The 115343-nt window shown below is 37.6% G+C and carries 94 protein-coding genes, 4 tRNA genes and 11 pseudogenes (2 of these 109 only partly in view); 75 read left to right on the forward strand and 34 right to left on the reverse strand.

Translation table 11 applies throughout. The annotated features are described in order from the left end of the window. Positions 1 to 556: the 5' end (the start) of a cystalysin gene (locus JO40_RS10325; RefSeq protein WP_044979264.1), read on the reverse strand. The gene continues 638 nt to the left of window position 1, outside the view; the window shows 556 of its 1194 coding nt (coding positions 1–556); its start codon is at positions 554 to 556; its stop codon lies beyond the left edge, outside the window. Between the two features lie 10 nt (positions 557 to 566). Further along, positions 567 to 1943, reverse strand: coding sequence for an APC family permease (locus JO40_RS10330; protein ID WP_044979265.1), 1377 nt, complete (start codon positions 1941 to 1943; stop codon positions 567 to 569). 216 nt (positions 1944 to 2159) lie between these two features. Between JO40_RS10330 and JO40_RS10335 the strand changes: the two genes are divergently transcribed. Then, on the forward strand, positions 2160 to 3242 hold the full coding sequence (locus tag JO40_RS10335) for a s-methyl-5-thioribose-1-phosphate isomerase (protein WP_044979266.1): 1083 nt from the start codon (positions 2160 to 2162) through the stop codon (positions 3240 to 3242). On the opposite strand, the gene JO40_RS10340 is transcribed toward JO40_RS10335, so the two are convergent. The 5 genes from JO40_RS10340 to JO40_RS10360 form a co-directional block, all read right to left on the reverse strand. Beyond that, positions 3232 to 4134 carry a hypothetical protein gene (locus JO40_RS10340; protein WP_044979267.1) on the reverse strand — a complete coding sequence of 301 codons (903 nt, stop codon included), beginning with the start codon at positions 4132 to 4134 and terminating at the stop codon, positions 3232 to 3234. The two genes, JO40_RS10335 and JO40_RS10340, sit on opposite strands and share 11 nt — an antisense overlap. Positions 4135 to 4330: 196 nt before the next feature. Then, positions 4331 to 5371: an OmpL47-type beta-barrel domain-containing protein gene (locus tag JO40_RS10345; protein ID WP_044979268.1), complete on the reverse strand. Its 1041-nt coding sequence runs from the start codon at positions 5369 to 5371 to the stop codon at positions 4331 to 4333. Between the two features lie 38 nt (positions 5372 to 5409). Continuing rightward, positions 5410 to 5916, reverse strand: coding sequence for an OmpA family protein (locus JO40_RS10350; RefSeq protein WP_044979269.1), 507 nt, complete (start codon positions 5914 to 5916; stop codon positions 5410 to 5412). A gap of 94 nt (positions 5917 to 6010) precedes the next feature. Continuing rightward, the gene (dnaB, locus tag JO40_RS10355; RefSeq protein ID WP_044979270.1) at positions 6011 to 7351 is read right to left on the reverse strand and encodes a replicative DNA helicase; all 1341 of its coding nucleotides are present in this window, start codon (positions 7349 to 7351) and stop codon (positions 6011 to 6013) included. A gap of 64 nt (positions 7352 to 7415) precedes the next feature. Next, positions 7416 to 7844 (reverse strand): DUF2141 domain-containing protein, encoded by a 429-nt coding sequence (locus JO40_RS10360; RefSeq protein WP_044979271.1) that lies wholly within the window; start codon positions 7842 to 7844, stop codon positions 7416 to 7418. A 150-nt stretch (positions 7845 to 7994) separates the two neighbouring features. On the opposite strand from JO40_RS10360, the gene JO40_RS10365 reads away from it, so the two are divergent. The 4 genes from JO40_RS10365 (at position 7995) to JO40_RS10380 (ending at position 13103) form a co-directional block, all read left to right on the forward strand. Then, on the forward strand, positions 7995 to 9797 hold the full coding sequence (locus JO40_RS10365) for an alanine--tRNA ligase (protein WP_044979272.1): 1803 nt from the start codon (positions 7995 to 7997) through the stop codon (positions 9795 to 9797). A 125-nt stretch (positions 9798 to 9922) separates the two neighbouring features. Beyond that, a complete protein-coding gene (locus JO40_RS10370) occupies positions 9923 to 10999 on the forward strand; it encodes an MOSP complex formation periplasmic protein, TDE1658 family (protein ID WP_044979801.1) in 1077 nt (358 codons plus the stop codon). 13 nt (positions 11000 to 11012) lie between these two features. Further along, positions 11013 to 11432, forward strand: coding sequence for a transcription antitermination factor NusB (nusB, locus tag JO40_RS10375; protein WP_044979273.1), 420 nt, complete (start codon positions 11013 to 11015; stop codon positions 11430 to 11432). A 9-nt stretch (positions 11433 to 11441) separates the two neighbouring features. Continuing rightward, complete coding sequence (locus tag JO40_RS10380) at positions 11442 to 13103, forward strand: tetratricopeptide repeat protein (RefSeq protein ID WP_044979274.1); 1662 nt, start codon at positions 11442 to 11444, stop codon at positions 13101 to 13103. A gap of 20 nt (positions 13104 to 13123) precedes the next feature. Here JO40_RS10380 and JO40_RS10385 read toward each other — a convergent pair whose 3' ends face one another. The 3 genes from JO40_RS10385 to JO40_RS10395 form a co-directional block, all read right to left on the reverse strand. Continuing rightward, the gene (locus tag JO40_RS10385) at positions 13124 to 13651 is read right to left on the reverse strand and encodes a putative signal transducing protein (protein ID WP_044979275.1); all 528 of its coding nucleotides are present in this window, start codon (positions 13649 to 13651) and stop codon (positions 13124 to 13126) included. A gap of 154 nt (positions 13652 to 13805) precedes the next feature. Then, a complete protein-coding gene (locus tag JO40_RS10390; RefSeq protein WP_044979276.1) occupies positions 13806 to 16343 on the reverse strand; it encodes a helicase-related protein in 2538 nt (845 codons plus the stop codon). Between the two features lie 47 nt (positions 16344 to 16390). After that, positions 16391 to 18010: an ATP-binding protein gene (locus JO40_RS10395; RefSeq protein ID WP_044979278.1), complete on the reverse strand. Its 1620-nt coding sequence runs from the start codon at positions 18008 to 18010 to the stop codon at positions 16391 to 16393. 139 nt (positions 18011 to 18149) lie between these two features. Here JO40_RS10395 and JO40_RS14825 point away from each other — a divergent pair, with 139 nt between their 5' ends. From JO40_RS14825 to tkt, 3 genes are all read left to right on the forward strand, one after another. Then, positions 18150 to 18527 (forward strand): hypothetical protein, encoded by a 378-nt coding sequence (locus JO40_RS14825; RefSeq protein WP_245608854.1) that lies wholly within the window; start codon positions 18150 to 18152, stop codon positions 18525 to 18527. Continuing rightward, positions 18524 to 19618, forward strand: coding sequence for a hypothetical protein (locus JO40_RS10400; RefSeq protein ID WP_245608855.1), 1095 nt, complete (start codon positions 18524 to 18526; stop codon positions 19616 to 19618). The genes JO40_RS14825 and JO40_RS10400 overlap by 4 nt, the downstream gene beginning before the upstream one ends. 63 nt (positions 19619 to 19681) lie before the next feature. Further along, the gene (gene tkt / locus JO40_RS10405) at positions 19682 to 21709 is read left to right on the forward strand and encodes a transketolase (protein WP_044979280.1); all 2028 of its coding nucleotides are present in this window, start codon (positions 19682 to 19684) and stop codon (positions 21707 to 21709) included. 80 nt (positions 21710 to 21789) lie between these two features. Here tkt and galE read toward each other — a convergent pair whose 3' ends face one another. Together galE and JO40_RS15265 are read right to left on the reverse strand one after the other, a co-directional pair. After that, complete coding sequence (gene galE / locus JO40_RS10410) at positions 21790 to 22809, reverse strand: UDP-glucose 4-epimerase GalE (protein ID WP_044979281.1); 1020 nt, start codon at positions 22807 to 22809, stop codon at positions 21790 to 21792. A 266-nt stretch (positions 22810 to 23075) separates the two neighbouring features. After that, positions 23076 to 23461, reverse strand: a pseudogene (locus JO40_RS15265) (desulfoferrodoxin family protein). Between the two features lie 124 nt (positions 23462 to 23585). On the opposite strand from JO40_RS15265, the gene JO40_RS10420 reads away from it, so the two are divergent. From JO40_RS10420 to JO40_RS10505, 18 genes and pseudogenes are all read left to right on the forward strand, one after another. Beyond that, positions 23586 to 23659 (forward strand) — tRNA-Val (locus JO40_RS10420). Between the two features lie 49 nt (positions 23660 to 23708). Beyond that, positions 23709 to 24101 (forward strand): annotated as a pseudogene (locus JO40_RS15360) (RHS repeat domain-containing protein); the annotation flags it as partial. A 226-nt stretch (positions 24102 to 24327) separates the two neighbouring features. Then, entirely contained in the window at positions 24328 to 24618 is a 291-nt protein-coding gene (locus JO40_RS10430; protein WP_044979283.1) for a hypothetical protein, read from the forward strand. Between the two features lie 4 nt (positions 24619 to 24622). After that, positions 24623 to 24853 (forward strand): annotated as a pseudogene (locus tag JO40_RS10435) (RHS repeat domain-containing protein); the annotation flags it as partial. Between the two features lie 211 nt (positions 24854 to 25064). Continuing rightward, positions 25065 to 25679, forward strand: coding sequence for a hypothetical protein (locus tag JO40_RS10440; RefSeq protein ID WP_044979286.1), 615 nt, complete (start codon positions 25065 to 25067; stop codon positions 25677 to 25679). Positions 25680 to 25717: 38 nt separating this feature from the next. Then, entirely contained in the window at positions 25718 to 26062 is a 345-nt protein-coding gene (locus tag JO40_RS10445; protein ID WP_044979287.1) for a hypothetical protein, read from the forward strand. Further along, on the forward strand, positions 26063 to 26437 hold the full coding sequence (locus JO40_RS10450) for a hypothetical protein (RefSeq protein ID WP_044979289.1): 375 nt from the start codon (positions 26063 to 26065) through the stop codon (positions 26435 to 26437). A gap of 222 nt (positions 26438 to 26659) precedes the next feature. After that, the gene (recN, locus tag JO40_RS10455) at positions 26660 to 28345 is read left to right on the forward strand and encodes a DNA repair protein RecN (protein WP_044979290.1); all 1686 of its coding nucleotides are present in this window, start codon (positions 26660 to 26662) and stop codon (positions 28343 to 28345) included. A 14-nt stretch (positions 28346 to 28359) separates the two neighbouring features. Beyond that, a complete protein-coding gene (locus JO40_RS10460; protein ID WP_044979291.1) occupies positions 28360 to 29169 on the forward strand; it encodes a hypothetical protein in 810 nt (269 codons plus the stop codon). Beyond that, the gene (locus tag JO40_RS10465) at positions 29166 to 30362 is read left to right on the forward strand and encodes an HD domain-containing protein (protein ID WP_044979292.1); all 1197 of its coding nucleotides are present in this window, start codon (positions 29166 to 29168) and stop codon (positions 30360 to 30362) included. The genes JO40_RS10460 and JO40_RS10465 overlap by 4 nt, the downstream gene beginning before the upstream one ends. Before the next feature lie 97 nt (positions 30363 to 30459). After that, complete coding sequence (locus JO40_RS10470) at positions 30460 to 30996, forward strand: cyclic nucleotide-binding domain-containing protein (protein ID WP_044979293.1); 537 nt, start codon at positions 30460 to 30462, stop codon at positions 30994 to 30996. Positions 30997 to 31023: 27 nt separating this feature from the next. Beyond that, positions 31024 to 31917 carry a M23 family metallopeptidase gene (locus JO40_RS10475; protein WP_044979294.1) on the forward strand — a complete coding sequence of 298 codons (894 nt, stop codon included), beginning with the start codon at positions 31024 to 31026 and terminating at the stop codon, positions 31915 to 31917. 132 nt (positions 31918 to 32049) lie between these two features. Beyond that, on the forward strand, positions 32050 to 32340 hold the full coding sequence (locus JO40_RS10480; RefSeq protein WP_002671537.1) for an HPF/RaiA family ribosome-associated protein: 291 nt from the start codon (positions 32050 to 32052) through the stop codon (positions 32338 to 32340). A 177-nt stretch (positions 32341 to 32517) separates the two neighbouring features. Continuing rightward, positions 32518 to 33507 (forward strand): HPr(Ser) kinase/phosphatase, encoded by a 990-nt coding sequence (gene hprK / locus JO40_RS10485; RefSeq protein WP_044979295.1) that lies wholly within the window; start codon positions 32518 to 32520, stop codon positions 33505 to 33507. A 12-nt stretch (positions 33508 to 33519) separates the two neighbouring features. Further along, positions 33520 to 33786, forward strand: a complete 267-nt coding sequence (locus JO40_RS10490) for an HPr family phosphocarrier protein (protein ID WP_044979296.1) — start codon at positions 33520 to 33522, stop codon at positions 33784 to 33786. A gap of 29 nt (positions 33787 to 33815) precedes the next feature. Then, positions 33816 to 35174 (forward strand): TldD/PmbA family protein, encoded by a 1359-nt coding sequence (locus JO40_RS10495; protein ID WP_245608857.1) that lies wholly within the window; start codon positions 33816 to 33818, stop codon positions 35172 to 35174. A gap of 24 nt (positions 35175 to 35198) precedes the next feature. Beyond that, positions 35199 to 36506: a TldD/PmbA family protein gene (locus JO40_RS10500; RefSeq protein ID WP_044979297.1), complete on the forward strand. Its 1308-nt coding sequence runs from the start codon at positions 35199 to 35201 to the stop codon at positions 36504 to 36506. A 100-nt stretch (positions 36507 to 36606) separates the two neighbouring features. Next, positions 36607 to 38070 carry a hypothetical protein gene (locus tag JO40_RS10505; protein ID WP_044979298.1) on the forward strand — a complete coding sequence of 488 codons (1464 nt, stop codon included), beginning with the start codon at positions 36607 to 36609 and terminating at the stop codon, positions 38068 to 38070. A gap of 2 nt (positions 38071 to 38072) precedes the next feature. Here JO40_RS10505 and JO40_RS10510 read toward each other — a convergent pair whose 3' ends face one another. Genes JO40_RS10510 through JO40_RS10525 form a run of 4 tightly spaced genes read right to left on the reverse strand, consistent with a single transcriptional unit; the run spans position 38073 to position 40909 of the window. Further along, the gene (locus JO40_RS10510; protein WP_044979299.1) at positions 38073 to 38558 is read right to left on the reverse strand and encodes a SoxR reducing system RseC family protein; all 486 of its coding nucleotides are present in this window, start codon (positions 38556 to 38558) and stop codon (positions 38073 to 38075) included. Continuing rightward, positions 38540 to 39343, reverse strand: coding sequence for a TIGR00282 family metallophosphoesterase (locus JO40_RS10515; protein WP_044979301.1), 804 nt, complete (start codon positions 39341 to 39343; stop codon positions 38540 to 38542). Before JO40_RS10515 ends, JO40_RS10510 begins: the two co-directional genes overlap by 19 nt. Before the next feature lie 3 nt (positions 39344 to 39346). Then, on the reverse strand, positions 39347 to 39871 hold the full coding sequence (locus JO40_RS10520) for a tetratricopeptide repeat protein (protein WP_002671188.1): 525 nt from the start codon (positions 39869 to 39871) through the stop codon (positions 39347 to 39349). Positions 39872 to 39874: 3 nt separating this feature from the next. Then, on the reverse strand, positions 39875 to 40909 hold the full coding sequence (locus JO40_RS10525; RefSeq protein WP_044979302.1) for a polyprenyl synthetase family protein: 1035 nt from the start codon (positions 40907 to 40909) through the stop codon (positions 39875 to 39877). 179 nt (positions 40910 to 41088) lie between these two features. On the opposite strand from JO40_RS10525, the pseudogene ligA reads away from it, so the two are divergent. From ligA to mfd, 21 genes and pseudogenes are all read left to right on the forward strand, one after another. After that, a pseudogene (ligA, locus tag JO40_RS10530) lies at positions 41089 to 43009 on the forward strand (NAD-dependent DNA ligase LigA). A 2-nt stretch (positions 43010 to 43011) separates the two neighbouring features. Continuing rightward, on the forward strand, positions 43012 to 43614 hold the full coding sequence (locus JO40_RS10535; protein ID WP_044979303.1) for a hypothetical protein: 603 nt from the start codon (positions 43012 to 43014) through the stop codon (positions 43612 to 43614). Between the two features lie 140 nt (positions 43615 to 43754). Then, positions 43755 to 43829: transfer RNA gene (locus JO40_RS10540), tRNA-Thr, on the forward strand. A 6-nt stretch (positions 43830 to 43835) separates the two neighbouring features. Next, positions 43836 to 43917 (forward strand) — tRNA-Tyr (locus JO40_RS10545). 74 nt (positions 43918 to 43991) lie between these two features. Continuing rightward, positions 43992 to 44438 carry a YkgJ family cysteine cluster protein gene (locus JO40_RS10550; RefSeq protein WP_044979803.1) on the forward strand — a complete coding sequence of 149 codons (447 nt, stop codon included), beginning with the start codon at positions 43992 to 43994 and terminating at the stop codon, positions 44436 to 44438. Between the two features lie 29 nt (positions 44439 to 44467). Then, positions 44468 to 45430, forward strand: a complete 963-nt coding sequence (locus JO40_RS10555; protein WP_044979304.1) for an MBL fold metallo-hydrolase — start codon at positions 44468 to 44470, stop codon at positions 45428 to 45430. After that, positions 45427 to 45618 (forward strand): hypothetical protein, encoded by a 192-nt coding sequence (locus JO40_RS10560; RefSeq protein WP_044979305.1) that lies wholly within the window; start codon positions 45427 to 45429, stop codon positions 45616 to 45618. The genes JO40_RS10555 and JO40_RS10560 overlap by 4 nt, the downstream gene beginning before the upstream one ends. Positions 45619 to 45664: 46 nt before the next feature. Continuing rightward, positions 45665 to 46693 carry an endolytic transglycosylase MltG gene (gene mltG, locus JO40_RS10565; RefSeq protein ID WP_044979306.1) on the forward strand — a complete coding sequence of 343 codons (1029 nt, stop codon included), beginning with the start codon at positions 45665 to 45667 and terminating at the stop codon, positions 46691 to 46693. 75 nt (positions 46694 to 46768) lie between these two features. Beyond that, on the forward strand, positions 46769 to 47881 hold the full coding sequence (locus JO40_RS10570) for a glycosyltransferase family 4 protein (RefSeq protein ID WP_044979307.1): 1113 nt from the start codon (positions 46769 to 46771) through the stop codon (positions 47879 to 47881). Between the two features lie 63 nt (positions 47882 to 47944). After that, on the forward strand, positions 47945 to 48547 hold the full coding sequence (locus JO40_RS10575; protein WP_044979308.1) for a phosphoribosyltransferase: 603 nt from the start codon (positions 47945 to 47947) through the stop codon (positions 48545 to 48547). Continuing rightward, on the forward strand, positions 48544 to 50772 hold the full coding sequence (locus JO40_RS10580) for a chitobiase/beta-hexosaminidase C-terminal domain-containing protein (protein WP_044979309.1): 2229 nt from the start codon (positions 48544 to 48546) through the stop codon (positions 50770 to 50772). Before JO40_RS10575 ends, JO40_RS10580 begins: the two co-directional genes overlap by 4 nt. Further along, a complete protein-coding gene (locus JO40_RS10585; RefSeq protein WP_044979310.1) occupies positions 50772 to 51374 on the forward strand; it encodes a ribonuclease HII in 603 nt (200 codons plus the stop codon). The genes JO40_RS10580 and JO40_RS10585 overlap by 1 nt, the downstream gene beginning before the upstream one ends. Before the next feature lie 131 nt (positions 51375 to 51505). Then, positions 51506 to 52447: a 2-keto-3-deoxygluconate permease gene (locus JO40_RS10590; RefSeq protein WP_044979312.1), complete on the forward strand. Its 942-nt coding sequence runs from the start codon at positions 51506 to 51508 to the stop codon at positions 52445 to 52447. Next, entirely contained in the window at positions 52444 to 53679 is a 1236-nt protein-coding gene (locus JO40_RS10595; RefSeq protein ID WP_044979313.1) for a four-carbon acid sugar kinase family protein, read from the forward strand. The genes JO40_RS10590 and JO40_RS10595 overlap by 4 nt, the downstream gene beginning before the upstream one ends. Beyond that, positions 53676 to 54644, forward strand: a complete 969-nt coding sequence (pdxA, locus tag JO40_RS10600) for a 4-hydroxythreonine-4-phosphate dehydrogenase PdxA (RefSeq protein WP_044979804.1) — start codon at positions 53676 to 53678, stop codon at positions 54642 to 54644. The genes JO40_RS10595 and pdxA overlap by 4 nt, the downstream gene beginning before the upstream one ends. Before the next feature lie 18 nt (positions 54645 to 54662). Further along, positions 54663 to 54968: a UxaA family hydrolase gene (locus JO40_RS10605; protein ID WP_044979314.1), complete on the forward strand. Its 306-nt coding sequence runs from the start codon at positions 54663 to 54665 to the stop codon at positions 54966 to 54968. Continuing rightward, positions 54965 to 56122, forward strand: a complete 1158-nt coding sequence (locus JO40_RS10610; RefSeq protein ID WP_044979315.1) for a UxaA family hydrolase — start codon at positions 54965 to 54967, stop codon at positions 56120 to 56122. Before JO40_RS10605 ends, JO40_RS10610 begins: the two co-directional genes overlap by 4 nt. A gap of 161 nt (positions 56123 to 56283) precedes the next feature. Next, complete coding sequence (locus JO40_RS10615; RefSeq protein WP_044979316.1) at positions 56284 to 57057, forward strand: DeoR/GlpR family DNA-binding transcription regulator; 774 nt, start codon at positions 56284 to 56286, stop codon at positions 57055 to 57057. A 179-nt stretch (positions 57058 to 57236) separates the two neighbouring features. Further along, a complete protein-coding gene (locus tag JO40_RS10620; RefSeq protein WP_044979805.1) occupies positions 57237 to 58301 on the forward strand; it encodes a flagellar motor switch protein FliG in 1065 nt (354 codons plus the stop codon). 65 nt (positions 58302 to 58366) lie between these two features. Further along, entirely contained in the window at positions 58367 to 59068 is a 702-nt protein-coding gene (locus tag JO40_RS10625; RefSeq protein ID WP_044979317.1) for a tetratricopeptide repeat protein, read from the forward strand. After that, positions 59069 to 62535 (forward strand): annotated as a pseudogene (mfd, locus tag JO40_RS10630) (transcription-repair coupling factor). 221 nt (positions 62536 to 62756) lie between these two features. Here the strand turns inward: mfd and JO40_RS10635 are convergent. From JO40_RS10635 to JO40_RS10645, 3 genes are all read right to left on the reverse strand, one after another. Beyond that, positions 62757 to 62828 (reverse strand) — tRNA-Gly (locus JO40_RS10635). Between the two features lie 98 nt (positions 62829 to 62926). Then, on the reverse strand, positions 62927 to 64003 hold the full coding sequence (locus tag JO40_RS10640) for a Gx transporter family protein (RefSeq protein ID WP_084224539.1): 1077 nt from the start codon (positions 64001 to 64003) through the stop codon (positions 62927 to 62929). After that, a complete protein-coding gene (locus JO40_RS10645) occupies positions 63985 to 64524 on the reverse strand; it encodes an FKBP-type peptidyl-prolyl cis-trans isomerase (protein ID WP_044979807.1) in 540 nt (179 codons plus the stop codon). The genes JO40_RS10640 and JO40_RS10645 overlap by 19 nt, the downstream gene beginning before the upstream one ends. A gap of 138 nt (positions 64525 to 64662) precedes the next feature. On the opposite strand from JO40_RS10645, the gene JO40_RS10650 reads away from it, so the two are divergent. Genes JO40_RS10650 through ruvB form a run of 8 tightly spaced genes read left to right on the forward strand, consistent with a single transcriptional unit; the run spans position 64663 to position 74342 of the window. Then, on the forward strand, positions 64663 to 65070 hold the full coding sequence (locus JO40_RS10650) for a hypothetical protein (protein ID WP_044979318.1): 408 nt from the start codon (positions 64663 to 64665) through the stop codon (positions 65068 to 65070). A 41-nt stretch (positions 65071 to 65111) separates the two neighbouring features. Further along, entirely contained in the window at positions 65112 to 65471 is a 360-nt protein-coding gene (locus tag JO40_RS10655) for a hypothetical protein (protein WP_044979319.1), read from the forward strand. A 27-nt stretch (positions 65472 to 65498) separates the two neighbouring features. Continuing rightward, complete coding sequence (locus JO40_RS10660) at positions 65499 to 67070, forward strand: spiro-SPASM protein (RefSeq protein ID WP_044979320.1); 1572 nt, start codon at positions 65499 to 65501, stop codon at positions 67068 to 67070. Beyond that, positions 67045 to 67998 carry a glycosyltransferase family 2 protein gene (locus tag JO40_RS10665; protein WP_044979321.1) on the forward strand — a complete coding sequence of 318 codons (954 nt, stop codon included), beginning with the start codon at positions 67045 to 67047 and terminating at the stop codon, positions 67996 to 67998. The genes JO40_RS10660 and JO40_RS10665 overlap by 26 nt, the downstream gene beginning before the upstream one ends. Next, positions 67995 to 70637: a cytidylyltransferase domain-containing protein gene (locus tag JO40_RS10670; protein WP_044979322.1), complete on the forward strand. Its 2643-nt coding sequence runs from the start codon at positions 67995 to 67997 to the stop codon at positions 70635 to 70637. The genes JO40_RS10665 and JO40_RS10670 overlap by 4 nt, the downstream gene beginning before the upstream one ends. Beyond that, complete coding sequence (gene glpK / locus JO40_RS10675; protein ID WP_044979323.1) at positions 70634 to 72124, forward strand: glycerol kinase GlpK; 1491 nt, start codon at positions 70634 to 70636, stop codon at positions 72122 to 72124. The genes JO40_RS10670 and glpK overlap by 4 nt, the downstream gene beginning before the upstream one ends. A 3-nt stretch (positions 72125 to 72127) precedes the next feature. Next, positions 72128 to 73303 carry an iron-containing alcohol dehydrogenase gene (locus JO40_RS10680; protein ID WP_044979324.1) on the forward strand — a complete coding sequence of 392 codons (1176 nt, stop codon included), beginning with the start codon at positions 72128 to 72130 and terminating at the stop codon, positions 73301 to 73303. A 7-nt stretch (positions 73304 to 73310) separates the two neighbouring features. After that, positions 73311 to 74342, forward strand: a complete 1032-nt coding sequence (gene ruvB / locus JO40_RS10685) for a Holliday junction branch migration DNA helicase RuvB (RefSeq protein ID WP_044979325.1) — start codon at positions 73311 to 73313, stop codon at positions 74340 to 74342. 74 nt (positions 74343 to 74416) lie between these two features. Here ruvB and JO40_RS15365 read toward each other — a convergent pair whose 3' ends face one another. Both JO40_RS15365 and JO40_RS10690 read right to left on the reverse strand, forming a co-directional pair. After that, complete coding sequence (locus JO40_RS15365; RefSeq protein ID WP_084224540.1) at positions 74417 to 74632, reverse strand: DUF3160 domain-containing protein; 216 nt, start codon at positions 74630 to 74632, stop codon at positions 74417 to 74419. A 222-nt stretch (positions 74633 to 74854) separates the two neighbouring features. After that, complete coding sequence (locus JO40_RS10690; protein WP_338065257.1) at positions 74855 to 75445, reverse strand: GntR family transcriptional regulator; 591 nt, start codon at positions 75443 to 75445, stop codon at positions 74855 to 74857. Here JO40_RS10690 and secA point away from each other — a divergent pair. The 10 genes from secA to JO40_RS10740 all read left to right on the forward strand — a co-directional run bounded on the left by secA (position 75384) and on the right by JO40_RS10740 (position 87669). After that, complete coding sequence (secA, locus tag JO40_RS10695; RefSeq protein ID WP_044979326.1) at positions 75384 to 78149, forward strand: preprotein translocase subunit SecA; 2766 nt, start codon at positions 75384 to 75386, stop codon at positions 78147 to 78149. The two genes, JO40_RS10690 and secA, sit on opposite strands and share 62 nt — an antisense overlap. 44 nt (positions 78150 to 78193) lie before the next feature. Continuing rightward, positions 78194 to 78781, forward strand: a complete 588-nt coding sequence (gene purN / locus JO40_RS10700) for a phosphoribosylglycinamide formyltransferase (protein ID WP_044979327.1) — start codon at positions 78194 to 78196, stop codon at positions 78779 to 78781. An 82-nt stretch (positions 78782 to 78863) separates the two neighbouring features. Then, the gene (gene purH, locus JO40_RS10705) at positions 78864 to 80465 is read left to right on the forward strand and encodes a bifunctional phosphoribosylaminoimidazolecarboxamide formyltransferase/IMP cyclohydrolase (RefSeq protein ID WP_044979328.1); all 1602 of its coding nucleotides are present in this window, start codon (positions 78864 to 78866) and stop codon (positions 80463 to 80465) included. Between the two features lie 126 nt (positions 80466 to 80591). Further along, positions 80592 to 80897: a YbaB/EbfC family nucleoid-associated protein gene (locus JO40_RS10710; RefSeq protein ID WP_084224541.1), complete on the forward strand. Its 306-nt coding sequence runs from the start codon at positions 80592 to 80594 to the stop codon at positions 80895 to 80897. Between the two features lie 14 nt (positions 80898 to 80911). After that, entirely contained in the window at positions 80912 to 81499 is a 588-nt protein-coding gene (recR, locus tag JO40_RS10715) for a recombination mediator RecR (RefSeq protein ID WP_044979329.1), read from the forward strand. Positions 81500 to 81542: 43 nt separating this feature from the next. Next, complete coding sequence (locus JO40_RS10720) at positions 81543 to 83234, forward strand: diphosphate--fructose-6-phosphate 1-phosphotransferase (RefSeq protein WP_044979330.1); 1692 nt, start codon at positions 81543 to 81545, stop codon at positions 83232 to 83234. Positions 83235 to 83655: 421 nt separating this feature from the next. Further along, positions 83656 to 85014 (forward strand): tRNA (N6-isopentenyl adenosine(37)-C2)-methylthiotransferase MiaB, encoded by a 1359-nt coding sequence (gene miaB / locus JO40_RS10725; RefSeq protein WP_044979331.1) that lies wholly within the window; start codon positions 83656 to 83658, stop codon positions 85012 to 85014. A gap of 20 nt (positions 85015 to 85034) precedes the next feature. Next, positions 85035 to 85892 carry a hypothetical protein gene (locus JO40_RS10730; protein WP_044979332.1) on the forward strand — a complete coding sequence of 286 codons (858 nt, stop codon included), beginning with the start codon at positions 85035 to 85037 and terminating at the stop codon, positions 85890 to 85892. A 256-nt stretch (positions 85893 to 86148) separates the two neighbouring features. Then, on the forward strand, positions 86149 to 87006 hold the full coding sequence (locus JO40_RS10735) for a hypothetical protein (RefSeq protein ID WP_044979811.1): 858 nt from the start codon (positions 86149 to 86151) through the stop codon (positions 87004 to 87006). Positions 87007 to 87009: 3 nt separating this feature from the next. Then, positions 87010 to 87669, forward strand: a complete 660-nt coding sequence (locus JO40_RS10740) for a metallophosphoesterase (protein ID WP_044979333.1) — start codon at positions 87010 to 87012, stop codon at positions 87667 to 87669. On the opposite strand, the pseudogene JO40_RS10745 reads toward JO40_RS10740, so the two are convergent. The 4 genes and pseudogenes from JO40_RS10745 to glgA form a co-directional block, all read right to left on the reverse strand. Continuing rightward, positions 87664 to 89080: pseudogene (locus JO40_RS10745) on the reverse strand (NFACT RNA binding domain-containing protein). The gene JO40_RS10740 and the pseudogene JO40_RS10745 overlap by 6 nt on opposite strands. Beyond that, positions 89080 to 91328: pseudogene (locus JO40_RS10750) on the reverse strand (TIGR03545 family protein). The pseudogenes JO40_RS10745 and JO40_RS10750 overlap by 1 nt, the downstream one beginning before the upstream one ends. A 1-nt stretch (position 91329) precedes the next feature. After that, positions 91330 to 91847 (reverse strand): annotated as a pseudogene (locus JO40_RS10755) (DUF2062 domain-containing protein). A 72-nt stretch (positions 91848 to 91919) separates the two neighbouring features. After that, a complete protein-coding gene (glgA, locus tag JO40_RS10760) occupies positions 91920 to 93395 on the reverse strand; it encodes a glycogen synthase GlgA (protein WP_044979334.1) in 1476 nt (491 codons plus the stop codon). Between the two features lie 333 nt (positions 93396 to 93728). Between glgA and JO40_RS10770 the strand changes: the two genes are divergently transcribed. Further along, positions 93729 to 94469: an SIMPL domain-containing protein gene (locus JO40_RS10770; protein WP_044979336.1), complete on the forward strand. Its 741-nt coding sequence runs from the start codon at positions 93729 to 93731 to the stop codon at positions 94467 to 94469. A 101-nt stretch (positions 94470 to 94570) separates the two neighbouring features. Here JO40_RS10770 and JO40_RS10775 read toward each other — a convergent pair whose 3' ends face one another. Further along, positions 94571 to 95221: a hypothetical protein gene (locus JO40_RS10775; protein WP_044979337.1), complete on the reverse strand. Its 651-nt coding sequence runs from the start codon at positions 95219 to 95221 to the stop codon at positions 94571 to 94573. 26 nt (positions 95222 to 95247) lie between these two features. Continuing rightward, positions 95248 to 95742 carry a hypothetical protein gene (locus tag JO40_RS10780; RefSeq protein WP_044979338.1) on the reverse strand — a complete coding sequence of 165 codons (495 nt, stop codon included), beginning with the start codon at positions 95740 to 95742 and terminating at the stop codon, positions 95248 to 95250. A gap of 126 nt (positions 95743 to 95868) precedes the next feature. Here JO40_RS10780 and aspS point away from each other — a divergent pair, with 126 nt between their 5' ends. The 6 genes and pseudogenes from aspS (at position 95869) to JO40_RS10810 (ending at position 102963) form a co-directional block, all read left to right on the forward strand. Continuing rightward, the gene (aspS, locus tag JO40_RS10785) at positions 95869 to 97632 is read left to right on the forward strand and encodes an aspartate--tRNA ligase (protein WP_044979812.1); all 1764 of its coding nucleotides are present in this window, start codon (positions 95869 to 95871) and stop codon (positions 97630 to 97632) included. A 7-nt stretch (positions 97633 to 97639) separates the two neighbouring features. Further along, entirely contained in the window at positions 97640 to 98734 is a 1095-nt protein-coding gene (gene trpS / locus JO40_RS10790) for a tryptophan--tRNA ligase (protein ID WP_044979339.1), read from the forward strand. Between the two features lie 74 nt (positions 98735 to 98808). Continuing rightward, positions 98809 to 99315 (forward strand): chemotaxis protein CheW, encoded by a 507-nt coding sequence (locus JO40_RS10795; protein ID WP_002669135.1) that lies wholly within the window; start codon positions 98809 to 98811, stop codon positions 99313 to 99315. A gap of 5 nt (positions 99316 to 99320) precedes the next feature. After that, positions 99321 to 100347: pseudogene (locus JO40_RS10800) on the forward strand (DegT/DnrJ/EryC1/StrS family aminotransferase). Between the two features lie 39 nt (positions 100348 to 100386). Continuing rightward, a complete protein-coding gene (locus tag JO40_RS10805) occupies positions 100387 to 101241 on the forward strand; it encodes an NAD(+)/NADH kinase (protein WP_084224542.1) in 855 nt (284 codons plus the stop codon). A 69-nt stretch (positions 101242 to 101310) separates the two neighbouring features. Further along, positions 101311 to 102963: an ABC-F family ATP-binding cassette domain-containing protein gene (locus JO40_RS10810; RefSeq protein ID WP_044979341.1), complete on the forward strand. Its 1653-nt coding sequence runs from the start codon at positions 101311 to 101313 to the stop codon at positions 102961 to 102963. Positions 102964 to 102979: 16 nt separating this feature from the next. On the opposite strand, the gene JO40_RS10815 is transcribed toward JO40_RS10810, so the two are convergent. The 7 genes from JO40_RS10815 to JO40_RS10845 all read right to left on the reverse strand — a co-directional run bounded on the left by JO40_RS10815 (position 102980) and on the right by JO40_RS10845 (position 113423). Then, positions 102980 to 104770, reverse strand: a complete 1791-nt coding sequence (locus JO40_RS10815; protein WP_044979342.1) for a [FeFe] hydrogenase, group A — start codon at positions 104768 to 104770, stop codon at positions 102980 to 102982. Continuing rightward, positions 104764 to 106593 carry an NAD(P)-binding protein gene (locus tag JO40_RS10820; RefSeq protein WP_044979343.1) on the reverse strand — a complete coding sequence of 610 codons (1830 nt, stop codon included), beginning with the start codon at positions 106591 to 106593 and terminating at the stop codon, positions 104764 to 104766. Before JO40_RS10820 ends, JO40_RS10815 begins: the two co-directional genes overlap by 7 nt. 127 nt (positions 106594 to 106720) lie before the next feature. Then, positions 106721 to 107812: a cobalt-precorrin-5B (C(1))-methyltransferase CbiD gene (cbiD, locus tag JO40_RS10825; protein WP_044979344.1), complete on the reverse strand. Its 1092-nt coding sequence runs from the start codon at positions 107810 to 107812 to the stop codon at positions 106721 to 106723. A gap of 131 nt (positions 107813 to 107943) precedes the next feature. Further along, the gene (locus tag JO40_RS10830) at positions 107944 to 108474 is read right to left on the reverse strand and encodes an NUDIX domain-containing protein (RefSeq protein WP_044979345.1); all 531 of its coding nucleotides are present in this window, start codon (positions 108472 to 108474) and stop codon (positions 107944 to 107946) included. Between the two features lie 90 nt (positions 108475 to 108564). Further along, entirely contained in the window at positions 108565 to 109896 is a 1332-nt protein-coding gene (locus tag JO40_RS10835; RefSeq protein ID WP_044979346.1) for an MATE family efflux transporter, read from the reverse strand. Between the two features lie 325 nt (positions 109897 to 110221). After that, complete coding sequence (locus tag JO40_RS10840; protein ID WP_044979347.1) at positions 110222 to 112759, reverse strand: DEAD/DEAH box helicase; 2538 nt, start codon at positions 112757 to 112759, stop codon at positions 110222 to 110224. A 28-nt stretch (positions 112760 to 112787) separates the two neighbouring features. Beyond that, positions 112788 to 113423 carry a TetR/AcrR family transcriptional regulator gene (locus JO40_RS10845; protein WP_044979348.1) on the reverse strand — a complete coding sequence of 212 codons (636 nt, stop codon included), beginning with the start codon at positions 113421 to 113423 and terminating at the stop codon, positions 112788 to 112790. Between the two features lie 161 nt (positions 113424 to 113584). Between JO40_RS10845 and JO40_RS10850 the strand changes: the two genes are divergently transcribed. The 3 genes and pseudogenes from JO40_RS10850 to JO40_RS10860 form a co-directional block, all read left to right on the forward strand. Then, the gene (locus JO40_RS10850) at positions 113585 to 114304 is read left to right on the forward strand and encodes a class I SAM-dependent methyltransferase (protein ID WP_044979349.1); all 720 of its coding nucleotides are present in this window, start codon (positions 113585 to 113587) and stop codon (positions 114302 to 114304) included. A gap of 41 nt (positions 114305 to 114345) precedes the next feature. Beyond that, a pseudogene (locus JO40_RS10855) lies at positions 114346 to 115166 on the forward strand (glycoside hydrolase family 191 protein). A gap of 67 nt (positions 115167 to 115233) precedes the next feature. Next, positions 115234 to 115343 (forward strand): annotated as a pseudogene (locus tag JO40_RS10860) (uracil-DNA glycosylase family protein) (its annotated part continues 97 nt past the right edge of the window); the annotation flags it as partial.

Genomic DNA, 115343 nt, shown 5'->3' on the forward strand with positions numbered 1-115343 from the left:
GTTCATCTTTTTTCCAAACCCTGCCTACAGGATTGTGCGGAGAGCAAAAGAGCAAAGCCTTATTGTTTTTATCCTTGGATAATTTTTCTAGTTTTTCAAAATCGATTGTATAATATCCGTCTTTTTCCAATAATTCGCATTCTATGATTTTACGCTCTTGATTTTTTATAGCCATAAAGAAAGGATAATAAACGGGGGTGATGATAATGACTCCGTCTCCAGGTTTTGTAAATTCCCTAACGGCATTGTACACTGCAGGAACGACTCCGGCAGTATTTATTATCCAGTCTGTTTCAATATCCCATTGATGTCTATCCTTCATCCATTTTTTTACGGTTTTTTTATACTCTTCAGTAGGTCCTGTATATCCTAACACTGTTTCGTCAAGATATTTTTTTAAACCTTCAATAAGTTCTGGCGGATTTTTAAATTCCATGTCTGCTACCGAAAGAGGAACCACCTCATTTCCAACCTCAGGATTTTGTGAATACATTAAGTCCCACTTAAGTGAACCTAAGTTTTTTCTTGAAATTTTTGTTGTAAAATCGTAAATCATTTTTTTTCTCCTATTCTTCAGTTTCAGCAAGTAAGGCATCTTCGATAATTTGCCTTTTATTTGCTTCCAATTCTTCAATTTTTACATGTTTTGATTTTAAATTGTAAATTGATAAAATCGATATGATAACCATAATCCCTATCATCAAAAATTTTTCTTTTGTTGAAAGCATCATAAACAGATTATAGCATACTATAGCTGCACAAAGTGCCGAAAGAATACATATGATGTCCATAAGTATTCTGGGCATATGCAATACCGATTTTTTCCATTGCTCCGGATAATCCCGTATCACCTTAATACATTTTATATTTGTATATAGGTTTGTAAGCATTGCAGGTATCATTACCAGCGAAACAATAGCATCTAATTTTAAGCCAAGTAAAACCGGTAAAATTGACAATATGTAATAAATACCGTAAACAGCCCATGGATAACCGGTCTGAGTTGTTTGTGTAAAAAATTTTGGGAGCCAACCTGCTTGTGCTACTTTTAGTATTGGATATCGAACCATTATTATGCCGGTAATCATAGATGTTGCTATGGCAAAAACAGCCCCTCCCATTATAAAGAGAATAAAAATTGATCTTGGGAAAATCTCGGAAGCTACAAGTGAAAGATTTTGACCTGCAACCTCGCTTATGGGAAGCACTCCTGCCGATACATAGCCCATTAAGCCGTAAACAATGGCAATTGCTATTGTTACAAGGAATATACCATAGGGTATATTTTTTTTGGGCTTAATAGTTACTGCCGATACAGAAACCGGGCCCATTGTGGTTCCTTGACATGCCCATCCCATTATTGCAATACCGGCAATGATACCTTTAAACCCGCCTGTAAAAAAATTTGGATCTGTGAAATAGCCCGGTTTTACCTTAGGAACTCCAAATACAATATAAAAAATAATTGCTAGGATTAATACTAAGGTCATTATATTATTGATTGTAGAAACAAATTTTGAACCTCTTATAGTTGCTGCAAAAAACAAGGTAATAATTATTATCGCAATTAATTTTGTGTAAGGTAGAATTTGAGGAAAAACTATTCCTGCATAATTTACCATTGCAAGGCTATACATAGCAACAGAAAAACCATTAATAAATGTTATATACCCGTTTATACCTGTAAAAAAAGGATTAAACACTAGAGCTTTTTGACTATAATCACCTCCTTCAAACATAAACATTGATGATAAAAGAACATTGTAAAAGTATGCTAAAAGCATAAAAATACAACCTGCCATAATTGAAACTACAATGGATTTGCCTGTGGCTGCAATTCCTAAGCCTGTTAAAACAAATATCCCGGAACCTACGGCTCCGCCGAAACCAAGAGAGAAAATATTAAATAAATTTAAATTTCTCTTTTCTTTTTTTGCTTCCATAACTGCACTCCTTTCACTGATATTATAGTTAAGGTTATTTATTATTTATACCATTAACTATTAACTAAATTATAAGATATCTTTTTAAAAAACGCAAGTCTTATTTTAATTTTTTTTATTTTATACTGACAAAGTCCTAAAAAATGCTTATACTATTTAAACAAATTAGTGTAAAATTTATAAATAAAACGGGAAAAATCGGTAAAATACTTAAAAATGCGAGAAGATTATAACTTAGGCTTTATTTTGCAATATGAAAATGTTGCTTGGTTTGATGAAGAATGCGGAGAGGTACGTATTTTAGACAGGCGTATTTATCCGGCGAAAACGGAATTTTGCATATGTAAAACATATGTGGAAGTTGCAAAGGCCATTTCCGATATGGTAACCCAAAGCGGCGGGCCCTTTGCAGCGGCAGGTATGGGTATGGCCCTTGCTGCATATCAAGGCAAAAACCTTTCAAAGGTGGAGTATCTTAATTTTATGAAAGATGCGGCATATGCTTTATCCCATGTCCGTCCTACAACAAGCAAGGCAATGCAGCTTATTACCGGAGAATCCTTGAACCTCTTTGAAATTCTGATAAAAGATGGAACATCTTCAAGTGACATCATAAAGGCCTTAAAACAAAATGCCGTAGAACAAAACAATGTCAGGTATAAAAAAAATACGACTGCCGGCTCTTTTTTTGCTGATTTGGTTCCTGACGGCTCTTCAATTTTAACCCAATGTTTTGGAGAGACTACAGTCGGCGGATATTTACGAAAGTTTAATGAAACTAGAAAACGTATCAAGGTTTTTTGTGCCGAAACCCGTCCATATTTTCAAGGAGCCCGTTTGACAGCTTCTTTGGTTTATGATATGGGATTTGATACAACAGTCATTACCGACAATATGATAGCCCTTTTAATGAGCGAAAAAAAAATTAACTTTTGTGTTTCAGCTTCGGATGTTATAACCCTAGACGGTTCTATTATCAATAAGATAGGAACTCTTCAAATTGCTATAGCTGCAAATTACTTTGGTATTCCTTATTATGCAATAGGCTTTCCCGATAAAAACTATGCTTCTGCAAAAGAAGTAAAAATCGAATATAGGAATCCTGAAGAGGCTCTTTATGCTATGGGAAAAAGAACTGCAATTTTATCGGACGATTTTAGATACGATTGTAAATCTGAAAATAAGAGCGGTTCAATCTCGGGACTTTATCCTGCATTTGATATTACGCCTTTTTCATTATGTACAGGAATTATAACGGATAAAGGTTTTTTCAAACCCATTGTAAGCCCTATAGTTTAAATATAAAACTGATTGCAACGGACTCAAAAAACATGTCGATATTCTTTTTTGAGTTGATTATTTTTTGAGTAAAATGTGCTTCATCTTTGTAATTATAATAGATTGGCGCCGTTTTCCATACTGCTTGTAGTTTTATGCGTGTTTTTTCTGAGGCTTTAAAAAAAAGCTCATTTTTTAATTCAAATGTCCATAATTTTTCAGCTTTATTTTTTGCATAAGGCAAGGGTTTATATAAGTTTTTATAGGTTATAAGCTCTATTATTATTGTGTTTAAATAAAGAGGTATATTGTATTCAATGGAATAATATCCTTTATATATAGTTCCATTTCTATTTTCTCCTAAATCATTATTAAAAAACCAAAACGTTTCTGCCTTTGATGATAAAAGAGCCCTGTAATTTATAATATGCCCTGTTTTTAAGATTAAATTTGACCATTTACTTTTTATTTTTGAGCTTAGATCAAAATACAGTTCAAGCCCGCCTTGAAAACTAAAAAACAGCTTTGAAAAATACAAAGGCTTTATAACTTGTAAATCATTGATATTTTGATTTTCTGCAACACCGTAAAAATTTAAGCTAGGGTAGGCCCAGCCTGTTCCAAAAGCCGTATTTGCAATAAAATTTAAGCAGGGTACATAGGCTAATTTAAAATTGAAGGAACATAAAATATTTGCCGGTTTCAATGAGGCCTTAAACCCAAGTTCGGTATATTTTGAATCCATATTTGGTCTATAAAATTTTAAAAAGTGAGATATTGAAACATTAAAATTTAAGGGATAGTTTAACTCTGTTTCAATTTCCGTTTTTGTTTTGTTTAAATCGGTATTTCCAAAAATATATGAAAAGTTTATGAGAAGTAAAATTGTTAAACATATTTTTTTGAGCTTCATAATCTTAGCTTTAGTCTAAATTATTTAAAGCTGTCTGTCAATTGATTAAAAATATGCATGTGCAAAATAAAAAGCCGAAGTAGTAAAGTTTTTCACTTTGGAAAAGTTACTTACTTCGGCCGTTTTGTTTTACCGATAAGTATCTCTATTAGCCGGTTATATTGGAAGCCGATTAATAGGAGATGCCTCTATTTTTTTACTCGGCATCTGCTGAGGTTGTGGCTGGGAGAAGATTCCCCGACCTGTCGATTATGTCAACCTCCGAGTTAGGTGTAATCTGATCAACATAGAATGTGTACATAACAGGATCAGAAACATTGCCTACATTATCGATAGCCTTAACTTCAATTTTGTAAACTGCATTTTGTGTAAATTTGATAGGTTCTACATATTTAGTATAGTCTCCATCGTTTACTTTTACATAAATTGCATCAACACCTGAAAGTTCATCTTTTGCCGTAAATGAAACGGTTTCGCTTGTAGAAACAATAACTCTGCCTTCTTCATCGACGACATTTTCGCTGGGGAATATCATATATTCCTCATCTTTGTTGATAAGTCGGTTTGAATTTGCAAGGCTTACAACAGGAGCAGTCTTGTCAATAGTAACTGAAACTACCTTAATGGGGGAAAGGTTTCCTACATTGTCAATGGCTGTATAATAAAGATTTACAGGCCCTTCACTATCTAATGAAACATAGGTTTGTTCGGACTCTTTTCCGTTTCCGGAAAGTTTGAGAGAATTCAGATCAGTGCCCATGTAAGCTGCTGCTACACCTGATCCGCCTAATATGTCGGCTGCGGAAACATACCATTTTGTATTTGATGAGCAGTAAAGTACTACGCCGTCATTATACAACGGTTCTGTTGTTTTAATCATTGCATCAGGAGCTGTGTTATCTACAATTACGGAAAAAGTTTTGGGTAATTCCAAGTTTCCGCTATTGTCAAATCCTCTATATGAAATATCATATTTTCCTTCTTCAAGAAGCTGGAAAGGGTTTTTATATCTCATAAAGGCTGCTCCATTCAAAGCAAATTCTACAAAGTCAAGACCTGTTTCCTTGTCTTGTGATCTAAGCTTAAAAAATACGTCACTATTTACGTAATTTGTTCCTTCCTCTACATAGTGAATCGCAGGGCGTACATAATCGGTTCCTACAATAGAAGGAGCTTGAGCCCAAGCCGAAACAACTAAAAGTGAACATACAGCTACAAAAAAAATTTTTTTAATCATTAGTTACCTCCAAAATGATTTTTTTAATCTCATAGTGTTTATTTAACACTGTGAATTTCTACTCTGCGGTTCTTAAAACGGTCAGTAATTTCCGAGTGCGTACTTGCAGGTTCGCGAGCTCCCTTACCTTCGACAGTTATACCGTTCGCATCAAATAGTCCCATTGTTTGAAAATAGTTTGCAACAGCAATAGCACGCTGTAAGGCAATACGATCTTCGTCCTTTTGCGAGTCAAGTTTTGCACTATGACCTGAAATAAAGATTTTCTTTACCCCTCGGGCTTTAAGATCATCCGCTATTTCTTTTAGTTTTTGTGCAGTAAACTGATCGATTTGATAGGCTTGCGGTGCAAAATATATAACATACGATGCATCATCGGATATAACTTTTTGTTCCGCTTTCTTATCAGGTTCTTCCTTTACTGATTCTTGTTGTTGAATTTTTTCCATTTCATCCGGTTTTTCTTCTTTTTGCTTAGGAGCAGATTTACAGGAAAATAGAAAAGCAACAACAAACAGCAAAAGTAATAGTCTTACTTTTTTCAAAGAAACCTCCTTAAAATAATAATCTTAGGTATATTATCCGATTTTTTCCGTTAATAGTCAAGGTGCTTTTATAATTTTAAGTGAATTTAGTAAATCATTTTTCTTTGGCTTCCGTAACAAATGTTGTGTATTGCGGCAAAAATAAAAGAGAAACCGTCCCTATGGGGCCGTTCCTTTGTTTTGCTAAAATAAGCTCGGTAGGGATAGGTTTTGCTTCATCTTCGCTTGTTTCGACTCTTTCACGGTGTAAAAACATAACGACATCCGCATCCTGTTCAAGAGAACCTGACTCTCTTATATCGGCAAGGCCGGGTTTTTTCCCTTCAGCATCTCTTGTCAGCTGAGATAGGGCTACTACCGGAATATTCAGCTCTCTTGCAAGGCTTTTTAGAGATCTGGAAATTTCGGCAATCTGTTCATGACGTTGTTGTATAGAAGCATTTTCGCCCGTTATAAGCGTAATGTAGTCTATGAAGATAATTCTGACATTATACGGAGGACTGCAAAGCTGGCGGGCTATAGCCCTTAAATCCAAAAGCTTCATATTAGGCATATCTACAAGATAAAAGGGCGCTTCATATAAGGCACCGCAGGTTTCCGAAACCTTGGTAAAATCCCGTGCTGTGAGGTTTGCAGACCTTATTCTATTGGAATTTATTTTGGAACGGGAGGCTATCAAGCGTTGTACCAGCTGCATATCCGACATTTCAAGGGAAAAAAAGGCTGTGGGGATTTTTTCATCAATAGCGATGTGAGCTGCCATGGTCATTGCAAGGGCTGTTTTTCCTACGGAAGGACGGGCTCCTATGATAATGAACTCTGAATTCTGAAAGCCGTAGGTCATATTGTCTAAATTAGCGAAGCCTGATGGAACTCCAGTATATTCTCCCTTGCGTTCATGCATTTTCTCTAAAACTTCCAGTGTCGGCATTATAACTTCTGCAAGGGATTTAAAAGTAGCCGAATTTCCTGCTTCGGTTAGATCAAAAATGCTCTTTTGTGCTTCTTCCAAGACTGTTCGGCTTGATATGCTGTCATCAAAGACATCTGCAGAAATTTTATTTGAAACCTTCAGTAAGTTTCTTCTTATTGCGGCTTCCAATACCATCTTTGCATAGAATTCAAAATTGGCAGAGCTGGGAACCTCATCCGTCAAAGATGCTATGTATCCTGCCCCTCCGACAGAATCCAATTCATTTGTAGAGCGGAGATAGTCTGTCAATATTAAAATATCTGCCTTTTGGGAGCGTGTGTCTAATTCAGCAATAGCGTTATATATCTTCTGGTGTTGGGGAGAATAAAAAGCCCCTGCATCTAAGATCGGCCTTACAAAGGTAAAGACATCAGGATCGATCAAAATAGCTCCCAGAACAGCCTTTTCAGCTTCTATATTGTTAGGCGGAATCTTGTTTTTTAAATTTTTTACACTATCCATACATCCCTCTCAAGAGAGGGCATTTTAACAGATAGTAAGATTAAAATCTAGCCTAAAGAAGCCGTTAAATTTTAAAAAGTTTAATATCTATGCTTTTATCTTCTTTAATTTCTATTTTTAGCTTGTTGAATCCTCCGGGCCTTCCGCCCTTATGGTTGCCGTATCCTACAGGTTCCTTAGGCATACCTAAAAAGTTTCTATCCAGTTTATCGTTTCCGTTAAGGTCTTGATAAACAAAAAAAACATATTCTCCCTGCGGAAGTTTTTCCGTTATTCTCATTTCCTTAGCGTCTACTTGAATGCTGACCGTCTTTAAAGGCTCTTTTTTCTTAAAAGATTGTGCATCTTGATAGATACTCAAGAATAGCTTTCCTTCGATAGTTTCGATGTTGGTAATATTAAGAGTAACCTCAAATTCGGGCTTTGTTTCTTCCGAATATAGACCTGTAAAAACCGTCAAAAGAATCGTAGAAATAAAAATAATTTTTTTCATCATGTTCTCCCGTAACCTTATTCGGCATTGCCGTAAAGAATCTTTACCATGATTAAAAAATAGGTTTATGTTTGCAAATTTTCTGTAACTTGTTAAATTTTATATTAACATTCTTGACAATTTCTTTTTTATTCCTTAAAATACTTCACTATGAATAAAAATATTACGATTGATGAACTGCGTTCAAAATATATAGATTTTTTTAAGAGCAAGGGTCATGTAGAAATTTCGGGGAGGTCTCTTATCCCTGAAAATGATCCAACTGTTTTATTTACAACTGCCGGTATGCATCCTCTTGTCCCATATTTGATGGGAGAACCTCATCCTGCGGGAACCCGTTTAACCGATGTGCAAAAATGTGTTCGCACGGGCGATATAGATGATGTCGGGGATGCTTCTCACTTGACTTTTTTTGAAATGCTTGGAAATTGGTCTTTAGGAGATTATTTTAAAAAAGAGTCAATCGCCTATAGCTTCGAATTTTTAACGGACGAAAAATATTTAGGGATTCCTATAGAAAAGCTTTCCTTTACGGTCTTTGAAGGAAATGAAGATGCTCCCCGTGATGAAGAATCGGCTTCTATTTGGGAAAGTTTGGGCGTTTCCAAGGATAGAATTTTCTTTTTACCAAAAGAAGATAACTGGTGGGGCCCTGCCGGTGAAACAGGCCCATGCGGTCCCGATACGGAAATTTTTATAGATACGGGAAAACCTGCCTGCGGTTCAAATTGCCGCCCCGGCTGTAACTGCGGCAAATATGTAGAGATATGGAACAATGTTTTTATGCAATACAATAAAAACAAAGACGGCTCTTATTCTCCATTAAAAAGAAAATGCGTAGATACGGGAATGGGAGTCGAGCGAACAGTCGCCATGCTTCAAGGAAAACCTTCCGTCTATAATACCGAAGCCTTTACCTCAATTATAAAATCTATCGAAGACATAAGCGGCGTAAAATACGGTGATAACGAAAAAACCGATATATCTATCAGAATTATTGCCGACCATATCAGAACGGCCTGCTTTATCTTAGGAGACCCTAAAACTACGCTTCCGTCAAATATAGGGGCAGGCTATGTTTTAAGAAGGCTTATCAGGCGGGCGGTAAGGCACGGCAAAAAACTCGGCATAGACGGCAACTTTTTATCCGTTCCTGCTTCTGCTGTCATTGCTCAAAATGCAGGCTTTTATACCGAACTAAAAGAAAACGAAACCCTAATTTTAACGGAACTTAAGGCCGAAGAGGATAAATTCCTTGAAACCTTAAAAAAAGGCGAGGCAGAATTCGAAAAAATGCTTCCGAACCTTTTAAAAAATCCTAAAAAGATTATTCCGGGAAGAATGGCCTTTAAACTCTATGATACCTACGGCTTTCCTATAGAACTAACGGAAGAACTTGCCTCCGAATCCGGTTTAACCGTAAATAGAGAAGAATTCGATGAAGCTTTTAAAAAGCATCAGGAGCTATCAAGGGCAGGAAGCGAACAGGTATTTAAGGGCGGGCTTGCCGATCATTCCGAACAGACAACGGCCTATCATACGGCTACCCACCTGTTGCACAAGGCTTTAAGAATAGTTCTAGGCGATCATGTTCATCAAAAGGGCTCGAATATAACAGCTGAAAGGCTCCGTTTCGATTTTTCGCATCCTGAGCCCATGACAGAGGCCGAAAAAAAAGAGGTTGAAAGGCTTGTAAATGAGGCTATTAAGGCCGATTTGCCTGTAACTATGGAAGTTATGCCGTTGGAAGAGGCAAAAAAAATAGGTGCTATGGCTCTTTTTGGCGAAAAATATGAAGATATTGTTAAAGTATACAAAATAGGAGATTTTTCAATAGAAGTATGCGGAGGTCCTCATGTTGAAAGAACCGGTTCTTTAGGCCGTTTTTCTATTAAAAAAGAACAGTCTTCTTCTTCTGGGGTTAGGCGTATAAGGGCTGTACTTGAACATTAAATGTAACCTATAGCAAGGCAAGTTAAATGTAACTTATTGCCGTAGAATTTGTTAATATGGCAAAGTTCGGCTTTGCCTTCTTTGAAAATATAATCCGTGTTTACGACGGAATAGACGAGGGAAAAATGAAAAAGAAAGTATTTATTGTAGTTATGTTGGTTGGGTTTTTAGGGCTTTTGACTGCCCAAAATGATTTACAGGTAATTGCGCAGGTAAACCTGTCAAAAAAGGAACCTATCACTCTGGGGCAGCTTAAAAAGCTTGTAAAATTTGCCGAATCTCAAGGCGGAAATGTAGCTACAAATAGCGATAAAAAACTTGTTTTGGAAAGCTTGATGAGAACCAAGCTTTTAGTTCAAGCTGCCGAAAAAGAAAATATCAAGGTTACGAATTCTCAAGTAGATGCAGCTTTTAATGAAGCCCTTTCCTCAATAGTAAAATATCCTATAACAGAGAGTGAATTCACAAAGCTGATCAAGCAACAAGAAAATATTTCTCTTGATGAGTTTATAAAAAAGCTGACGGGTAATAATGTAGAAGAAATAAAAAAGATTATAAAAGACAACTTGATAATCCAAAATTATATAACTTCAAAAAATCAAGCAGAAATTGTAAGAATGGCAACTCCTACCGATGCTCAAATACGTGCATATTATGAAATGAAAAAGGGCGAATTAGTGCGTCCAGATATGGTGAAAATGCTTTTTGTTGCCGTTAAAAAAGAAGGCAAAGACAAGGAAGAAATTGATAAAATTAATGAATTATATAACAAGGTAAAAAAGAATATAAAAGAGATTGCTAACATCAAAAAGAATGCCGAATCGGGTAATTATGTTGCTCAAGAAGGCTACATACCTAAAACAGCAGAGGGAGCTCAGTTTTTAAATGCGTCTACGGAAGCCTTAATGGAAATTTTTTCAAAAGATGTAAACTATATATTCGATATTCAAGAGAGGGCCGATAGCAGGCAGTTTTTTGTTATAACCGAAAAACTTGATGCGAAAATTTTGACTTTAAGTGATGTCCCTGATCCATCTTCTACGGTTACTCTTTATGATCAGATAAAAAGCCTCCTATCTCAAGGACTGGCCTTAAATGCAGTTCAATCGATTATTCAAGATACATATACACGTTTGCGCACCGATGATAATTGTAAAATCTTAAAAACGGATGCGGAGCTTGATAAACTTCTTACGTGGTAATAAATAGGTTCTGATGAGTATAGGCAGAAGAAGAGGACGGATTCTCGCTTTTCAAGCTCTTGTTGCTTGGGATATGGGGGGGACCGTCCTCGATGATTTATTGACATTTTCTTGGCAGCAAAACGAGAAAATAGAGTCAGGGCTTGAATCTGATAAATATATTTTTCCTAGAATGATGATTTTAGGAACAATCGAAAATATAACCGAAATTGACAGGGTAATTCAGGAAAATCTGGATAACTGGGTTATAGATCGGCTTAATTCCGTCGATAAGGCTATTTTAAGATTGAGCGTTTATTCCCTTCTTTATCAAAAAGATACCCCTTCGCCGATTGTAATAGATGAAGCTATAAATTTAGCAAAAGATTTTGGAACCGATGATTCTTATAAATTTGTAAATGCGGTACTTGACAGTATTAAAAATAAGTCTTAAAATTTGAGAATGCAGCGGCAAAAGATTGTTTTTTTTCTTTTTATAGTTTTTTTATTTTTTTCTTGTTCGGGCAAAACTAATGAGCAAGCTTTTTTTGAAGAACTTTCCAATATTGATGTTCAAATAGCGGAAGGCCGTCAGGCTAAGGCTTTGAAGAGTTTAAAACGCCTGCAAAAAAAGGCCGTAAATTCTACAAATTATATAAGTATTGTCAAACGGCAATTAAAACTTAATTCCGTTCCAGATGCCTTAATTTCTCTTCAAACAGGTATAAAAAATTTCCCTGACGCTGTAGAGCTTCCGGCATTATTAACTTCTATTCTTATTGATTCAGATAAGCCGGCTGAAGCCTTGCCTTATTGTGAAAAATTAAAAAATACGCCTTATGCTTCCTTGGGGGCCGAAGCCTCAATTTTGTCGGATATTGCATTGAATGCTTTTAATTCCGATTTTAGTCTTTTAAAAGCGGCTTATGATAAAACAAAAAATCAAGTTTTTTTAAAAAATGCGGCCATTGTTTTGGCTGCTAAAGGGCGTTTAAGGGAAGCTTCATCCTTACGCTATGATATTCCTCAAGATACCGCTCCCGAACATCCTTTTTTTTGGAGCTGTATTGTTTATGACCTCGGTGTTTTCGATTCTATTTTTGGTGATTTGTATTTTTCTCTTGTTTATGCGGATAAGGACGGCGGTGAGGGTAAAACGGCTGAAAATGCCCGTCTTCACTTGATGCTTGCGGCCGATGCAGCCTTCGGTCAAGGTGATACGGAAAGGGCTAGGGCTTTTTGGCAGGCTGCTGCCGACAGAAGTCCCGAAGCCTCTCCCATAGTATTTTATGATTTGGCTCTGACCGCTCCTGACGAAAAAGAGCGTGTAGACCTTTTAATAGAATGTATAGATTTATATCCTAACTTTTACCCTGTGATTGCCCGTTATGTAAGGGAAGATATTGCCTTACGTGAGTTAAATTCGCAAGATGAACTTACAGCCTATCTTGAATCTAAGGGGTTTTATTCAATGAAGATGGAGGAAACATATTTTACTTCTCCTAAAATGACTTATGCTCCTAAAGAGCTTTTAAAAAGAGCAATGGAAATTCCTGATTTTGATTCTAGGTTTATTTTGGAAGAATTTAGATACAATCAAATAATGGATAAATCCTATGCTTCCAAAGCAAGGGGCAAGGCCGATATGTGGACGATTCTTGAAAAATACGGCAAGGAACCCATTATCAGAGAATATGCAAAATGGTATTTTGCTCAATCGGGAGATTTTAATGCTTGTCTTAGCATTAGTGCAATAGGCAAAAGATATGAAGATTCTTTTTATGAAGGTATAAATTCGGCCTTAAGCGGGGACTTTGAAAGTGCTATTTATTCTTTTGCTGCTTCTGCACAAGTTCCTGCCTATGCTTATGCTTCTACGGTAAATTCCGCCTATATGTATTATATGTCCGGTAAAACCGAAGATGCTGTAAATGCCTACAGCCTTGCCGCATCAATGACTCAGGATAAAAAAAGACAAAGTATGCTGCACTATGAGATTGCCTCAATCTTTTATGAAAGAAAGGCTTATGATAGGGCTATAAGTGTTTTAGGCTATGCTTTGGAATTAAATCCGAAAAACTATCAGGCGGCATCCCTCTTAAAAAAATTAAAAGAGCTTAATTAATCGTTTTTGAGTTAAAAAGCTTAATCTTCTTCAAGTTTAAAAATCACTATCCCTGAGGTTTCATGTTTATCGGGTATAAAACTTGATGCAAATAAAACGGTAATTACAGCTCCCATCTTATCAGCCATACCTGAAACCTTTCCGGATAAACGCTTATTTTCGGCATATTCTTTTACAATTTTAAACGCATCATCGTAATCTTCACGAAGAATATAAAAATCGGTATGGTTAAAGCCGGTAACGCCGTATCCTACAAGAACCGAAGCTACATGTTCGTTTTCAACACGGTATGGAATATGTTCACTTTGAAATAATGATTTTATCATCATTAAGTCTTCTTGATAGAACAAGTGCATAAATTTGACGGCCTTTTTTCCCGATTGGACAGCTTCAAAAAAAGCATCTTCCATTTCAACTACATCATCTAAGGCTTCATCTTCTGCAGCAGTTCCGTCATTCAATTTCACCCCTTCCGAATTTTCTTTCCACGACTTTTTTAAAAATAAAAACACAAAAATACCGCTCAAAACAGCAACTAACCACCACATAAGCACTCCAATAATGCGACGTTTGCCGAAAGGCAAACTCGGCAGATAAACAGCGAGGCAGAATTCCTGCCGAACTGTTTATCGAGCCTCCAATAATTTTTTTTCAAAGGATCACGGTTACCGCTAAAAAACAACAAGTTTTTTAGTACTGACCTTAAATCATCTTATTCATTTTTCCGTAGATATTGCGGACTATTATTTTTTGGTCTTCGTTAAAATTTTCTCCTGCAAGGTCAATCAAGCTTTGAAGGGATACAAGGCTTTCGTGTAAGGCCGTATGAAAACCTCTTGAGGTTTTAAACCAAAAATGTCCTGTACCGTCACAAAAGAGGGTTATAAAACCCAGCTGCTTTGTAGTCTTTTTTGCTATTGTAGTTCTAAATAAGAGGTTTAAGGAATTTACAAGGGCTTCCAAATCTTCTTCAATAAAATAATTTTTATTTCTGTCAAGGCGCTTTTCATCTTCGGTTTTTTCTATCTGTTCGATATTAAAATTATTTACCACATTTAAAATCAAATCCATCTTTTCGCCCGATAGGAGCTCGTTTTTTTGGATTTCTATTTTTCCTCTTAAGCCCTTTAATTGCTCCAAGGCTCCGTTTTGATTTTCTTCACTATATTTTTTGCGGAGAGCCTCGGCCGTAAGTTTAAATTCTTTCCAAGGAAGAATGAGATGCTTTTTGCCCTTTATTTTTTTGATAAGATAACGTGTTCCTTCGATCAGAACGCTTTCTTCTTCCGGCCTTTTCTTTTCTTCTTTTTGTTCTGCCCTGTGTTCGTCTTTTTCTTTCTTTGCTCTTTTATCCTTTCTTTCTAAAAGGGCAGGGGCAACCTCTTCAATTATCTTTTTTGAAAGAGGAGAAACCGACATGGCATACATACGCGAAGTTCTGACTATTTCGCCTGCAACTATAAACTGTTCTTTTTCTTTGTACATGCAGGAGCCGGGGTGGATAAAAATCTTTTCTGTTGTAAGGGAGCGGTAAGAGTCCCTTCCCTGAGCCGAGCACACAAACTGAATCATTCCCTTGGCTATTGCTGTAAGATAGTGTTCCATCTTTCCGCCCGAAAGAATCGGTACTCCCATATCCGAAACTATGAGTTCAAGCTGTTCTTTTATGTTGGCTATTTCGGCCATTACACGGTCATCAAGATAGTGAATTTTACAAAACTTTTCTTTATCAAGGGCTTGAGAGTACATTCTAAAAACCTTTAAAAAGGATGCAAAGTCTCCTAGCGGTTCATCAAAAAGGGCATGAGCCTTGCGGGCTTCAATTTCTTCTCCTTCAGGGAAGATGACGGGGCTCCGTGCCGATAAAAAGGCTGCAGCGATTAAAACTTCTTCTACAAGGTCGGGGTATCTTGTAATTGCCTCAACTATGATTCGGGATTGTCTTGGAGCTAAAGGAAAAAGACACATCATCTTTCCTATGCTGCTTAAAGAGCGGTCGCTTTCTAGGGCATCAAGCATGTTTAGGGTGTCGATGGCCCCTATTATTCCTTTTTTACCCGGAGGCGAAATAAAATCGAAATTTTCAAAGTCGAGAATTCCCAGTTCCGCCATTCTCATGACTACTTCGGATAAGTCCGTACGGTAAATTTCTTCGAGGGTATAAAGCTGTCTTGTTTCAAAATCTTTGCGTGTGTAAAGGCGGTAGCATACGCCTTCTTGAGTTCTTCCGGCTCTTCCTCTTCTTTGATTACACGAGGCCTTCGATATGAGGGTTTCATCCAAACTTGAGGTAAAGGTAAATGGATTATAAAAGTTAAGTTTTGCAAGCCCCGAGTCTATAACGGCTGCAATGTCGTTTATAGTTATGGAGGTTTCCGCTATGTTTGTCGATATAACAATCTTCTTTTTTCCGAAAGGAGGGGAGGTAAAAACCCTTTCTTGTTCTTCCTTACTTAAGCGTCCGTAGAGGGGTAGGATAAAAAGTTTTCTGTACCACGGTTCTTTTGAAAGCCTTTCAATGCAGCCCTTGATAGCTCTTTCCCCCGGAAGAAAAACCAGAATGGCACCGCTCCGTCCCTCGCTTAAAATGCGGCCTACAATCGAGGCTATCTTGTCCATCAAGGCTGTTTCCGCTTCTTGGGTATCGGTAGAAGCCTTAACTAAAGGGGGGTCAAAGATAAGGGTAACGGGATAGGTGACTGCATCTATTTTGATTACGGGGCATCCGTCAAAGTACATTGAAAATAAATCGGTATTTATTGTGGCCGACGAAATTATAACCTTAAAGTCTTTGCGTTCCGTTATTATCCGTTTTAAAAGGCCTAAGATAAAGTCTATATTTAAACTCCGCTCATGAGCTTCATCTACCAAAATTACGGAGTACTTACTAAGCCAAGGATCAAGTTTAAGTTCCTGTAGTAGAATGCCGTCTGTCATTATTTTTATTTTCGTATCGCTTGAAGTCTTATCCTCAAACCTCATCTTATATCCGACAAGACCGGGCATGGGCTCTTTAAGCTGTTTTGAAATAAATTCGCTCACCGAAAGGGCTGCAATACGCCTCGGCTGGGTAACTCCTATCATACCGGAACGGCTGTAGCCTGCTTCATGTAAAATAACCGGCAGCTGGGTGGTCTTGCCTGAGCCTGTCGGACTTTCTACAACGATCACCTGATTGTGCTCAAGCATTTCCAATATTCTGTCTTTTTGTTCGTATACCGGTAGATTTTTATATTTCATATTTTTTTATTATACTCTATTTTTTATGAGGCTTCAAGTATGGGGATTTAGGGTAACTCACAAACCTCCCATGTATCGGCGGTATCCTCATCAATATCGTCGGCAAAAACCGCACCTATTAGGACTATCTTTTTTCCGCTCGTCTTGTATGGTTCTGCATAGCCTTTTTCTTTTATCTGTTGGACAGCTTCTTTAGGTGTGCCGGAACCCATCAGCTTAAACTCGAAGATGTAGATTGTATAATCTGTGTGAACCACGCAATCGGCTCTGCCTTTTGAGCTTACTACTTCGGTTTGAACAAACTGTCCCATCAGGCTAAAGATTATGTAAAAGGCTATCTGATAATCCCTTTCCCTCATCTTTATATTTTCCTTTGAGGCAAGGCTGTAAGGAAGGCCTGCACAGGCCGTGTACATTCTTTTCATAAAAGAATCCAGCTTCTTATCCCGCAAATCTCTTATAAAATTCCCTATAAATAAGCCGCTTGCATCTTTTGCGATTGAAGTATAGGCCGGCACAAGATTATCTAAAAAACCGTACTTTACCTCGTCATTCGGGAAACCTAATTTGTAAAGCTGAAATTCCTTGTCATAATCTTTTATAGTTAAATAACCTGATTGAAAAAGAATGGGAACAGGGTTATTCATATCGGGGCGGTAATCCTGTAAGGAGTTTTCGCTCATTTCGGCATTTTCTAAAATATCGCGGATACATATTCCTTTTTGATGTTGTAAGGTTCTGACCAAAAAGGTAGGTGTTCCTGTTGCAAACCAAAAGCTGCGGAATACCTTTCCTGCGAAGACATTTAAAAGACTGAACGGGTTATACACATTTATAGAGCTTTCAGAAAAATGATAGCCGTCATATTTTTGTTTTAGTTTTTTGAGGGTTGCGGTTTCAGAAAGCCTCTGCTCCTTGCCAAGTTCAATTATTTCAGGCCTAAAAACTTTTTCCATTTCTTTTTGAGTAATACCGCAGACCGCATCGTATTCTGGCAGCATACTTATGTCCCGCAAATTGTTTAAATCGCTGAAGATGCTGACCTTGCTAAATTTAGTAACACCCGTTAAAAAGGCAAAGCGGATATACTCATCACAAGCTTTGATAACTCCGTAAAAGCCCTTTAAGATACGGCGGTATTCTTCGTTTAAAGGCTCATTTATAATCATAGTTTCAAGGAGGGGCTTATCGTATTCATCGACAAGGATAACAACCTGCTTGCCTGTTGTTTCGTAAATTTTTTTTATTAGGTTTTTAAAGCGGTCAGGGATATCAAGACCGGTGCTTTTGTAGATTTCTTCATATTCGTTAAAAAATGAAAGAAAACGGTTTAAAAGACCATCACTTGTATCATAAATTCCCCCATTAAAATCCAAATGGAGAACGGGATATTTAATCCAAGCTTCGCGGCCCTCAAGTTCTGCCTGTTTTTGCTCGGCATCTTCGATATAGAGCCCTTTAAAAAGCTCTTTTTTACCTAAAAAATAAGCCTTTAAGGTAGAAAGAAAAAGACTCTTTCCAAAGCGGCGCGGACGGCTTAAAAAAAACACTTTATTTTCTGCAGCCAATTTACTTACATATTCGGTTTTATCTACATAAATAAAATTCTTTACTCTTAAGTCTTCAAAACTTTGAACGCCTATAGGCAACTTACGGATATCTGACATCTTCTACCTCCTGGAATTGATTCATTATAGCTTATTTTTTATGGGGCTTCAAGTATGGGGATTTTATATTAACATGTTAGCCGCAATCGTTTTTCTTCGATCTTGAAAAAAAAAGATTAATATGCTAAAATATGGAGTTATGTTTGACCGGCTAGAAACTTTATTACCTGAAATTAACCTATTTTTGCAAAATGGCGGGGAAGCTTTTACTTTGCAAGAACTTAAAAATTCTATCGGTCTAAAAAAAGTAGATGATGAACTTTTAGGCACTTTTTTGATTTCCACTTCGCTGGCCTATTTTTTTCCTGATCCTGATTTTGAAAGCGGTATATGGATTAGTAGACATGGATTTTTTACCGGCAAGGAATTTCCCATTCAAATTTCAAATACTGAAAGCAAAATGAAAATTTTTATTCCCGGTTCACGGTTTTTACCTTTTTTACCGGCAAATAAGTTTGCTCATGAGGTAAAACTTTTTTATGAAGGAAAAGAAATTCCAAAAAAAAGGTGTATTTGAGTTTTGAAAGGATTTCTTCGTTTTATTTTTTATACGCTGAAAATGATATTTCCAATGTCTTATGTGAAGATTATAAAAAAAATATAGATATATTTTCCCGTATGAACAATAACTTTAATTCTGAATCCAGTTTTGCCATAAGTGCTTGGGATTTTTCGGCGGTCTTTGATGAGTTTAGTTTTGATTATCCTATGCGTTTTTTTGTACGTATCAAGGATTGGTCCAATGCAGAGTTTGAAATTTTAAAAAAGAAATCTGAAATTAAAGAAGATGATATTTTAGACTGGTTTAAACTATTTGAAACGGCTGTCCGTGCTTCCTTAAAAATTCTTCCTATGGATTCCGGTACTCAAGAAATTATGTCCTTTGCCTACTTTTTAGGTGATGATGTTCTTTTTAATAAAAATGCGGCTCCAATGGAGTTGTTTTTTGAAAAGAAAGATGTTTTCGGCATTGTGCCTTATGGAATTGAAGAAAAGTTTTATGTCTTGGATGAACCTATAAAAAATCCTGAAATTTGGTTTGATTATCCTCTTGCTGAAAATGAAACGGATAATTTTTTTGCATCAATAAACAGGCCTGTGACGGCAGCTGTTATAAAGTGTTTTACTTTAGATTTTCTATCTTCACATTATATGGAACGTTTTGATGATGAGACAAAGCTTCGTTTTATGGATGAAACTTTGTCTTTATTCATTCCAAAATTTATGCCTGATTATAAAAGTATATCTTCAATGTGCAAAAAATATTTGGAAGCCTATTACGATACTGAAGTTAAATACTATAATCCTTTTAAAGACGTCGGTTCAACAGACTTGTGTTCGGATTTGGTGGGCTTTTATAAAAATCTCATCATATTTTTTAACGAGATTGCAGAGCGTAGATTGAAAACTTCCGACTTTGACGGACAGTCCCCGTTGATGATCTACCAAATTTTTGAAAAAATATTTCAATGGAGTGAATTAGTCTCTTCTATGTCTTCGGAAGATTCTAAGTTTATGGAGGTCATATCTATGTCTCTTGATAATTTATCCTATGTATATACTGATGTGAAGGTCGAAATCAGAAATAAGATGACGGCTCTCACTTAAAAATAATTGTGATTTCTAAAAACGCAAGATTTTAGAAATCTTTTAATAACCTTGGAGGTTTTTATGAAAAACGAGCTTGAAGCTATTGCTCTTTCAATCAGAAGTCTTTCGATGGACGCAATCGAAAAAGCCAATTCAGGGCATCCTGGACTCCCTTTGGGTGCTGCCGAATTGGGAGCTGCCTTGTATGCTAAAATTTTAAAGCACAATCCTAAAAATCCCGATTGGAAAGACAGAGACCGTTTTGTGCTTTCTGCAGGTCATGGTTCGATGCTTTTGTATTCTGCCTTACATATTTCAGGCTACGATGTTTCAATCGACGATATAAAAAGTTTTAGGCAGCTCGGCTCCAAATGCCCGGGACATCCGGAATATGGGTATACTCCCGGAGTGGAAACTACCACAGGCCCCTTGGGACAGGGTATTTCTACAGCCGTAGGCATGGCTATTGCCGAAAAAATGCTTGCTTCCCGCTTTAACACAGCCGAGCATAAAATAGTCGACCACTACACTTACGCCCTTGTAGGGGAGGGCTGTTTAATGGAAGGCGTTTCATCCGAAAGCTCCAGTTTGGCAGGCCATCTAAAATTAGGAAAACTCATCGTTTATTATGATGAAAATAGGATTACGATTGACGGGTCTGCAGACTTAACTTTTACAGAAAACATTGAAGAAAGGTACAAGGCCTACGGCTGGCAGGTATTGCGCTGCTCGATGTACTCCTTTGAAGATATAGAGTACCTGACTCTTGTGGCAAAAAAAGATGAAAGGCCGACCCTTATAATATTAAAGTCCGTTATAGGGCAGGGAGCTCCGACGGTTGCAGGCAAAAACAAGGCACACGGCGCACCCTTAGGAAAAGACGGCATTGCCGAAGCTAAAAAAAATCTCTGCCTTGAAGGGAAGGGCGATTTTTATGTTGCAGAAGAAGCCTATGCTTTCTTTAAAAAGAGAAATGAAGAACTCGCTCTTGCCGAAGCCGAATGGAATAAAACCTTTGAGGCCTGGTCAAAGGCCAACCCCGAAAAAAGAAAAGAATGGGATGCCTCATTCTGCGAGGGCGGCGTATCCGAAGAAATTGTAAAATCGGTAAAGCTCCCCGAATTCAAAAAAGATGAGGCTATTGCAACCCGTGCCGCCTCAAAAAAAGCCTTAAACGAGTTTGCGAAGGCTCTTCCCAATCTTGTAGGAGGTTCTGCCGACTTGGAAGGCCCCAATGCAGTAGGCTTGGAAGGAATTTCAGCCTTTTCTCATAATAATCCTTCGGGAAGATACATTTATTTCGGTATAAGAGAATTCGCAATGGGGACTATCACAAACGGGATTCAGCTTCACGGAGGTTTTAGGGCATTTTGTGCCACCTTTTTAGTCTTTGCCGATTATTTACGCCCTGCTCTCCGCCTTGCAGCCTTGATGAAGATTCCTTCAATTTATGTTTTTACCCATGATTCAATCTTTGTAGGAGAGGACGGCCCCACTCATCAGCCCATAGAACTTTTAGCCTCATTGCGGGCTATTCCCAATGTGCTTGTTTTACGCCCCGCCGACGGCGAAGAAGCAGGGGAAGCATGGAGACAGGCTCTTTTACACAAGGACGGTCCCGTCTGCTTAATCTTGAGCCGCCAAAATTTGCCCATCTTGGAAAAGTCAGACCTTTTTTGGAGGGAATCGATTAAAAACGGTGCCTATATTGTAAAAGACGTAGAGGCTTCGGCCTCCGGCTGTACGGTAGGCAAGCCGGACAGGACTCCTGACGTAACGGTCTTGGCTACGGGTTCTGAGGTAAGTATGGCAGTAAAGGCTGCAAGTCTTGTAAAAGATAAAAAAGTCAGAGTTGTTTCCGTTATATCGAAAGAAAGATTTGAAACTTCTCCTAAGGATTTTAAACATTCGGTTTTAGGCGGATGTAAAAAGCATATTCGTGTTATTACGGCCGAAGCGGGAATCTCCCAAGGCTGGGAAGGCTGGACGGGCTGCAAGTGCGATAATTTTTCGATTGATAGATTCGGCACATCGGCCCCCGGCGGTAAAGTTGCAGAATACCTAGGCTTTACAGCAGAAAACTTGGCAAAGCTGATTGAAAAGGGCTAAAGGAAGCCTTAGCATCTGCACGCTATCGGTTCCTAACCGGCTTTTTTGATTTTAAAAGCCGGCAAAGCCGGCTTTGCTTATTACACAAAGCCTTCGGGGTGTTTTTTATACCATGCCCAGCCGTCTTTGCACATTTCTTCAAGGTTGTATTTTGCCTTCCAGTTAAGCTCTTTATTGGCCTTGTCCGGATTTGCGCAGGATCGCGGAACATCTCCTGCACGGCGGGCAGCCGTTTTTACCGGAATATCAATACCGGAAGCCTTTTTAAAAGCATTTACTATATCTAAAACCGAATAACCGATTCCTGTTCCGAGGTTATAGACATCGAAGCCCTTAAAGCCGGACGCTATTTTCTCTAAGGCGGCAGTATGTCCCGATGCAAGATCCAAAATATGGATATAGTCGCGGATACAGGTTCCGTCAGGGGTGTCATAATCGTTTCCGAATAGGTTTAGATGAGGCAGCTTTCCTAAAGCTACTTGAGCGATATAGGGAAAAAGGTTGTTGGGAATACCGGAAGGCAGTTCTCCTATATCGGCACTTTTATGGGCGCCTATGGGATTAAAATACCGCAGTGCAATAATGCTTAAATCTTTATCTGAAAAGGCAGTATCTTTTAAAATTTCTTCGGATATAAGTTTGGTTCTTCCGTAAGGATTTGCAGCAGAAATAGGAGAATTTTCAGATATGGGTACAACTTTTGCATCACCGTATACTGTAGCCGAAGAGCTGAATATAAAATTTTTCACATTGTACTCTTTCATGGCTAATAAAAGATTAACAAGCCCTGAAATATTGTTTTCATAGTATTTTAAGGGCTTTTCTACAGATTCTCCTACAGCCTTATAAGCGGCCAGATGAATTACCGCATCGACAGAGGTATCCTTAAAAAAGTTAAAGAGCTTTTCCTTGTCCTTTATATCTATTTGTACAAGTTCCAGCTTTTTAGAGCATATTTTTTCCAATACGGGAATTATTTTAGGTGAAGAATTAGAAAAATTATCCAAAATAATAGGCTCATAGCCTTTTTCGCATAAATCTGCAACGATGTGGGAACCTATAAATCCGGCTCCTCCTGTAACCAATACTCTTTTAATCAAAATTAACCTCAACAAATTAAACTTACACACTCAAACAAAAATAAGGCCTTCTAAAAATTTTCTTATAAATTCATCAACCGCAGACTTTATTAAAAGTCGAGGATCGATGAATTTCCGCCGTTTCGAGAAAACGAGAAACGGCATGTTATAAGCGATGTTTCGGCAACTCATAGGCAAGAGCCGAAACTCGCCGTGTTTTTAAGCGGTACCATTTGTGCCGCTTAAAATAAACCTTTACTTTTAGAAGGCCTGCCAAAAACTAAACCTTATTTACCTGACCAAACGCCGTGAAGATTACAGAATTCGTAAGCTTCAATAACTTTATCATCCGAAGTTAAGGAAAATTCAACCTCAGGAGCACCTGTAACAGGCAGCTCTTTAAATTGAATACCTTTTTGCGTTTTAAGGCATACCCAAGCTATATGATGCTCTTCAGTCATAGGATGGGCAACAGAACCGACTTTTACTTTTACAGTGTTTCCGTTTACTTCAATTACAGGAACGTGTTTTTCTTTAGCAGCATCAACACTTCCGATTTTAACGGGTGAAAGTTCTTCTCCGCAGCATGAAACCTTGGAATCAGGGCAGCAATTAATCCCGATAATAGTTCCTTTTTTTCTTTACATAAAAAAAAGCTTATTTCTTTGTTCATTAGTTATACTCCTTAAAATTTTTGAATTTACAGAATAAAATCCGCAACACATATAGTATAACAAAAAAAGGACTTGACGTAAAGTCAAAAATAATATATTATCTGACTATCTTAATGAATTTAAGGGCAATTAGCTCAGTTGGTTAGAGTACAAGCATGACACGCTTGGGGTCACTGGTTCGATTCCAGTATTGCCCATTTTTGTAAGTGTATATCCGGTATAGACTTATATGTTTTTAACCTCATCAGTGACCACCTCGTCAGTGCACAGTTCGTAACCGACTGGAAAGGCAAACAATATGAACACATAGAATACACACCCTACGGCGAACTCTGGACTTACAAGTCAAAAACTGCTATGCTGTTTTTGACGACGTATAATAAATTCCTTGCACAGCAGCCCGCAGGGCTGATTGAAGAAGTCGCTGCGGGATTGGATAAATTACCGTTCCGCTTTACTGGGAAAGAATTAGATGAGGAGACGGGACTTTATTACTATGGAGCACGGTATTTGGATCCGAAGTATAGTAGGTGGCTGAGCGGGGATCCGGCATTGGGTGAGTATATACCTTCTACTGCTATATCGAATGGAGTTAACAATATGATCAATAATACCGACGTTCCTTTATTGGAAGGACTCGGTGAGAATATTAAAACAAATGGAGCTGCAGGTGCTATATCTGGATTTATACAACCTCCATTAAAATTTACAGAGAAACAAGTAAAACAAATGGTGACTGTTCCTGATGGATATTTATATAAACACTCAGTGGGGCGTGAATTAATGAAAGATTTCATAAATACTGCTAGAGATGAGATTATTGCTGGAGAAATTCAACATTTGATGAAAGAATGATTGAAACATAATGAGAAAAAAACTTGATGATATTATTTTTGAATTTCATGATAAAATAAATTCGATAGTGGTGCTTGCATATCTTATATTTTTTGCTTTATTTTTGTATGAAAAGAATCTAATGAGATTTTTTATTGGTTGTATTATAAAGATGTTAAAAATTGATATACCGTTAAAATCAAAAGCTACATTTGCGGTATGCTGTTTTGCTGTTTTACTTCTTATTGTTATAGAGATATTAGTTGCTATTATAGCATTGTGTAGATATTTTATTAAAAATAGGGGAAAGAATGCAATTTAAAACTTCTGAAAGAAATTTACTGACTAAATCGAGCGATCGGAACTACACGGTACACTACCGCTACGGCGATGACGGACAGCGTGCACTTAAATACACCGATGAAGGCCGAAGCGAAACCTTATACTTTAATAATTTCTTTACGATACACATACCCACACAAGACCAAAACAATCCGCAAGGCTTACGGGTACACAAACACATATTCGTAGGTAACAGCCGCTTCGTAACCGCTATGATGAATATGGGGAAAATGAATCATTTATAAATTCTATTATTGGAGCAATTCATGGGATGCGTGGATATTCATTTATAACTAACAAAGCTGGTTTTTACTGGTCTCATGGTATTAATAGACAAGAACCATTTAATAAATTAATGACCATTAATGGATGTGATTTTTTTAATTTAACAAAGTCAGGTTGGAATTTAAATAAGAGGTATTGGCCATGAAAAAATCGATATGTATATGTTTATTTTTAATGACTATCCATTTATTTACAGATGCGGAAGAAAAATTTGTGGATAAACAAGTATTTCTTTTTCAAACAATGGGTGATTTTAGTGCGGTTGTATATATTACTCATAATATTGATAATTATTATGAAAAGAAATATCAATTTGAAGTTATTAATTTAAAAACTAATAAGAAATATTCGACGCCTTGGCATACAAGTCTTCCTCCGCCGTCTTTTGAGTGGATATCGGATAAATGGTGCCAATATGATTTCGGCAGTTCAATGGGGCCTGATCGAAGAACCTATTTTTTTTCGGTAGACAAGGAAAAGCTTTCACAGGAATTTTTTTTGGTTGCTTTTGCCGATGTAGAAAATGAACTTGTATTAACTGCCGATACCTTAATAGAATTATATTCGATATTTGGAAATAAAAAGATTAGAATTCCTGAACCGGAAGATATGTATAAAACCATCTGCAAATATTTTGTTATCGGTAATAATTCCTTTATTAAAGGAGATTTTTTGTACTTGGAATATTATACGGAAGAAGGAAAATTGAAGGCAACAACCATAAAAAAAATATCGATTGAAAAATTATTGCAGTAACTTTTAATTATATAGAAGTATAATACTTTGGAGAGTGGATGAAAAACAACTATAGTAATATACATCCCAACTATCTCTTATTTCGGACAGCGATTGAAAGGATTTCTTTTAATGCTAGTTTGACAGGAACAGAGTCTAATGTAAGTATAGGCATTGGTATAAATTTTGATATGGAATCAAATGAAATTTCAGGTATTAATGCAGGAATAATTGGAGGAGGTGTCAATTTTATAAGCTTTGCAAAATTCAAAATTATTAAAGACGGAGAGAAAAGTCGTAGCTCAGAACAACTAAAAGAAATTATTGATCCTATTAAAAATATAGATACAATTCCTGATGATATCAAACAAGAAATATTAAAAACGATTAAGGAGACGATATAAATGGTTGGTTCAAAAAAATATATTTATATGTTGCTTATTTATTTATCAATTACTTATATTTATTTAATTATTTATGCAATAATAAATAAATATAAAATGAATGATATGCTATTTATGTTACGCATATATTCATGGATGCTGTTGATACATTTTGGAATGCTTATTTGCGGTAAAAAAACTTTGTTTAATTATATAAAAAATACTTTTGGGCTTCAAATTTTTATGCTTGTTTTAGGGTTTATATATTTATTTGTATATTTATTTATTATTTTTAATACAGAAAGATTTAATAGACAGGCATGGAGCTTTATCGGTTTAGGAATAGTTTCAGCTGCTTTTTGTACATTTTTTTATTTACGGATAATAGATAAGTGATAAGTTATGGATAGATAATATCGATAAAATAAAACTGTTTTTAACAGAGGGCATAAATAAACATCACAATGTCCGATTAAGGGGGTGTTCTTCTGTTTCAAAACGTATAAGACGATTGAATCAATTTTCAAAAGAAAAAAATAAAAAGTGAGGAAATGCGCCTACTTGAAATTTACTGCGTTTTATTCTATACTTAGAAACGTTTAAATTTAAGGAAAGTAAATGCTTGAAAATATATCGGTAAAAAACATAGCTTTAATAGACAGCCTCTTTGTAGAATTTGAAAACGGCTTAAATGTTTTAAGCGGAGAAACAGGTGCCGGAAAATCGATATTGATAGGCTCTTTAACTCTCCTTCTTGGAGGAAAAACATCTACCGACCTTATACGATCAGGTACGGATGAAGCAGCCGTATCGGGAAGTTTTTTTATAGGAAATGAACACAGCGAGGCCTTAAAATGGCTTGGCGAGCATGGAATTGAACCCGAAAACAGCCGCATTCTAATCCGCCGCAATTTAAAACAAAACGGCCGATCCAATGCATGGATACAGAGCACACCTGTAACAAGGAACGAACTTGAAGAGTTTACCTCCCTTTTAGTGGACATACACGGCCAACACGACCATCAATCTCTTTTTAGAATTGCAGAACACCGCCGTTTTTTGGATAGCTTTGCAGGAATAAACAACGAAGTGAAAATGTTTACCTCTCTTTATGCCGAACTTGCCGAAAAAAGAACAGAGCTTGAAAACTTAAACCTTTCCGAAAAAGAACTTGCCGAAAAACAAGAACTTTTGCAGTTTGCCATCGATGAAATAACAAAAGCAAAATTAAAAAAAGATGAAAAAGAAGAACTTGAAGCTGAAGAAAAAAGATTAAACCAATTTGAAAAACTTTTTGAAGCCTTAAACACAGCCTCGCAGCTCTTTTCAGGCGAATCGGGCATCATCAGTCTTACAAAAAAAGCTATGCACAATCTTGAATCCGCCAAAAATTGCGATGAAGAGCTTGAAGACCTTTCAAAAAGGCTTGAAACAGGCTATTACGAATTGGACGATATAAGCTCCTCGATAGATTCTTATCTTTCAAAGCTGACCTTTAATCCTGAGAGGGTTGAACAAGTACAGGAAAGACTTTCTTTAATATATAAATTAACAAAAAAATATGGGGCAACAATACACGATGTCTTAAACTATGCCCAAAATGCTGAAGAACAGATTGAAAGTCTTTCCAAACGGGAGGCTGGAAAATCGGAGCTCGAACAGAAAATAGGAATTTTGCAGTCAAAGCTCTTAAAACTGGGAAGGAATCTATCCGAAAAACGAAAAGCCGCTTCCTCTCAACTTCAAAAGGATGTTGAAGAAGTTCTTTCCAATTTAGGCATGCCCAAAACAAAATTTCAAGTGCGGGTGGAAACTCGGCTCCCTGAAGGGAATAGGCTCTCTGCAAATCCTTACGGTTTTGACGATATTGAATTTATGATAAGTCCCAATGCAGGAGAACCCTTGCGCCCCCTTGCAAGAATTGCATCAGGGGGAGAACTTTCGCGCGTTATGCTTGCCTTAAAAACGGTACTGGCGGAAGGAGATGAAGCGGACACCTTAATATTTGATGAAATCGATACGGGCATCGGCGGAGAAGTTGCGGTAAATGTGGCATCCCATATGAAAAAGTTGTCTAAAAAAAAGCAAATTCTTTGTATTACACACCTTGCGGTAATAGCTTCTCATGCCGATAATCATATTAAGATAGAAAAAAATACGATGGGGCAGACTACCAAAACCTCGGCAGCAACTGTTTCAGGCAAGGCAAGGCTTGAAGAAATAGCCAGAATGCTTGCCGGAGATGAACTAAGTGAAACTTCGCTCAAACATGCCGAAGAACTTCTTGTAAAATATGCCCGGTAAAATAGGAGCTCATTGTGGAAGGAGAAAAAAGCGGAAACAGAGAACTTTATACAAAACGGGTTCACGAATATGATCAGGTGATAAACCAAATTTTAAAACATGAAGAAAATATTCTTTCCCTTATAAAAAAAGACACCTTTGGAGCTGCATATAAAAGAATGGTACTTGCAGACGATATGATTTATTTAGCCACCTTGTACCTAGCTAAATTCAGGCTATCAGTAGCCCTTCTCGGCGGAAAAAATGAAAATATTTTAAATGAAGCCCGAAAAACCCTATATAAACCCATAATCTATCTTGAAGAAATTGTAACGGATTTAATCGATGCCCCTTTTTCGGAATATGAAGAAAACGTCGCTCAAATCTCCAAGATAACAGAAAAGCAAAGGCATTATCTTATACGAAAGCTGGGACTTGTAATAAATTTGGTAATTGATGCCTACGGAGAAAATACCAAATGGCGATGGTCGTTTACCGACATTGAATCCCGCTTTGCTGTTGTGGCAAAAAACATAATGGATTTAAAAGAAATAAGTAAAACCGGCTTAAACCCTCATGCTGAAGATTATGATACGGTAATTTATCATCTTCGATTAGTAAAAAAACTATTTACAAAGGCGGCCGATAAATACAGGGAAAAATATGAGATTGTTACAAACAACATAAGCGACTTCCGCAATGCAATTCTTTTTTTAGAAGGCCTAAGAAGGGTGCACATGGTTTTAAACGAACACCGGGAGGCTGAAGAAGTTAAACGAAAAATTGATATCTGGAAAGACAAAATGGAAAAAGATTTAAAACAAAAGGATAAACCTAAAAAATGATTTTTACGACAAAAACCGTTTTAAAATTATTTGAGGCTTTCTCGATTCAACGTTGGAACGATCTTATCCGCCCGTTTGAAATAGTCGAAATGGATAAAACGGCCGAAAAAACCTTTTTAGCCTATATAATCGGAAAATATGAACAAAAAAAAGGGAAAAAAATAGATTGGGATAAGATAATTGACGGCTCCGTTTTTGATATTTTAAGAAAAATAGCTCTTTGCGACATCAAAGCTCCGGTTCAAAGAAGAATCAGAAAAGAATATCCTGAAGAATATAAAAAAATTAATGAATGGATTTTTGAAAAATATAATACTCTTTTTCCCGATGGAGAATTTAAAGCTAAATTTCATTCATATCTTTTCGATGAACCGGATAAAGAAGATATTACGTGGAAAATTCAAAGGGCTGCTCATAAATATTCTACAATAAGAGAATTTGAAATGCTTAAACCCGTAAATGAGGCCTTTCGTTTAACCGAAATTGACGGCTACCTAAAGGAAGAAATCTGTGAATTTATGGATTTAACCGGCATTCAGCTCTTACTTACCAACCAAAATCCTCATAAACTTATAACCGAAATAGAAAAACTGAGATTTCAAATCCGCTGGAATCAGACCCCTAGAATACCTGCGACAACAGTATTGGGTCATTCCTTTTACGTAGCAGCCTTAACCCTTTTTATGTGCTACGATTTAAACATAAAAGAAGACAGAAGATACAACAACTTTTTTTCCGCCCTTTTTCACGACTTACCCGAAGCTGTTACACGGGACATTATTTCGCCCGTAAAGCAGGCTACTGATCACCTGCCTGCTGTCGTAAAAGAGATTGAAGAGCGTATAGTAAAGGACGAGCTTTTACCGTTGATGGACGAATCTTTTATAGATGAGGTTATGTATTACATATCCGACGAATTTGAAAACAGAGTTATTGTAGACAAAAAGGTTAAAATTGTAAATTTTGAAGACCTATCTAAAAAATATGCCGATAAAGAATTTAAGGCAACGGATGGGCGCTTAGTAAGGGTTGCAGATCAAATTGCAGCCTTTGTCGAAGCCGAAAGCTCGATAAAATACGGGATTACCTCCAAGCATTTGGAAGAAGGCCGTAAAAACATACTGGGAGCTTATCCGGTAGGAACAAAAATAAATAATTTAAGCACGGATGTGTTTTTTAACGCATACCGTTAATAACTTTTTATTTTATGCAGTTTGTAAACAAACTGAGTGAAAAAACTTTTTTCGCAAATTTATATTTGCTGCAAAAAGTTTTTATAGGGGAGTGGATATGAATAAGGTAGAAATGAATAGGGATATTTTTTTCCAAGAAGTAAAACAAACCGCTATTTTTTCATGTATTGAAGATGAGGATTTAATGCAGATAATAGATTTTTCCGAAATTATTTCCTATGAATGCGGAGAAAATATAATCACAGAAGGAACCGAAAATAACGGTTTTTTTGTTTTATTAAGCGGAAAATTAGAAATCGTAAAAAACGGAAAATGGGGAGATGTAAAAATAGGTATTTTACAAAACAATGCGAGTTTCGGTGAAACATCCCTCTTTAAAGACCAGCCTGCAACAGCTACCGTAAACGCCTTAGATCCGTCAACCATTTTACTTATATCTAAGGAACAATTTACTGCATATATAAATGCTCATCCTAAGGCCGGAAATGTTATTTTAACCTATATAGTTTTTAGTTTATTACAAAAACTTAATACTACAAATGAAGAGAGGGTTCAAGAAAAAAACCTTGAATTTTCTCCTGAAGATTTGGCCTTTATGGTCGATATGTTTAACCCTCAAAATACGGAATCCTGAAAACTTAAGTTTAATTAAAGAGGCTAAATGTATAAAAAAAACATCTTAAGACTTATATTTTTTATCTTTTTCTTATTTTCAGGCTTTGCAGAAGATATTGTGCATACAATCGAAAAAGGAGATACTTTGTATGCTCTAAGCAAAAAATATAACACGCCTATAGATTCTATTCTCAAAAAAAATAATTTAACAGATCCTTCAAAAATAAAGGTAGGACAAAAAATAATAATTCCTGTAGAAGATTCCGCCAAAACTAATGCCAAGACCAATTCGGAAGAAATTACCCACGTCATCCAAAAAGGGGATACCCTATATGCCTTGGCAAAAAAATTCGGTGTCAAATTCTCAGATATTCTTAAACTAAACGGAATTAACGAAAAAACACCTTTAAAAATAGGTCAAATTTTAAAAATTCCTCAAGGTAAATCCCAAAGCTCGACTAAAGAACAGAAGAACCATTCAGCCCAAGCAGATAAGCAAGAGAAAACCTCAGTTACAAAGGTAGAATCCGATAAGGAAACTCAAGCTGTAAAACCCAGTACTTCAGCAAAACAAGCAGATTCCAAGCTCCTTTGGCCTGTCCCTGCCTCAAAGGTTGCTTATCTTTCAGGAAAAATCACCGGAGTCGTTATAGACTCGGTAAAGGGACAAGCCGTAAAAGCCGTCAGCTCAGGGAAGGTTGTATCGACTGGACCTCACCGAGGTTTCGGCCAAGTCGTATTTGTTCAATCTAAGACAAAACACATCTATGTTTACGGCGGAATGGAGAAAGTTATCGTAAAAAAAGGCGACACAATCGCCGTAGGCCAAAAATTGGGAGAGCTGGGAGTAGAATTGCTTACCGGTAAGGCAAGGCTTTACTTTATGGTCTACGATAAAAATAAGCCCATCGATCCTGCAAAGGCTCCACGAGGCCTTTAGCTTTTACTGGCAATCTTTTTTTCTTTTTTTCGCTCAATTTCATTTTTTTATCATTTATTTTGAATTTTATGCTCGACTTTTAGGTAAAAGTGTAGTATGCTATAGGTACAATGAAATTGTGTGGAGGAAATTATGAACATTAACATTCAAGCAGTAAAATTTACGATGGACGAGGATCAGAAGAAATATCTTGATCAAAAGTTTAAAAGAATTGAATATGCGGATAATCTTATTACCGATATTCAGTGCTTTATCAAACTGGATAAAAAGTTTATCTACGACACAACAATTAACTTTAGGTGGGGGGGCACGGCTCATGTTTCAACCGAAAACTATGAGTTTGAGGCCGGCGTCAATAAAATGATGGATATTGCCGACCAAAAGGTAAAAAAAGAAAAGGACAAGGTTCAAGAAAAAAAATAAAATTTAGAGAACCTCTAAAAACCTCAGTTTTTAGAGGTTTACCTTAGATTTAATTTATCACTATAGGGGAAGTATCACAATATTTCCCCTTATTTTTTTCTTAAAATACGTTCATGTGAATCAAAAATTACATCCGGTGAGGTTTACAAACATCTCTTAAATGTGTATAGTAGGAACATGGCTAACATAAGCTTTTCAGTGCTTAATCTTTTAGAATTAGACCTCAAAAAACATGACTCCCTTGAACTGACCTGCGTATCGGGAAGGATGGGACTTTCCAATAAAATTATTGAGCCTAATATAAACCGTCCGGGCCTTGCTCTTTCCGGCTTTTTTGATTCGTTTGCAAATGAAAGAGTACAGCTTTTTGGACGGGGTGAATATGCCTATCTTGCCACTCTTACGGAAAAAAATGACTTATCCACAATCGAAAAAATGTTTTCTTTTAAAATTCCGTGCTGTTTATTTTCAAACGATTTAAAACCTCCAAAAGAATTTTTAGAAATAAGCGATAAACATAATTGCCCTATTTTAACATCAACTCTTTCTTCCAACGAATTAGCCTTACGCCTCTTAAGAATCCTATCGAATACCTTTGCCCCTAAAATTTCTTTGCATGGAGTTTTAGTTGAAGTTTTCGGCTTAGGCATTTTAATAATGGGAAATTCCGGTGTTGGAAAAAGCGAAACTGCCCTTGAACTTATAGAAAGAGGCCACCGTCTGGTAGCCGATGATTTGGTAGAAATTTCCTGCATAAATGGGAACACCCTTGTAGGCCGGGGAGCAAATAAGATTATCGGACACCACATGGAAATAAGAGGTTTAGGTATTATAAATATACGGCAACTTTACGGTATAGGGGCAATAAGAGAAGTAAAGCAGATTCAGCTGGTCGCAAAACTTGAAGAATGGGATGCCGAAAAGGTTTATGACAGGCTGGGAACGGAGGAACTTACAACCGAAATTCTTGATGTTAAAATTCCTCTGTTGGAAATACCTGTTAAGCCCGGAAGGAATGTGCCGATTATTTTGGAAACGGCAGCTAAAAATGAAAGATTAAAGAGTATGGGGTATTTTTCTGCAAGAGAATTCAGCAGAAATGTGCTTAGATGGATTGAAACCGATTCTGCAAGAGCTCCCTACTATACTGATGATGATACATATTAAGAGGATTAACCTATGATTTCAAAAACCGTTAAGGTTCAAAATCGGGCAGGAATACACGCCCGCCCTGCAGCTCTTATCGCACAAAAATCGAACAATTTTTCTTCGGAGATTTTTTTATGCAAAGAAGATGCAAAAATAAATGCCAAATCGGTAATAGGCATTATTACTATGGCAGCAGCTTACGGCACGGAACTCACTCTCACTTGTGACGGCCCTGATGAGAGTGAAGCTTGTGAGGCTATTGAAACTATTTTTAACAATAAATTTGAAGAAGAATAAAATTTTTTAGTTTTTATAGGAGGTATATCATGAGATTTGATGATTTAAAAAGCCATGCAAGGCTTTTTTCGGAGTACACTGAACTTCGAATTCAAGAAAACACGGCTATGTCGGTAGCAGCCCTAAACGGTGATCTTGTAAACAATGTTCAATCCCGAAAAGCCGGAGTTTGTGCCCGCTCTTTTAAGGATGGAGTATGGGGTTTTGCCTCATCGCCTGAACTTACGGATGAAGCTATAGCCTCATCTATAAAATCGGCAAGCGAGAATGTTAAGTTTTTAGCAAAAAAAACCGGACTAGCCCAAAAGGAACTTCCGGCCTTTACGGGACAGGGCACCTATGGAAACTATGATCCTTCCAAGGATGCAGATCAAAAGGAAGCAATAGACTTTATAAAAGATCTTGAAAATTACACGGCAAAAAAATATCCCGAACTTCAATCAAGGATTTTTAGAATCTCGTCAAACGGGTCGGAAAGGCATCTTATTACATCTGATAAGGCAGATGCACACACCTATATTTCAAGAGCAAATTTAGTGATGAGCTTTAAACTCCTTTCGGAAGGACAGCCCATTGACCTCTACGATGTTTTCGGGGGATACGGCCAATTTAAAGACCTATTTGATAAACCCTGTTTTTATTATTCTAAGATAGACGAAATGGTCGAAAACCTAAAACAAAAGGCAGCCGGAGTTTATGCTAAGCCCGGTTTTCACGATGTTGTACTCGGCCCCGACCTTGCAGGCATTCTTGCCCATGAAGCAATCGGACACACCACAGAATCGGACTTTGTAATGTCCGGTTCCATTGCAGCAGACTTTATGAATAAGGAAGTAGCTACGCCATTGGTAACCCTAGTAGACTTTGCCTATGAATGTAACGGTAAAATATGCCCCGTTCCGATCTGGATAGACGATGAGGGAGTTGCCGCAAAAGATGCTGTTATAATAAAAGACGGAATTTTACGCTCGTATATGCATAACAAACAGTCGGCAGCTATCTTCAAAGTTGACCCTACAGGAAATGCCCGTGCAAACGAGTTTTCGGATGAACCCTTAGTACGTATGCGGAACACCGCCATCCTCCCCGGAAAGGATAAACTAAAGGACATGATAGCAAGCATCGACGACGGCTATTATTTTGTACGCTCATCTAACGGGCAGGCTGACTCTACGAGTGAATTTATGTTCGGCGTAGTGCTTGGCTATGAAATCAAAAACGGAAAAATCGGAAAGGCAGTAAGAGACTGCACGATAGCCGGAATTGCCTTTGATATGCTTAAAACAGTAACGATGGTAAGCGACGATATGAGTTGGAGCAATGCCGGCATGTGCGGAAAAAAAACAGCTCATCAATGTAGGAATGGGCGGGCCTGCAATCAAGTGTAAAATCGGAGTAGGAGGACGGGAATAATGAACGGATTTGATGGAATAAAACATGCAGAATTTATCTTGGATTCACTTAAAAAAGAGGGCGCAGATAAGGCGGAAGCAAGGGTTTCAAAAAGCGTAAAAAGTGAAATGAACATTGACGCAGGCCGTTTAAGCCTGTATAGGAGCACTACGGATATTTCCGTTGCAATGACATCTCTTGTCGAAACCAAAAAGGGCTATATCGCAGGAAACGATTTAACGGAAAAAACCGTAAAAGAAAATGCCGCAAAGGCAGTTTCCCTTTCACGTTCATCCGAAAAAGATGATGGAAACGATATTTCGCCTATGCAAAAACCGGAAAGCCTTTCTTACGGTGATACGGAACCCAATAACGAAAAAATGTATGAAAGGCTAAAAGAGTTTTTGGATTATACAAAATCAGCCTATCCCAACCTGCAATTAAACCAATGTATTTTGGATTTTACAAGAAGAGAACAAAACTTTGCCAACTCAAACGGAGTACGTTTTACACAAGGCTCAGGCATATATAATTTTTCTGCAATGTTCTTTGCAAAGGATGATAAGGGCACGAGCAGCTTTAACTATAGCGGAGCCGCCCACCTTAACTTAAATAAGCCATTAAAGGACTGGGGAAACCTAGATGAGATTATGAGAGAAAACTGCGAGCAAACAGTTACCCACCCTCTTTCAGGTTCCTTTACAGGCGATATAGTAATAACGCCGATGAGTATGATAGATTTTGTAAGTACAATGATGGGACTCTTTATGGGGGACATGCCCCTAATTACAGGAACCTCCATTTGGAAGGATAAATTAAACCAAAAAGTATTATCGGATTTATTTACCCTGCATTCCTTTCCGCGAAAACCTGCCGGTATGGAACTTGAAAGCCTTTACACTGGGGACGGCTTTAAGGCTGAAAACGAAACCCTCATTGAAAGAGGTGTTTTAAAAGACTTTGTTTTGAGCCTTTACGGTTCCAAAAAAACAGGGCTTCCCCGCTGCGTATCGGGAGGAGACGGCATAATAATAGAAAGCGGAAATACGGCAAAAACCGATATGATTAAGAATGTTAAAAAGGGAATTTTACTCGGCCGTTTTTCAGGCGGAAACCCTGCCGCAAACGGAGACTTTTCAGGTGTTGCAAAAAACTCCTACCTCATCGAAAACGGAAAAATTGCAAAGCCTATTTCCGAAACGATGATAGCAGGAAATATCGTAAAGGTTTTCAGCGATATAATTTCCGTTTCAAAAGAAAGAGTAGACTACGGAAACGCAATAGTTCCATGGATACATTCTACAGGTATAACTATTTCGGGAAAATAAGCGGTTAAATTTCCATATGAGGCAATTTTGCTCTCCCTGTCAGAGCTAATTTTTATATCCTCCAAGTTAAGTTAAGTTCCCTATCAATTTATCCGATACTATGAACATGGGCAGGCTTAGCATAAACTTTAAAAGATATATTTGTATTTTGTTTTTTTCTCTTTCGTTTTTTGCCGTTTATCCTGATGATGAGATTAAGGAGTCATATGACAGCGAATTTTTAAAGGCTGATGAGGGGCTTATTCCTCTTGTTCCTTTAGATCGAGTGCCCGATTCCGCCTTGGTTAGAAGGGATATTGCAAGATCATGGCTTTTAGATGCTCCTGAAGAAATTGCTTCTAAACATTTACACATTGAAGCGGATTCTGCCGGGAACCTTTTTAAAATAAGATCAGTATATCTAAAAGAAAAAAATCTCCTTGCCGTAGTTATAAGTCCAATAGATACCGAGTTTTCAAACCTCGAAAAGGTTCCACAAGGGACATGGATTTTATACAGAAATTATGAAACCGGAGCACCCGACTGTATTAGAATTTATCCGCGTGAAAATCCCGAACTTTATTTAAACATAAGGCCTTCATCATCAAAAGATAAATCTCTTATAAGTATTTGCCTTTTTAATACTTATGTCAGAAAAGATATTTCCGTAGGTGTTCCTTTTGAGAGTTTATATTATTTACCGCTTTTAAAATTAAGGGACATTACAAAGGATATGCTTCCTTGGGACATCTTCAATCCGCCGATTTTTTATAACGGTGTGGAAGCGGCTTCAGATACGATTAGGGACAGATTAAACACCTTGGTTTATATCGAAGACGGAGCCTTTGATGAATTCGGAAAGCCTGTCCATTTAAGGGACGGGAAAGCTCAAACTGAGGATGATATTGTTAAAGCCATTCGGCCCGATCAGAGGCTTAAAGACATAAAGGGCGGAGTAAACTGTTCAGGTTTTGCCAAATGGATAGTAGACGGGATGATTAGGCCAATAGCAGGGCAGGGTATCTTTATTAAAAGCCTTAAAACCGAAACCGATGTGCCTGATACTTATTTTACTAAGCCCTACAAAGAAAGAGAACTCTATTTCGGCCTTGAGTGGATACGTAATCTGGCTGCTGCAGCTTTAAGTTTAAATGTAAAGCGCACTGTAAAGTCGATAGGTTCCGGCGTTGACGTTACGATTGAACCCTTTGCTCTTGTGCCTCCCATAAAGCAAAAGAATGTAAAAGAAGATTTTGCTTCGTTTAAGGGATATGAAAAAACTGCGGGTTATCAGACTTCTTATTTGCAAGCCCTCCTTTATTATCTTGCTATAAGCGAGCCGGGACATTTTTATTTGGGAGCAGTAAGTCGTGCTGTAAGCTCGGAAAAAGGAAATCCGCCTCTTAGGCAATATCATCATATTGCAGCCTTTTTCCCTTATTTTGACGTTTTCGGCAATTTTCATATTGATGTGTATGAAAGCGGAGAAGAAACTTCAATAGAGCAGTTTATGAGCTTGAACTCTGATGCCTTTACAGCCTTGGTCAGAATCAGGGCTCCTCAACCCGGAGTATTTAACCCGTAAAATTAACCGCTTATCACTTGAGGCAGTGCCTTATCTCCCATTTTATTTTTTAATAAAAAGGCTAGGGCACTTCCCGTTAAAAGCCCTAAAAAAAGGCCTCCTACAACGGCTTTTTCGGTATAAAAAATAAAGTAGGAACTCAAACTGAAAACAAAGGCTAAAAGTATTGGAAGAATAACCGAAGAAATGGTTTGAATTCTTGTTTGGGATTCCTTAATTTCTACAATAACTAAGTCTCCTTTTTTTAAATTTTTCCCGCTATTGTTTAAGGCCGTAATCTTATTTCCGCTGACAGCAAAAAGCCCCTTTTCCTTATTTTTGCCGGCAAAACCGCAGCCTCCGCAGGTTGCACAGCTTTTTACTGTGTAGCAATCTTTTTGTTTTATGGAACAGGCGTTTTCGGTTTTTGAATTATCCAAATCTATGTTTATCTTTTCTACATTGTTTTTATCAGTCCAAACTGACGTAACTATTCCGTGTCTTTGCAAAGTTCCGACTCCTCAAAAATTCTTTTTATTTCTATCGCTTTTCCCTTATCATCGGTTTTGACAAAAACGCCTTGAAGAACGGGGCGTGCCCAAGCGTCTTTTCCGAAATCGGGAAGGCAGGTGCGGTACTCTCTTATCTTATCTTCAATTGCGTATCCGCCGACCGAATTAAGGCTTCCTGTTCTGCCTGCATCCGTTATATAAGCGGTTTTATTTTCTAAAATACACTCATCGGCTGTTTGCACCCTTGTTCCTGAGCCGATTATGGCTGAAATCTTACCTGAAAGTAAAAAGCCAAGTGCCTGTTTTTCGGCAGTTGCAAAAGAGGAAAAGTCTAAAAAGATTATGTCCGATTCTTCTTTTAATCGGGAAACAAGTTTTTCGGTTTCAGTAAATGGATTTTCAGCCATTATTTTATGATGCCCTATTCTGCCTATGGCTGAAATGACGGCTATTTTCTTGTTCGGCTTTAAATTGAAAATCTTCCACCCATTACCGGGAGATTCCGACGGCAAATTAAAAGGACGTAAAACATGGGGTGTTTTAGGAAGGTCATCCACAAGGTCTTTTTTTTGAAAGATTAAATCTCCTGAAGTGATACAGTCGATGCCTAATTTTTTTAAGTAGACGGCATGCTGTTTTCCAAGCCCTCCCGAGCCTGTAGCCGAATTTGCATTAGCAATAACAAAATCGGCCTTGTATTTTTCTTTTAAATTTGAAAGTTGTGTTTTTACAAGCCATACACCGGCCTTGCCTGTAATCTCGGCAATATATAAAATATTCATTATTTATTCTTGATAATCCATCTCTTTTAAAATTTTATTGCATCTTTCGGCCAAATCGTTCATTCCCAATTCAAGATATGTATCACGCAAGTTAAAAACCGCATCCCCCATTTCAGGGTCAAGTGTAACGGCCGATTCAAAGGCTCTCCGTGCAGCCCTATAGTTTTCCTTATTAAACAAAACCGTTCCGTAATTATTCCAAACCCTTCCGTTTTCGGGCTCCAATTTTATAGCACTTTCAAAAGCTCTTTCTGCCTGATCGATGTCTCCCGTTTCAAATAAAACAAGCCCTAATGAATCCCAAGCGTCAGCCTCATAGGGATTGTATTTTAAGGATTGAAAAAGGGCAAACTTACTGTCGTTTTGTCTTTTAGCGGCATAGTAGCTCAAACCTAGGTTGAGCCACATCAGGCTGTTATCGGGTTCAAGGGCAAGCCCTTTTTTTAAGCAGGCTATAGCTTCATTGTGAAAGCCCTGCATAGACATGCTCACTCCCGTATCGTTAAAAAATTGAGCCGATTCTTGCATTTTCTACCTCAATATCGTGTTAAACAAATCGAAGATAAGTTCTTTTGCTTCGTTTTGTTTGTAATTATTTTGAAGCTTTATCAATGAAGCTTCTACAATCTTTTTGCCGTAATCTTCTGCCCTTTTTACAGCCTTTGAAGAACAAATAGCCGAAATCGAGGCTTCGACTGCTGGAGATTCTATGCCTTCCTTTGCAGCCTGTTTAAATAAAAGCTTTATTTTTTCGGCACCTTTAGGATTTTCTTCCGTATAAAAAATTAGAGGAAGGCTTTTTTTGCCTTCAACTATGTCATCGCCCCGCCTTTTACCGGTGTTGCCTTCGGTAATATTTTTTACATCATCTAAGATCTGAAAACCTATACCCATATCGGTCATAAGTTTTCCGTATTCTATAACCTCATTTATAGGTTTACCGGCAGCTATAAAGCCTAATTCTCCTGCCAACTTTGCAAGAGAGCCCGTTTTTAGGCTTATCATAGTTATGTATTCGTCGACTGACGGAATTATATCGGGATTTGAATGCCAGCCTATGTCCATAGACTGCCCTAAATGGAGCCTTCTTAAATTTTGCGAGTAAAGCGAGTATATTTCGGCCCTTACGGATTCTGAAACTTCATAATTTATCAGGGGATTAAGGGCTTCAAAATAAAGCCATGAGGCGGAATTTAAAGCCGTATCAAGCCCGTATTTTATGTGAGCCGCGGGAGCCCCTCTGCGGGTATCGGATTTATCCTCTATATCGTCATGGACGAGGCTTGCCGTATGACAAAATTCGATGAGGGGGGTAAGGGGGTAGGCTCTTTCGGGATCGCCTTCTGCAAGTTCGCATGAAAGAACGCATAGAAGGGGCCTCCACCTTTTTCCTCCGCGTTTTACCAAATCCCTTACAGGATTGATGATATTCAAAAAAAAGCCGTCCGGCAAGCCGTAAGCTAATTCGCCGAAACTTTGAGAAATCCACGAAGAAGTTATTTTTTCAGGCAAAAAACAATCGAGAGTTTTTTCTATATGTTCAAGCCTATTTTTTAATTCCATCATCTTTTCACAATATATCACAAAAATGGAAAATTGGCAATCTATATTAAATTATACTTTATTTTTACATATCAAAAATTTTTACATTCTTGGGGAGTTTAAAATATCGGTATCTACATCTTTTATAATTCTTAAATTTATGCTATGCTGAAAACAGTTATGTTACCAGAAAAAGAAAAAAAATTTTAGACCTTGAAAAGACCATAAAAAACATCAAGACCTTTATTATAATGCCCAGCCTGAAATTTCGGATGCGGAATTCGATGCTCTTTGGGATGAATTAAAATCCTTAGACCCTCAAAATAAACTTTTTTTACGGTTCCGCTGGAATCGACCGAGGGCTTTGCAAAATCTGAGCACATTATTCCTATGGGAAGTCAGGAAAAGGCTGCCGATCCGCCTTCCTTTGAAGCTTGGGCCTTAAAGATGCCCTTTAAAGAATATATCGTGCAATATAAAATGGACGGAGCAAGCCTTGAACTTCAATACGAAGAAGGGCAGTTCGTGCGTGCCGTTACCAGAGGCGACGGAAAAATCGGGGATGATATAACCGAGAATGTGCTCAAAATGAAAGGGCTGATAAAAGACATTACTGTAAATATGGGACATGCCGCCGATGGAGCGAAAGCATTTTCGGGCGGAATAAGGTGCGAGGTTATAATGCTCCGTTCCGTTCATCAAAAGTACTTTAAGGATAAGGCCAATTGCCGAAATGCCGCAAACGGGCTTATGAAAAAAAAGAACGGAGAATTGTGCGAGCACCTAAACCTCTTTGCCTATGATGCCGTTCAAGGAAGTATAGGAAGTCCCTTTACAGGAGAAGCTCCCTTTAAAACCGAGTCCGAAAAACTCATCTGGCTTAAAGAAGCGGGTTTTAATTGTGTTGAAGTAAAATACTGTAAAAGCATTGATGAGGTAATAGAATATAGGGCTCATGTTATGGATATCCGCCCTTCATTGGACTATGACATAGACGGCCTCGTAATCAAAAACGATACAATCGATCCTGATGACATGAAAAGAGCCCGCCCCGAAAAACAAATAGCCTTTAAATTCAGCTTGGAAGAAGCTATTACCGTTCTAAAAGAAATCGAATGGAGCGAATCGGGGGCTACCTATACGCCCATAGCCCTTATCGAGCCTGTACGCATTGCCGGTACTACGGTAAAAAGAGCGAGCCTTGCAAACCCGAACATAATCAAGGCTTTAAACTTGAAAATAGGAAGCAGGGTAGTGGTAACCAAGAGGGGAGAGATAATTCCTAAGATAGAAGCCCTTGTAGAAAATCCTCAGGATGTTAAAGAAATAGAATATCCTGCAGTCTGTTCCGTCTGCGGAACCCCTCTTACTAATGAGGGATCAAGGCTTTATTGTCCTAATATGAGCTGTCCTAAACTTATTCATCACCGAATCGAAAAATGGATAAGCGTTCTTGACATAAGGGATTTCGGTATTACCCTCATAAAAAGGCTTTTTGAGATGGGACGGGTTAATTCAATCACCGATTTATATACCCTCACTGTCGAAGAATTAGCAGGCTTAGACCGTATGGGAAAGCTCTCTGCAGAAAAGGTCTATAAGGCTCTCCATTCCAAAAAAGAAATAAGTTTAACTGAATTTATTGCCGGCTTCGATATTGAGGGAATCGGTGAAACAATGGTCGAAAAGCTTGAAGAAGCGGGTTTTGATGATTTGGATAAAATCCTTGCAGCCTCGGAAGCCGACTTTGCAAATGTCTACCAGTTCGGTCAAGTCCTCTCCCATACTTTGGTAACCAATCTTTCAGTCTTAAAAGATGAAATGACAGGATTGATAGATAAGGGGTTTATAAAAATTAAACTTCCGCTTACCTCAGAAGAAGGTGCCGTTTTAAAGGGTATGAGTTTTTGCTTTACAGGAGAACTTAACACGATGAAAAGGTCTCAGGCTGAAGCCTTGGTGAAGGAAAAGGGCGGAACGGTAAAATCCTCTGTTATAAAGGGCTTAAGTTATCTTGTAACCAATACGCCTGATTCCGGTTCATCTAAAAACAAAAAAGCCCAAGAATTAGGAACCGCTATCATAACCGAAGAGGCTTTTTTAAAACTTATTGGGAAGGAATAGCCTTGTTAAAGAGAAAAAAAAGATTTTTAATTATTTTTTTATCCGTCTCATCCCTGTTTTTTATAATTTTTGGGTCGGTAAGTTTTTATAATTATAAACTAGGCTATATCAAGCAAAAGCTTTCCAAATCAAATTTAGATATTCATAATACGGGAACGGTAATAAAAACATTCGGACAAAATACCGAGACAGTCAGTGCCGTTATTTCTTTTTTTACTCCGAGAGGATATCTTATAAACAGCTATGAAAGAGCTTGGCACGGATGGGAGCTTAATCTTGAATGTGTAGTTTTTACTTTTAAATCAGGTTCAGTAGTATTTCCGTATCGGCTTTTTTCTAATGAATCAAAGTACGGTACCGGCGTAAAACTTTTCGATTACTATAACCGAAAGGGGTATCCTGCAATTTACGATTATTCTTTTTTTTCGGATGAAGAGAAGTCTCTTATAAAAACGCTATATAAGTATACTATGTTTTCGCCCTATCTTTTAAAAGTTTTTTCATATGTAAATATAAAAACCGTAAGTTTACGTAATTTTAGGCCGGATACGGAATACCTTTTATATGCCGGTTCCGATGGGGAAATCAAATTTATAAAAAATTAAATCAGAAAAGCTTTAAAAACCTTAGTTTTTGATAACCGTACTCAAAATTATCTTAAAAATTTCCTTTAAAATCCATTAAAACCAGTTAAAACCTATTGACAAAATTCGGTATATAGAGTAAAGTCTTCTTCGTTGTCTATGCCAACTTAGCTCAGCTGGTCCAGAGCACGTGATTTGTAATCTCGGGGTCTAGGGTTCGAATCCCTAAGTTGGCTTTTTATGGGGAGTTTCCCGAGCGGTCAAAGGGGGCAGACTGTAAATCTGTTGGCTATGCCTTCCAAGGTCCGAATCCTTGACTCCCCATTTTAGGGATTGTTTTAAATCTTTTGATAAAAAAGAGCTTGAAACAATCCCTTTTTTGTTTTATACTATTGGATATGGATAATAAATTCTGGAAAGACGGTTTAAAATTTTCATGTACAAGATGTTCGGCCTGTTGCCGATTTGATCCGGGATTTGTGTTTTTGTCCGAAAATGACCTTTCGAGATTATTAGAGTGGAATTATATGCCGAAAGATGAATTTATAAAAGTATATTGCCGCTGGGTTCCCAAGGATGACGGTTTTGAGTACCTATCCTTAAAAGAAAAATCCAATTATGACTGTATACTTTGGGATCAGGGATGTAAGGCTTATACTGCCAGACCTAGACAATGTTCGGATTTTCCGTTTTGGAATTCGATTTTAAGTTCAAAGGATATGTGGGATATAAATGCCCGATACTGTCCCGGTATGGGAAAGGGTGAATTTTATTCTGCCGAAAAAATTGAAAAGATTCTTACAAGGAGAAAAGCTGAACCTTGTATTAAACGAAGAGTAGAGTAAAATTTTAAGGAAGAATTTTTGGAGTATTTATGCTTGTAAAATTTTGGGGTGTTAGGGGGTCTCTTCCGGCTCCTCTTACACCGTCTCAAGTTCAAAGTAAAATTGCAGCTGTAGTTCAAAGGATAACTCTAAAAGACATCGAAAGTCAGGATTCAAGGGAGCGTTTTTTAGCCTCTCTTCCAAAATGGCTCTTCGGTACAATAGGTTCCAATACATCCTGTGTCGAGGTTGAAACCAAAGACGGTGAACATTTGATTTTTGATGCAGGAACGGGAATAAGGGAGTTGGGAATTGATTTAATGAAGAGGCCTGACTACGGAAAAAACAGAACCTATCATTTATTTTTTTCTCACTTTCATTGGGATCATATTCAAGGTCTTCCTTTTTTTAATCCGGCCTTCGATCCTCAAAATAAAATTATAGTATACAGTACCCGAAAAAAAGCAAAAGAATTTTTAGAAGATCAAATGAAATACCCGTATTTTCCTATTTCGATGCTTGGGGAGGACGGCTTCGGTGCTTCCTTTGAGTTTAAATATATTGAGCCTGATCAAAAATATGTTGAAATTGGAGATACTAAGATAGGCTGGCACAGAGTACGTCATCCGGGAGGTTGTACCGCCTATTCTATAATCGAAAACGGGAAAAAAATAATTTATTCTACAGATACTGAACTTCGTCCGCGGGATTTTGAACGTAATGAACAAAATGCCGAATTTTATACCGATGCAGAGATGTTGATAATAGATGCTCAGTACACCCTTACCGATTCAATTCTAAAAGAAGGTTGGGGACACTCTACTTTTTCCGTTGCAATCGATTTTGCGGCCGGCTGGAATATAAAAAGTATAGCTCTTTTTCATCATGAACCTACATATAAGGATAAAAAAGTCTTTTCTCTAAAGCAGACCGCTGACTGGTACAGAGATTGTTCCAGTGCGCCCGATATCGAAATTTTTATAGCTCAAGAAGGAGCATCGTTTTTAATATGATTGAAACCGAATTACCGTCATATATTTTTTCAGATGATGAATTAAAATACTTGGCTCTTTATTTTAGAAAAAATGCCGATTCTATCCCTAAGGTATTGGAGAGGCTTTCGGAATTTGCCGAATCTTATGTTTACAGGAAAATGACTATAGGAGAAGCAGAGGCTTTCTTTGAAAGAACCGGTTTATAATAAAACCGTTTTATTATAAACCGATTTATAATAAAAAAGGAATTTTATGAAAAATAAATCAAAGATTATCATTATAATTTTATGTATTTCCGCCTGTCTAATTTTTGCCGGTACTGTATTTTTGGTTTTAGGACTGAATAATCCCCCTTTAGAATTTTTAGAATCCGTTGTTACATTTAAGGTAAACCGCGGTGCTGCCGCAAAAACGGTTATAAGCGATTTAAAAGCTAAAAATCTTATACGTTCGGAGCTTTATGCTTATGCTTATCTTAGGCTTAAAAAACTTAATATAAAAGCCGGCACATATCAAATAAAGCCCGAAATGACGACACGGGATATTTTGCATAAACTTACCGAAGGTTCTCAAGCCCTTAAAAAACTTACCATTCCTGAGGGCTTAACTCTAAAAAAAACAGCTCAGCTTTTCGAAAATACCGGTCTTATAAAAGCTGAAGACTTTATTGCAATAACTACTGATCCGGAATTTTTAGAAAAAAACGGAATTAACGCAAAAACGGCCGAAGGTTTTTTATATCCCGATACCTATTTTTTCGGAGAGGAAGACACTCCTGAGATGATGATAAAAATGATTATAAAAACTTTTTTTGAAAAAACTTCATCTATTCCGAATTTTCCTAAAGATTTTTCAGAAATTTATAAAAAAGTAATTTTAGCCAGCATCATTGAAAGAGAATATCAGCTTCCTGAAGAAGCTCCCATAATTTCAAGTGTTTTTACCAATAGACTTAAAATAAACATGGGACTTCAATCATGTGCAACCGTTGAATACATAATTACCGAAATTAAAAACAAAAAACATCCTAAACGTCTTTTTTATGAAGATTTGGAAATTGAAAGTCCTTATAATACCTACATACATGCGGGTCTTCCGCCGGGGCCTATTTCCAATCCCGGCCTTACTGCTTTAAACGCGGCGTGTAATCCTGAAAGTACGGATTATTTTTATTTTAGACTGATAGACCCTGATACCGGAAAGCATATTTTTACAAAAACTATAAGTGAGCATAATAAGGCCGGCGATACATTATTGCTAAAAAAAGCGGCGGGACAATAAAACTTAAAAATTTATGTACTTGTAGAATAAAATTATCATTTATGATATAATTGTTCATGTTCGGAGGAATTTATTTTGAAAATTGGAGTTGATGCGTTCGGATGTGATCACGGCCGCTCAGGTATAGGCTCTTATATACTGTCCATTGTAAAAAATTTGCCTAAAAATGATTACGAATTCGAGCTTTTTGGTCCCGAACTTGATAAGTATACATATACATCCGATATAGATTATGTTTCTTTTACAGGAATAGATATTTCCGATACAAGACTTTCGGAAAAATTTTGGCATTTTAAAAACTTAAACTCCTTTATAAAAAAACAAAGGTATGAGGCCGTAATTTATCCTTCTGGGGTAGAACTTTTACCGCCTGCGTTTACGGTTCCGTCTATTTTGGTTATTCAAGGCCTTTTATCTGCAGACTTAGGAGCTATTGCAAAAATGGGATTAAAAAGAACCCTAAAAAATGCTTTAGGGATAATAAGTCCTACGGAATATATTAAAAAAGATTTGGCAAAATTCGGTGTTCCTGATTCATGCATAAAAGTAATATACAACGGTATTGATAGCTCCCTCTTTAAGCCTATTACAAATTATGAAGACAGGGTCTTAATACAACCCTTTGCAATTCAAAGGCCTTATATAATTTATGCCTCCCGCATGACTCATGAACAAAAGTGTCATGTAGAGTTAATAAAGGCCTTTGCCTTATTTAAAAAAGAAACAGGTTCTTCTCATCGCCTGGTAATTGCAGGTTCTGACGGAAATAATTCCGAGTCTGTTCATAATGCTGTATTACAATCGGGGTTTTCTTCGGATATTTTACTTACAGGTTATTTTCCCCATGAAAGTCTTCCCCAGCTTTATTCCTCAGCAGACCTTTGCGTGTTTCCTTCTATGATCGAAGGAGTCGGTCTACCCATTATTGAGGCCATGGCCTGCGGTGTTCCGGTTGCTTGTGCAAAAGCGGGAGCTCTTCCCGAAATTGCAGGAGATTCGGCATTATTTTTTGACTCAAAAAAACCGGAAGAAATTGCAAAAGCTATTTCTTCTTTAATCGATTGTGATAAAAATGCAGTAAAGCGAAAAGAAATGATAGAAAAAGGCCTTAACTGGGTAAAACAATATAATTGGGAAACTACAGCACATCAGACTGTAGAGTACATAGATTCTCTTTTAAAAAAATAACTAAAAACTATATTGAAAAATATGCAGTAATATGATACAATTTTAAAATATAACGAGAATCTTATGAAAGAGTTTTTAACCTATAACACTGTAAGAGATAACGGTCTCATCCTTGCAAGAAAAATGTATGATGAAAAATATATTCCCGACATTATCTATGCCTCTATGAGGGGCGGAGCTTATTTAGCTAATGTAATAAGCGAATTTTTTAAAATTGCCTATAAAGATGAAAAAAAAATTTTATATTCCACGGTTGTTGCTCACTCATATTCAGGTGTGCATGATAATACGGATGTTATACTTGACGGTTGGACATTTCCTCCAAGTAAGTTAAAACCCGATGCTTCTGTTTTATTGGTAGACGATATTTTTGATTCCGGAGCAACGGTAAATTATCTTGTAACGGATTTGGTTAAACAGGGATTAAAAAGAAAAAATATAAAAATTGCAGTCCATGATTATAAATACTTTCATAATAAAAAGGAACAGTATGAGCATCATCCCGATTATTGGTGCCGAAAACATGACATCTACACCGAAAAAGATAATTTATGGATTCATTATATGAGCCATGAATTAGTCGGTCTTTCGAATGAAGAACTGGAAGAAAATTATTATTCAAAAAATCCTGCTTTAAGAGATGTATTTAAAGGAATAATCAATTGAAAAAAGTTAAGATTCATTTCATCTTAAAATTAGGCTTTGTTATAGCGGCATTTAGTTTTTTTGTTTTAGATTTAAATTGCTATGAATCGGATGAACTTGAAATAAAACAATATTATAAAAAAGACGGTGTAAGCCTTGACATAAAATATCCTGATAATGAGGAAGAATCTCTTTCCGTTTTTTGTAGAGCTTTTAATCCGGTTACTAATTTATATTCAAATTTTAAATTAAAAAAAGGAGAAAGTCCGTTTTTTCCTTTCGGTACGGAGCTATGTGTTTGGGCGCAAAGAGCATCAGGCAAAATGACGAGACCGGTTCATTTGATTGCTGAGCCCTTAGAAGAAAAAAAACTTTTAAATGTTTTAAGCCCTCAGGCTGGAACTTGGAATGAGATTCAACAACTTATAATTCAATCCCCGCCTAGGACACAAATTATATATTCTATTGACGGAACTGATCCTTTGGAATTCGGCCTTATGTATACGGGGCCTATAATCATTGAAAAAGAAGGAAAAATAGAGCTTAGAATAAAAGCAGTAACGGAATCGGGAACTATTACCGAAAAGGTAATAAAATATGAAGTATCCCCTGACGGCCTTCCGTCTCCTAAAATATCTAAGGCGGCCGTAAACGCCTCCGTAAAGGCAGCCTTAAATGAAGAACCTGAGCAAGACCTTGAGTACAATATTTTAAATTGGTATTTTTTGGAATTTGCTTCCGATGATCCTGTTTATTATTTAATAAAAGAAATAAACGAAGACTCACTCCCCGATGTGTCTCAGCTTTTAAACATTTATGACGGTCCTATTTTTATTGATAGAACTCAAGATACTATGATATACTGGGCAAAAGAAAATGAAGAAAATGTAAATAAAATATTTTTGCCTAAAAAACCTATATTATACTCAGTTCCAAAGTTACCTGTAAATAGAAATATTGAGCTTAAATTTGATGATGAGCGTTATACTTATTTTTTTGAAGTCGGAGACGGCAATACTTATCTTTATCCCGATGAAGATTCTTCTCGATTCGAAAAAGAAGCTTCCCATACCTTCGATGTTGGAATAAAAGAAGAACGTTTTTTTGACGTTAAAATAAGAGCTTTCTATGATGGTCTCTTTCATGGAGAGTTTAAAACTGCCTTTACTATAGACAAGCTGCCTCCCGAAAAACCTGAAGTTTCCTTTACTCCTTTATTATCTCCGACAAATTCGGATGTAAAAATAAAAATTAAATCCGCATCCGGTGCAAAAACAGTAGTTGAAATTGAGCCTCCCATTTTTACCTCATCCTCGGAGGACGAGATTGTTTTAACCGGTTCTGTAGGTGAAAAAACAGCTTATTCCGTAAATATTTATAGTAAGGATGAGGCAGGTAATAAGAGTGCAAACATTATAAAGGAATTTGTAATAGATAAAAATGCCGTATATGTAGATACTAATTATAAAGGTAAAAATTCTGACGGAAATCTTTCAAAACCGTTTTCCTCTATTTATGAGGCTGTAGATTATATAAATAAAGCATCTATTTTACAAAAAAACAAGATAAGTTCCGAAAAATGGAAAATATATGTAAGAGGTGATTGTATTTTAAATGATGCGGTTCTTATAACAAGAAATATTAAAATTGAGTCCGTAGGTCAAAAGACTTCAATTCATTTTTCAAAAAATTCAGGTTTTGTTGTAATAGGTGCAAATTTTGAAATTGAAAACTGTAATCTTTTTAGAAGGGAAAGAACGGAAGAACAGCGTGATGTCCCTATAATTTATGCCGATAAGGCAAGTATAAAACTTAATAACGTAAGCCTTCAAGCCTTTGAAGGCGGGACTGTTCTAAGTTCTTTTTATTCTCATTTGGATATATCGGATACCAAGATAATTTCGGAACAGACAAAGCACTGCCTTATATTTAACCTAAATAATTCTTCAGCTGTTTTTCAAAATACGGATTTTACAGGAAAAGGCTTTTCGGTTGCAGCGATTTCCGCTTCAAATTCGACTATTGAGCTTGATAATCTAAACGCCTCTCTTAGTCCGAATTTTACTGCAAGATTTTTAGAGGCTTGGAATTCCGAAATATCTTTAGGAAAGCTTAATCTTATCCGTTTGCCTGAAGAGACTGCAAATAAGGATACCGCTGTTTGGTATAATAAGAATTCAAGAATGGATATTAAATATAAACCCATTGTCAGAGGATTTTCAAAATCAATTGAGAGAGAGCCGTAATGTTATGCGGTATAGACGAGGCGGGAAGAGGCCCTCTTGCAGGCCCCGTTACGGCAGCCGCCGTTATCCTCCCAAAAGACTTTGATGTTTCAATTTTAAAAGATTCAAAAAAACTGACAGAAAAAAAAAGAGAAGCCGTGCGTAAAACCATATATGCCGACCCAAATGTTCTTTGGTCTATAGGCTGGGCATCAAATCAAGAAATAGATGAGATAAATATCTTGCAGGCAACTTTTTTGGCAATGGAAAGAGCTTATGAAGGCCTTTATTTAAAACTTCAAGAATTCTGTAAACTAAATAATTATAAATTTATAGAACCGGATATTATTGTTGACGGTAATTCCATTCCCGGTATTAAAAATTGTTCTTCGATTAAGGCTCTGGTAAAGGCTGATGACTCCGTGTATGAGGTTATGGCTGCTTCTATTTTAGCAAAGACTGCAAGGGACAAAATGATGATGCGCTATTCTTGGCTTTACCCGGAATACGGGTACGAAAAACACAAGGGATATGGTACAAAAAAACATATAGAAGCCGTCAGAATTTTCGGTTCAAGTCCCATTCAACGAAAATCATTTTATATAAAGAGCATAGAAAAATAAATTTTAAATTTTTTTTTAAAATTTTACTTGACAGATCTGAAAAGCTGTGTTAGCATAAATTAAAGCACATAAAAACACATAAAAGAACATAAAAACACAAATGTTTTTTTTGTGAAATTTTGGAGGTTATTGTGAAAATTTTGTCGTCAATTAAAAAAATTCCAGGCGGTTTAATGGTTGTTCCTTTGCTTATAGGGGCTATTATGAATACTTTTGTTCCCGGTGCACTTCAAATAGGGGGCTTTACCACTGCGCTGTTTAAACAAGGTGCTATTGCTTTAATAGCTCTCTTTGTTTTATGTAACGGCGCTCAAATCAATGTAAAGCAAGTTGGCCGGCCTCTTATAAAAGGGATCGCTTTGACAGCAATCAAATTTTTCTTGGGAGCTCTTCTTGGCTGGTTGATTAATAAGATTTTCGGTATGGCAGGAATTTTGGGTATAACTCCGCTTGCAATCGTTGCTGCTCTTACAAATTCAAATGGAGGACTGTATGCAGCTCTTGCCGGTGAGTATGGAGATTCATCCGATGTAGGTGCTGTAAGTGTTTTATCATTAAATGACGGCCCCTTCTTTACTATGCTCGCTTTCGGAATAACCGGGATAGCCAATATTCCTTTTATTGCTTTTGTGTCTGTTTTGGTTCCTATTGTTATAGGGTTTATATTAGGAAATTTGGACGAAGATATGAGAAAATTTTTGGCTCAAGGAACAGTTGTTTTGATACCGTTTTTTGCATTTCCTTTAGGGGCTGGTTTGGATCTTAAGTCTATTATAGGGGCAGGACTTCCGGGAATTGTTCTTGGTGTAGTTTGTACATTACTGACAGGTTTAGGCGGCTACTTTATTTCTGCACTTTACAATAAAGGAAAAAGAACGGCCGTTTCAGCTGCAATAGGAACTACTGCCGGAAACGCTGTCGGAACCCCCGCCGTCTTGGCCTTAGCGGATTCTAATTTATTGCCGTATGTTGAAGTTTCTACTGCACAAATCGCTGCTGCTATTATCGTAACGGCTATTTTATGTCCATTGCTGGTTTCCGTATTGGCAAAACGTGAAAAAAAGGCATTATGAAAAACAAGAATAGCAAATATTTAATCATTGCTGATGATTTTACCGGAGCAAACGATACAGGCGTGCAGTTGAAAAAAAGAGGATTCGCAACCAAGGTTGTTTTTTCTTCATCTTCCGTTGATGCCGGCGACAAGTATCTGGTGTTTGATACTGAAACTAGAGCTATACCAAAACAAGATGCTTATAAAAAGCTCAAATCTAATATGTTAGAATTAGTTTCTAAACATGAATTTGATATAATTTATAAGAAAGTAGATTCAGCTTTGCGGGGTAATATTGTAGATGAGGTTTTAGCCATAGTAGAAGTATATAAACCTGAGGTAGTTTTGTTTGCTCCGGCTCTTCCAAAACTTGGTCGGACTACTCAAAACGGAATTCAGAAAATACATAATACACGGCTTATGGAAACCGAGTTTGTAAGAGATCCTATAAATCCCATAGTATCCGATAACATAACTGATATATTAAAAGAAATTTCAGGGAGTCCTGTGCGGCATATAAGTTTGACGGAATTGTATTCAAAAGATACGATCATAAATGCTGATTGTTTATATTATACATTTGATGCAAGCACTGTTGAAGATATGGAGCAAATAGCAAAAATCGGATTATCAAATACTAAAAAAACATTATGGATAGGCTCGGCAGGTTTGGCTGAAGGAATTTTTAATGTTTTATATCCGCAAAAGCCTTCGCTGGTAATTGTCGGCAGTACCAGTCAAAAAAGCATTGAACAGTTAAATTATGCAAAAAAACAGGGGCGGTATATATTGGAACTTGATATTCCTAAGATTATGGAATCAGGTATTTATGATTCCGTATTTGAAAATGCCGTTTCAGTTTTAAAGAAAAATCAAGATTTGATTATTACCTCTTGTTTTTCCGAAACATCTTTTAACGAAGTTGTCAATTATGCAAGTAAAAAAGGCATTACTAAACAAGAGACGGCAGGTATTGTTAGAAACATATTAGGCGAAATTACAAAAAAAATACTTGCCGATGTAGAAATAGGAGGTCTTTTTTTAACGGGAGGTGATACGGCTATATCTATTATGCATAATTTAAATACACAAGGTGTTGAAATTTTACATGAAGTTACACCTGGTGTTATTGCTTCACGATTATTGGATGGGTTATACAAGGGGCTTGTTATAATGACAAAAGCAGGTTCCTTTGGCGAAGAAGATACTATTGATAAGTGTATTTTGAAAATGAAGGAGGTGATAATTTGAATTATTTAGGAATTACCATAGGTGATCCGGCCGGGATAGGACCTGAGATATCTTTGAAAATGTTGGATAAGTATGCAGACTACAAGAATTCGGTCATTCTGTATGGAAGTATATCTATACTCGAGTATTATAAAAATATATTACATCTTACCTCTGATTTTTCTTTGATAACAAACCCGAATGAATTTCAAAAAGGAAAAATCAATATTATAAATGTAGTCGATTTAGATACCAGCAGCATATCCATAGGAAATGTGTCGGGCATATGCGGAAGATGTGCTTACTTGTATGTAGAGAAAGCTATTCACGATGCATTGGAGGGTAAAATAAAAGCTGTGGTAACTGCTCCGCTAAATAAAGAAGCTTTAAACAAAGGAGGCTATGCTTATGAGGGACATACGGAAATATTTGCAAAATTGACAAATACTAAAAAATATGCAATGATGCTCTGGAGTGAAAAATTATCCGTAATTCATGTATCAACTCATTGCTCATTAAAAAATGCTTGCGAGAGGGCTACAAAAGAAAGAGTTTTTGATACAATCGAGTTGGCTCAAAATGGTTTACAAAAGATGGGAGTTAAAAATCCAAGAATTGCTGTGGCAGGATTAAATCCTCATAGCGGTGAATCCGGCCTTTTCGGGAGTGAAGAAATAGAACAAATTCTTCCTGCAATAAATGAAGCGAAAAAAAAAGGCTGGAATGTAGACGGACCTATTTCACCTGATGTTGTATTTTTAAAAGCATATAAAGGTGATTATGATATTGTAGTTGCAATGTACCATGATCAGGGGCATATTCCATTAAAACTATTGGCTTTTGGTAATGGAGTGAATATTACCTTAGGTCTGCCGATTGTTAGAACATCCGTTGACCACGGAACTGCATTTGATATTGCAGGGAAAGGAATCGCAAATGAAGAAGATTTATTCTATGCCTTGAGTGTAGGAAAAAAATTTATATAATAAAAAGGAGTAAACAGTATGGAAGAAAACGAAATTATAAATGCAATTATTATTACTGATAGCGATGATGTTGTTACGGCTATAACCGATCTGAAAAAAGGAGATACGGTAAGATATTTATCGGGTAAGAAACTTTTAAAGGAATTTACTTTAAAGGATGATATTCCTTTCGGTCACAAAGCTGCTGTAAGAGATATTGCATGTAAAAGCGATGTAATTAAATATGGAGAAAGTATAGGCAGGGCTACTAAAGATATTTTAATTGGTCAACATGTTCATATTCACAATTTAGAAAGTAAAAGAGGAAGAGGAGACTTAAAATGAAATTCATGGGTTACAGAAGAAAAGACGGTAAGGTCGGTATCAGAAATCACGTACTGGTTTTGGCAACAAGTGTATGTTCAAATAAAGTTGCTGAAGATATTTCAAGAGCTGTTGAAGGAACCACATTCATCAATAATACATATGGATGCTGCCAATTAGGTGTTGACTTCACTTTGACAAGAAGAACAATTGTAAATACATGCTTACATCCAAATGTCGGAGCCGTATTGGTAGTAGGCTTAGGTTGTGAAGGCCTTGAACCTTTAGACATTTATGAGAGTATTAAGGAATCCGGAAAACCTGTAGAAATGTTGACAATTCAGGGAGAAAAAGGAACGCTGAATGCTTATGCAAAGGGTGTATCGATTGCCAGAAAATTTGTTCAAGAAATTTCCTCTATGCAAAAGGAATGCTGTGATATTTCTGAAATTATTTTAGGTATGGAATGCGGCGGTTCCGACACGACATCGGGGCTGGCATCTAATCCCACTTGCGGCATTTGCTCCGATAAAATGGTTGAACTGGGCGGAACAAGTATATTATCTGAAACGACTGAATTTATTGGGGCAGAACACGTTGTTGCCAAAAGAGGAAAAACGGAAGAAATATCGAAGAGAATTTTGGAATTGGTACGTAACTGTGAAAAAAAGGCAATGAGTCTTGGGGTTGATATTCGAGGCAGTCAGCCTACACCCGGAAATATTGTTGGAGGGCTTACTACTATAGAGGAAAAATCTTTAGGCTGTATTCATAAATCAGGGACGAAAGAATTTCAAGGCGTGTTGGATTATGCCGATATTCCTGACTCTCATGGCTTATTTATAATGGATACACCTGGACAGGATATTGAATCGATTACAGGTATGGTAGCTGGAGGTGCTCAAGTTATTATTTTTACTACAGGCCGAGGCAGTCCGACAGGAAATCCTATTGCTCCGGTAATTAAGCTTACCGGTAATAAGAATACATTTGAAGCGATGCAGGATAATATAGATTTTGATGTTTCCGATATTATTCTTGGTAAAGAATCTATCCATGATGCCGGAGAAAGATTATTTGAAGAAATTTTACATGTGTGCAATGGAAAAATAACGAAAGCTGAAGCTTTGAAGCATAAGGAGTTTGGAGTTCTTAGATTAGCATCGACTTTTTAAACATAAGACTTTTTTAAATACTTAATATTTTCATATTTTAAGGCAAATTTTTAATATTTTGACTAGGTTATTGCATTTAAGTGTTGTTTATTGTACATAATTATATTCTATAACAAGAAAAAATATGCTATAATTATAAAAATGGTAAACAGGAATTATTTATGTATGTCGAAGAAAGATTAGAATTAATTTTAAAAGATTTAAACAGATATGGAAAATTAAATGTAAAGGACCTTTCAGAAAAATTTAAAGTAACGCCTATGACTATTAGAAGAGATTTGAGTATTCTTGAAGAAAAGGGATTACTCTTAAAAAGTTACGGCGGGGCACTTTCAAAAGAATCTTTGTCACATGATAAATTATATTCGACAAGAAAAAAGGAAAATTTGCCGGTAAAGAAAAAGATTGCGGCAGAGGCTTTGTTATTTATTAAAAATGGAATGACAATCCTTCTTGATGCAGGCACTACAAATTATGAACTTGCTAAATTTTTAGTTGAAAGTTCAATTAAAGATTTAGTTATTATAACTAATGATTTAAAGATAGCTTGTGTTTTAGCAGAAAAACAATTCTTTCAGATTGTAATGCTAGGCGGTATTATTGAAAATGAAAATATTTTGACCTGTGGGTCTATGGCTGTTTCCATGCTTAAAGATTTTGAAATAGATGCCTGTTTTGTAGGAACTCAATCTATTAGTAATAAATTTGAGATTCGGACTCCAAATATAGCAAAAGTTGAGTTAAAAAAAACATACATCGAAAAATCACAACAAAGATTTTTATTGACGGATAGCAGTAAATTTGAAAAATCAAAATTATACAAAATTTGTGATTTAAAAGATTTTCATTATATTATTACAGATAAAAAAATGAACCTATCTGAAAAAAACTATATAAAAAAATATAAGATAGCATGGGTTTCAATTGATCCATAAGTCTGCTTAATGATAGAAAAAACAAAAATTAAATACGGCGAGATAAAATTTTGAATTTGCGATACTAGAGGGGCTAACTTAACAAAATTGACTATTGAGTTTTAATGAAAATATTGATAATTTCATCTTATACTTGTTCTTTTAGGCTAATCCGTGCTATAATAATCTTCGAGGTTTTTATGAGCGATATTGAAAGTCAAATGCTAAAGAAGGGGCTTATAAAAGTCCCCGTTGCCGAAAGCGCCGGAAAAGAAAGTCCCTATAAGAAAGTTGCTAAATTCCTTTTTATAATAGGAGCGGAGCAGGCTGCCGATATTTTACGCCAGCTTACCAAAGAGCAAATAGACAAGGTTGTAGCAGAGCTTGTTACGGTTCAATCAATAGATAAAAAAGAAGCCTATGATATTCTAAACGAATTTAACGATATCTATAATAAAAACAAAAATCTTTTAGGCGGTGTCGATACGGCTAAAACCATTTTAACTGAAGCCTTCGGTGAGGCCAAGGCCGAACAGATTCTTGAAACTGCTGTTCCTCCTAAAATGCCTAAACCTTTTGAATATCTTGAAGGAATGGATAATGACCGTTTGACGCGAATTTTACAAGGTGAGCTTCCTGCTACAAAGGCTATAGTTCTTTCCCAGTTGGAGCCTAAGCAGGCTGCGGCCTATATAAGTTCTATCGAAGATGAAGACGAAAAAAAAGACATTGTCTTACGCCTTGCAAAACTTAAAAAAATAGATGCTGAAGTTCTTACTCAGGTAAGTGAGGCCTTAAAAAAGAAACTTGCCGACGTAAATTTAAACCGCACAAGCTCTGTTGACGGTGTTTCCGTATTGGCCGATATCTTACGCAAACTCGATTATGAGACCGGCTCAAGCATCTTGGATTCTCTTAATCTTGAAGATGAGAATCTGACCGAAACTATAAAACGCAAACTTGTTACCCTTGATGATGTTATAAATATGTATCCAAAGCATATTCAATATCTAATCTCTCCTATGACCGATAAGGAATTGGCTCTTTTAATACATAAACAAAGTGAAGAATTCAGAAAGGTAATATTGGCGAATATGTCTAAAAGCAGGGCAGCCTTAGTTCTCGATGAAGAGCAGTATATGGGGCCTGTTCTTAAGAGGGATTTAAATAATGCCGTTGACCACTTTTTAGCCCGAGTTAAAAATGAAGCGGAACGGGGAAGAGTTACTATAGTAAAAGATGAAGACGATAAGTTTGTGTATTAGATATCTAAAGATTCCCCCGATTGAATAAAATAAAAATTTATGTAAAATGATAGATGGAGAAAACTATGATAACCGGAAAACGTTTTAAATTTATTCTATTGACTTTTATTTTTGCTGCAGGCCTTTTTTTTATACGGGACGGCCGCTTTTTTTCACAGGCCGGTATTCTTTTTGCGCAGGATAAGCCTGATGCATTGAAGCTATATAGAAACGGCAGAAGTCTTGATTCCATAGGAAGAAGGGAAGATGCCCGAACAGCTTATCTATCCGCCATAGAAATTTGCCGTAATGAATTAAAGGTAAATTCCAAAAATATGGATTCTTATGCCGTATATACATGGTGCCTTTTTAGATTGGGACGATACAAGGACACCGAGTTAGTTTGTAATGATGCCCTAAAAATCGGAAAAGATGCCAGAATTATTGAAACCTTGGGAGAGGCTCAGTTTTTCCTTGGGAATTATAAAGACTCTTTGAGGAACATGGAGATGTATATCGAGATGGCTCCCAACGGCGAGCGTATAAGCGTTGCCCATTTTTTTGTCGGAGAGATTTACCGAAACACAAAAAAATATCATAAAGCCGATATTGCCTATTCCATTTCAGTGCACTTGGAACCATCCAATTCTCTTTGGTGGTATAGATTAGGCATAGTCCGTGAAGCGGCCGGAGAAAAAGCCGGAGCTGCTCTTGCCTATCAAACAGCGGTAAGACTCCGTCCTAATTTTAAGGAAGCGGCCGAAGCCCTTAATCGGGTAAAAATGTAAATGCCCCTGCCTATAATAGATTCCTTACAAAATTCTATCCGCTCATGGAAGGATATGAAAAATGCTTTCGATGAGATAGATCAAAATTCTTATCCCTACAACATTACAGGAATTTCGGGAGGCCTTTTCGGCTTTTTTTTAACGGAATATTTGTACAAGACCCGTAAACCTGTCCTCGTGGTAGTTCCGACAGAAAAGGAAGCGGAGGCCGTAAGAGCCGACTTGGATTTTTCCGGAATAGAAAATTTTGTCTTGCCTTGGTGGGGCTCTCTTGCCTATAGGCCTATTTCGCCGACGGCCCCCGTGTTTTCCGAACGGGCAGAAGTGCTGATCCGTTTGTTGGAAGCAGGGAGTGAATCTTATACAAAAAACAAACCTCCGGTTTTTATTACCTGCCAGCGTTCCTTTTTAACTCCGATTCCTCCTGCCGATTATTTAAAACAAAACAATATAGAAATCGCTGCGGGTTCAAGCCTTGATATTTTAAGCGTTACAGAGCTTTTAACTCTTTGGGGATATATAAGGGTTCCGCGTGTAAGTGTGAGGGGCGAGTTTGCTCTTCGTGGAGAAGTATTGGATATCTGCCTAGCTTCCAATTCGGGATCGGAAAAAACGGCTTACCGAATTCAATTTGATTTTGATAAGGTCGAAAAAATAAAGAGCTTTGATATAGCAAGCCAAGGCTCTTTGGAGGAACATAAAAAAATTAACCTCTATCCCGTAAAGGAAGTAATTTGGAATGATGAGCGTATCGGCTGCTTGGAAAAAAATTTAAAAACCTATTCGGAATTTTCAGAAAACATTTTAAAAATTATTGATGCGTTAAAAGAATATAAAACCTTCGAGGGAGAAGAAATTTTTTATCCTCTTGCGTTTCAAAAATCTTCTTCCGTTTTGGAATATGCGGAATTAAATGACATTCCCGTATTTTATTCCGATTATGACAGGCAAAAAAATTCTTCGGATATTTTACTTAGAGAATATATGGGGCTTTATAAAAAAACAAAAATTCAATTTGACGAAAATGAAAAACGAAGAGCTTTAATTTCAGAATATCCCGAACCTCAACGCATCTTGCTTCAATTTGAAAGCAATGTGCAAAAATATAATAAGTCTATCTTTTTTCGAACCTTAGCCGAACAAGAATATAAAAATAAAACTCTCACATTTAAAACCGATCCGCCCCGCAGTTTTTTTGGGAACATAGTCTATTTACGCGAAGAATTAAATAATCTTTTAAATGATAATTGGTCTATATTCGTATTTGCCGAAAGTGATAATCAAGCCCTTCGTATCGAAGAGATTCTGCACGAAGACAGAATAAAAATTTTACCGTATAACCTTTCAGGCGGTTTCGGTATTCCTGATCTAAAAATTTTGGTAATCCACGAAAATGAAATTTTCGGCCGCCGCCGAAGAATTCCAAAATCGGTAAAGACCGCAAAAAGTTCGGTTATCGATACCTTTATCGAATTAAATCCGGGAGACTATGTTGTTCATGTAAATTACGGCATAGGTAAATTCCGCGGTATTGAACGTGTTAAAATTTTGGATACGGAAAGAGATTATATAAATCTTTTATATGCAAATGATGAAACAGTTTTTATTCCGATTGAGCAGGCCGACCTTGTTCAGCGTTATATAGGAAACGAAGGAGAGGCTCCTCATCTCGATATCCTCGGCTCAAAGTCTTGGGAGAACAGAAAGAACAAGGTAAAAAAATCGGTTGAAGATATAGCCTCAAAACTCATCGATCTTTATTCTAAAAGGAAGGCAAGTACGGGCTTTGCTTTTCAAAAAGATGATGAATGGCAGACCGCCTTTGAAGCGGCTTTTCCTTATGAAGAAACCGATGACCAGCTTACCTGTATCGCCGAGGTAAAGGAGGACATGGAAAAACCCGTTCCCATGGATAGACTTATCTGCGGAGATGTAGGTTACGGTAAAACAGAAGTTGCAATGCGGGCCGCCTTTAAGGCTGTCATGAGCGGTAAGCAGGTTGCCTTTTTGTCCCCCACAACTATTTTGACCGAGCAGCATTTTGAAACCTTGGACAAGAGATTTAAAAACTTCCCAGTAAAATCAGCCCGCCTTTCCCGATTCGTTCCAAAGGGTGAACAAAAAAAATTCTTGAAAAACTAAAAAACGGGGATGTGGATATTCTGGTCGGAACTCACCGTATAATTCAAAAGGATGTTGTCTTTAAAGACTTAGGTTTGATGATTGTCGATGAAGAGCAGCGTTTCGGTGTTAAGGATAAAGAAAGATTAAAACAGATGAAGCACAATGTGGATTGCCTTTCCCTTTCTGCAACTCCCATTCCTAGAACTCTTCATATGTCGCTTTTAAAAATAAGAGACATGAGTGTAATTGCAACTCCTCCTCAAAATAGAAAGCCTGTTGAAACGGTTATCGCCGAGTTCAATGCGGAAAAAGTTGCCGAAGTTATAAGACGGGAATCGGAGAGAGGAGGACAGGTTTTTTATCTTCATAACAGGGTTGAAAGTTTAGATGAAACTCTTTTTATGCTTCAATCTCTTTTGCCTGAGATTATGATTGAAACGGCACACGGCCAAATGCCTCCAGACAAATTAGAAGAAATTTTTGAACGCTTTAGTTTAGGCGGCTTTCAGGTTTTAATTGCTACCACCATTATCGAAAACGGCATTGACATTCCAAATGCCAATACCATTATCATAGATAGGGCTGACATGTACGGTATTTCCCAGCTTTATCAGTTGAGGGGAAGGGTAGGCCGCTCCGATAAAAAAGCTTATGCCTATCTGTTGTATCCTGACGATAAGGCTCTTTCCGAAATTGCTATGAAGAGGCTTCAAGTTATTTCAGACTTTACAGAGCTCGGTTCCGGTTTTAAGATTGCGATGAAGGATATGGAAATAAGAGGAGCCGGAAATCTTTTAGGCAGGGAACAATCGGGCGATATTTATTCCGTCGGTTTCGATTTATATTTGCGTCTTTTGGACGAGGCTGTTCAAAAACTTCAAAACCAAGATTATGAACCTGTTCAAGAATCCGTTATCGAGCTTGAGTATTCGGGCTTCATACCCGATTCCTATATTTCAAGCCCAGAAACTAAAATGGAAGTTTATAAAAAAATTGCTGCCGTTAAAGTGCAGAGAGACCTCGACAGAGTCTACTCGGAAATCCTTGACCGCTTCGGACCCGCCCCTTCCGAGGTGGAAAGTCTTTTGGCTCTTTCCGAAATAAAAATTATCTGCAATCATCTTTCTATTGCAAGCCTAAAAGAAAGAAAGGCTGCCGTCCGCATAGAGTTTGCCCGAGTTTCAAAAATCTCGGTGGATAAACTTTTGCGCATGATAAAAGAATCTGCTGGCCGTGTCAGCCTTGACCCTAAAGCTCCGAATGTCCTCATCCTCCAAACCGGTAAAATCGGTCTAAAAGAAAAAAGCGAATTCATCCGCGAAAAACTCGGCAGCTTGATGTAGGAAAATTAGCCTCAAAGGTCCTAAGAGCGCAAAGACATAGTTTCACTGTGTCAATAGTTTAAGTATTTATTTTACAGATTAAAAATTTACCGATTTGAAGTTTGTAAACCAAAAAAATATGCGACATTTTATGCGACAGTCCATCAAAAAGAGAAAAGAAAGTGAAGTTTTCAAGGGGTTGAAAACTTGTAAGTCTATACTGGATATAGAGTTACAAAATAAGCGGATGATGGGAGTCGAACCCACGTCTCCAGCTTGGAAGGCTGGGGTAATAGCCGTTATACGACATCCGCAATAACAAGTATTATATAGATTTTTAAAATTTATGTCAATACTTTTTTTTAAAAAAATTGCAGTTACCTACATAAAACATATATTGAGCTTGGCTGTCTTAAAGTTTATTTATGCTCAATAAAACCGAGTCTATGGTGGGAATTATCATTTTAGGTTTGATTTCGTGTTTTACCGATAATAACTTGTAAAAGACATTGAATGCTTCTTGTATTGATTTTCCTATTCGGCTTTTAAAATTCATCTTTGCTTTTAGCATCCATTTTGATATATATATCATTCCTATCAACACAATAGCTTTTTCAAACCCTCTTAATAGGGCTTGATTGGTTATATCGATGCTTCCTATGCTAAAAATTATTTTTCCCATTGGCGGAAAAAGGTTAAACACCGTAATGGCCGTAAACATAAAAATTAAATTTAAAAAATTCAGTTTTTGTTTATCTGCAGCACAAAGAATCAGAGCTGCTCCTAGGACAAGGGCTTGTACGGGTAAAAAAGGAACGAAGAGTAAGATTAAAAAAAGGCTTATTCCGGAACCTATTCTAAGGTATTTATCTCTTAGAATACAGTTTGTTGTTTTTGCCGAGCCGTTTTTATCGTTACCCAGTCTTACCTCTTGTGAATTATCAGGCACAAAATCAAATCTTTCGGCCTTTACCCTTTGGTACCAGACGGATTGTATTTCAAATTCGGAAGCAAACCAGCCTATAGCAACGGCAGTTATGGCACCCAGAGAAAATACAGGCGGAATTATATATACAGCCGATTTTCCGAACATTATCAAGACAGCTAAAAGAAATTGAAGGCTGTTTGAAACAAAGGCGCCTGCTAAACTTATTCCCATAAAAGAAATTGCTTTTCGAGGAATTTTTCTCATGGCATACATTAAAAGACCTGATGAAAATGTTCCTACTGCAGAAAAAAGAAGTACATACGAAAAAAGCGTTCCCGAAATGAGAGCTTGGCCTAAAACCTTTATTGCTAAAAGAAGAATAAAGGCCGGAAAAGAGAATAGATCAATACCTAAAAGAAGGGGCAGATTGGCCAAGCCCATCCTAAAAAAAGGAACGGGCTTGGGTATCATTATCTCGATTGCCGAAAGAAAAAAACAAAATCCTCCAAACAATGGAATAAGGGAATCTGCCTTTTTAGTTTTTAATGACAACCCGAGCATCCGCAGCTGCAAGCATTTTCGTCATATTCATGACCGCACCCGCATCCGCAGCCTCCGGACATTTGCTGAATTAGAGCCTGTAATTCTTCTTCGGAGGTCTTTTTTACCGATAAGACTTTTACATCAAAATGGAGAGTTTCTCCTGCCAGAGGATGATTTGCATCTATGGTAATCTTATCTCCGTCTATGTTTGTAATTCTTACAATTCTGGTGTGATGACCTTCTCCGGCCTCAAAGTCCATACCGACTTCAAGTTTTACACCCTCAGGGAATTGTGCCCTGGTTGTTTCGACTATCAGATCGTCAAAAACTTCACCATAGGCTTCTTCAGGAGGAATAACTTGTTTAAACTCTGCTCCTTCTTCTTTGCCTTCAAGGGCTTTTTCCAAGCCTGAAATAATCATATTATATCCGTGGATATACTCCAATGGACCCATTACATCGGACGAATCAAGAACTTCGCCGTTAGCATCTTTCAGTGTGTATTCCAAACTGACTGTTGTATCTTTTTCTATTTTCATTGTAAAATGATAATACATATTTTATAAACAAAAATCAAGAGTAAAGGCGATACTGCACCTATTGATTTTTTATACAAAATGTTTTAAACTTAATTTAATGCAGTTATTGCAGGTTTCAACAATGTACCGGAGGACAAAATGTTACCTTTTTATTTTCTTTCAATTACAACAAATTTGATTATGGGACTTATTCTCGTATTTTTTGACAGGACTGTTAGAGGTGATGAACCTGCCGACCGCGAAAATAAATATCCTGTTTTAAGGGAGCCGACCTTTTTGCTATTAGTTACCATATTTTCAGGTTTTACGGCAATTTCAAAGATGCTAAGTCCTATTGGAACCAATATAGTAATATTGGGAGATTTTTTACCTGTTGTTGCCGGGCTTGCAGGTTCAATTGTATTTTTGGGAAGATATTTGGAGTCTATTTCTGCTTCTTTACCCGACTTTTTCGGCTTAGTAAAAAATTATGACGAAATAATAGGTTATGTATGTTTGGCTTCTTCTGTCTTGCACCTCTTATTTTCAAAGGCTATCTTTATTTAATATTACCGTATTTGAATTTACAAATAAACGGGTTTTAATTTATGAAGCGGTTAGCTGCTGTTTTCTTATTTTTTATTTTTACAAGCTTTCTGTCATGTTCAAAGGAAGATTCCTTGCAGACATTGGATTTGCCGCCGGATTCGGCTATGAACGATGCAAACCGCTTTGCCCTAATAATTGAAACCTATGTGTCACTTTTAGATAAGCCGGGAAGTGACGGCATAACTATTTCTCATGCCCGAAAATTGGATGTCTTTCCCGTTGAGGGGCTTGAGATTGTAAAAGAAGATGAAGAACAGATTCTTTGGGTTAACTTAGGAAAAGGCTGGATTCAAAGATCAAGTGTTCAGCTTTATTCTTCCAAAGAAAAAGTATTGACTGCGGCTAAAAAATTAAAATAAAGGCATTTTTTTGCCGATATAGGAGCTATGAAGTCTTTTGCTGTTTTATCCGCCTATGATATTTCGGAATATTCGTTTAAAAAACTCGAAAACGGTATCGTACCCTTTGAAGCCTCTTTCCGTGCTGCCGCGGCCTTTCCCGATTGCAAAAAAATAATTGTTTTAACCTCTGCTTCATGTGAAACTAATATCGTTTCCATATTAAAAAATATAAAATCGGATGAGATAAAAATAGAGTGGAAGGTTAAGGTTTTAGAAAAAATAAGTCCCAAACTTGTATTTTCCGAAGCTGCAAAAGAAGCCGAAGCGGGATCTTCCTGTTTTGAAAATGTTTTCTTTTTGCATGGGGATGAGCCCTTTATCGATTTAAGCGCAACGGAAAAACTTTTTAAGCAGCATTTGGAATACAGGGCCGAGTACAGCTTTGCCGACGGATATCCTGAGGGACTTATCCCTGAAATTCTTACCTCAGGTCTTTGTCCGATTCTTGCAAAGCTTTCAGATAATGAAACTTCGTTTGAGCGCTCTTTTATTTTTGATACGATAAAAAAAGAAATAAACAGCTATGATATTGAAACTATGGTAGCCCCCTTTGATTTAAGGCATCTAAGGCTCCGCTTTGCAGCCGACTCAAAACGCAATGCTCTTTTATGCAGCCGTTTTACAGGCATAAATGCGGAAAACTATGCAAAACTGATTGAAGAAAAAAAAGAAGACCTTTTTACTCTTCCTGCATATTATGCCCTCGAAATAAATTCTTCTTATCCCTTGAAGTCAATATATAAGCCTAATAAAGTTTTAGAACTTGAAGAAAAAAGAGAAATGGATAAGGCGGCTCTTTTTTCTCTTATCGAAAAAATTGCGGAATATTCCGATGATGCCGTAATTTCTCTTTCGGTTTTTGGAGAGCCTTCCATGTATCAAGATTGCCTTTCGGTAATCGAAAAAATTTTATCATTTCCTAAGCTATCCGTTTTGATTGAAACTTGCGGTTTATATTGGCCTTCATCATTTATAGAGCGGCTTGAAAAAATTATTGATGTTTCTCCCAAAAGAAAAAACAAGATGCTTCCGGTTTATTGGATTGTATGTATTGATGCGGTCAGTTCAGGAATGTATGCTAAGGTTCACAGTCTTCCTGAAGATGAGGCAAACATTAAATTAAAACAAGCTCTTACTTTTGCTGACAGTGTAAAAAAAGTTTTTCCCGATGCTGTGTGGGCTCAAATTATGCGCATGAATGAAAACGAAATTGAAGTTGAGCCTTTTTACCGTTTTTGGAAAAACTTGGGGGTAAAAGTAATTATTCAAAAATATGACACCTTTTGTAAATTACTTGAGGATAAAAGAGTTGCAGACTTATCTCCTTTTAACCGTCATCCTTGTTGGCATTTAAAAAGGGATATGTATATCTTGGCTGACGGTTCGGTGCCTCTTTGCAAAGAAGATGTTAAAAGGAAAAATATTTTAGGAAATGCTTTTTCAGAAAGTTTAGATTCAATCCGTAAAAAAACATTCGAGGTATATAAAAAGCATTTAGAATGCAAATACGGAGACTTATGCGGAGCTTGCGATGAATACTATACCTACAATTTTTAATGAGCGGAAAATTCCTTATACGGTTTTAGGAAAAAGCTCAGGAGATTTTAAAGTTCAAGTTTCCGTTTTGGTATTAAACCGCGGTGCCCGATATTATCTTTCTTCTCTTTTTCAAAACTTAATATATCTTGGTTTTAATTCTATTGTATTTGTGGACAGCTCTCAAAAAGGATTTGAACTTGAATCCTTGTCTTCTCAATTTCCTGAAGTTAAATTTTTAGTTCCGCTTGAAAAAGTTACTATAGGAGAAATGATTAACCTCGGCATTTCGGAAGTATCTTCGGATTATGTCATGGTTCTGTGGAACGATATGGCTTTATCTTCTTCAAGTTTTCCTATAAGTGTGATAGATACTCTTACCCAATCTGATGTAATATGCACCGCTCCGGTTTTAATCGACGAAAAAAACGCTCTTATTCCCGTTCAGAGTGTTCCCTCTCTTACACGCAGGGATTTTTCGACGGAACAATTTTTGTGCAGAAAAGATTTAACCCATACTATTTATATGTATGATTTTGCCGGTATCTATAATCGGGAAAAATTTATTGAAATAGGAGGATTTGATTATACGATAGACAATCCTTATTGGCAAAATTTGGATTTCGGATTTAGAGCCCATCTGTGGGGTATGGAGATTCTTATTTCAAATTTATATAAAATGAAATATGCCGGAGCCTCTCCCCTTGAAGATGTTTCTGCAGATGATTCTTATATAAAATTTTACTTAAAGAATTTAGCACCTCTTGTAGGTAAAAAAGGAGGGAGCTTGCCTTGGTATTTGTTTTTTTCTTATGCAATAAGATCAGGCTTAAATCCTTTTAAGGCCTATAAACATTTTAAGGCCGTACAAGATTGGGTGCACATAAACAAATACCGTTTTGTAAAATCACCTCAAGATTTAATTTATAAATGGGAGCCTAGAATATGATTGGTCTATATGAAGGCACAGCCGTAATTGTTCAAGCCCGATTGAGTTCTAAGCGCTTGGTTAGAAAAGCATTATTGGACTTGGGTGACAGGCCTATTTTATACAGAGTTTTGGATTCGGTTAGAGAATTACCTGCCGAACATTTTATTTTGGCTTGCGATACCAATTCAAAAAAAGAATTTCAGCCCATAGCCGAATCTTTAGGTTATCTTTGTATTGACGGTTCTGAAGAAGATGTTTTAAAGCGGTTTTGTGATGCAATTACGTTTATCAATTCCAATTTTCCGAATAAACCTTTAAAAGCCATTGTTCGGGTTACAGCCGATAACCCTTTTCTTTTTGTTCAAGCTGCCGAAGCCTCTATGCGGCGTTATTTTGAATTGGGAGAGCCCGATTATTTTACTTATACCGGTCTTCCGCACGGCTCAGGAATAGAAATAATCAAGGCCGATTCTCTTTTAAAGGCCGCTTCTGAAACCGAGGATTATTATGCTCATGAGCATGTAGCTCCTGCAATTTACAGCCGTCCTGATAAGTATAGGTGTATTAGAGAAACAGCACCGGCAGTTTGGTATTATCCCGAATTGCGTACTACCGTTGATACGGCTGAAGACTATGAAAAAGCAAAAGAGGTATATAGGTATTTAAGTTCTCATAAAAAAAAGCAGCCCTTTATGCCTGCCGATATAGTTGAAGCTGTAAGTTATGCCGATAGACTTGTGGTATTTTGTCCTTCGGTTACGCCGGGGCGAGGGAGCGGACATTTACATAGGGTCTGCGATATAACGAGATCTCTTTTAGGAAAATTAAGATGTTTAATTTATATATCTGAATCCGATTATCCTAATTTTTCAAAATCTATTTTAAATTCCATTCCTTCCGAGATAATCATAAATGAATTTCCTAAAAAGGCGGCTCTAATCGTATTGGACAGGTTTAGAACATCTGAAGATGAGATGGCTTTTTATAAAAATAGAGGTCCTGTTATAGTAATCGATGAAGGAGGAACAGGCCGGCGGTTGGCGGATTTTATATTGGACATTCTTCCATCTCTTCGAGGCGCTCTTAGAAGCGACTCTTCTTGCGAAGAAGGTTCATCCCCTGACTGTTCTCCTAATATTTTTTCTCCTGAATTTATTTGTCTTCCCGTTAATCGAAAAAAACATTTTACCTTAAAAACTTTGAGAAAAAGTAAACGTATTCATTTGGACCCGCCGAAAACAAAGGTTCTTGTTGTTTGCGGAGGAGAAAACTCTTATAGAATGACCCTGCCTATTGCCCAAATTTTGGCCTCCTTAAAATTTGATGTTTCGGCAATAGATGTGAATCTAAGTTTTGATGATATAAAAAGGTGTGAGGGGAAGATAAAAGCCTTTTCCCGTATTGAAAATTTACGGGAAAGACTTTATGAATGGGATTTGGTTGTAACCCATTACGGGTTTACGGCTTTTGAGGCCTTAGCTGCAGGATGCTATGTACTTTTGGTTTCTCCGACCGATTACCATTATAAGTTGGGAATATCGGCAGGTTTTACGTCCTTTCCTCCGGGTATACCGTCCGTTATAGACTTTGCAGATATGTTTTCGAGGGGAATAAAAATACCTGCCCTTATTACGCCTCAGTCTGAGAGCAAAGATTTACCTTCCTTGATAAAAAAATTATCCTTCGGCTCAAGGCACTTATGCCCTATTTGCGGGGAAGACGGTACCTTTGAAATTGCAGCCAGAACTCCGGACAGGACTATGGCACATTGTCTCCGCTGCGGAATGTATCATATTTCTTTTATAATAAGTCCTCCAAAACAATATACCAAAACTTATTTTTTTGATGAGTACAAGGCCCAATACGGTAAAACCTATTTAGAGGATTTTGAGTCTATAAGAAAGCAGGGAATGCGCCGAATGGAAATTATAAATCAACTTTATATAGATATTTTTTATCGAAAGAGGGAATACAGTATTTTTGACGGTGAAAAGAAAATATTGGATGTGGGCTGTGCCTACGGCCCATTTGTCCTTGCTGCAAAATATTCGGGCTGGTATGCTGTCGGAACCGATATTTCGGAAGCTGCCGTAAAATATGTAACGGACGAGTTAAAACTGCCGGCCTTTGTTTCGGCCTTTCCAGCTCTTCCGCAATCCTATGAGTATATTTACCAAAAACAAATGACGGGAAACGGATTTGAATCGGTTTCAAGGCCTATCGAAGACGGAGGTTTTGCTGCAGTTACTATGTGGTTTGTTATCGAACATTTTAGGGACTTGGATTCCGTTTTAAAAAAAGTAAACGATCTTTTAATGCCGGGCGGTATTTTTGCTTTTTCAACTCCCAATTTTTCCGGCGTTACAGGAACTTTTTCGCCTTATAAATTTTTTGCAGAAAGTCCGACGGATCATTATTCCATATGGGATGCAAAAACCGTAAAGGACCAACTCAGTATGTACGGCTTTAAGGTTTTAAAGATTGTTTCGATAGGCCATCATCCTGAAAGGTTTAAATGGTGTAAAAATCTTAAAAAGAGCGGAATACTTTGGAACATAGTTATGGCCATAGGAATGGCTATAAGCAAGATGTTTAAACTTGGGGACAGTATGGAAGTTTATGCAATGAAGCAGGGAAGACTGGAGGATATAAAATGAAAAAATATGTTTTAGCCTTTGATCAGGGGACTACGAGCTGCAGGGCAATCTTGTTCGACAAAAACGGAAGAAAAGCTGCGACCGCACAGCAGGAGTTTTCTCAAATTTTTCCTAAGCAGGGCTGGGTCGAGCATGATGCTATGGAAATATGGGGAAAACAAAGCGGGGTAGCCCGTGAAGTTTTGGAGACAAGCGGTGTTTCAACCCAAGAAATTGCTGCAATCGGAATTACAAACCAGCGTGAAACCACAGTTGTCTGGAACAAAAAGACAGGCCGTCCAGTTTATAATGCCATAGTTTGGCAATGCCGAAGAACCGCCGATATTTGCGATGCCCTTAAAGAAAAAGGCCTATCCGATTCTATTAGAAAAAAAACGGGCTTAATAATAGATGCCTACTTTTCAGGCACCAAGATAAAGTGGATTTTGGATAATGTTCCTGAAGCAAGAACTCTGGCCGAAAAGGGCGAGCTTCTTTTTGGGAATATCGACACTTGGCTGATATGGAATTTGACTAGAGGAAAGGTGCATGTAACCGATTATACAAATGCTTCGCGTACCATGCTTTTTAATATTCATACCCTGCAATGGGATAAGGATCTTTTAAAGATTCTGGATATCCCTGAGTCTATGCTTCCCGAAGTTAAGCCTTCAAGTTATGTTTACGGTTATACCGATGAGCATACCTTCGGAGGAGCTAATATTCCGATTGCAGGTGCCGCAGGTGATCAGCAAGCAGCCCTCTTCGGGCAAGCCTGTTTTGAAGAAGGTTCTGCAAAAAATACGTATGGAACCGGCTGCTTTATGTTAATGAATACCGGAGAAAAGATAATAGAATCCGAAAACGGGCTTCTTACAACTATTGCATTCGGTATAGATAATAGTGTAAAATATGCCTTGGAGGGAAGCAGTTTTATAGCAGGTGCTGCAGTGCAATGGCTGAGAGATGAGTTAAAACTTATATATACCGCTCATGAAACGGAATATTATGCAGGGCTTGTAAAAGATACAAACGGTGTTTACTTTGTGCCGGCCTTTTCAGGTCTGGGGGCTCCCTATTGGGATATGTATGCCCGCGGTGCTCTTTTGGGCTTGACAAGGGGGGCAAAAAGAGAGCATATTGTACGTGCGGTCTTGGAAGCCATAGCCTACCAAACAAAGGATGTCCTTTATGCTATGGAAAGAGATTCCAAGATAAACTTAAAATCGCTTAAAGTAGACGGCGGAGCTTGTGCCAATAATTTTTTAATGCAGTTCCAGTCGGATATTTTAAATGTGCCCGTTTTACGCCCCTACGAAAAAGAAACAACGGCCTTGGGTGCTGCGTATCTTGCAGGTCTTGCCGTAGGCTTTTGGAAAGAACAGGACGAAATAAAACGCATACAGGACATCGAAAGGGAATTTAGGCCGGACATGGAAGAAGAAAAAAGAAAAACTCTCTATGCCGGATGGAAAAAAGCTGTAGAACGCTCAATGAAATGGGGGTAGGTTATGTATAATTTTGAATTTGATGTACCGGTTAAAATTTTATTCGGTAAGGGCAGTATTGAGAACCTCGTACCTGAGATTCTCAAATACGGAAAAAGGGTTCTCCTATGTTACGGCGGCGGAAGTATTAAAAGAATGGGGCTTTATGACACAATCGTCAAAAAATTTGATCAGGCAGGGATCTTTTATAAAGAGCTTTCCGGTGTTTCGCCTAATCCCCGAATTGAAGAAGTTGAAGAGGGTATAAAAATAGTCCGCGAACATAAGCTGGATTTTATTCTACCTGTCGGAGGGGGAAGCACAATCGACTGTTCAAAGGCTGTTTCTGCAGGCGTAAATTATGCAGGTGCCCCTTGGGACTTGATTACGGGCAAGGCTGAAATTAAAAACGTACTCCCGATAGGAACGGTACTGACTCTTTCTGCTACAGGCTCCGAGATGAACTGTGGAGCCGTTATTTCAAACCTTAAAACGAAAGAAAAGCTGGGCTTCGCTGCTCCGGTTCTTCTTCCTAAATTTTCGATTCTCGATCCCGAATACACTTATTCGGTTCCTAAGAATCAGACGGCGGCAGGCACGGCCGATATTATGAGCCACACCTTTGAATCTTATTTTACCCTTGATGACGGGGCTTATCTTCAAGACAGGTTTGCAGAAAGCATCTTAAAAACCTGTATCGAATACGGACCCTTGGCTATTAAGAATCCTGAAAACTATGAAGCCCGCTCAAACCTTATGTGGGCAGGTACATGGGCTATAAACGGCCTTTTAACTGACGGCAAAAAAACGGCTTGGTCGGTTCATCCTATGGAACATGAGCTGAGTGCTTTTTATGACATTACTCACGGAGTAGGCCTCGCAATTTTAACCCCTCATTGGCTGCATCATTGCTTAAACGATAAAACCGTTAAAAAGATTGCCGATTACGGTATAAATGTTTGGGGACTTCAAAAAGGAGAAGAAGTTTACAAAACTGCCGAAAAGGCAATAGAGCATACTTCGAACTTTTTTAAATCTCTCGGCATTCCTATGACCCTGAGGGAAGTGGGAATAGGCGAGGAGCATTTAAAAGAAATGGCAGAAGCCGCTGTCGCGCACAGAGGTAAAAACGGAGTTATCTACGGCTTTCAAGAACTTCGTGCCGATGATGTTTATGCAATCTTTAAGGCAGCTCTTTAAGTAAACTATGAGAGATGATTTTGAGGTAGTGCGCCCCGAAGAACAGGCCGGGGACGAAAAGGACAGAGCTCTTCGTCCCCGATCTCTTTTGGATTTTCAGGGTCAGACAAAAGCAAAAGAGAATCTTTCCGTTTTTATAAAGGCTGCCCGCGAAAGGGGAGAAAGCTTAGATCATCTTTTTTTGATAGGCCCGCCGGGCTTGGGAAAAACCACCCTTGCCCAAATTACGGCCAACGAGCTCGGTGTAGACTTTAAGGTTACGGGAGCTCCTGCCCTCGATAAGCCTAAAGATCTCGCAGGAATTTTAACCACCTTGACGGAACGCTCCGTATTCTTTATAGATGAGATTCACCGTTTAAAGCCTGCCATCGAAGAGATGCTCTATATTGCAATGGAAGACTATGAACTTGACTGGATAATAGGGCAGGGGCCGGGAGCCCGCACCGTGCGTATTCCGATTCCGCCTTTTACCCTTGTCGGAGCAACTACGAGGGCAGGCATGGTTTCAAGCCCTCTTATAAGCCGCTTCGGTATTGTTCAGCGTTTTGAATTTTACAGCCATGAAGAACTTGCCTCAATTATAAGCCGTTCCGCTTCAATCCTTGAAATCAAAATAGAAAAGAAGGCCTCTATTGCCCTCGCCAGATGTTCACGCGGTACACCGAGGGTCGCAAACCGTCTATTGCGTCGTATGAGGGACTTTGCCCAAGTTGCAGGCAAAAGCTCAATTGACGAGATGACGGTTGCAGCAGGCCTAAAGCAGCTAAACATCGACGGTCTAGGCCTTGAAACCTATGACAGGCAGATACTCTGCTCCATTATCGAAAATTACTCGGGCGGCCCCGTCGGTGCCGAAACCCTTGCAATTTCGATAGGCGAGTCTCAGGACACCTTAGAGGACTATTACGAACCCTATCTTATTCAGTCCGGCCTCCTCCAGCGCACTCCCCGCGGCCGCATGGTTACCCTTAAAGCATACGAACACCTCGGCCTAAAGCCGCCTAAACTAGGGGATGGGCAAAACGGTCTCTTTGATTAGAAGGGATAACCCAGCTCAATCATAAGCCTCTTTATTCGGCGGGCATTATAATATTTTTTGACCATTCAGGTTTTTTATCTTCTAATTTGAAGGTTGTAGAAATTCTCTTTTAAGCCCGGATATTTTTCATATTCCGATGAGGCTAAAATTTTATCGGCAGCTTTAGACCCTAAGACTTTCATAACATCCAAACCTGACGGTATAAAGCTGTCTTTTACATTTGGAGAAGTCGCCGTTTCCTGTGTATAAGAATCAAAAACAAATCTTTGTCCGAAAAGTTTCCATGATATTCGACGAAATCGCTTATGGGGTTATAAATATCCGACCAAATTTTAAATATTGTTTGGTTCTATTTTGTGCAGGCAGGGTGTGATCTGCAATAAAAGTACTTATGATGATGCACTTTAGACTTTTTCTGTTAAAATTTCTCCTCCGTCGTTTCATTGGAAAGTTTTATAGTTCTTGTTTAAGTCTTTTATGTTTAAAATATAATCCATAATTTTCTCCCGTTATTATTCTTCATCAAAAAGAAGCTTTATGATCTCTAAAAATTCTTTTTGCGTTATCTTTAACCTTTTGGCCTCATCTATAGCCTCGGTTATCTTTTCTTCGATTATACATATTCCAGCTTCCTTGAGCCTTTCAGGATTTTGATAGGCCACAAAGGAACCCTTTCCTTGAACCGAGTCTATAAAGCCGTCTCTTTCCAATTCATCATAGGCTCTCTTGGTGGTAATAACTGAAATTTGTAAATCCTTTGCCAATGTCCTTATAGAGGGGAGGGGAGCTCCTTCTTCTATTTCTCCGTTTAGGATTGCCTTTTTTATAGCAGAATATACCTGTTCGTATATTGGAGCTTGGGATGAATTGGATATAATTATTTTTAAAATTTTCTTACGCCTACTTGAAAAAATAGCAGACCTAAAAAGAAATTTTATAAAATTAAGGAAAACCTCAAAAACTGAAATTTTTCGATGTTTCCTTAAGTAAATACATTTCCCTCTTCTCTTTTTCTTTAAATTTTGATACATTATAAGGTATATGTTAGATTCTATAATTAAAATTCTTTTCGGTTCAAAGCATGAGCGGGATATTAAGGCCATGCTCCCGATTTTACACAAGATAAATGAAAAAGAGGCTTGGGCCCTTTCTCTGTCTGAGGAAGAGTTTAAGGCAAAAACGAATGAGTTTAAAGAACGCTATCAAAAAGGAGAATCCTTGGATTCTTTTATTCCTGAAGCCTTTGCCCTTGCGAGGGAGGCGGCTAGGCGTATATTGGGGGAACGTCCTTACGATGTTCAGATTTTAGGCTCCCTTGTTCTCCATTCAGGTAAGATTGTTGAAATGAAAACGGGCGAAGGTAAGACCCTTATGAGTGTTGCCGCTGCCTACTTAAACAGCCTTACAGGTAAGGGCGTTCATATTGTAACTGTAAACGATTACCTTGCAGAACGGGATGCCGACTGGATGAGACCCGTTTATTCTTATCTCGGTGTAAGTGTCGGTGTCATTCTTTCCAATATGGAAAACGATGCCCGCCGTATAGAATATAACTGCGATATAACATACGGTACCAATAACGAGTTCGGCTTTGATTACCTCCGCGACAATATGCAGATGAGGCTCAAGGACAAGACCCAAAGAGAATTTTCTTTTGCAATAGTAGACGAAATTGACTCTATTTTGATAGATGAGGCTAGAACTCCCTTGATTATTTCGGGGGCTGCCGAAGACGATACAATGCGCTTTTTTGAGGTTGACCGCCTCATAGGTCAATTAAAAGAAGTCGAAAAAAATCCCGAGACGGGCGAGTATCCGAATGAGCTTGAAGGAGAAGAAGTTATCGGAGACTACACGATAGACGAAAAGAGTAAGAGAATTTCCTTTACAGATTCAGGTATGCTCCATATTCAGGATATCCTCCAAAAGCAGGGACTTATCAAAAGCGGAAACCTTTTTGATGAAGAAAACTTTGAATATATTCATTACTTTACCCAATCGGTAAGGGCACATGTTCTTTTTCATATTGATGTGGACTATGTTATTCAAGATGGTCAGGTACAGATAGTAGACGAGTTTACAGGCCGTGTTTTAGAAGGACGCCGTTATTCGGACGGGCTCCATCAGGCTATCGAAGCTAAGGAACATATTAAAATCGCCCAAAGAAACAGAACCCTTGCGACCATTACTTTCCAAAACTTTTTTAGAATGTACGATAAACTTTCCGGTATGACCGGTACGGCAGATACGGAAGCCGTCGAGTTTACAAAAATTTATAAATTGGATGTTGTAGTTATTCCGACCAATCTTCCGGTTGTCCGAAAAGACGAACACGATGTAATCTACCTTAACGAGAATGATAAGTTTGAAGCCCTTTGTACCGAAATAAGCGAGGCTTATAAGAGAGGACAGCCTGTCCTCGTAGGCACGGTTTCGATAGAAAAATCGGAGCTTATTTCAAAACTCTTAACAAAAAGAGGCGTAAGGCATGAGGTTTTAAACGCCAAAAATCACGAGAGGGAAGCTCTTATAATTGCAGAAGCCGGAGCAAAGGGTTCCGTTACCATAGCCACCAATATGGCGGGACGAGGTACTGATATTAAGCTGGGCGGAAGTCCCGAAATGAGGGCTAAAAAACGCACGGGCACAAATCCCAATCCCGACTATTATGAAAAAGTTCTTGCCGAAGAATATGCAAAATGGCAAAGCGACTATAATGAGGTAAAAGAACTAGGAGGCCTTTATGTAATAGGTACGGAGCGTCATGAAAGCCGCCGAATCGATAATCAGCTTCGAGGCCGTTCAGGCCGTCAAGGAGACCCTGGACGCTCCAAATTCTTCCTTTCCCTCGATGATGACCTTATGAGGCTTTTCGGAGGCGAAAACTTAAAAAATGTTATGTCCAAGATAGGAATGAGGGCAGGGGAGCCCATCGAGCATCCTTGGATAAATAAGAGCATCGAAAAGGCTCAGACAAAGGTAGAAAACCGAAACTTCGATATTCGAAAACATTTGTTGGAATATGATGACGTACTAAACGAACAGCGCTCCTTTATCTATGAACAGCGAAATGCAATCCTTGCAGACGAAAATCTTATCGAGCGTATTTACGCAACCCTCGAAGAATTTATAAGCGAGAAATTCGATGAGTATAGTTCAAGCTCAAAGGCAGAAAAAGAAGAGAAAAAACGTCTTATAAAGGATATCTTTAGGGAAAAGTTTGCCTATACTCTGACCGAAGAAGATTTTGCAAACATCGATAAAAAGAATCATGAAGAAGAGATAAACGAATTTGTAGAGCATTTTACAAAGGAGCTTAAAGGAAAAGAAGCTCTTGCAGGTAAAGAAAATCTAAACATGTTTATCCGCTATCAATACTTGCAGGCTATCGACAAAAAATGGCTCGATCATCTTGAAAATTTGGAGTCCTTGCGTGAGGCAGTTTATCTTCGCTCCTACGGGCAAAAAAATCCTTTAACCGAATACAAACTTGAAGGCTTCGATATTTTTTATTCCATGCTCGATGATATAAGAATCGAAATAGCATCCCGTCTTGTTCGGGTTCAAATCAGAACCGAAGAAGAAGCATCTTCGCGCCAAATGCGTTCCATTCAGGGAAATGCTCAGCACAACTCAATGGGAAGTTTTTCGGGTGCAGGGCAGGGAATGGGTCCCACAGCCCTTTCTTCACGAAGCCGTCCTGAAAATGCTCAGGTGGTGCGTGCCGTTCCCAAGGTCGGAAGAAACGAACCTTGTCCCTGCGGCAGCGGAAAAAAATATAAACACTGCTGCGGAAGAAATGGATAATAATCGGTAATGTAGTAATTGATAATTTGTAATTGGTATTTGGAATGAAAAAAAAACTTGTGGTTATGGTTTCGGGAAACGGTTCTAATCTTCAAGCTGTAATTGACGGAATAAAAAACGGCTCCATTGATTATAAGATTGAGGCTGTGGTTTCAAATAAAAAAGAAGCCCTTGCCCTCAGCCGTGCCGAAAGGGCTGGAATAAAAACTATTTATCGTCCCTTTAAAAAAGGTTCATCTCGGAATGAATATGATGCTCTCCTTGCCGAAAAAGTTAAAGAGTTTAAGCCCGATTATGTTTTATTATTAGGCTGGATGAGAATTTTAACTGACAGTTTTATAGCTTCGTTTAAGGATAGGCTTATAAATCTTCATCCTGCCCTGCCCGGAACATTTCCCGGGACGGAGGCTATCGAGAGGCAGTACGAAGCCTTTATGAAAGGGGAAATCTCAGGCTGCGGAATTATGACTCACTTTGTTCCGGATGAAGGAGTCGATTCGGGGCCGGTAATTTTTACTGAAGAAGTGCCGGTTTTTCAGGGAGACAGGCTTGAAGATTTTGAAAAAAGAGTGCATGAGGCGGAGCATGCCCTTGTCATAAAAACGTTAAGATTTTTATCGGAGGTTCGATAAGCATCTCTGCAGAAATTCTGCCGAGATGTTTATCTTCGAGTTTTGTGCAAATCACAAAACATCGTGTTATGGAGGGAAGATTATGGGATTGGTATTGGCATCGGTTTCTGATAAAACTGGTTTAAAGGATTTTGCCTCCCGCTTAAAAGCGGCAGGTTATGATTTTATTGCATCAGGAGGAACGGCAAAGGCCTTACAAGAGGCCGGCATTAAAGTAAAAGAAGTCTCGGAATACACCTCTTCTCCTGAAATTTTAGGCGGGAGGGTTAAAACTCTTCATCCTATGATTCACGGCGGTATTTTAGCCCGCGATACCGAAGAGGATAGAGCAGAGCTAAAATCTCTCGGCTTTAGCGGCATAGACATTGTTATAGCCAACCTATACCCCTTTGAAAAAACTATCAGTTCTCCCGATTCTACTGAAAGCGATTGTATTGAAAACATAGACATAGGCGGTGTAGCTCTTTTAAGGGCTGCCGCAAAAAACTATTCCAGAGTTACGGTTATCTGCGACCCTGCCGACTATGACGAAGTTTCTTCCGAAATTGAAAAGACGGGAGAGGTTCCTCTTTCTTTACGCAAAAGATTGGCAATAAAGGCCTTTGATATTTGTACCCGCTACGATGCTGCAATAACTTCTTGGCTTAGCGGGCTAAGCCGGCTTAGCCGCAATATGGAAGAAAAGACCTCTCTTGCCCTGTGTGCTTATCCCGGACAGGATTTGCGTTATGGGGAAAACCCTCATCAAAAAGCTTGGCTCTATACAAATGAGCCTAAGGCCGGTCCCTTGGGAGGAAGGGTCTTACAGGGAAAGGCCCTTTCCTATAACAATATCCTAGATGCCGACGCTGCATGGAGGGCTGTTTCTATGTTTAAAAAACCTGCAGCCGTTGTGGTAAAACACCTTACTCCCTGCGGCCTTGCCGAAATAAATGAAGAGCCTACAAAAAGCTCTTCATCTTCTTCCCCTGATTCGGAAGTTTCTATTGCTTTAAGAGCTGCAATCGACTGCGATCCCGTTTCGGCCTTTGGAAGTATAATCGCCTTAAACCGTCCCTTCGATAAGCCTTCGGTTGAAGCCCTTGGAACCTTATTTGTTGAATGTATCATAGCTCCTATTTTTACCGAAGAAGCAAAAGAACTTTTATCCGGCAAAAAAAACTTACGCTTAATTGAAGCTCCTATGTGTCAAGAAAAAGAACCGTATGAATATAAGTCTGTCTTGGGAGGCTTTTTAAAGCAAGAAAAAGACTTAGGAGACCCCGAAGGTACTGAATATAAGGACGCAGCGGAAAGGAAGGCTGAGCCTTTAGAAAGGGCTCTTTTGAAATTTGCTATGAAAGCTTGTACCATGGTTAAGTCCAATGCAATCCTGCTCGCTGCCCCGATAGACCTGTCAAATCCCCAAAAAGGCTTTTGCTCAGTCGGCATAGGCTGCGGTCAGCCCAACCGAGTAGATGCAGCCCGCCAAGCTATCGAAAGAGCCGGCGAAAGAGCTAAAAACTCTGTTCTAGCCTCAGATGCTTTTTTCCCCTTTCCCGACACAATCGAAGAAGCGGCCAAGGCCGGCATAAAAGCCGTCATCCAGCCCGGCGGCTCAATCCGCGATGAGTTGAGCATTGCAGAATGCAATAAAAATGGAATGGCCATGCTGATAACTGGGGTAAGACACTTTAAGCATTAGGAAGCGTCATCGTTACGTTTTTTTGACTACTTTTTCGCTTGTTGTTGATAAATGCTCTTGTATTATTCAAAAAAAATGGTAAGCTATTAAAAGGTTAATTTGAAAAAGTTTTATGAGGAGTTTAAATTGAATCCCTTTGATATTATGAAAAATGCAAAAGAAATCCAAGAAAAAATTGCTAATATTAAATCTGACCTTGATCAAGAAGCTGTTGAAGGAGTTTCAGGCGGAGGACTTGTAAAAATACGTTTAAAAGGCAGTTTTGAAGTTGAGTCCATTGAGCTTGATCCTGTAGCTGTAGACAATCGAGATGTTCCTATGCTTCAAGATTTAATTAGGGCTGCTCATAATGATGCGGTTGCAAAACTAAAAGAACTTTTACAAAATAAACTCGGGCCCCTTGCAAGTCTTGCAGGCGGTTTACCTTTTTAAGAGAGGATTAAAGGATGAATGCTATTGATGCCGTTATAGATTCGTTTTCCCGTCTACCCGGTATCGGTCATAAGAGCGCAGCCCGTATCGCTTATCATCTTTTAAAGCAAGGGCCGGCTGATGCTATGCGGTTGGCAGAAGCTGTTTCTACTTTACACGAAAAAATTCATCCTTGTAAAGAATGCGGCTCTTATACCGAGGAGGATATCTGTAGCATTTGTGCGGATAAAACAAGGGATAGAGCAACCATCTGTGTGGTAGGCTTTCCTCAGGATGTAAATACGATTGCGTCAATCCCTGAATATCGAGGCTTGTTTCATGTTCTGGGCGGACTCATAGCACCCCTTGAAGGCATAGGCCCCGACCAATTACATATAAGCGAGCTTATCAGGCGTATTCATGAAGGCGGAATTACGGAAGTTATTCTTGCAACAAACCCTACAATCGAGGGTGATACTACAGCCCTATATATTCAAAAAATATTGCAGGACTTACCTGTCAATATAACGAGGCTTGCCTCAGGTCTCCCTGTCGGAGGAGATTTGGAATATGCCGACCGTTTAACCCTTGCAAGAAGTTTAAACGGCCGCATTAAATTTTAAGACAAACGATGTATGATAAGTATTTTTTTAAGGAGAACAAAAAATGAATGAATCCACAATGCAGAGATTGCGCTACCATTACGAACCGAAAATCCCAAAAGTATTTGAGGAACCTTTGAGTTTGATTAAGCCTGAAATAGGAGAGGCTACACACGCACAATCTAATCAGGCGGAGTTAAAAGAAATATTCCCTCATACTTATGGAATGCCGATTATCAGATTTGTAAAAGGAAAATCTGAAGTTGAACACAAGCCCTTAAAATTCGGTGTAATTCTTTCAGGAGGACAGGCACCCGGAGGACACAACGTAATTTCAGGCCTTTTTGATGCTCTAAAAAAGGGAAGTCCTAATTCAAAACTTTACGGTTTTTTAAGCGGTCCTGAGGGTTTGGTAAAAGGGCGTTATATCGAAATAAAAAAATCCTTAATTGATAAGTACAGAAACACCGGAGGCTTTGACATAATCGGTTCAGGAAGAACAAAGATTGAAACGGAAGAACAGGTTGAAAGTTCAATTCAAAACGTAAAAAAATTAAACCTGGATGCCCTTGTCATAATAGGCGGGGATGATTCCAATACAAATGCCGCTTTTTTAGCAAAATACTTTATTCAAGCAAAATTAAACACTAAGGTTATAGGTGTTCCTAAAACTATTGATGGAGACTTAAAAAATGAATATATCGAAACCTCCTTCGGTTTTGATACTGCAACAAAACTATATTCTGAGTTAATCGGAAATATTTGCCGCGACGTAAATTCCGCACGTAAATATTGGCATTTTATAAAGCTCATGGGACGCTCTGCAAGTCACATAGCCCTTGAATGTGCTTTAAAGACTCAGCCTAATGTCTGTTTGATTGGGGAGGAATTAGCTGAAAAAAAAGTTACCTTACAACAAGTTACCGATTATATTGTGGATATTATTGTAAAAAGATCCAAAAAAGGTGAAAATTTCGGGGTAGTTTTGGTTCCTGAAGGTATTATAGAATTTATACCCGAAATGGATGAACTTATTGAAGAAATAAACGATCTTATGGCAGAAAAAGCTTCGGCTTTTTCAAAGTTAAAAACTTTTTCGGGTAAACGTTCTTGGCTTCAAAAACACTTGTCAAAAAAAGCCTTTGCTCTTTTTGACAGCCTCCCTGAAAATATTTCTTTACAGCTTTTAATGGACAGAGACCCTCATGGAAATGTTCAAGTCTCCCGTATCGAAACTGAAAAGCTTTTGATAAATTTAGTTACCAGAAAAATAACCGAAATGAAAAAAGAAGACAGTTTTGAAGGCAAATTCAGTACCTATGCTCACTTTTTCGGCTATGAAGGACGATCAGCCTTTCCTTCAAACTTTGACTCGGATTATTGCTATACCTTGGGCTTTACAGCCTTTTTATTGGCCGCTAACGGTTTTTCCGGTTATATAGCTTCGGTTCGAAACCTAACAGATGATGTCGATTATTGGCTTCCTTGCGGTGTTCCTCTTTCCATGATGATGAATATGGAAAGAAGAAAGGGTAAAATGACTCCCGTTATAAAAAAATCCGTTGTCGATTTAAAAGGTAAACCATTTAAAACTTACGAAAAAAATAGGGATAAATGGGCTGTCGAAACAGTTTACCGTTTCCCCGGAGCCATTCAATATTTTGGAGACCTTGAAGTTTGCGACATACCCACTAAGACTCTTTTACTCGAAAAAGGAAATTTAAAAGAAAAGAGAAGAAAAAAGAAAAGTATATAATTTTTTTTAGTTGTTATCCTTGAAAGGCAGCATGGATAAACCTTTCTCCAGATGTACCACAAGGTGATACAAATTGAATATAAAATTCGAAGAGGATAAATACCGCTGTATAGTAATAGATTCAACTTTTTCTTTTCCATATTTTAGAATTCTTTCCCTTCGGACAGCGATTGAAAGGGAGCAAAAGCAATTTATAAAAATTACTTTTGCTGTATATCTTTCCGCAGTAATTTCTGCGGAAAGATACTGAAGCGATAGTGGAGCCCTGAAAAGAGTTTTGCCTTTCGGCAAAACATTGGGGATTAAACTTTTAAATTTTACAAATAGCCCCACTGACAGGACTTATGGAATATGAATATGACGAGAGCTAGACTTTTTTATGATTTTAACTTATAATCATCAACCTAACATTGAGCTAAATATGACTTACTTTTTTGAAACATACGGCTGTCAGATGAATCAAGCTGAATCCTCATCAATGGAACAGGTCTTGCTCGAAAAGGGCTGGAAGAATTCCTCCGATGCCGAACATTGCGATCTCCTTATAATAAACACTTGTTCCGTGCGTATAACTGCCGAAAACAGGGTTCTCGGCAGATTGGGACATTTTTCCGGTTTGAAAAAAAAGCGTAAGTTTTTTGTCCTCTTAATAGGCTGCATGGCTGAAAGGCTTTATACCGAAATACAAAAAGAATTTCCGCTAATAGATTATGTTGTCGGAATGTTTGAACGCAATCTTCTTCCTCAAATTTTTGATGAAATTAAAGCCCGTCTTAAAGATGACAACTACATGGCGGAGTTTGCTCATAATAATATCGAAGAAAAACCGGTATCAGGTTATTATTTTGCACCTCTTTCTCATTCGCCGAAATCTTTTCAAAGCTATGTGCCCATTATGAATGGCTGCAATAATTTTTGCACTTATTGTATTGTGCCCTATGTTCGGGGCAGGGAAGTTTCGCGTCCTGTAAATGAAATATTGCAAGAAATTACCGAGCTTTCATCAAGGGGGGTAAGGGAAATTACCTTGCTCGGCCAAAATGTAAATTCCTATAAAGGAGAAGACGGGGAGGGGAGGGTAATCGATTTTCCAAAACTTTTAAGTCTTATAGCAAAAGAAGCGGATAAAACGGATATGATAAGATGGATACGCTTTATGTCGAGTCATCCTAAGGATATGTCCGATGCTTTAATCGACACAATCGCAGCCGAAAAAAGACTTTGCAAACTTGTTCATCTTCCGGTTCAGCATGGCTCCGATACAATTTTAAAAAGAATGAACAGAGTTTACACGGTTGAACATTATAAGAACAGAATAAAGCGCCTAAAAGAAACCATACCCTATATAGCCTTGAGTACCGATATTTTGATGGGCTTCCCAGGCGAAACCGAAGATGATGTAAAGGCTACATTGGATTTGATGCAGGAAATAGAATTCGATTCAGCCTTTATGTATCATTATAATCCGCGTGAAGGAACAAGGGCTTTTAATTATCCTGACAGAATTCCTGAAGAAATAAAAATAGAAAGATTGGGCCGTGTAATTGATTTACAGCTAAAAATTACGGCAAAAAAGATGAAGGCAAAGCTCGGTAAAAAGGTAGACATCTTGGTTGAGTCCCATTCAAGGAATGAAAAGTCGGAACTTTTTGGGCACACCGAACAAGGAGAGATGACCGTAATTCAGGGCAATCCTCCCGAATCCTTAATCGGAAATTTTGCTCATGCAGAATTAAAAGAACTAAAAGGAAAAACATTTAGAGCAAATCTTATTAGATAAAAAAAGCATGGAGGTTAAATATGCGTAAATATTTTATATCGATTTTTTTTATTTTTTGTGTTTTTGGAATTTATTCTCAAAATTATTCTTTTGAAGTAGGAGATGACATAATTGCTTTTACACGAAAAAATCCGCCGGGATATTTTATCAGTATAGTTCAACTTATAAAAATGCCTGACGGTTTTCAAGAAATGATCGGTTATAAGGAAGTTATTACAAAAGAAGATACGAAATTTTTGGTATCGGGAAATAAGTTGGTAGGTGTTACCCAATATGTAAACGGAAAAGAAATCTGCCTATATGATATGGTAGGTGACGGAAAAATAGATATTATTTCTCCTTATCCAATTGTACCTGCATGGGTAATCACGGATTCGGAATACAATAAAAAAAGTTCTAAAAATAACATTGATAAATATTTGGAAGAATTTTATAAGCTTTTTAACGGTAACGAAAACCCATACACAAGTAAAAAGCTAAACAAATTAATCGATAAAACAATGCAAGCAAGTACAGATATAAAAAATGAAAACAGGGATATTATTTACGGAATATTTTTGTATTATGGACTTCAATCAATAAAAAATCCCTTTCTGGATTTTGCAAATATGAATATGGTTGAAAACACATATAAAGAACGCTTTAATAAGGGAGGACATCCCTTAATTTACTTATGGATGATAGAAGCTTTGATAAATGTTGGAGCCAATAAAAAAGACTTAGAGCCGCTGCTTAATGATATCGTAAATTCATATCCTGATTTTATTCCTTTACAAGTATATTCTTGGCAGTTGGAAAAGGATAAAAAAGTAAAAGAAAGCAAATATAAAAACTTAAAAAATAAGTATCCAAAGCATTGGATAGTAAAACAGATATAGAATTTTTATAAACCTGTATACATTTTTATACTAAATTATTAAATAGTGTAGAAATAATAATACATCTTAATAAAAAATATGGCTAACTCTAACTCTCGACTAAATGGACTCACAAAATACCTCTATGAAACTTCCTATAATGTATGTTCCGTCTACTTTATATGGGTTTTTATTGAAGAATTGATGATTTTAAAAGTTTTCATCTCCTCTTTTCTTTATCTTAAAATTTTGGTATACTTTTTTTATGAAAATTGGGATTGTAAAAAGACTTCTATTTTTTTTGATTTTTATAAGTACAAGCTTACTCTTCTTAGTCTCCGCTATTACTTCTTGCAGCAATAATGAAAAAAAAGAAATTGTTTATGAAAAAATAAAGCCTAAAAGGATTATAAAAAACAACATACTCATTGTTCTTGGAAAAGATTATTATGAGCGTAAAGATATTTTAAAATATCTTGAAAATGAATATGCTCTTGCAAGCACCGATTCTCATGTTCAGGTTTTACCCTATTCCGATATGGTAAAAGCGGCTAAACAGCCCCGTCTTAGAATGATTAACGAAAAGATTGAAGAACAAAAAACCACAATACTTATTTCTATAGGTATACCTGAAGGCGGAGGCCGTTACCTGATTCAGGCTGCGGAGAATAATCCTAATCTTTCAATAATAAGCCTTTTGCCCATGGACGAAATTCTCCCACTGGAGGCTGCCTCGGATATTGTAGTTGATTTTCAAATTCCTAAAGAGATAATGAATGAGGAAAAGGATTTTTTGATAAGCGATAATGAGGTTATGCTCTTACTTGTAGCGGCAATTTTTGCCGGTGAGGATATAAACGCTCATAACAAAAACATAAAGATTTTTCCGATAGAGGAATTTCAACAGGCTTTTTTTACGGCACAAACTATTTTAGGCAAGGAGCTTTTTCCTAATCATTATACAATTAAACCGTATACTGATTCCGATACGGGACTTCAATCTCATAGATACCTTTTAATTTATAAGGATTTTGATGAAAGTCAGGAAACGGCGGATGATAAAGAAAACTCAGGAGAAAATGAAACGGAAAATGACGGCATTATAAATCCGGATAAGCTTAAGGGAGGTGCTTAACCGGTGAATTCTTTGGAGTACTTTAATAAAGGGATTTTTGCATCTCCTGAAGCTCTTGAAAAACTAAAATCCGCCGAAAAAGCACGCCTTATTTTAATTTCGGACACACACGGTAATGTAGATACTATAATCGATATTTTAGGCCGCGAGGGAAAAAAATCCGATGCCGTTTTATTTTCAGGTGACGGCCTTGCAGATTTTTTAAATTATATAACGATTTCACAATATGAAAAAGAGCTGATGGAATGTATGCCTCCTGTAGCAGCCCTCGTTATGGGAAATTGCGATTCAAAAAAATATGTTCTAAATTTAGATGCCGGAAAAACGGGAGCGGATTTCGGCTTTAAAAAAAATCCCGAACAATATTTGGAATTTTTTGAATTTATCTTTTTAGAGGTTTGCCGTAAAAAAATTCTTTTAACTCACGGGCATGAGTTCTATGTAGATTTTGAGTTAAATACTCTTTTAAATTTTGCACGGCAGCAAGACTGTTCGGTTGCTGTTTTCGGCCATACCCATGTACCATTGATTAAAGAAACAAACGGAATATTTTTGATAAATCCGGGCTCTGCCTCAAGACCTAGAATGAGCTCAAATAAAAGTTATGGAATTTTGACAATGAGCAAAAATGCAAAACCGTCAATGGAATTTAAAAATTTATAAAGCCGATATTTTTTCTTCTTCCAATTGTTTTAAGATTTTTTCATCCAGTTTTATGGAAAGGTTTTTTTCATGGGTAGGAAGAACGGTTCCTTTGGGTGCGTTTTTTGCTCTGCGTAAATATTTTACCTGAGTGGTATATAGATCGGCTTGTCCGTTTTTTCTCGCCTTTGAATAAAAGACTGCGAGGTTTCCGGCCTTAATCAAAACAGACAAAGGTATACTCTTCCCTGCCCTAGCCTTTATAAAAACATATCCGCCTGCATAATCCCTTATGTGAAGCCAAAGGTCTGCCCCCTTAACAAAATGACGCAGAAGCTCATCATTTTCGGCTGCCGTTCGGCCTACTAAAATAGTCCACCCTTCCGAAAAGAATTTTAAGCCCGGAGCGGTTTTCGTATTTTTTGCTTTTTGCTGAACCGGAATTTTTTCTTTTTGAAGGATTTTTTGAATTAAATAAGGGTTTTCTTCCGTTTTAATTTTTTCTATTTTTTCTTTTAGTTTTTCTATTTCTTTTTCGGCCGATATAATATCTTCTTCCAAGGCATCTAAACCCGAAACGGCTTTTTTATATTTTTCGTAATATAGATTCGCATTTTCTTGGGGTGTTTTTAGGGGATCCAAAGTAATATTTATTTTTGCACCGTTTTTTGTATAGTCTTCAAGTTCTATAAATTTCATTCCCTTTTTTATCAGATGAAGGTTTGAAAAAAAGCAAATCTCCTGCATTTTTTAAACTTTGAGCATTTAAAAATTCTTCCCTTTTTGCTTTAAGTTTTGATAGAGCTTTTTCGATTTTTAATATCTTAGTTCCGTAAAGGTTTTCGGCCTCATCCAGCAGGGCTTCTTTTGAAACCTTTGGAGCATTATTAATATACCATTCTTCGACAGCCTCATTAAAAGTTTTTGTTTTGTCATACTCGCGTACGCAATAATCTTGTTTTTTTATTTTTTGAGGTTCGGGAGTCAGCCAAGTTCCGCCTGAGATTTCGCCCTTCTTGGGGCGACGGTAAAAAGCGTCGATTATAAGGTTATTTTCATCGGTTAAAACGATGTTTGCAGCCCCGCTCCACAGCCTTAAATATAAAAAAAAGTCCCCTGCTCCGCTTGCAATATGAAGGCGTATAATTCTGTCTTCGTTTAGTTGTTCCGCTTTTAGGATTTTCCCGCCCTTGATTCTGGATTTTAAAAGCTCCATAAAACGCATAGGCTTATCGAATTTAGGAATTTTTTTACGTGTAGAATGAAGCCGGCATGCCCCGGCATCAAGAGAAATAAAAAGAGTAAGAGGTTTATCTTTGTAAAGATAAAAGACCAAGGCTGTATAAGATGGCTGAATTATTTTTTGAATAAAATAGCCCTCTAATTTCAGCTCTTCAAGAATTAGATCTATTTCTTTATTGTTTAATGACATTAAAACCCGAATCCTTTTAAAAGATCTTTTACCTTGTTTTCAGCTTCTTTTTTTACCTCGTTTTGCACTTCCTGTATTTTTCCTGCAGCAATATCTTTTATGCGTTTTTCGGCTTCAGCCTTCTTTTTGTCTAAGATTTTTTCGTAATTTTTTACATCATCAAGAAGCTTTTTCGCCTTATTTGCTGCCGACATAAAGGTGTCGATTTCTTTTTTGTAAGTTTCTTTTTGTTCATTAAGCCATTTTTGTCCCTGCTTTAAAAGCTCTGCTTTTACTTTTTCAACCTGACGGGCGAATTCTTTTTTTAAGGCTGCCGCTATTTGATTATCCACATCCGTATCGACATCAAGGGTAAAACTTTCTCCCTTATTGATTGTAAGCGTCGTTTTTACGTTTATCTTTTTTATATCGGATAAAATGTTTTGATAGATTTCAAAAACAAAGGCCGGTTCGAACTTTTGCACTGTAAGAATGCTTTTCATGATTTCCATATTTGCATTGATAACTACATCCTTATCTTTAGAAACCTTTACACCGCCTCCGGTTTTTAAGATACCTGTAAGAGAAGGAACGGCATCTGCCGGCGAAGGAATATCCATATCCAAGCCTTCAAATGTAAAATCGGTATCGACGAGCTCATTGGTATAAGAACGTAAATCGATTATACCCTCTGCAGTTTCTTTTAATTTTCCGTGGGCTGCATTTAAATTAATTGTAAGAGGAATACCGAGTTTATCGTAATCATTAGTTATGGCCTTAGCTCTTCCTCCGATTTCAAAAACATCCTTTTCAGGATGATGACCTGAAAGCGAAATATTCCTTATCAAGAAAGTCGGAACCGAATCCTTACCGAAGATAAAGGTTTTGCCGGGAAGGCGTTCCATAGCCTTCGATTTTTGAGCCAATGTAAGTTCTTTTTCTTGTTTAGGCTGTTTTTGAGAGCTTTGTAAAAGTTCCATTCCTTGAACAAAATAAGGATAATATGTACCAAGAGTATTTACTATAAAAGTGTTTATAAGATCGGCAACCAGTTTTTTTCCGGTATCGATATTGATAGACTTTATTTGCCCTGCAATGTTGTTTAGGCGGTTTAAATCATTTTTAATTGCTTCGCTTGCATCTCGTGCCAGCCGGTCAACGTCCTTTATATCGTTTTGAACATCATTAAAAAGGCGGTTTGCCAAATCAAAATCATCCTGCCCCGTTTTAACTACTTTTTGAATAATTTCTATCAACTCTTGAATCTGTTTTACATCATTAATCTTATTTATATCTATGGCCATTAGTTTTTGAACAGACTCAACGGTATCTACAACCTGTTTTTCTACATCGTCCTTAGTCTTAATCCATTTTTGAGCCATCGGATCTACGGAATTTATAATTTTCTCGGTAATTTCAGGAGTTTTAAAAGCGGCTTTTTCGCGTTCAAGAATTTTTCTAGGATCTATTTGATCTTGAACGGCTTTTAAACCGCTGTCAACTGATATTTGGGATTGTACTTTTTTAACTTCAGCGTTTATAAGTTCCGTAACGGGATTCGGTTTCTTATTAGGATCAACAGGTTTTTGTTTTTTGGGAGGCAAGGCTCCGGAAGTTGTTCTTTCGGTATTCCATGTAAAACCTTCAATCGCCATATTTTCTGCAACAAATTTTCCGCGGCTTAATTCCAAAAGGTTAAAATAAAAGTCTATATTTTGGATCTCAAATAAATTGCGCATGGGCTCGTTTTTATTTGCAACCTTATATCCTTGGATTCTAAACCTAGTGTTAAACAAGTCGAAGTCTACAAGGCTTACCTCACATTTTGCACCGAAGGCAGCTTCGGAGCCTCCGACTACAATTTTTTTTGCCAATACATTTCTAAAAATATATACAAAGAATAGAACGGCAAAAACGCAGGCCAAAGCACCTAGCACTGCCGGAAAATTTACCCTTCCCTTTTGTCTGCCTATTTCCAAAGCTATTTTGTTTATTCGTTTTAATTGAGTCTTATCGTTTATCTTTGTTTTATCGAATTCGAAATACTCTTTGTTTGTTTTTTCATCGATACTTGAAACTATAAAACCTTGGATAAAATCTTTATCTGCCGGTATGAAAATCTTTTTATATATTTTTCGATTAAGAGATCTTTTTGTATAACGCTTTTTAAAAAGTTTTTTACCTTTTCAAGTTTTTTAGCTTCTTTGGCGGCCTTCTTTGCAGCTTTAAGCTCATCTTTTTGCAATGATTCGTTATTTTTATCCGTCATATTAAAAATTGTCCTTTATATCAGATATTTTTGTTAAGTGGCGAAGAAGCGGTATCTTACCTAAAAGGCCGACACCCTTTACATTTACAGCAGGCTGCATATATTTTCTATATTTCGCTACTATAATTCTTGTTAAGATGTATACGGGAATATACAGTATAAGTCCCCAAATTATGCCTCCTAAGACCATTGTGTTCGAAAGCTTAAAAAGAGCTACAAAAGGTATGTTTTCTAAGGCGATAAAGATGGGGCGTAAAAATGATAATTGAACAGCCCAAAAACCTATATTGTTTATTAGTACATCCATAAATGGGGTTACAAAGCCTAATAAAATAAAAGAGATAAAAAAGGCTCCTTTATTTATGCGGATAAAAATAGACAAAAAAACAAAAACGTAAATGTTAAATTATTTTTAGGTAATATTGCCAAAAAAAGGCCTAAGGCGACGGCATGAGCTATATCACCGGGATGAGCATTTGCATTAATGGCTCTAAAAAATGAAGTTACATATTTTATCATAGAAATAAGGCTTTAAAAACCTATTACCTCCTCTATAAACAGTTTTTGCAAGGATTACTTAAGCCCTTAAGTCTATAGCATAGAAGCTTTTTTTTCAATAGCATCGGCATATACTTTTAAATATTTTTCCGCAGCTATATTCCATCCGAACTTTTTACCCATGGCCTTGCTTCTCATCTTTTTTATATGATCTTTTTTATTGTACCATGCATAAGCTGCCCAGCCTACCGTATCATAAATACTTTGAGGACTAAGGTATTCAAGCACAAACCCCGTACCTTCGCCTGTTTCTTCATTATAGTTTTCTACAGTGTCTGCGAGGCCCCCAGTCTTTCGGACTATGGGCAAGGTTCCGTAAAGGAGGGAATACATTTGGTTTAGGCCGCATGGTTCATATCGTGAAGGCATTAGGAAAAAATCACTTCCGGCTTCAATTAGATGGCTTAATTCTTCATTGTAGCCTATATAGCATCTAAAATTAGGCAGCCTTTGTGAAAGAAACTGAATTTCTTTTTCGCACCAAGATTCCCCTGCACCTAAAACAACCATTTGAAGCTTTATATCCGAGCATATCTTAAATGCCGAGCCGTACATTGGCCCAAAAAGTTCTGAAATTCCTTTTTGATCAACCAAACGGCTTATCATGCCGAATACCGGAACGGAAGTATCTATTTCAAGACCGAACCTTTCTTGTAAAACGGCCTTATTTTTTTCTTTTTCTTCAAGGGTTTTAGAAGTATACCTATATGGAATATATTCATCTTTTGACGGATTCCAGATTGAGGTATCTACCCCGTTTAAAATTCCTGTCAGTTCTTTTTCTCTGTAACGCAAAATACCGTCCATTCTAAAGCCGAATTCGGGGCGTTTAATTTCTTCCGCATAAGAAGGAGAAACGGTTGTAAGCATATCTGAGGAAACAAGAGCTGCTTTTAAAAAGTTTATTCTGTCCCAATCTTCAAAACCTGTAGCATAAAAATCACTCCAATAAAGGCCGGTATCCGGAAAACTATGTTTAGAATAAATGCCTTGATAACCTATGTTATGAATGGTAAAAACACTTGCCGTATTTTTAAATTCCGTATTTTTTTCGGTAAAGCGTAAAAGCACGGGTACCAAGCCTGCGGCCCAATCATGTGCATGTATAACATCGGGAATCCAGGCTTGTTTTCTGCAAACTTGAAACGCAGCATGGGCTAAAAGAGAAAATCTTTTTGTGTTATCGGAAAAATCAGGCTCAAAGGATGAACCGTAAATACCCTCTCTGCCGAAGGCTTGTTCATGGTCTATAAAATAAACTTTTACCTTTGAAGAAGGCAGGTGCGACTCATAAACACCTACCCAATTTTCAGAAGAGCCAAGATGAACAGCCATTGCTCCCGGAATTTGTTTTAAGTTTTTTCGATCAATTTTATAATATCGAGGCATTACAATTCTAACATCATGGCCTTTTTTTGCAAGAGCTATTGATAAAGCCGTAACAACATCAGCCAAGCCCCCTGCTTTCGCAAAAGGAACAAGCTCGCTTGTAACCATCATTATTTTCATAAAATTCCTCCATAAAAACTTTTTGCAGGAAATATAAATTTCCGAAAAAAGTTTTTTCAAGTAGTTTTGCAAGGCAAAACTACATACAATAAACGAGGTTTTGTGCAAAGCACAAAACTCGCAGATAAACAGTGAGGCAGAATTCCTGCCGAGCTGTTTATCCTACCTCCATAAAAAATTTTTCTACTATAATAATGATAGCATAGTTTTATTGATTTTAAAAGACTATAAACAAAAAATAGTAACTTTATAATACAAAATTTTGTTGTTTTACTGTACTTACAAATGCTTTTTTCGGCTTTTGTAAGTGCTTGATTTTTTTTGGAGGCTTTTATGAAAGATTCTATTATTAAGGGCATAAAACTTATCGGCGTTTTATGCATCGGTTTTGTTTTATTTGGAGCATGCAGTCCTCAAGCAAGCGAAAAGCGTTTTATAAGCGTTACAGGACGATCTTCTATTTCCAAATCTCCTGATCAGGTTTCAATTTCGTTTTCGGTTTTTTCTAAGGATAGGGACTTATCCGCAGCAAAAAAGAAAAATGATGCGGCAATTTTAAAATTAAAGGAACTTTTTGAAAAATATAAAATCGAACAAAAAAATATAAGTATTGAACGCATAAATATTAACCCTAGATCCAGATATAGAGACAATGGTGATGAATATTTTGACGGATATGAAGTGGTACAAAACATAGCCGTTCTTCTTACAAAGATTGAAGATTACGAAGTATTTTTAACCGACCTTTTAAATACGGGGGTAGATAGAATCTATAATGTAGGCTTTTCGGTTGCCGATATGAGGAAACTAATGGATGAGGCAAGGGCTGAGGCCGTAAAAGCAGCTGAAGAAAAAGCCATCCTTCTTTGTAAGGCTGCCCCCAACGGCGGTAAGCCCCTTTCTCTAGGAAAAATAATCAGTATAAGCGAGAAACCTACAGCTATGTATAATTATGATAATTACGTAGCCCAAAATATGAAACAAGCCTATGATGAGGCCGCAGGCGGAAATTTTTCTCCCATGGGACAAATTGAAGTTTCTGCCGAAATAAGCGTTATTTTTGAATTGGAATAGCTATAAGGTGGATTACAGCCGACGGAGCTTCAAGACCTACAGCCAGCAGAGCTTCGAGGCTACCCCTGCTCTGAACGGGGGCACTCCCCCTAAATCAGCTCTTAAAAATATATTTCCAAAACTACCCTTTCGGAAAAAAGTATGGTTATCGGAATTTCAATTAAAAATTGGTCATATAAATCTAAAAATGTATAATCAAGTTCTTCCTTATCATTTTTAAGAACTACCTTACTGATATTTTTTATACAGGATTTACTGATCAATAATCTATATTTTCCTGTTGCCAGCAATGCCATAGCTGCCTCATCTTTGGTAGGGTTTTCATTTGATTTTTCTGAAAAAGAAGTCAAACTAATTATTGCTTTTTCACCCGTATATTTTGGAATAAAATCTATTGCATCTTGGGAATTTATTTTTTTTAGAATATTTTTATCATTGTAATTTATATTCATGTCTATTAAGTAGCCAATATCAACCGGATCATTTATTTTCGATAGTTTTGCCGAAAAAGAGCTTAACTTAGGAATATCGATGAGTTCCTTAATTTCTTTATCATTAAAAAACTCTTCATAATTTTTATCTTCATTAGATAAACTTCCTGCCATCTCAAAAATAAGTTTAGAAACCGTTATCTTTATTGTGTTTTGCTCGGAACCGTCAGGCAGACATGTTATATGCTGCACAATATCTATGCAGCCAGTGCAAGTTAAACATAAAATAACAACCAAAACTAAAATACTAAATTTTTTCATAAAAATTCCTTGTTATTATAATTTAATTATTTACTCTTCTGTTCCAGCTTTTCCGTCAAAATTTTTGATAAGGCCTCGGTATCTATTCCCTCTTCAATAGTTATACTAAAGCCGTTTTGTAAAAGAAGAGATATTTTTCCGTTGTTCTCAGTCTTCCAAGAATGGATATTATCCCATGTCAAAAAGTCTCCGTAAATAATACCGTTTTCGTAAACACCGGCTGCTTTTGAATACTTAGCCATTATATAAATAAGCATTAGTATACTTAAAAATAAACCGATTAAGCCTACAATTATATTTTTATTTATAGCACTATAAGAAAAAGTTATTGCGGGAAATGCAAAAAGCGCAAGGCTTAGGTTTTGCTTTTTTGATATTTTCCCTTTAAAAGAAATCAATTTATTACCCATCGCTTTTGCCTTACCGGCTATGTGCTTTCCAAAAACTACAGGAATAAAATGAAAGACTATCAACAATATAAAAAATACAAGATATAAAATAATCAATATGTTTAAGTTCATTTACCTTCTCTCCAATATTTTCATAATAAACTAAACATAAAATTTTTGCAAGAGTAAAAATCTTTATGATTTTTTCCCTCTTGCATAGCTTTTGTATTTTAACTATAATATTCAATTATGGAAAAAATGCAAAGAACCGTAACCTGCGGCGGCTTAAATAAGGATTTTGCAGGAAAAACTGTTGTTTTAAACGGCTGGATTCACCGAAAAAGGGATCACGGCGGTATTACTTTTTTAAATTTACGCGACCGTTACGGTTTGACTCAGGTGGTTGTGGACGATGATGCAAGCGAAGAATTAAAAGCTCTTGCTATAAGCCTCAAGCAGGAATTCTGTATTGCCGTTGAGGGGCTTGTAAGGCCGCGCCCCGATTCTATGATAAACAAGGAAATGGCAACGGGAGAAATCGAAGTTAAGGCCTTAAAGATTGAAGTGCTTTCAAAAAGCGAGGTGCTTCCTTTTCAGATTGACGAAAAAACAAATGCAAACGAGGACTTGCGGCTTAAATATAGGTATTTGGACTTGCGCTCAAAGGCTATGCAGGATCATATTATTTTGCGTTCAAAATTCGCCTTTGCTGTCCGCGAATTTTTAACTTCAAAAGAATTTTTGGAAATTGAAACCCCGACATTTATTAAGTCCACGCCGGAAGGAGCCCGCGACTATCTGGTTCCCTCCCGCCTTTATCCGGGAAAATTCTATGCCCTACCCCAATCTCCACAGATTTATAAGCAGATTTTAATGGTATCGGGCTTTGATAAATATTTTCAGATTGCACGCTGCTACCGCGACGAGGATGCCCGAGGCGACAGACAGCCCGAGTTTACTCAAATCGACCTTGAAATGAGCTTTGCTTCCCGCGAAGATGTTTTAAGCTTAACCGAAGGGATGATGCAGTATGCTTTTAAAAAGAGCATAAATGTAGACCTTCCGAAAACCTTTGAACGCATAAGCTACGACGAAGCTATCGATGTTTACGGCACCGATAAGCCCGATCTCCGTTTTGAAATGAAGATGCAGGATGCAGCCTTTATGGCCGAAATCGGAAACTTTGCAGTATTTAAAGATGCTATTTCTTCAGGCGGAGCCGTCAAGGCCTTGGTTGTAAAAGGACAGGCGGAAGCCTATAGCCGCAAAAAAATTGAAGAGCTTGAAGCCGCAGCCAAAATATACAAGGCTAAGGGCTTGGCTTGGATTAAGGTAACGGAAGGCGGTGCAAAGCTTGAAGGCGGTATTTCCAAATTCTTTGAAGGAAAGGAAGCGGAAATTTGCTCAAAACTCGGAGCCGAAAAAGGCGATTTAATTCTTTTTGTAGCCGATAAGTACAAGATTGCCTGTACGGCCTTGGGAGCCGTCAGAAGCAAGCTCGGAAAAGACTTAGGCCTTTTAAACCCTGCCGAATTTAAATTTGTTTGGATTGTGGACTTCCCCCTCTTTGAATGGAATGAGGAAGAAAACAAATGGGATCCGGCCCATCACATGTTCTCGGCTCCTCAAGAAAAATATATTGCAACAATGGAAGAAAATCCCGAACCCGTAAAAGGAGACCTCTATGACCTTGTGCTAAACGGATATGAGGTAGCCTCAGGCTCCATAAGAATTCACAACCCTGAACTTCAAAAGCGTATCTTTAAGATTGTCGGCTTTGATGAAAGCGAAGCTGAAAAGAAGTTCGGCTTTTTAACCGAAGCCTTTAAATACGGGGCACCTCCCCATGGCGGCATTGCTCCGGGACTTGACCGCATAGTGATGATTATGGCAGGCGAAACCTCGATAAAAGAAGTAATCGCCTTCCCTAAAAATTCCTTTGCAGTAAGCCCCATGGACGACAGCCCCAGCGAAGTAGACCAAAAGCAGCTGGATGAATTGCATTTGGCGATTAAGGAATGAGGCTTAAATGAAAAACATTATTTTGACCGGGGATAGACCCACAGGAAAACTTCATATAGGGCATTATGTAGGTTCCTTAAAAAACAGGGTTGCCTTGCAGAACTCCGGTAAATACGACGAAATCTATATTATGATTGCCGATGCGCAGGCTGCAACCGACAACTCGGATAATCTTGAAAAAGTGCGCTCAAGCGTTATCGAAGTGGCTTTGGATTATCTTGCCTGCGGAATAGACCCTCAAAAATCGACAATCCTCGTGCAGACTCAAATCCCCGAGCTTTGCGAGCTTACCTTTTATTATATGAATCTTGTTACATTAGCACGCCTAGAACGGAACCCTACGGTCAAAAATGAGATTAAGCTGAGAGGCTTTAACACAGGTGCCAACGCCGGCGGAAACACCGGTGTTCACACCGGTATACCTGTAGGGTTTTTAACCTACCCTATAAGTCAGGCAGCCGATATTACGGCCTTTTTAGCAAATACCGTTCCCGTGGGTGAAGACCAAATGCCCATGATTGAGCAAACGCGCGAGATTGTCCGCTCCTTTAATTCTCTTTACGGGGAAACCTTGGTCGAACCTAACGCAATTTTACCTTCAAACAAAACCTGCGGCCGTCTTCCCGGAACCGACGGAAAAGCCAAGATGAGTAAATCCCTCGGTAACTGTATTTATATTTCGGACAGCCCCGAAGAAATCAAAAAGAAGGTAATGGGAATGTTTACAGACCCGAATCACCTCCGTGTTGAAGACCCTGGGAAGGTTGAGGGAAATCCTGTATTTACCTATCTTGACGCCTTTGCCCGAAATGAGCACTTCCCTGAGTTTTGGAATGATTATTCGTGTTTGGATGAGGTTAAGGATCATTACCGAAAAGGCGGTCTAGGCGATGTTAAAATTAAAAAATTCTTAAATAATATCTTACAAGAAGAATTTGCTCCAATCAGGGCAAAACGGGAAGCCTTTCAAAAAGACTTACCTTCCGTTTATCAAATCCTGATTGAAGGCACTAAAAAAGCAAGAGAAAAAGCCTCATCTACAACTCACTCGGTACGCTCTGCAATGAAAATAAACTATTTTGAGGGAATGATTAAAAATTGATAAAACTCCATTTTACCCTTGAATTTTATGTGTATGTATGATAATATCTTAGAATATTGGAGGAAGGAAACTATATGGCAAATGCAGGAGGCCTTAACAAAAAGGCCAAGGTTGAAAATGATGACCTTTTAAAATTAGTTACATTCCAACTTGGAGAAGAACTATACGGCGTAGAGATTATGGATGTTGACCAAATAGTCAGGGTTCAAGATGTAAGGCCTATTCCTAATGCTCCGTATTATGTTGAAGGAATTTTTAACCTACGAAGTGAAATCATTCCGGTAATAAGTCTTCACAAGAGGTTTCACATAAAAAAGGCCTCTTTGGATGAAGGGGATGAATTTTTGGGCGGCTTTATAATCATAAAGGTCGAAAACAACAAGATAGGTATTATAATTGATAGAGTAGCCCGTGTTGTTGACGTAAAAAAAGAAGAAATACAGCCTCCGCCCCAGATGATTGCAGGTATCGGAGCCGAATACATTAACGGCGTTGTCCGCCGTGATCCGGGCTATTTAATAATCTTGGATATTCACAGGCTCTTTAATCCAAAAGAATTACAAAAGATTACGAATCTATAAAAATTATGAAAATACCCGTTTACAGTTCCACTATAAGACGTTCCGAAATGGATGCTGTTCTTACATGTATGGTCGAGGAAAAAATAGGCCCCGGCGAGATGAACCAAAAACTTATCAAGCAGGTTTGCGAAGTCTTTCAAACATCCGGAGCCGCTGCGTTTAGAAGCCCGGCCATAGCTTTAAACTATGCTTTAAAAGCCTTAAACCTTGAAAATGGAGCACCGGTTATTATCTCAAGCCTTGCCCCCTCTTGGCAATATGTAGAATTAAACCGCCAAGGGTATAAACCGATTGTGCTTGATGTAGAAGCCGATTCCGTTTTTCCTTCCTTTGAGAGCATTGAAAATGCGGTTCAAGCCGGCGGCAGAGTTCTTGTCCTACATGAAACATTGGGCTTTTTACCCGATATCGAAAAGATATTAAGCTTAAACATTCCCGTAATAGAGGATATTTCTCAAAGTGCAGGAGCTGCCTACAAGGAAAAATATGCCGGCAGTATGGGAGTCTTTTCGATTTTGGGACTGGAAGAAAAGGATATTCTGACAGGAGGAGGCGGAGCTGTCTTACTTGCTCCCGAAAGGCGGAATGCAATAGTTTTAAAAAAACTTTATGACGAATCCCCTCTTACGGACCAATTGCCCGACATAAATGCTTCCTTGGCCTTTGTCCAGCTAAAACAGATGTCAAAAAATATGGAGCAGCGCAAGGAAATGCACGAGTCCTATATCCGCTCTTTGATGCAGGGGAAACATAAAACGATAGCTCAAAAAGAAGACACGGTAAATCCGGTTTATTCTTTTCCGGTTATTTTAAATTCGGGAGTTTCGGATATACAAAAATATGCAGCAAAAAAGGACATAGACATAGAGCTTGCTTTTAAAAATTCTACCGTCGAATACCTAAAAGAAAGTAAAGAAAGCTTTATAAATGCATCATCTCTTTTACTAAGATGTGTTCTTTTTCCTCTTTATCCGCGATTGGGTGCAAAAAAAATCGGCAGAGATTGCAAGGGTTTTAGCTACCCTTCCCTAATTTTTAGTTAAACTTGAGTCTTTTTAAGGAAGATGAATTTTGAAAAAAGCCCTTATAGTTTTAAGTATTGAAAAACCGAATGCAAAAAATATTTGTAAAGAAATCGAAACTTTTTTATCGGCAAAGGGAGTCGATTCTTTTGTATATAAATATGACGGAATCTCCCATTCTCCCGAATTAAATGAAGACTATGATCTTGCAATAAGCCTTGGCGGAGACGGTACGGTTTTATTTACTGCCCGTTATAGTGCTCCGCGGCATATCCCCGTTTTTCCGATAAATTTAGGGCGCTTCGGCTTTATAGCAAATATCGAACCTAAAGAATGGGAAGATGAACTTTTACACCTCTTAAACGGAAAACAAGCCTTACATAAAAGAATGCTTCTTTCAGCTTCAATAAAGCGGAAAGATAAAGAAATTGTAAAATATGAAGCCTTAAACGATATTGTAGTTTCCGGTTCGGGCATAGCAAAGCTGATAAACTTGGATATTTCGTTTAACGGAATTTCTTTCGGTATTTTTAGAGCTGATGGGGTGATTGTTTCCACTCCTACAGGTTCAACTGCCTACTCGGCAGCCTCAGGCGGGCCGATTTTGGATCCCGATGTTTCGGCCTTTGTTTTAACTCCTATTTCTCCCTTTTCGTTATCGAACCGCCCCTTGGTTCTTCCGTCATCGGGTCAAATGAAGATAAAAATTCTTCCTGCAAGAGTGAAAGATATTATAGTTTCAATTGACGGACAGGAAATGGTTTCTTTAAAAGAAAGCGATGAGGTTATAATAAGCGAATCTCCAAATAAGGTAAAAATGGCAGGCTGCTCTCCAGATAATTTTTACAAGGCCCTTAGGTCAAAGCTCGGCTGGTCGGGTTCTTCCTCGCCTAAATTAAATTGATGCATAAAATTTTGACACAAAAATTGAATTGATTGACATTTTATTCCCTTTATTGTATTATTGTAGTTTATGATTACAGTAAGCGATTTAAGTTTAAAGTTCGGCGACAGGCCTCTTTTTAAAGATGTCAATTTAAAATTTACAAAAGGCAACTGCTACGGAATTATCGGTGCAAACGGAGCCGGAAAGTCCACTTTTTTAAAAGTGCTTTCGGGAGAATTGGAACACGATTCCGGTGAGTTCAGTATTACCCCCGGCGAGAGAATGGCTGTTTTAAGGCAGGATCACTTTGCCTTTGACGAATACAGTGTAAAAGACACGGTTTTTATGGGCTATCCTAAGCTCTACAATATTAGAAATGAAAGAGAAGCCATTTATGCAAAAGAGAATTTTAGCGAAGAAGACGGAATAAGGGCTTCGGAGCTGGAGGCGGAATTTGCCGATTTAAACGGCTGGGAAGCTGAAAATCAAATAGAGCAAATTCTTTCAGGTTTAGGCCTTGACGAAAACTATCATGACAGAATGATGAGCGAACTTGATGAGGGGCAGAAGGTAAGGGTTTTGCTGGCTCAGGCTATCTTCGGAACTCCCGATATTCTTCTTTTGGACGAACCGACAAACGGTTTAGACCTTGAATCCATAGCATGGCTTGAAGAGTTTTTAATAGACTTTCCCAATATTATAATTGTTGTTTCTCACGACAGACATTTTTTAAATACGGTTTGTACCCATGTTTGCGACATTGACTACGGCAAAATCCGCATGTATTCTGGTAACTACGATTTCTGGTACCAGATGAGCAGGATTATGCAAAGGCAGGCTAAGGACCAACAAAAAAAGAGAGAGGAGAAAATGAAGGATTTGAGGGAGTTTATCTTACGTTTTGCCTCAAATGCTGCAAAGAGCCGTCAGGCAACCAGCCGAAAAAAAGTTTATGATAAACTGGCCTTAGAAGAAATTGAAGTTACAAGCCGCAAATTCCCTTATGTTCATTTTAAACCCAATAGGGAAATCGGAAACAATGTTGTCCGCACCGAAAAAATCTCTTATAAAACGCCCGACACGGCCGAAGAAAAAGGAATTCAGCTTTTAAGCGATTTTTCGTTTACGGTAAACAGAACCGATAAGATAGCCTTTGTAGGTCAAGAGCATAATTCAAAAACCGCCCTCTTCGATATTTTAACCGGAAAATTAAGCCCCGATTCGGGAGATGTTTACTGGGGACAGACAGTATCCTATGCATATCTTAATAAGGACAATTCCGAGTACTTTAATAACGATTTAAATATTACCGAATGGCTTAAACAATATTCCCCCGACCAAGATGATGCCTATGTAAGAGGCTTTTTAGGCCGAATGCTTTTTTCGGGTGATGAGTCCTTAAAGCCCGTAAATGTTCTATCCGGAGGCGAAAAGGTGCGCTGTATATTGAGTAAGCTCATGCTTTCGGGAGCAAATGTTTTAATATTGGATGAGCCGACAAACCATCTCGATCTTGAAGCTATCACGAGCTTAAACGATGCCCTTGTAGAATTCCCCGGTGTTATTCTTTTTAACTCTCACGACCATGAATTTATTTCTTCAATTGCAAATAGAATTATCGAAATTACCCCCAACGGCGTAATCGACAGGATGATGAATTTTGACGACTATATAAAAGACGAGCACGTCAAAAAACTGCGTGAAGAACTATACGGCAACACCAAAAAGATGCAGATTTAAAAATCTGTTCTATAAATTACGATTGAAATCTCTCGTTTATAACATAGCCCTTTCGATCCCGCTTCGGACTTCTCGGCATTTCCCATATAAAATGGTCCGTATGCAAAAGACTGTGAGCCTTATGACTGTTCGGCTTTTCAAAGAAGTTATTATATAAATTCTTTATATCCTCATTTTCATGCGAATATCTTATTTTTGAATTACTGTCGATAAAATAAAGATTTTGTCCTCGTTCAAAGGCCAATTCAAAGCTATCATGTATGGGCTGACCTCCGCCTCCTACACAGCCTCCGGGGCAAGCCATAATTTCTACAAAATCATAATGCTTTTCTCCTGCTTCGATAGAATCTATAAGCCGCCTTGTATTGGCAAGTCCGCTGGTCACGGCAACACTCAAATTATTCTCTTTTAATGTAAAAGAGGCTTCAATAATTCCCGACTCATCTTGCGAAGAATGCCTTACAACTTTAAAAGCATCCGGCGGACAATTTTCTCCCATTATGGCATAATAGGCTGTACGCAAGGCCGCTTCCATAACACCGCCTGTAGCTCCGAAAATAATTCCCGCACCTGAAGCATCATGGAAAAGCTTATCAGGTTCCGTTTCTTTAAGGGTTTCGGGGAGAATATGAGCAGACTTAATCATTCTTACAAATTCCCGCGTAGTCAAAACACAGTCCATATCATGTCCTGCATACTCGCCGTAGAAAAGCTCCATATTAATCTCGCCTTTTTTTGCAACACAGGGCATAATTGCAACGGAAAAAATATCCTCAGGTTTTTTACCGATTGACTCAGCAAAGTATGACTTCATAACCGCCCCGAACATCTGCATAGGAGATTTTGCCGAAGAAAGATAAGAAACCAAATGAGGATATTGGCTTTTTATAAAACGAACCCATCCCGGACAACAGGAGGTAAACATCGGTTTATCTTTTAGCTCACCCTTAGAAAAACGCTCAAGGAATTCGTAGGCTTCTTCCATTATGGTTAAGTCGGCCGAAAAACTTGTATCAAAAACATAGTCGGCACCCATTCGTTTTAGGGCATCAAATATTTTGTTTACGGAAGCATCTTTTAAATCAAGCCCTAAGTGTTCTCCCCAAGCAGTACGGATTGCAGGGGCAACTTGCACAACAACAACCTTATCAGGGTCGGCAACTGCCCTCCAGAATTTTTCCGTGTCGTCTCTTTCCCTCAAGGCACCCACAGGACAATGTGTTATGCACTGCCCGCATAAAGAGCAGTCTGCTTCGGCTATAGTCCTTGAGCCTGAAACATTTATTGTAGTTCTGGCACCCGTTCCTTCCAATTCCCAGATATTAAGACCTTGAACTTTATCGCAAACCTGAATACATCGCATACATTTAATACATTTTTTTGAATCCCGTATAAGAGGGAAATTCTTATCCCATGGCTGGTGTTCAAGCTGTTCTTCATATAATACATCTTGAATATTAAGATCGTTTGCAAGGGTTTGTAAGGAACAGTTTCCGCTTCTTACACAGGTTGCACATTTACAATCATGTTGAGACAAAATCATCTGAACGGTTCTTCTTCTGTCAAGCCTTACCTTCGGGCTATTAGTGTATACAACCATTCCTTCTTCAACAGTGTTGTTACAAGCGGTTATAAGTTTTTCCTTTCCTTCCAACTCAACTACACATACGCGGCAGGCAGCAATTTCATTAATTCCCTTTAAAAAACAAAGTTTTGGTATAGGGATTCCGGCGCTTTCTGCAGCTTCCATAATAGTCATGTTTTCTTTAGCCGATATTTTTATATTATCTATAGTTAAGTTTACCATAATCGTTCACGCCCTCCCTTAAATATTCCAAAGCCGAAGTGATCGCATTTAAGACAACGGTTCGATTCCTGACAAGCCTCTTTTTTACTCATACAGAATTCTACACCTTCAAAATCCTTAATCCTTTCAGAAGCTTCCCTCTCTCCAAGCTCAACCCTTCCGCAGGCAAGACGATCATCTATATTGGGAATGGGGATTTCTATATCACAGCTTATAGTGTGGCTGTAGCCTAAATATTCGTCTATGTTTGCAGCCATAACCTTTCCGGCGGCAATGGCTTTTATAACAGTTGAGGGGCCTGAAGCACAATCCCCTCCTGAAAATAATCCCGGAATTCCTTTAAAACTTGCGCTGGGCATCGTAAAAAGCTTGCCCCTATCAATCGGTATACCTGATTCTTCATAATGCTGAGTTTCTATATCCTGTCCTATTGCAACAACAAGTACCTCACACGGAATAAAAATATCAGGTTCCCCCGTAGATACAACGGAGGCTCTGTCCTCTTTTATTTTGGAAATCATCTGAGGAGTAACCCAAACGCCTGTGAGTTTTCCATTCTTTACTTCGAGTTTTGAAGGAGCTTTTAGGGTCATCATTTCAACACCTTCGGCTAAGGCTCCTTCTATTTCGGCAGGAAGAGCCGTCATATCGGCTACACGCCTTCGGTAAAGACAGGTAACTTTTTCCGATTTTAAGCGGACAGCCGTCCGCACTGCATCCATGGCGACGTTTCCGCCTCCTATTATCGCTGTTTTTTTACCTGTTAAATCCATGCCTTTATCCATTCCCACATCTCTAAGAAATTTAACGGCAGAGATAACACCTTCAGCATCTTCTCCTTCAATGCCCAGTTTTTTGTCGGTTGAGGCTCCAATTGCTATAATAGCCGCATCATTATTTTTTATAAGTTCATTGAGTTCTATATCGGTTCCTATTTTTTTACCGTAGATAACCTTAACTCCGGTTTCGAGAATTGCATTTATATCTTCGTCCAACCTGTCCTTAGGAAGCCGGTAATTAGGTATACCGTAACGGAGCATGCCTCCTAATTTGGGCAGCATTTCATATACGGTTGTCTGATGCCCCATGAGCTGTAGATAATAAGCAGCGGTAAGCCCTGCAGGACCGCCTCCGACTATGGCTATAGTCTTTCCTGTAGAAGGTGCACATGGAGGGGGCGGAACTTTTCCAGCAAATTCAACGGCAACTCTTTTTAGTCCTCGTATATTTATGGCACTGTCTACCATGTTTCGCCGGCACCTATGTTCGCAAGGATGTTCACAGATAAAGGCACATGTAGAAGGAAAAGGATTGTCCTTTCTGATTAAACGGACAGCATCGGCATATCTTTCATCCCTGACAAGGGCAATATAGCCCGGAATATCCACATTTGCAGGACAAAGGGCTACACAGGGTACGGGCTGAGTTGTTATACAGCCGCATCTTCCGTGTTTTATATGTTCTTCGAAGTCATCACGGCAATAGATTATGCTTTTATAAACCATATCGGCTGCTTCATACCCCAGTGCGCAGTCTGCTGTCTCTCTTATCGACTTTGCAGTTTCTTCAATAAGTTTGATGGTTTCCATTTCAGCTTTTCCGTTTAGAACATCAGTTAAAATATGCTTTAACTGTAAAAGACCGATACGGCATGGCACACATTTTCCGCAAGTTTGGGCATGACACATTTCGATAAAGGCACGTGTTATGTAAACGGGGCAAAGTCCGGGCGGACTTGCTTCAATTCTATGTTGAAGATTCTCATACAGTTCTTCAATTATAATTTGAGACCGATTTTGTGAAAATATCTCAAGTCGACTCATTTGCATACTCCTTATGTCATATATATTAACCTAAGTTAACTCCACTTATACCTTTAATTGTACAATATGTTTACTAAAATAGCAAGTTTTAATTTGATAACTTTAGAATTTTTTTTCTATAAATTGTTTATTCTACAAGGCCGTATTTCATTGAATATATTAAAACCCTTATCGAAATGCTGTCATCCTTGAGGTATTTTTTGATTCTTTCTTCAGCTCCTCTTTCCATAGCTTTGATGATAATTTCCATCTTGTTTTCAACAAGATAGTTGAAGGCTTCTTCGGCAGCTAAAAAGGCATTGACCGTTTCGATTGTTTTTTTGTTTGACCCATGCATGGCAAGGTAATAAACAAAGGCTTCCATACGGGTGTCGGCGGTGCGGTTATGAGTGTTAAAAATTCCTATGGAAAGTTTTGCAAATTTCCCGATATGACCGAGCAAGGTCATGGTTTTAAAGCCTTTAGAATAGGCATAGCTTAAACTATCCCCTATGTAGTTTGACATTTTTACTGTGGGAAGGTCTATTATGTTTTTTAGCTTTTCTTTAAGGCCTTCACCGTAGTTTCCGGGCACTAAGAGTATTTCTTTTTTTTTCGAATTTTGTGATATTCCGTCTATTTCAAGATAGATGGTTTTTTTGATGGCATCTTCGCTCATAGGATAGACTATGCCCTTTGTGCCGATAATAGAGATGCCGCCTTCAACACCGATATTTTTATTAAAGGTTTTTTTTCCGATTTCGGCTCCTTGAGGACTGAAAATTTCTACATTGAAGCCCTTTTTTGAAACCTTTAAAACTTCTTTTTCTATCATTTGACGGGGTACGGGATTAATGGCAGCCTCCCCTACTTCTCCGAAAAGACCTTTTTTGGTAATTCTTCCTATACCCTCTCCCCCGTCAATAAGAACCTTCCCATCGTTTCTATAATAGACCCGAGCATAGATATAGATGCCGTCGGTGCTGTCCGGATCATCCCCCGCATCTTTTTGAACGGCGGCCTCTCCAATAGCTGTTCCGTCTTTGTCTTTATAGGAGCGGCAATGCTCTACCGGAAGGTCAAGGACAAGTCCTGCAGGCGTATCTATTTTAACCGAGGTCATAGTTTCACCGCCCAAAATCAAAGCTGCTGCCTTAGCCGCCGCCGCCGCACAGCTCCCCGTCGTATATCCGCATCTTAGCTTTTGTCCGTCTTTGTCTATATATAAATCCAGTTTCATTTTATAGATAAGATTATAGCATTAAAAATGGGTTTAGAGAAGATGGGAAAAGGACAAAAGCTAATGTTAAACTTCAAAGGATGAATGTTGAGTCTTATTGAACTTAGGTTTTTTCTATAGTCAAATTCTTTTCAATTTTTTAAATCACTTATCAATTCTTTGGCTCTCATAAGTATCGGCACCTCTCTATTCGCTATGAGTTTTCCTAATCGGCTGTGTGAGTATTTAGTATATTTATCTATAGCTTCTTCATAAGTTAATTTTAAAGTAGATAAATGAAAATCCTCAACTTCTGTTTTTGTCATATTTTTATCATCAAAGGACTTTACTCTGCAAAGATAATAATTATTTAGATTATGCCTGTGAATTAAATTATAGTAATCACTGACAATTCCTATTTTAGAAAGAATATCAACTTCCACACCTAATTCTTCCTTAAGTTCTCTTCTAATTGCATCTTCCAAATCTTCGTTCGGTTCAACTCCGCCGCCTGCTGTCTCAATCAGTGTTACTTTACCAAAATCATCATCTCTATGAACTTTAACAAAATAATAATTTTCATAATCATCAATTACAATAGCTCTTACAATTTCTCTATCATGATCAATATAAGTGAATTCCCACTCGGTATCTTGTAATTCAATTTCAAGTATATTATTCATATAATTTTGATTATACTTATTATTCCGGATTTTTTCAACTATTTAAACTAAATTTACTCGGAAAAATATAAAAGCTTTGGAACATTTTTCTCACAACCTCCTCAACACCCTCTGCTGCATGATAAAGCCGATGAGTATCATTGTAAAATCAACGGCAGGTTCCGCCCACCATACGGCGAGGTTTCCGAACAAGTGCGGCAAAATCAGCATGGCTGGAACAAAGAGGATGAGCTGACGCAAGAGAACAATCATTCCGGCTTTTTTGGCGTCTCCGATAGATTGGAAAAAGGTAAGCGTCATAATCATAATTCCGTATAAAATAAATGTAGAATAAAACAGTTTGAAATTGATAAGACCTGCTGCAATGATTTCCGGGCGTACATTGAAGATTGATAAAAGGCTTTCGGAAAAAAGCATTGCCGGAACCCACGAGAGAGCTGCAAGAAGCGTTGCCCCGTACATAAAAAGTTTCATCGTTTCCCGCACTCTTCCGTATTGCTTGGCTCCGTAGTTTGCACCGATAACCGGCTGTAAGCCCTGACTCATACCCCACAGCGGAATAAACGAAAACATGTATAGCCGTATTGTGGCAGACATTAAAATCCCCCAGTTATCGTCGCCGAAGGTAAACGCCTGCTTGAACAAAACCGTTTGCTGCACTGCAAACAAAAGCTGCATGAGCATAGCCGAGCTTCCGATGCCGAACATTTCACGGTAAATTTCTTTATACTTTTTAATTTTATGTATTTTGACAAAGGGACTTTTTTTTGCAAAATACCGCAGAGTTAAAACCGCCTGAACCATTTGCGACAGTACCGTAGCAATAGCCGCTCCCTCAATTGCGTACTCTCCCATCAAGAGCATAAAAATCGGATCCAGCACGATATTGAGTAATGCCCCCGCTCCCATAATGGACATGGATTGTTTTAGAGCACCCTCGCCTCTCATGGTCATATTTCCGGCTTGAGCAAAGTTTACAAATACCGAACCTAAAAATACAATCCGCAAATACCGCACACCTAAATTTTTAATTGCTCCTTTTGCTCCCACCATTTCTAAAAAGTACGGAGCTGAAAGCACACCTGCTGCCGTAATCAATGCCGAAAAAAGCAATACCCAATAACACACATTGCCGAAGATTTTATCTACCGTTTCCGTATCGCCCTTACCGATTGCCCGCGACAGAATTGAAGCACTTCCGACACCGAGCAACGCCGACACCGCTCCGTTTATCAGCGTCAGCGACATGGAGATGCTGATTGCGGACATTGCATAATCGCCGATAATTCTTCCTGCAAATATCCCGTCCATAAACGGGTACAACCCGATAACCACCATTCCGATTATCCCGGGAATTGCCAGCTTAAAAAGCAGCTCCCTCGGACTTTTTGTTAATAATTGTGTTTTCATATCTTGGTTCATTGTAATTCTCCTAAAAATTGTTACGAAGGTTTTATCAAAAACCGAGGAACAATTTTTACACCGTTTTGCAATGCTAATGAGAAACGGCATACAATGATGAGAGTTTTGCGCTTGCCGCAAAACTCTAGTTGAAGCGGAAGGTGCTATTTGCATCTGAAGCTTCAACATCCCTTCCATAAATCTTTAGCTAACATTATATGCTAACATTGTTATCAAAAATAAGAAAAAAGTCAAGGGGGTGAAAAGGATTTTATATAAAATTAATTGAGAAGAGACTTTATTGGAATGAGGAGATGGAGAGATGTCCATTTCCTTAAAAATTAGATTATTTACTTAAATGATGTATTTCTTCAATATAATGCTCAGGGAAGTTTTCTATATTAAGTTTATATAAATTGAAATATTCTTGTATTTTTTCATCGGATAAAGAATCTAACTCATACTTTTGAATTTCTTTAAGGAATGCTTTTATATTGTCTTTAAATTTCTTTACTCCATTCTTTCTCATTACAAAAACTTTCTCATTAAAATTCGCATCATGAGATAATTTTTTCGTTGGAATTATCATTATACGCAAAACATCAACATATTCCCCATATTCTTCTTTAAACCATCCACAATGATTATTAAATTGCCCCGCTTCCGATTTTTTTATAGCATTTCTATGTTCTTCAACCTCACTTTTACATTCAAAAATGACATATTTCTTATTGGATACACACCATAAGTTGTCTGGACCCTTTCGAATTTCTTGATCTGGGCGCTGGCTAACATAACCTAACATTTCCCCTAAATCTTGTAAAGATGACTCAAACTTTTCAGCTGGCATTCCAAAAGAGAATTTTTCTATTGCTTCATTCATATGCAAATTTAACTCTTTAAAATCACTATATTTACTGATATATTTTTTAAATCTATTAATTCTGTTCTCATTTAGAAAAGAAATTTTTGAGTATACAATACCATTGTCCGGCTTTAATAATTGAGTGTTCAATTTAAATGCTTCTTTTTGAAATAAAGCAGATTTTTCTTTAGAGAACATATAGGCATACCTTGCCATTTGTTCTAAATACCAACCTTTTTCTAAATCATCTTTGATATATTTATCTATAAATCTTTGAGTTTCATTTACTGCTTTTTCGTATTCTGCTTGAGAAAACAACCGTTCCAATTCATTTTCTTTCTCATACCTTTCATAAATTGTATTTTCTATGTCTTCTTCACTAATTTCATTCATTTCAGTAGCATAATATTCCTTCCATCCATCATCTCTTTTAATCATTTGTTCTATTAGCGAAATAATTTGCTTCATCGGAGAATCGTTTTCTTGTACTTCTTCTTTAGCCATTTTTGCGACTTCAAAACCAATTTCTATTTGTTTTTGAGTTTGATTAGAAAAATACTTTTTTGTCAGAGCTCCTCTCATAAACTTTTCTATATCTGATCCTATAATGAGGATTGCACAATAATCTTTTTCACCACGAACAGCTCTCCCTATCCCTTGTTCAATTTTCTGAGCAATTTTTTTATTTATAATTTCACTGTTAGGACAGCATTTTTCTTCATATCTATCCGCATAATTGTTTAAGTACGGCATTGAATCCATAATTAAAATCCTACAACTTTCATCAGGTAAATCAATTCCATCGTATCTATTATTTATTACAATTGTATCGTGAAAATTTCCTTTTCTCAAGTCATCTATTACAGAAAATAATTCTTGATTATCTTTGGGAAACTTTGCTCCCAAAGCATTGTAGTAATTAGCTCTTTTCGTATTAGGAACTATAATAACAATGCCAAATTCCTCTTGCTTGACAGATGCAAATTTAGTTGCAACCAAATCTCTATCGCAATTTTCATCAATTGATGATGGCATCAATAGCATCTTTTCACCAGACCATCTTAACTTAGGATATTTGATTGGATTAACAACAGCTTCAACTGAAAAATTCAGACCCTTAACAAAAAAAATATCTTCTTGAGTTGTAGCAGACATTAAAATTCGTCTGTGAGCTCTCGAAAAAGTTCCAAATTGGGTTACATTAATGTTGTAGGGAGATATTTCAATTTTATTTCCTGAAATAAAGCAAGAATACTCTATTATTCTATCTTTCATCAGAGGCCACACAAACTTAATTTCATCCATAGAGGTAGATTCAGAAAGAATAGTCAGGATTTCAGTTTTTTTATTGTTCCAAGACCAATAAGGAACCATCATAAAGGTTTCATACTCCCCAGTTTTAATATCTAAATAACTTCCTTCGCCTTGTTCTATTAAATCTTCCGAAAATAAAGTTAATATTTTATTATATAAAGCTTCATTTGAGTTTCTGCTAACAGTTACTGTAAATGCATCTTTTAAAACATCTATGCACGCATGAGAATCATCCAAAACAACTGTACTAGCTTTCACGCAATTATTACCTATACCAAAAATTGACTTCCCATTGAATATCTTATGAGCATGTATAATTAGTATTTTTTCGCATGAGTGAAAGTCATTTGGTATATTATTATTCTCATCAACTACACAATACGGAATGCCAAATTTCAAAGCTTCATTACAAACCTGATGAACTAAATAAAGATTAGGACACACATATATACACGGACCCTCACCAAGATTAATAACTGATTGAAGCATAAGTAAACCTATAAGTGTTTTTCCTTCTCCAGTATGTAGTTTTACAATAAGATCTCTCTCATTTATTCTGTTGTTAAACCACTCATTTAAAGTGTATTCTTGAGCAGGTCTCAAAGGACCTGCAATACTTTTTCTATCAAGCGTATTATATAAATCAATAGGATTAATAACTTTCGATTTGCTTTTTGAAGCAATTTTTTTCTTAAAATCTATCACATTATCTCTCCTCTACCCTGTTTACCCTCTATTTCTCCCCATCTTGCAATCCAAAAACCTTCCTCCAGCCGGCGGAAAAAAAATCGGCAAGGGTTTTCATTGAGTTTAAAGCATCTTTTTTTTTGAAATTATGCAGTACGGTTTCAAAGATGCATGAAAAATATGCATGGGTCAGCATGTGCAGTTCTTTCGGCGGAAGACGGCGGACGGTAATGCCTTTTTTTCCAAGCAGTTCGCAGGTTTTATACATATCCTTAATTTCCCGCTCTACCATCCAATCGGTAAATTCGGCATATTTTGTACCTGAGGCGCAGCAGAGAATCAGCTTAAAGGCTTCAAGATGATCAAAAATATAAGAGACAAAATCTTCAAGAGCTTCTGCCGAGACTTTCCATATTTTATCGATACCGCTGTTTTCAAGCACAGTAAAACATAGTTTTTCGGAGGCGGAATACTGTGCTTGCAATCCCTGAATTGCAGGTTCCACCAATGCGGAAAAAAGGTCGGCCTTATCCTTAAAGTGCCGGTAAAATCCGCCTGTGGTAACGCCTGAAAGCCTGCATATTTCACGCAAATTGGCACGCTCAAAGCCTTCTTTCAAAAAAAGTTCTTTACCGTTTTTGAGAATCGTTTCGTGTGTTTGTGCGTAAGTTCCGGTATTCATATTTTCCGCCTTGATAACTATGTTACCAGTATATTTAAAGAAAAAACTTTGTCAATAGGAAAAATTTTTACCGCTTGATAACCATAGCACTTAACCGTATACTAAGCTTATATATTTTACAAAAAAACTATTACCAAAGCTGAGGCCTTATAAGGAAAACTATGAATGTATACGATTTAATTGCAGAACATTACAGCGAACTTTTTCCGATTGAAGCGGAAAAAATTGATTTTATCAGGCATCTTTGTCCTTTACCCGGCAGATTGTGCGATGCAGGCTGTGCAACCGGTGAACTTGCAATGGGTTTATATCAAAAGGGATATAATATATGCGGACTTGACTTAAATGCAAAGATGATTGGAATTGCAGAAAAGAAAGCTTCGTGTATCCGCAAAACAGGTGAACTTATGTTCTATCATGCAGATATCGCCGATATTATGCAGTTCGGTAAATTTAAGGGTGTGTTGTGTTTCGGTAATACGCTTCCGCATTTGCGTGATGAAGATATTCTCCGCCGTTTTTTTAGTTCCGTGTATCGCTCATTAGAGGAGCACGGCATCTTTATTGTTGAAGTACTCAATTATGACCGCATCCTTACCGAGAAAAAAATGGATTTTAAAGATAAAGAAACAAAAGATTTTATTTTTAAGCGGAACTATGATTTTTTACCTGACGGGAATATCAGATTTACTATAGAATTTACCGATAAGCAGCGCAGTACCGTCGGTTCGGATTTTACGGTATTACATCCTCTGAAGAAGCAAATGCTTTTAGCCTTATTTAAGCAGGCAGGATTCAAATCCGTTTCAGCCTATTCGGATTATACCTTTACGGAAAGCCGTGCAGAAGATTATGCCGTAGTATACACAGCAAGTAAATAATAGGTATAATCCCGTATTCTGATTTTAACAAGGATCCGTTTATGAAAAACATAAAATATTTTTACATGGTCTTTATTTTTTTTCGGTTATTGTAATAAAAGGCATGGCGGCGGAAAACAACAAAGAGTACAAAGTACTGATAGGTATGGCTCCCGACAAAGCGGTAAATCTTAAAGGAATAAAAACACTGGTAATTGATGCTGAATTTTTTTCTAAAGAAGATATAGCACAGCTTCACAAAAATGGGAATGTTAATATATTTTCTTATTTAAACATCGGCTCTATCGAAACATTCCGAAATGATTATGAAGCATTTAAAGATCTAGCTTTAGGCGACTATGAAAATTGGGATGAAGAAAAATGGATAAATGTTGCGGACAAAAGATGGCAAAAAAGAATAAAGGAGAAAGCTCAGCTTTTATCTCAAAAAGGCATAGACGGTTTTTTTCTTGATAATGCCGATGTTTATTATCATTATCAAAGGCCCGAAATATATCAGGGACTTATAACCCTTTTACATGAAATACATAAAGAAAATAAACCTATTATAATCAACGGCGGAGATACTTTTATAAGTCAAGCAATGAAGCAAAATGCTCTTAAAGGAATCGTAACAGGAATAAATCAAGAAAGCGTCTTTACCGAAATAAATTTTAAGGACAACACATTTGGAGTAAAACCTATAGAAGACAGAGAGTATTTTTTTGCCTATTTGGATCAATGTAAAACCTACGGATTTACAGTCTATTTACTTGAATACGGTGCCGCAAAAAAAGTTGAAAAAGAGATAAAGGCGTATTGTAAAAAAAAGGGATTTACCTATTACATATCCCATTCATTACAACTCGATAAACTTTTTTAACGCGGAAAAATTATATTTTAAGAAAAATTTTATGACAAACAAAAACAATTCTGCTTCAAATAGTAAAGTAGAAACTGACGATGCCATTTTAAAACAAGATAAAAACAATAAACCGGAAACTCATGAAGAGCAAGGTAAAAAAATAAATATCTATTATTATACTTTTAAAGAAAGGCC

The organism is Treponema putidum, from assembly GCF_000755145.1.
In the GTDB taxonomy this organism is placed as follows: Bacteria; Spirochaetota; Spirochaetia; order Treponematales; family Treponemataceae; genus Treponema_B; species Treponema_B putidum.

What these genes read in the sequence shown, in the direction of transcription:
- miaB (WP_044979331.1), top strand. Translation starts at nt 83,656, where the DNA reads ATGACTTACTTTTTTGAAACATACGGCTGTCAGATGAATCAAGCTGAA.
- recR (WP_044979329.1), top strand. Translation starts at nt 80,912, where the DNA reads ATGAATGCTATTGATGCCGTTATAGATTCGTTTTCCCGTCTACCCGGT.
- JO40_RS10690 (WP_338065257.1), bottom strand. Translation starts at nt 75,445, where the DNA reads ATGGCCTTAATATCCCGCTCATGCTTTGAACCGAAAAGAATTTTAATT.
- JO40_RS10815 (WP_044979342.1), bottom strand. Translation starts at nt 104,770, where the DNA reads ATGGTAAACTTAACTATAGATAATATAAAAATATCGGCTAAAGAAAAC.
- JO40_RS10655 (WP_044979319.1), top strand. Translation starts at nt 65,112, where the DNA reads ATGAAGCGGTTAGCTGCTGTTTTCTTATTTTTTATTTTTACAAGCTTT.
- JO40_RS10490 (WP_044979296.1), top strand. Translation starts at nt 33,520, where the DNA reads ATGATTTCAAAAACCGTTAAGGTTCAAAATCGGGCAGGAATACACGCC.
- JO40_RS10445 (WP_044979287.1), top strand. Translation starts at nt 25,718, where the DNA reads ATGAAAAACAACTATAGTAATATACATCCCAACTATCTCTTATTTCGG.
- JO40_RS10370 (WP_044979801.1), top strand. Translation starts at nt 9,923, where the DNA reads ATGAAAAAGAAAGTATTTATTGTAGTTATGTTGGTTGGGTTTTTAGGG.
- JO40_RS10770 (WP_044979336.1), top strand. Translation starts at nt 93,729, where the DNA reads ATGAAAGATTCTATTATTAAGGGCATAAAACTTATCGGCGTTTTATGC.
- JO40_RS10595 (WP_044979313.1), top strand. Translation starts at nt 52,444, where the DNA reads ATGAAAAACAAGAATAGCAAATATTTAATCATTGCTGATGATTTTACC.
- tkt (WP_044979280.1), top strand. Translation starts at nt 19,682, where the DNA reads ATGAAAAACGAGCTTGAAGCTATTGCTCTTTCAATCAGAAGTCTTTCG.
- JO40_RS10515 (WP_044979301.1), bottom strand. Translation starts at nt 39,343, where the DNA reads ATGAATATTTTATATATTGCCGAGATTACAGGCAAGGCCGGTGTATGG.
- hprK (WP_044979295.1), top strand. Translation starts at nt 32,518, where the DNA reads ATGGCTAACATAAGCTTTTCAGTGCTTAATCTTTTAGAATTAGACCTC.
- aspS (WP_044979812.1), top strand. Translation starts at nt 95,869, where the DNA reads ATGCAAAGAACCGTAACCTGCGGCGGCTTAAATAAGGATTTTGCAGGA.
- glpK (WP_044979323.1), top strand. Translation starts at nt 70,634, where the DNA reads ATGAAAAAATATGTTTTAGCCTTTGATCAGGGGACTACGAGCTGCAGG.
- JO40_RS10615 (WP_044979316.1), top strand. Translation starts at nt 56,284, where the DNA reads ATGTATGTCGAAGAAAGATTAGAATTAATTTTAAAAGATTTAAACAGA.
- JO40_RS10575 (WP_044979308.1), top strand. Translation starts at nt 47,945, where the DNA reads ATGAAAGAGTTTTTAACCTATAACACTGTAAGAGATAACGGTCTCATC.
- JO40_RS10345 (WP_044979268.1), bottom strand. Translation starts at nt 5,371, where the DNA reads ATGATTAAAAAAATTTTTTTTGTAGCTGTATGTTCACTTTTAGTTGTT.
- JO40_RS10365 (WP_044979272.1), top strand. Translation starts at nt 7,995, where the DNA reads ATGAATAAAAATATTACGATTGATGAACTGCGTTCAAAATATATAGAT.
- recN (WP_044979290.1), top strand. Translation starts at nt 26,660, where the DNA reads ATGCTTGAAAATATATCGGTAAAAAACATAGCTTTAATAGACAGCCTC.
- JO40_RS10730 (WP_044979332.1), top strand. Translation starts at nt 85,035, where the DNA reads ATGCGTAAATATTTTATATCGATTTTTTTTATTTTTTGTGTTTTTGGA.
- JO40_RS10850 (WP_044979349.1), top strand. Translation starts at nt 113,585, where the DNA reads ATGAATGTATACGATTTAATTGCAGAACATTACAGCGAACTTTTTCCG.
- JO40_RS10720 (WP_044979330.1), top strand. Translation starts at nt 81,543, where the DNA reads ATGAATGAATCCACAATGCAGAGATTGCGCTACCATTACGAACCGAAA.
- ruvB (WP_044979325.1), top strand. Translation starts at nt 73,311, where the DNA reads ATGAGAGATGATTTTGAGGTAGTGCGCCCCGAAGAACAGGCCGGGGAC.
- JO40_RS10480 (WP_002671537.1), top strand. Translation starts at nt 32,050, where the DNA reads ATGAACATTAACATTCAAGCAGTAAAATTTACGATGGACGAGGATCAG.
- JO40_RS10360 (WP_044979271.1), bottom strand. Translation starts at nt 7,844, where the DNA reads ATGAAAAAAATTATTTTTATTTCTACGATTCTTTTGACGGTTTTTACA.
- JO40_RS10810 (WP_044979341.1), top strand. Translation starts at nt 101,311, where the DNA reads ATGATTACAGTAAGCGATTTAAGTTTAAAGTTCGGCGACAGGCCTCTT.
- JO40_RS14825 (WP_245608854.1), top strand. Translation starts at nt 18,150, where the DNA reads ATGTTTGACCGGCTAGAAACTTTATTACCTGAAATTAACCTATTTTTG.
- glgA (WP_044979334.1), bottom strand. Translation starts at nt 93,395, where the DNA reads ATGAAAATAATGATGGTTACAAGCGAGCTTGTTCCTTTTGCGAAAGCA.
- JO40_RS10465 (WP_044979292.1), top strand. Translation starts at nt 29,166, where the DNA reads ATGATTTTTACGACAAAAACCGTTTTAAAATTATTTGAGGCTTTCTCG.
- JO40_RS10550 (WP_044979803.1), top strand. Translation starts at nt 43,992, where the DNA reads ATGGATAATAAATTCTGGAAAGACGGTTTAAAATTTTCATGTACAAGA.
- secA (WP_044979326.1), top strand. Translation starts at nt 75,384, where the DNA reads ATGTTAGATTCTATAATTAAAATTCTTTTCGGTTCAAAGCATGAGCGG.
- trpS (WP_044979339.1), top strand. Translation starts at nt 97,640, where the DNA reads ATGAAAAACATTATTTTGACCGGGGATAGACCCACAGGAAAACTTCAT.
- JO40_RS10845 (WP_044979348.1), bottom strand. Translation starts at nt 113,423, where the DNA reads ATGAATACCGGAACTTACGCACAAACACACGAAACGATTCTCAAAAAC.
- JO40_RS10500 (WP_044979297.1), top strand. Translation starts at nt 35,199, where the DNA reads ATGAACGGATTTGATGGAATAAAACATGCAGAATTTATCTTGGATTCA.
- JO40_RS10330 (WP_044979265.1), bottom strand. Translation starts at nt 1,943, where the DNA reads ATGGAAGCAAAAAAAGAAAAGAGAAATTTAAATTTATTTAATATTTTC.
- mltG (WP_044979306.1), top strand. Translation starts at nt 45,665, where the DNA reads ATGAAAAATAAATCAAAGATTATCATTATAATTTTATGTATTTCCGCC.
- purN (WP_044979327.1), top strand. Translation starts at nt 78,194, where the DNA reads ATGAAAAAAAAACTTGTGGTTATGGTTTCGGGAAACGGTTCTAATCTT.
- JO40_RS10525 (WP_044979302.1), bottom strand. Translation starts at nt 40,909, where the DNA reads ATGATGGAATTAAAAAATAGGCTTGAACATATAGAAAAAACTCTCGAT.
- JO40_RS10380 (WP_044979274.1), top strand. Translation starts at nt 11,442, where the DNA reads ATGCAGCGGCAAAAGATTGTTTTTTTTCTTTTTATAGTTTTTTTATTT.
- JO40_RS10495 (WP_245608857.1), top strand. Translation starts at nt 33,816, where the DNA reads ATGAGATTTGATGATTTAAAAAGCCATGCAAGGCTTTTTTCGGAGTAC.
- JO40_RS10780 (WP_044979338.1), bottom strand. Translation starts at nt 95,742, where the DNA reads ATGAACTTAAACATATTGATTATTTTATATCTTGTATTTTTTATATTG.
- JO40_RS10470 (WP_044979293.1), top strand. Translation starts at nt 30,460, where the DNA reads ATGAATAAGGTAGAAATGAATAGGGATATTTTTTTCCAAGAAGTAAAA.
- JO40_RS10505 (WP_044979298.1), top strand. Translation starts at nt 36,607, where the DNA reads ATGAACATGGGCAGGCTTAGCATAAACTTTAAAAGATATATTTGTATT.
- JO40_RS10335 (WP_044979266.1), top strand. Translation starts at nt 2,160, where the DNA reads ATGCGAGAAGATTATAACTTAGGCTTTATTTTGCAATATGAAAATGTT.
- JO40_RS10440 (WP_044979286.1), top strand. Translation starts at nt 25,065, where the DNA reads ATGAAAAAATCGATATGTATATGTTTATTTTTAATGACTATCCATTTA.
- cbiD (WP_044979344.1), bottom strand. Translation starts at nt 107,812, where the DNA reads ATGAAACTGGATTTATATATAGACAAAGACGGACAAAAGCTAAGATGC.
- JO40_RS10775 (WP_044979337.1), bottom strand. Translation starts at nt 95,221, where the DNA reads ATGAAAAAATTTAGTATTTTAGTTTTGGTTGTTATTTTATGTTTAACT.
- JO40_RS10795 (WP_002669135.1), top strand. Translation starts at nt 98,809, where the DNA reads ATGGCAAATGCAGGAGGCCTTAACAAAAAGGCCAAGGTTGAAAATGAT.
- JO40_RS10625 (WP_044979317.1), top strand. Translation starts at nt 58,367, where the DNA reads ATGATAACCGGAAAACGTTTTAAATTTATTCTATTGACTTTTATTTTT.
- JO40_RS10835 (WP_044979346.1), bottom strand. Translation starts at nt 109,896, where the DNA reads ATGAACCAAGATATGAAAACACAATTATTAACAAAAAGTCCGAGGGAG.
- JO40_RS10830 (WP_044979345.1), bottom strand. Translation starts at nt 108,474, where the DNA reads ATGAATAATATACTTGAAATTGAATTACAAGATACCGAGTGGGAATTC.
- dnaB (WP_044979270.1), bottom strand. Translation starts at nt 7,351, where the DNA reads ATGGATAGTGTAAAAAATTTAAAAAACAAGATTCCGCCTAACAATATA.
- JO40_RS10660 (WP_044979320.1), top strand. Translation starts at nt 65,499, where the DNA reads ATGAAGTCTTTTGCTGTTTTATCCGCCTATGATATTTCGGAATATTCG.
- JO40_RS10390 (WP_044979276.1), bottom strand. Translation starts at nt 16,343, where the DNA reads ATGAAATATAAAAATCTACCGGTATACGAACAAAAAGACAGAATATTG.
- JO40_RS10610 (WP_044979315.1), top strand. Translation starts at nt 54,965, where the DNA reads ATGAAATTCATGGGTTACAGAAGAAAAGACGGTAAGGTCGGTATCAGA.
- JO40_RS10645 (WP_044979807.1), bottom strand. Translation starts at nt 64,524, where the DNA reads ATGAAAATAGAAAAAGATACAACAGTCAGTTTGGAATACACACTGAAA.
- JO40_RS10560 (WP_044979305.1), top strand. Translation starts at nt 45,427, where the DNA reads ATGATTGAAACCGAATTACCGTCATATATTTTTTCAGATGATGAATTA.
- JO40_RS10670 (WP_044979322.1), top strand. Translation starts at nt 67,995, where the DNA reads ATGATTGGTCTATATGAAGGCACAGCCGTAATTGTTCAAGCCCGATTG.
- JO40_RS10680 (WP_044979324.1), top strand. Translation starts at nt 72,128, where the DNA reads ATGTATAATTTTGAATTTGATGTACCGGTTAAAATTTTATTCGGTAAG.
- purH (WP_044979328.1), top strand. Translation starts at nt 78,864, where the DNA reads ATGGGATTGGTATTGGCATCGGTTTCTGATAAAACTGGTTTAAAGGAT.
- JO40_RS10385 (WP_044979275.1), bottom strand. Translation starts at nt 13,651, where the DNA reads ATGTGGTGGTTAGTTGCTGTTTTGAGCGGTATTTTTGTGTTTTTATTT.
- JO40_RS10520 (WP_002671188.1), bottom strand. Translation starts at nt 39,871, where the DNA reads ATGCAAGAATCGGCTCAATTTTTTAACGATACGGGAGTGAGCATGTCT.
- JO40_RS10665 (WP_044979321.1), top strand. Translation starts at nt 67,045, where the DNA reads ATGAATACTATACCTACAATTTTTAATGAGCGGAAAATTCCTTATACG.
- JO40_RS10650 (WP_044979318.1), top strand. Translation starts at nt 64,663, where the DNA reads ATGTTACCTTTTTATTTTCTTTCAATTACAACAAATTTGATTATGGGA.
- JO40_RS10475 (WP_044979294.1), top strand. Translation starts at nt 31,024, where the DNA reads ATGTATAAAAAAAACATCTTAAGACTTATATTTTTTATCTTTTTCTTA.
- JO40_RS10820 (WP_044979343.1), bottom strand. Translation starts at nt 106,593, where the DNA reads ATGAGTCGACTTGAGATATTTTCACAAAATCGGTCTCAAATTATAATT.
- JO40_RS10450 (WP_044979289.1), top strand. Translation starts at nt 26,063, where the DNA reads ATGGTTGGTTCAAAAAAATATATTTATATGTTGCTTATTTATTTATCA.
- JO40_RS10605 (WP_044979314.1), top strand. Translation starts at nt 54,663, where the DNA reads ATGGAAGAAAACGAAATTATAAATGCAATTATTATTACTGATAGCGAT.
- JO40_RS10620 (WP_044979805.1), top strand. Translation starts at nt 57,237, where the DNA reads ATGAGCGATATTGAAAGTCAAATGCTAAAGAAGGGGCTTATAAAAGTC.
- JO40_RS10585 (WP_044979310.1), top strand. Translation starts at nt 50,772, where the DNA reads ATGTTATGCGGTATAGACGAGGCGGGAAGAGGCCCTCTTGCAGGCCCC.
- nusB (WP_044979273.1), top strand. Translation starts at nt 11,013, where the DNA reads ATGAGTATAGGCAGAAGAAGAGGACGGATTCTCGCTTTTCAAGCTCTT.
- JO40_RS10340 (WP_044979267.1), bottom strand. Translation starts at nt 4,134, where the DNA reads ATGAAGCTCAAAAAAATATGTTTAACAATTTTACTTCTCATAAACTTT.
- JO40_RS10640 (WP_084224539.1), bottom strand. Translation starts at nt 64,003, where the DNA reads ATGCTCGGGTTGTCATTAAAAACTAAAAAGGCAGATTCCCTTATTCCA.
- JO40_RS10395 (WP_044979278.1), bottom strand. Translation starts at nt 18,010, where the DNA reads ATGTCAGATATCCGTAAGTTGCCTATAGGCGTTCAAAGTTTTGAAGAC.
- JO40_RS10430 (WP_044979283.1), top strand. Translation starts at nt 24,328, where the DNA reads ATGAGAAAAAAACTTGATGATATTATTTTTGAATTTCATGATAAAATA.
- JO40_RS10555 (WP_044979304.1), top strand. Translation starts at nt 44,468, where the DNA reads ATGCTTGTAAAATTTTGGGGTGTTAGGGGGTCTCTTCCGGCTCCTCTT.